This is a genomic window from Chryseobacterium takakiae (genome assembly GCF_900129385.1).
Lineage (GTDB): Bacteria > Bacteroidota > Bacteroidia > Flavobacteriales > Weeksellaceae > Chryseobacterium > Chryseobacterium takakiae.
Genome location: NZ_FQVO01000004.1, coordinates 173,014 through 288,356, shown reverse-complemented (window position 1 = coordinate 288,356; position 115,343 = coordinate 173,014). Strand labels below are relative to the sequence as shown.

At 37.4% G+C, this 115,343-nt stretch carries 86 protein-coding genes (1 of these 86 running past the window's edge); 69 read left to right on the top strand and 17 right to left on the bottom strand.

Annotated features, from left to right (window positions below):
* Positions 1 to 1,038 precede the first annotated feature (1,038 nt).
* Positions 1,039 to 3,975 (top strand): sensor histidine kinase, encoded by a 2,937-nt coding sequence (locus tag BUA76_RS07770; RefSeq protein ID WP_072884235.1) that lies wholly within the window; start codon positions 1,039 to 1,041, stop codon positions 3,973 to 3,975.
* Here BUA76_RS07770 and BUA76_RS07765 read toward each other — a convergent pair whose 3' ends face one another.
* A complete protein-coding gene (locus BUA76_RS07765; protein WP_072884234.1) occupies positions 3,976 to 4,611 on the bottom strand; it encodes a response regulator transcription factor in 636 nt (211 codons plus the stop codon).
* A gap of 141 nt (positions 4,612 to 4,752) precedes the next feature.
* The gene (locus tag BUA76_RS07760; protein ID WP_072884233.1) at positions 4,753 to 5,223 is read right to left on the bottom strand and encodes an Lrp/AsnC family transcriptional regulator; all 471 of its coding nucleotides are present in this window, start codon (positions 5,221 to 5,223) and stop codon (positions 4,753 to 4,755) included.
* Between the two features lie 143 nt (positions 5,224 to 5,366).
* Between BUA76_RS07760 and BUA76_RS07755 the strand changes: the two genes are divergently transcribed.
* Positions 5,367 to 6,752: an MFS transporter gene (locus BUA76_RS07755; RefSeq protein ID WP_072884232.1), complete on the top strand. Its 1,386-nt coding sequence runs from the start codon at positions 5,367 to 5,369 to the stop codon at positions 6,750 to 6,752.
* A 73-nt stretch (positions 6,753 to 6,825) separates the two neighbouring features.
* Positions 6,826 to 7,572, top strand: a complete 747-nt coding sequence (locus BUA76_RS07750; protein ID WP_072884263.1) for a metallophosphoesterase — start codon at positions 6,826 to 6,828, stop codon at positions 7,570 to 7,572.
* A 135-nt stretch (positions 7,573 to 7,707) separates the two neighbouring features.
* On the opposite strand, the gene BUA76_RS07745 is transcribed toward BUA76_RS07750, so the two are convergent.
* The 4 genes from BUA76_RS07745 to BUA76_RS07730 all read right to left on the bottom strand — a co-directional run bounded on the left by BUA76_RS07745 (position 7,708) and on the right by BUA76_RS07730 (position 12,833).
* Entirely contained in the window at positions 7,708 to 9,972 is a 2,265-nt protein-coding gene (locus BUA76_RS07745; RefSeq protein ID WP_072884231.1) for a glycoside hydrolase family 3 C-terminal domain-containing protein, read from the bottom strand.
* A 189-nt stretch (positions 9,973 to 10,161) separates the two neighbouring features.
* Complete coding sequence (gene metQ / locus BUA76_RS07740; protein WP_072884230.1) at positions 10,162 to 10,968, bottom strand: methionine ABC transporter substrate-binding lipoprotein MetQ; 807 nt, start codon at positions 10,966 to 10,968, stop codon at positions 10,162 to 10,164.
* A gap of 187 nt (positions 10,969 to 11,155) precedes the next feature.
* Positions 11,156 to 11,812 carry a methionine ABC transporter permease MetI gene (gene metI, locus BUA76_RS07735; RefSeq protein WP_072884229.1) on the bottom strand — a complete coding sequence of 219 codons (657 nt, stop codon included), beginning with the start codon at positions 11,810 to 11,812 and terminating at the stop codon, positions 11,156 to 11,158.
* Complete coding sequence (locus BUA76_RS07730; RefSeq protein ID WP_072884228.1) at positions 11,805 to 12,833, bottom strand: methionine ABC transporter ATP-binding protein; 1,029 nt, start codon at positions 12,831 to 12,833, stop codon at positions 11,805 to 11,807. Before BUA76_RS07730 ends, metI begins: the two co-directional genes overlap by 8 nt.
* A 440-nt stretch (positions 12,834 to 13,273) precedes the next feature.
* Between BUA76_RS07730 and BUA76_RS07725 the strand changes: the two genes are divergently transcribed.
* The 14 genes from BUA76_RS07725 to BUA76_RS07660 all read left to right on the top strand — a co-directional run bounded on the left by BUA76_RS07725 (position 13,274) and on the right by BUA76_RS07660 (position 29,498).
* Complete coding sequence (locus BUA76_RS07725) at positions 13,274 to 14,203, top strand: ring-cleaving dioxygenase (RefSeq protein WP_072884227.1); 930 nt, start codon at positions 13,274 to 13,276, stop codon at positions 14,201 to 14,203.
* 165 nt (positions 14,204 to 14,368) lie between these two features.
* Complete coding sequence (locus BUA76_RS07720) at positions 14,369 to 14,662, top strand: GNAT family N-acetyltransferase (protein ID WP_072884226.1); 294 nt, start codon at positions 14,369 to 14,371, stop codon at positions 14,660 to 14,662.
* A 50-nt stretch (positions 14,663 to 14,712) separates the two neighbouring features.
* On the top strand, positions 14,713 to 15,666 hold the full coding sequence (locus BUA76_RS07715) for a VOC family protein (protein WP_083573190.1): 954 nt from the start codon (positions 14,713 to 14,715) through the stop codon (positions 15,664 to 15,666).
* A gap of 2 nt (positions 15,667 to 15,668) precedes the next feature.
* The gene (locus tag BUA76_RS07710; protein WP_072884225.1) at positions 15,669 to 16,289 is read left to right on the top strand and encodes an alpha/beta hydrolase; all 621 of its coding nucleotides are present in this window, start codon (positions 15,669 to 15,671) and stop codon (positions 16,287 to 16,289) included.
* A 1,404-nt stretch (positions 16,290 to 17,693) separates the two neighbouring features.
* Entirely contained in the window at positions 17,694 to 19,304 is a 1,611-nt protein-coding gene (locus BUA76_RS07705) for a Na+/H+ antiporter (RefSeq protein ID WP_072884224.1), read from the top strand.
* A gap of 393 nt (positions 19,305 to 19,697) precedes the next feature.
* Entirely contained in the window at positions 19,698 to 20,009 is a 312-nt protein-coding gene (locus BUA76_RS07700; RefSeq protein WP_072884261.1) for a response regulator, read from the top strand.
* 9 nt (positions 20,010 to 20,018) lie between these two features.
* Positions 20,019 to 20,603: a Crp/Fnr family transcriptional regulator gene (locus BUA76_RS07695; RefSeq protein ID WP_072884223.1), complete on the top strand. Its 585-nt coding sequence runs from the start codon at positions 20,019 to 20,021 to the stop codon at positions 20,601 to 20,603.
* Between the two features lie 1,065 nt (positions 20,604 to 21,668).
* On the top strand, positions 21,669 to 22,544 hold the full coding sequence (locus BUA76_RS07690) for a pirin family protein (RefSeq protein WP_072884222.1): 876 nt from the start codon (positions 21,669 to 21,671) through the stop codon (positions 22,542 to 22,544).
* Between the two features lie 186 nt (positions 22,545 to 22,730).
* On the top strand, positions 22,731 to 24,848 hold the full coding sequence (locus BUA76_RS07685) for a type IA DNA topoisomerase (RefSeq protein ID WP_072884221.1): 2,118 nt from the start codon (positions 22,731 to 22,733) through the stop codon (positions 24,846 to 24,848).
* A gap of 296 nt (positions 24,849 to 25,144) precedes the next feature.
* On the top strand, positions 25,145 to 25,567 hold the full coding sequence (locus BUA76_RS07680; RefSeq protein WP_072884220.1) for a PaaI family thioesterase: 423 nt from the start codon (positions 25,145 to 25,147) through the stop codon (positions 25,565 to 25,567).
* Between the two features lie 64 nt (positions 25,568 to 25,631).
* Entirely contained in the window at positions 25,632 to 25,976 is a 345-nt protein-coding gene (locus BUA76_RS07675; protein WP_072884219.1) for a phage holin family protein, read from the top strand.
* Positions 25,977 to 26,167: 191 nt separating this feature from the next.
* Positions 26,168 to 28,162, top strand: coding sequence for a S9 family peptidase (locus BUA76_RS07670; protein WP_072884218.1), 1,995 nt, complete (start codon positions 26,168 to 26,170; stop codon positions 28,160 to 28,162).
* A 164-nt stretch (positions 28,163 to 28,326) separates the two neighbouring features.
* Positions 28,327 to 28,815 carry a DNA-deoxyinosine glycosylase gene (locus tag BUA76_RS07665; protein ID WP_072884217.1) on the top strand — a complete coding sequence of 163 codons (489 nt, stop codon included), beginning with the start codon at positions 28,327 to 28,329 and terminating at the stop codon, positions 28,813 to 28,815.
* On the top strand, positions 28,788 to 29,498 hold the full coding sequence (locus BUA76_RS07660) for a hypothetical protein (protein ID WP_072884216.1): 711 nt from the start codon (positions 28,788 to 28,790) through the stop codon (positions 29,496 to 29,498). Before BUA76_RS07665 ends, BUA76_RS07660 begins: the two co-directional genes overlap by 28 nt.
* A 51-nt stretch (positions 29,499 to 29,549) precedes the next feature.
* Here the strand turns inward: BUA76_RS07660 and BUA76_RS07655 are convergent, their stop codons facing one another.
* Positions 29,550 to 30,242: an AIM24 family protein gene (locus tag BUA76_RS07655; protein WP_072884215.1), complete on the bottom strand. Its 693-nt coding sequence runs from the start codon at positions 30,240 to 30,242 to the stop codon at positions 29,550 to 29,552.
* A gap of 174 nt (positions 30,243 to 30,416) precedes the next feature.
* Here BUA76_RS07655 and queA point away from each other — a divergent pair, with 174 nt between their 5' ends.
* The 5 genes from queA to BUA76_RS07630 all read left to right on the top strand — a co-directional run bounded on the left by queA (position 30,417) and on the right by BUA76_RS07630 (position 35,885).
* Positions 30,417 to 31,466, top strand: coding sequence for a tRNA preQ1(34) S-adenosylmethionine ribosyltransferase-isomerase QueA (gene queA / locus BUA76_RS07650; protein ID WP_072884214.1), 1,050 nt, complete (start codon positions 30,417 to 30,419; stop codon positions 31,464 to 31,466).
* A gap of 79 nt (positions 31,467 to 31,545) precedes the next feature.
* Positions 31,546 to 32,580, top strand: coding sequence for a dual-specificity RNA methyltransferase RlmN (gene rlmN, locus BUA76_RS07645; protein ID WP_072884213.1), 1,035 nt, complete (start codon positions 31,546 to 31,548; stop codon positions 32,578 to 32,580).
* A gap of 75 nt (positions 32,581 to 32,655) precedes the next feature.
* The gene (locus BUA76_RS07640) at positions 32,656 to 33,594 is read left to right on the top strand and encodes a sterol desaturase family protein (protein WP_072884212.1); all 939 of its coding nucleotides are present in this window, start codon (positions 32,656 to 32,658) and stop codon (positions 33,592 to 33,594) included.
* Positions 33,595 to 33,844: 250 nt separating this feature from the next.
* Positions 33,845 to 34,723: a hypothetical protein gene (locus BUA76_RS07635; RefSeq protein ID WP_072884211.1), complete on the top strand. Its 879-nt coding sequence runs from the start codon at positions 33,845 to 33,847 to the stop codon at positions 34,721 to 34,723.
* Positions 34,724 to 34,907: 184 nt separating this feature from the next.
* On the top strand, positions 34,908 to 35,885 hold the full coding sequence (locus BUA76_RS07630; protein ID WP_072884210.1) for a polyprenyl synthetase family protein: 978 nt from the start codon (positions 34,908 to 34,910) through the stop codon (positions 35,883 to 35,885).
* Position 35,886: 1 nt separating this feature from the next.
* Here BUA76_RS07630 and BUA76_RS07625 read toward each other — a convergent pair whose 3' ends face one another.
* A complete protein-coding gene (locus BUA76_RS07625) occupies positions 35,887 to 36,180 on the bottom strand; it encodes a hypothetical protein (RefSeq protein ID WP_072884209.1) in 294 nt (97 codons plus the stop codon).
* A 137-nt stretch (positions 36,181 to 36,317) separates the two neighbouring features.
* On the opposite strand from BUA76_RS07625, the gene BUA76_RS07620 reads away from it, so the two are divergent.
* Together BUA76_RS07620 and BUA76_RS07615 are read left to right on the top strand one after the other, a co-directional pair.
* On the top strand, positions 36,318 to 38,750 hold the full coding sequence (locus BUA76_RS07620; protein WP_072884208.1) for an alpha-ketoacid dehydrogenase subunit alpha/beta: 2,433 nt from the start codon (positions 36,318 to 36,320) through the stop codon (positions 38,748 to 38,750).
* Between the two features lie 82 nt (positions 38,751 to 38,832).
* Positions 38,833 to 39,648, top strand: coding sequence for a hypothetical protein (locus BUA76_RS07615; RefSeq protein WP_072884207.1), 816 nt, complete (start codon positions 38,833 to 38,835; stop codon positions 39,646 to 39,648).
* On the opposite strand, the gene BUA76_RS07610 is transcribed toward BUA76_RS07615, so the two are convergent.
* On the bottom strand, positions 39,649 to 40,038 hold the full coding sequence (locus BUA76_RS07610) for a winged helix-turn-helix transcriptional regulator (RefSeq protein ID WP_072884206.1): 390 nt from the start codon (positions 40,036 to 40,038) through the stop codon (positions 39,649 to 39,651).
* Between the two features lie 337 nt (positions 40,039 to 40,375).
* Here BUA76_RS07610 and BUA76_RS07605 point away from each other — a divergent pair, with 337 nt between their 5' ends.
* Complete coding sequence (locus BUA76_RS07605; protein ID WP_072884205.1) at positions 40,376 to 41,437, top strand: NADH:flavin oxidoreductase; 1,062 nt, start codon at positions 40,376 to 40,378, stop codon at positions 41,435 to 41,437.
* A gap of 272 nt (positions 41,438 to 41,709) precedes the next feature.
* Here BUA76_RS07605 and BUA76_RS07600 read toward each other — a convergent pair whose 3' ends face one another.
* Entirely contained in the window at positions 41,710 to 42,912 is a 1,203-nt protein-coding gene (locus BUA76_RS07600; RefSeq protein ID WP_072884204.1) for a C1 family peptidase, read from the bottom strand.
* Between the two features lie 532 nt (positions 42,913 to 43,444).
* On the opposite strand from BUA76_RS07600, the gene BUA76_RS07595 reads away from it, so the two are divergent.
* From BUA76_RS07595 to BUA76_RS07490, 21 genes are all read left to right on the top strand, one after another.
* Entirely contained in the window at positions 43,445 to 43,960 is a 516-nt protein-coding gene (locus BUA76_RS07595) for an RNA polymerase sigma factor (protein ID WP_072884203.1), read from the top strand.
* A gap of 11 nt (positions 43,961 to 43,971) precedes the next feature.
* Positions 43,972 to 45,078 carry a hypothetical protein gene (locus BUA76_RS07590; protein ID WP_072884202.1) on the top strand — a complete coding sequence of 369 codons (1,107 nt, stop codon included), beginning with the start codon at positions 43,972 to 43,974 and terminating at the stop codon, positions 45,076 to 45,078.
* A 95-nt stretch (positions 45,079 to 45,173) separates the two neighbouring features.
* Entirely contained in the window at positions 45,174 to 47,942 is a 2,769-nt protein-coding gene (locus tag BUA76_RS07585; protein ID WP_072884201.1) for a hypothetical protein, read from the top strand.
* Between the two features lie 3 nt (positions 47,943 to 47,945).
* Positions 47,946 to 52,481, top strand: a complete 4,536-nt coding sequence (locus BUA76_RS07580; protein WP_072884200.1) for a TonB-dependent receptor plug domain-containing protein — start codon at positions 47,946 to 47,948, stop codon at positions 52,479 to 52,481.
* An 88-nt stretch (positions 52,482 to 52,569) separates the two neighbouring features.
* Positions 52,570 to 54,546 (top strand): vWA domain-containing protein, encoded by a 1,977-nt coding sequence (locus tag BUA76_RS07575; RefSeq protein WP_083573187.1) that lies wholly within the window; start codon positions 52,570 to 52,572, stop codon positions 54,544 to 54,546.
* A gap of 121 nt (positions 54,547 to 54,667) precedes the next feature.
* Complete coding sequence (locus BUA76_RS07570; protein ID WP_072884199.1) at positions 54,668 to 55,171, top strand: GbsR/MarR family transcriptional regulator; 504 nt, start codon at positions 54,668 to 54,670, stop codon at positions 55,169 to 55,171.
* Between the two features lie 135 nt (positions 55,172 to 55,306).
* Positions 55,307 to 55,678, top strand: a complete 372-nt coding sequence (locus tag BUA76_RS07565; protein WP_072884198.1) for a hypothetical protein — start codon at positions 55,307 to 55,309, stop codon at positions 55,676 to 55,678.
* Between the two features lie 49 nt (positions 55,679 to 55,727).
* Positions 55,728 to 56,072, top strand: coding sequence for a hypothetical protein (locus BUA76_RS07560; RefSeq protein ID WP_072884197.1), 345 nt, complete (start codon positions 55,728 to 55,730; stop codon positions 56,070 to 56,072).
* A 6-nt stretch (positions 56,073 to 56,078) separates the two neighbouring features.
* On the top strand, positions 56,079 to 56,483 hold the full coding sequence (locus tag BUA76_RS07555) for a hypothetical protein (RefSeq protein WP_072884196.1): 405 nt from the start codon (positions 56,079 to 56,081) through the stop codon (positions 56,481 to 56,483).
* A 77-nt stretch (positions 56,484 to 56,560) separates the two neighbouring features.
* Positions 56,561 to 56,968, top strand: a complete 408-nt coding sequence (locus BUA76_RS07550) for a hypothetical protein (protein ID WP_072884195.1) — start codon at positions 56,561 to 56,563, stop codon at positions 56,966 to 56,968.
* A complete protein-coding gene (locus tag BUA76_RS07545; protein WP_072884194.1) occupies positions 56,961 to 57,464 on the top strand; it encodes an SRPBCC family protein in 504 nt (167 codons plus the stop codon). The genes BUA76_RS07550 and BUA76_RS07545 overlap by 8 nt, the downstream gene beginning before the upstream one ends.
* 236 nt (positions 57,465 to 57,700) lie before the next feature.
* Positions 57,701 to 58,384, top strand: coding sequence for a YqjF family protein (locus BUA76_RS07540; protein WP_317041290.1), 684 nt, complete (start codon positions 57,701 to 57,703; stop codon positions 58,382 to 58,384).
* A gap of 388 nt (positions 58,385 to 58,772) precedes the next feature.
* On the top strand, positions 58,773 to 59,675 hold the full coding sequence (locus tag BUA76_RS07530) for a TIGR01777 family oxidoreductase (RefSeq protein ID WP_072884192.1): 903 nt from the start codon (positions 58,773 to 58,775) through the stop codon (positions 59,673 to 59,675).
* A gap of 177 nt (positions 59,676 to 59,852) precedes the next feature.
* On the top strand, positions 59,853 to 61,295 hold the full coding sequence (locus tag BUA76_RS07525) for an alpha-L-fucosidase (protein WP_072884191.1): 1,443 nt from the start codon (positions 59,853 to 59,855) through the stop codon (positions 61,293 to 61,295).
* A gap of 252 nt (positions 61,296 to 61,547) precedes the next feature.
* Entirely contained in the window at positions 61,548 to 64,211 is a 2,664-nt protein-coding gene (locus BUA76_RS07520) for a glycoside hydrolase family 3 N-terminal domain-containing protein (RefSeq protein WP_072884190.1), read from the top strand.
* 98 nt (positions 64,212 to 64,309) lie between these two features.
* Positions 64,310 to 64,648, top strand: a complete 339-nt coding sequence (locus BUA76_RS07515; RefSeq protein WP_072884189.1) for a nuclear transport factor 2 family protein — start codon at positions 64,310 to 64,312, stop codon at positions 64,646 to 64,648.
* Between the two features lie 103 nt (positions 64,649 to 64,751).
* Positions 64,752 to 66,065 (top strand): PQQ-dependent sugar dehydrogenase, encoded by a 1,314-nt coding sequence (locus BUA76_RS07510; RefSeq protein WP_072884188.1) that lies wholly within the window; start codon positions 64,752 to 64,754, stop codon positions 66,063 to 66,065.
* A gap of 99 nt (positions 66,066 to 66,164) precedes the next feature.
* Entirely contained in the window at positions 66,165 to 66,437 is a 273-nt protein-coding gene (locus tag BUA76_RS07505) for a hypothetical protein (RefSeq protein WP_072884187.1), read from the top strand.
* A gap of 158 nt (positions 66,438 to 66,595) precedes the next feature.
* Complete coding sequence (lpdA, locus tag BUA76_RS07500; protein ID WP_072884186.1) at positions 66,596 to 67,984, top strand: dihydrolipoyl dehydrogenase; 1,389 nt, start codon at positions 66,596 to 66,598, stop codon at positions 67,982 to 67,984.
* Positions 67,985 to 68,132: 148 nt separating this feature from the next.
* The gene (locus tag BUA76_RS07495; protein WP_072884185.1) at positions 68,133 to 68,747 is read left to right on the top strand and encodes a PH domain-containing protein; all 615 of its coding nucleotides are present in this window, start codon (positions 68,133 to 68,135) and stop codon (positions 68,745 to 68,747) included.
* Positions 68,748 to 68,921: 174 nt separating this feature from the next.
* Positions 68,922 to 69,719, top strand: a complete 798-nt coding sequence (locus BUA76_RS07490; protein WP_072884184.1) for a patatin-like phospholipase family protein — start codon at positions 68,922 to 68,924, stop codon at positions 69,717 to 69,719.
* A gap of 26 nt (positions 69,720 to 69,745) precedes the next feature.
* Here the strand turns inward: BUA76_RS07490 and BUA76_RS07485 are convergent, their stop codons facing one another.
* The 3 genes from BUA76_RS07485 to BUA76_RS07475 all read right to left on the bottom strand — a co-directional run bounded on the left by BUA76_RS07485 (position 69,746) and on the right by BUA76_RS07475 (position 71,592).
* On the bottom strand, positions 69,746 to 70,183 hold the full coding sequence (locus BUA76_RS07485; protein WP_143149876.1) for a hypothetical protein: 438 nt from the start codon (positions 70,181 to 70,183) through the stop codon (positions 69,746 to 69,748).
* Between the two features lie 48 nt (positions 70,184 to 70,231).
* Entirely contained in the window at positions 70,232 to 70,954 is a 723-nt protein-coding gene (locus BUA76_RS07480) for an ABC transporter ATP-binding protein (protein ID WP_072884182.1), read from the bottom strand.
* Positions 70,955 to 71,034: 80 nt separating this feature from the next.
* Entirely contained in the window at positions 71,035 to 71,592 is a 558-nt protein-coding gene (locus BUA76_RS07475; RefSeq protein WP_072884181.1) for a hypothetical protein, read from the bottom strand.
* 653 nt (positions 71,593 to 72,245) lie between these two features.
* Here BUA76_RS07475 and BUA76_RS07470 point away from each other — a divergent pair.
* From BUA76_RS07470 to BUA76_RS07450, 5 genes are all read left to right on the top strand, one after another.
* A complete protein-coding gene (locus BUA76_RS07470) occupies positions 72,246 to 73,709 on the top strand; it encodes an OmpA family protein (RefSeq protein ID WP_072884180.1) in 1,464 nt (487 codons plus the stop codon).
* A 156-nt stretch (positions 73,710 to 73,865) separates the two neighbouring features.
* Positions 73,866 to 74,759 carry an SDR family oxidoreductase gene (locus BUA76_RS07465; protein WP_072884179.1) on the top strand — a complete coding sequence of 298 codons (894 nt, stop codon included), beginning with the start codon at positions 73,866 to 73,868 and terminating at the stop codon, positions 74,757 to 74,759.
* Between the two features lie 9 nt (positions 74,760 to 74,768).
* Positions 74,769 to 75,686 carry a helix-turn-helix domain-containing protein gene (locus tag BUA76_RS07460; protein ID WP_072884178.1) on the top strand — a complete coding sequence of 306 codons (918 nt, stop codon included), beginning with the start codon at positions 74,769 to 74,771 and terminating at the stop codon, positions 75,684 to 75,686.
* A gap of 473 nt (positions 75,687 to 76,159) precedes the next feature.
* Entirely contained in the window at positions 76,160 to 77,539 is a 1,380-nt protein-coding gene (locus BUA76_RS07455) for a T9SS type A sorting domain-containing protein (RefSeq protein ID WP_083573186.1), read from the top strand.
* A gap of 10 nt (positions 77,540 to 77,549) precedes the next feature.
* Positions 77,550 to 87,818 (top strand): SpvB/TcaC N-terminal domain-containing protein, encoded by a 10,269-nt coding sequence (locus BUA76_RS07450; RefSeq protein ID WP_083573185.1) that lies wholly within the window; start codon positions 77,550 to 77,552, stop codon positions 87,816 to 87,818.
* A gap of 361 nt (positions 87,819 to 88,179) precedes the next feature.
* Here the strand turns inward: BUA76_RS07450 and BUA76_RS07440 are convergent, their stop codons facing one another.
* Positions 88,180 to 89,097, bottom strand: a complete 918-nt coding sequence (locus BUA76_RS07440; protein WP_072884174.1) for a LysR family transcriptional regulator — start codon at positions 89,095 to 89,097, stop codon at positions 88,180 to 88,182.
* A gap of 86 nt (positions 89,098 to 89,183) precedes the next feature.
* On the opposite strand from BUA76_RS07440, the gene BUA76_RS07435 reads away from it, so the two are divergent.
* Together BUA76_RS07435 and BUA76_RS07430 are read left to right on the top strand one after the other, a co-directional pair.
* Positions 89,184 to 90,620, top strand: a complete 1,437-nt coding sequence (locus BUA76_RS07435; protein WP_072884173.1) for an NADP-dependent isocitrate dehydrogenase — start codon at positions 89,184 to 89,186, stop codon at positions 90,618 to 90,620.
* Between the two features lie 76 nt (positions 90,621 to 90,696).
* Positions 90,697 to 91,011: a hypothetical protein gene (locus BUA76_RS07430; RefSeq protein WP_072884172.1), complete on the top strand. Its 315-nt coding sequence runs from the start codon at positions 90,697 to 90,699 to the stop codon at positions 91,009 to 91,011.
* Positions 91,012 to 91,079: 68 nt separating this feature from the next.
* Here the strand turns inward: BUA76_RS07430 and BUA76_RS07425 are convergent, their stop codons facing one another.
* The 3 genes from BUA76_RS07425 to BUA76_RS07415 form a co-directional block, all read right to left on the bottom strand.
* Positions 91,080 to 91,526, bottom strand: coding sequence for a hypothetical protein (locus BUA76_RS07425; protein ID WP_072884171.1), 447 nt, complete (start codon positions 91,524 to 91,526; stop codon positions 91,080 to 91,082).
* Positions 91,527 to 92,001: 475 nt separating this feature from the next.
* On the bottom strand, positions 92,002 to 93,492 hold the full coding sequence (locus BUA76_RS07420; protein WP_072884170.1) for a contractile injection system tape measure protein: 1,491 nt from the start codon (positions 93,490 to 93,492) through the stop codon (positions 92,002 to 92,004).
* A 42-nt stretch (positions 93,493 to 93,534) separates the two neighbouring features.
* Complete coding sequence (locus tag BUA76_RS07415) at positions 93,535 to 93,855, bottom strand: hypothetical protein (protein ID WP_072884169.1); 321 nt, start codon at positions 93,853 to 93,855, stop codon at positions 93,535 to 93,537.
* Positions 93,856 to 94,362: 507 nt separating this feature from the next.
* Here BUA76_RS07415 and BUA76_RS07410 point away from each other — a divergent pair.
* The 16 genes from BUA76_RS07410 to BUA76_RS07340 all read left to right on the top strand — a co-directional run.
* On the top strand, positions 94,363 to 94,950 hold the full coding sequence (locus BUA76_RS07410) for a Pvc16 family protein (RefSeq protein WP_072884168.1): 588 nt from the start codon (positions 94,363 to 94,365) through the stop codon (positions 94,948 to 94,950).
* A 128-nt stretch (positions 94,951 to 95,078) separates the two neighbouring features.
* Positions 95,079 to 96,800 (top strand): phage tail sheath family protein, encoded by a 1,722-nt coding sequence (locus tag BUA76_RS07405; RefSeq protein WP_072884167.1) that lies wholly within the window; start codon positions 95,079 to 95,081, stop codon positions 96,798 to 96,800.
* An 81-nt stretch (positions 96,801 to 96,881) separates the two neighbouring features.
* The gene (locus BUA76_RS19390; protein ID WP_072884166.1) at positions 96,882 to 98,624 is read left to right on the top strand and encodes a phage tail sheath family protein; all 1,743 of its coding nucleotides are present in this window, start codon (positions 96,882 to 96,884) and stop codon (positions 98,622 to 98,624) included.
* Between the two features lie 37 nt (positions 98,625 to 98,661).
* On the top strand, positions 98,662 to 99,093 hold the full coding sequence (locus tag BUA76_RS07395; RefSeq protein WP_072884164.1) for a phage tail protein: 432 nt from the start codon (positions 98,662 to 98,664) through the stop codon (positions 99,091 to 99,093).
* Between the two features lie 23 nt (positions 99,094 to 99,116).
* Complete coding sequence (locus tag BUA76_RS07390; RefSeq protein ID WP_072884165.1) at positions 99,117 to 100,448, top strand: phage tail sheath family protein; 1,332 nt, start codon at positions 99,117 to 99,119, stop codon at positions 100,446 to 100,448.
* A gap of 37 nt (positions 100,449 to 100,485) precedes the next feature.
* The gene (locus BUA76_RS07385) at positions 100,486 to 100,917 is read left to right on the top strand and encodes a phage tail protein (RefSeq protein ID WP_072884164.1); all 432 of its coding nucleotides are present in this window, start codon (positions 100,486 to 100,488) and stop codon (positions 100,915 to 100,917) included.
* Between the two features lie 2 nt (positions 100,918 to 100,919).
* Complete coding sequence (locus BUA76_RS07380; protein WP_072884163.1) at positions 100,920 to 101,387, top strand: phage tail protein; 468 nt, start codon at positions 100,920 to 100,922, stop codon at positions 101,385 to 101,387.
* Positions 101,388 to 101,586: 199 nt separating this feature from the next.
* Positions 101,587 to 101,748 (top strand): DUF5908 family protein, encoded by a 162-nt coding sequence (locus BUA76_RS19210; RefSeq protein WP_178337314.1) that lies wholly within the window; start codon positions 101,587 to 101,589, stop codon positions 101,746 to 101,748.
* On the top strand, positions 101,748 to 102,476 hold the full coding sequence (locus BUA76_RS07375; RefSeq protein WP_072884162.1) for a CIS tube protein: 729 nt from the start codon (positions 101,748 to 101,750) through the stop codon (positions 102,474 to 102,476). The genes BUA76_RS19210 and BUA76_RS07375 overlap by 1 nt, the downstream gene beginning before the upstream one ends.
* Before the next feature lies 1 nt (position 102,477).
* Positions 102,478 to 104,223: a type VI secretion system tip protein VgrG gene (gene vgrG / locus BUA76_RS07370; protein WP_072884161.1), complete on the top strand. Its 1,746-nt coding sequence runs from the start codon at positions 102,478 to 102,480 to the stop codon at positions 104,221 to 104,223.
* Between the two features lie 4 nt (positions 104,224 to 104,227).
* On the top strand, positions 104,228 to 104,518 hold the full coding sequence (locus tag BUA76_RS07365) for a PAAR domain-containing protein (RefSeq protein ID WP_029297107.1): 291 nt from the start codon (positions 104,228 to 104,230) through the stop codon (positions 104,516 to 104,518).
* Between the two features lie 114 nt (positions 104,519 to 104,632).
* Positions 104,633 to 105,043 carry a GPW/gp25 family protein gene (locus BUA76_RS07360; RefSeq protein ID WP_072884160.1) on the top strand — a complete coding sequence of 137 codons (411 nt, stop codon included), beginning with the start codon at positions 104,633 to 104,635 and terminating at the stop codon, positions 105,041 to 105,043.
* A gap of 88 nt (positions 105,044 to 105,131) precedes the next feature.
* Positions 105,132 to 108,182 carry a baseplate J/gp47 family protein gene (locus tag BUA76_RS07355; protein ID WP_072884159.1) on the top strand — a complete coding sequence of 1,017 codons (3,051 nt, stop codon included), beginning with the start codon at positions 105,132 to 105,134 and terminating at the stop codon, positions 108,180 to 108,182.
* A 24-nt stretch (positions 108,183 to 108,206) separates the two neighbouring features.
* Positions 108,207 to 110,996: a hypothetical protein gene (locus tag BUA76_RS07350; RefSeq protein WP_072884158.1), complete on the top strand. Its 2,790-nt coding sequence runs from the start codon at positions 108,207 to 108,209 to the stop codon at positions 110,994 to 110,996.
* 13 nt (positions 110,997 to 111,009) lie between these two features.
* Positions 111,010 to 114,249, top strand: a complete 3,240-nt coding sequence (locus BUA76_RS07345) for an Ig-like domain-containing protein (protein WP_072884157.1) — start codon at positions 111,010 to 111,012, stop codon at positions 114,247 to 114,249.
* Positions 114,250 to 114,374: 125 nt separating this feature from the next.
* Positions 114,375 to 115,343, top strand: the beginning of a protein-coding gene (locus BUA76_RS07340) for a PKD domain-containing protein (RefSeq protein ID WP_072884156.1). 1,656 nt of this gene lie beyond the right edge of the window; 969 of the gene's 2,625 nt are visible here — the first part of the coding sequence; the start codon lies at positions 114,375 to 114,377; its stop codon lies off the right edge, out of view.

Below are 115,343 nucleotides of genomic sequence, written 5' to 3'. Positions count from 1 at the left end.
ATTTTTTGGTGGGTTCATATGTCATATCGATATCATTATTTTCAGTAAAGTTTTTCGTGAATTTTATTTTAAAAGAACCTTACTTGAATTCTAATTAGTTAATCGCTGCGCATATTCTGTTTTGCTGTTAAAAAATCGTCTTATTTATTTAGTGTTTATTTCAATTATTGAGCGTTATGATTATATTTTTTAGAAAGTTTCAAAACAATTTTCTATACCATAAAATTTTGTTATGAACTGCGGAACGAACGTAAGATCATCCTAATTTTATCGTTCCGCAATAAATTCCTTTATTTGGAATCGTCTGGAATCTCATGTATGCTCAAATCTTTAAGAAAAATTTTAGTGTATGGGAATTAATTTACATCATCTTAAAAATAAATGTGTTAATAAACTGTGCTTTTTTTCATCCAAGCTTCAGAAATGCAGAGCAATTAGTCTCTGCAATATCTGAATACTTAATTAATCATTATGTGTTTTAGAATCTTAATAAGGAATATTTTGTTATTTTTTGCAGCAATAATTTCTATATATTTTATGCTTTCTTCTTTTGTATCGCTTTTTCTTTCTCTATGATTTTAAAGAATCATTCTGGTGATTGCCGTAGTGTTTTTTTATTGGTTTTGGTAATCTTCAAAATTCTTTCGAATTTTATTTCTTTATTCCGTTTCAACAATGGCCTATCAGAAATCTTATTACCAATAGGCCATATGATGATCAGGAATCCGAATTTTTTCTCATCTTTTGCTTTTTAGGCTTTTCAAGGTTTTTTTGTTTTTTAATTTTTTATCTAATTAATTAAATCATTTTATTAATTGCATATTATTATAAAATAATATATGAAATATCATAAAAATATGTATTTTTGATATACATTTTATAGTTATAATATCCAGTTGTTAGCTGTAAAACTACAAACACAAAGTTATTTTTATGAAAAGATATAATATGTAATACTATTTTAATTTTTAATAAGTATTTGTATGACTTATTGTAGTATTAGTATTACAAATATTAACTGTCTTATTATAACACAATATGAAATATCTTTGCGTACTGTTCCTTGTTCTCTTATTCGTTCGGATCTCCGCACAACAGGATAATTATTTTGAAAAATGGTACAATGCTGACGAATGTAAGCTTCCCCAAAATACCATAAAATCAATTGTTAAAGATAAATTCGGGTTTATATGGCTCTCCACTGATGATGGTATCGCGCGGTTTGACGGGAAGAATTTTCTGACGTATGACGTGAATATACCGTCCGTTGAAAACAGAACTCTGCTGATAGAAGGCTCTGCAGATGATGACTGGCTGTTTACATTCTACAATTCGGGTGAAATTCCGTCTTTGATTAGCCGCCGGGGATTTTCGGTAATTTCTGATAAAAATTCATCTTCTTTTAAGAAATTGAAACCCTATGGTGAAGAAAATCTTTGGAAATTATTAAAGGAAACTTCCGAAAAAATAAAAAAAGGGAGATACTATTTTTTCATTACAAAAAAGGAATTTTATTATATAGACCATTACAGGCTTTTTTATCAAAAAGATGGTAAAAGCCGATTCATTAGAGATTTGAATGATTATACTTACTTCCGGTTTTTCATTCTGGGAGACCAGTTATTTTATCTGAAGAATCCTTCTTTAATTGAAAAAATTGAGAAAACAGGCGAGATAAAACAATGTCAGACAGGAATTACAGAAAAAGAGGATTTTGAGTTCTTTATTAATACAGCCAATAAACAGCTTCTGATAATGAATAATAATAAAGTATATGTAATTGAATACAAGAATAACACCATATTATCAACTCAGATTTGTGACAGCAAAACGCTAAAAAACCTTTCTATTACATGTATGTATTATGATCACACTACAAGAACACTAATTCTGGGAACGGTTTCACAAGGCTTTTTAGTAATGAGGAAAAACTTTATCAATACGTATAGTGCTCCCAATCAAACGATTTTTAATGCTATAGCTCCATATAGTAACAAAGAGGTGATTACAGGTGATGGTGATATCTTTAATTCCAACGGATATGTAAAAACGCTTCCTTTTCCAAATAAAGATCCTTACGGTATTCTTCCGCTTAATGACAACGCCGGATTTATCCTGAAAAATGAGCATAGCCTTATTCTTTGGTCTCAGGGTAAAGCCAGGACAATCCGGAATTTCGGTAAAAAAACTGTAGTTCGTGGTATAAGCAATACTATTACAGGAAATAAAATATGGGTTTCTCTTGCGTCTGATAAAGATTTTATAGGCTACATAATCATTGAAAACCAAAAAATTATAAAAGAAAAATTTTATGCTATTAACGTTCCGGTAAGAGGGATTACACAAGTCAATAATGATGAATTGCTTCTTACCGCACATAATGGACTTTACCTTTTCAATGAAAAGAAGAGTACCAGAAAAACACTTATCAAAAATAAAACTTTCAGAAGCATTAACAATAATGGGGATAACCTTTTCTGGGTGCAAACCTATGGAAAAGGACTTTATCTCTATAAAGACGGAAAAATATACGAACCCCCACAAAAAAATAATGTACTTTCTGCGATACATAGCGTAATTGACGACGGATTAGGATATTACTGGCTTTCATCAAATAAAGGTCTTTTTCAGGTTAAAAAGGAGAGTTTGCTAAACTATTATCTTCATAGAAATGCCGGGATATATATTTATAAATATAGCCGTAAAGATGGTCTTCTGACTTTGGAATTCAACGGTGGAGGGAATATCAACGGATTGATGCATGATGGCTCTATCATATTTCCTTCTATGAACGGAATGGTATATATTAATTCTAGAAATGCTTTTCCCGTTACATCTGGTAAAGATTATTATTTAGATAGAATTGCCATCAACGAAAAGGAAAAGAATATTTCCGGTACCTTAAGTCTTGAAAACAATTTCGGATATGTTAAAATTTTCGTCGACTATACAAATTTTGGCCATCAGGGGAATGATTACATCGAATATCAAATTGATGATAACAAGTGGCAGCCATTGTCAGATAACAAGGTTATAAGCATCAACTCACTTACTAATGGAAATCATGAGATCCACGTAAGAAAACTAAAAGACTTTTCTTCCGATTATCATTACAAAACATTGCACGTTTTTGTAAAGCCTGCCTTTTGGGAAACTGCTTTATTCAGATTAGCCGCAATTGTAGTATTGCTGTTGATTTTTTATTCCTTTTACAGAATTAGGCTGAAACAAATAGAAAAAGAGTCTTTCATTCTTAATGCTAAAATTGATGAACGTACCAGAGAACTGAAAGAAACAATAGGCTCGTTGTCTAAAACGCGGGAAGAACTATATGCACAGCTTTATAGACAAAAAAAGCTCGTAGCGGCCATAAGTCACGATATCAAAAGCCCGCTCAAATTTATTAATATGAGTACTGAAATCCTTATGGATACTATTGATGATGGCTATTATGAAAAAAAAGTCATTGGATCTATCAGAGAATCTTCTGCGCAGATACTTGAATTTATAGATTCCACCATTACGTACAATAAAATTTTTATTTATGACAATTACAAAACGAGGGAAAATATTATGCTGCGTAATTTTATTTTTCAAAGGATGCGGCTGTTTGAGAATACTGCCGAATTTAAATCTATACAAATACAGAATAATATTGGCAGTAGTGATGTTCTGATAAGTAATCCTGATGTCCTGAGTATTGTTATTCATAATATATTGGATAATGCCATTAAATATACAGACCAGGGTTTCATCTATATTTACGGAATTACCAATGAGTGCCGTTATCATCTGGTAATTGAAGACACAGGATTGGGAATGTCAGAAGAAGAGCTAAAGCAGGCTGAAGATTTCTCAGGTTCCAGATTAGGAATGAAGATCGTAAAAGAGCTTTTGCCGCTTATTGATGTATCCTTTAATATTGAAAGCAAAAAAGGAGAAGGAACAAAAATGATTTTAACATTTACAGTGTAATCAATTCAAATTGAACAGGTTGAGAAGGGCAGGGATGTTGTTGATTCCCAGTTTTTCGAAGATCCTTGTTTTATAAGTGCTTACAGTAGATTTATGAATATAAAGTTTGGAAGCAATCTCATTATTGGATAATCCGGCAACAAGAAGTCTTGCAATTTCAAGCTCGCGGATGGACAGCATTTCGATAGGAGATGCATTGCTTTTCCGGATCATATTGTCAAGAAGTCTTTCTTTAAGTTCGTCGCTTAAGTATTTACCTGTCTCAAAAAACTTGCTGAAAGCTCTTACGATTTCTTCCTGTTCAGAAAGTTTGCTTAAAAAACCATGGGCACCGGCTTTAATAAAATTAAAAGCATAAATCGTTTCTTCAAGGGCGGAAAAAATGAGTATTTTGATGCTGTCACCGTATTCAATAGAAAGATTTTCAACAAAATTTAAACTGTTGCCTTCGGGAAAATTAATATCAAGTATAATGAAGTTTATATTTTCTTTTTTAATGATCGTTTTACCGTCATTTAGCGTGGAGGCTTCAAAGATATTGGTGTTGGGAAAATATTTCCTGATGAGCAGAAAAACTCCCTGCCTTACAATACTGTGATCATCAATAATCAGTACGCTTTTTGTGTTAGTCTCCATTTATACAGTTTTCATCATGTTTATAATTCAAATATATTAATATTTTTTCTAAATATTGTGAATCTTTGTGTTTACATAGCAAAGGGTGTTTAATTTCACAAAGCTTTTAGCCGTAGTGTTGCGCAGTCTTCTAAATTAAAATCAGAGAATTTGCGTGCTTTCCTTAATGCTGTTCATCACAAAGATGCTTTTCGTTTGTCCGATGCCCTCAATTTCCGAGAGTTTATTCACAAAAAAATCATGAAATTCATCCATATTTGGAGCCAGAATCTTCAGCATAAAATCAAAATCTCCGCTGATGTTATAAAACTCAACTACTTCTTTCAGTTTGGCAACCTCTTCGATAAATTTTCCCGCTGTTTTTTTATGATGAACAGTAAGGGCGATCATGCAAATCACCATCATCCCTTTATTCACTTTTTTACGGTCTATAACTGTTGTATATTCTTTAATAATTCCTGATTTTTCCATTCTTTTAATACGCTCGTGAGTTGGGGTAGGACTCAGGTTGATTCTTCCTGCAATATCCCGAATACTCAGTTTGGCATCTTTCTGAAGAATTCTCAGAATTGCCAAATCTTTTTCGTCCGGAATGTAATTTTCTGTTGTCATACGTTCTTTTTTATACAATTAAAAACTAAATATAAGAATAAATGTTCTTTTAATATTGAATTTTTTTATTATTCGTTCTAATTATATATTGATATTTTAATATATGTTCTTTAAATAGTAATTTTGCAGCATAAATGAACTATATGGACAGAAAAAAAATCATATTGATGATAGCATCGGCGGGAACTTTTGTAGAAGCTTTGGATATCGCCATTGTTAACCTCTCAATTCCTTCCATTCAGGAGCAGTTCGGTATTGGTACGGAAACCGTGCAATGGCTTCAGACACTATATGTGCTGTTTTTCGGCGGATTTCTCATTATCGGCGGAAAGCTTTCGGATCAAATCGGGCGAAAAAAGATTTTTCTTTTAGGTTCCTTAATTTTTATGCTGACTTCTTTGGGTGCAGGGCTATCTTCCGGCTTTGAAATGCTGGCTGTTTTCCGGGCTTTGCAGGGGTTGGGTGCAGCATTCATTATGCCTTCTGCAATGTCTGTTGTTACCAATACGTTTACGGGAGATCAGGAAAGAAACCGTGCAGTAGGGATTTTCAGCTCATTTGCTGCCATTGGTTCCGGAAGCGGGCTTTCGTTAGGCGGAATTATCAGTACTTACCTCAGCTGGCACTGGGTTTTTCTGATCAATGTTCCGGTTTTGGCAGTCACGCTCATCCTTGCGTATTATTATCTTCCGAAAGACATAATCACTGAAAAATCAAAGAAAACCGATGTTTTATCAGGCATGTTGCTTGTTCTGGGATTGATAAGCCTTACTTACGGCGCGCACGAACTTGTCCATATTAAAGAAAATACAGCAATAGTTGTTTCTTCATTTATTGCAGCATTTTTATTGTTATCTATATTGTTTTATCGTTTAAAAGCTGCACCACAGCCGTTGATTGATCTTTCTCTGATGAAGCACAGATCCTTAAAAGTCTCCGGACTTGGTTTTGTTGCACTGGGAGCATTTTTTATAGGCTTTTTATTCCTTATTTCACTAATGCTTCAGAAGGATATGAATCACAATGCTGCTTCTGCAGGATTAATGCTCGTTCCTTTCAGTATCATGTCTGCGCTGGTTGCGAAATTTGTTCTGCCCCATATTTCAAAAAGACTGGATTCTGCTCAGATGGCTGTTTTCGGGTGGAGCTTTATGTTGGCAGGCGCTTTATTGCTGCTGATTTCAGTGTTTACGGGGCATCCTTTGCCTTTGGTTTTAATGGGGGCCGCCTTTATTTCGGGGATAGGAATGACGTTTTGCTTTACTGCACAGTCGGTATTAGGTGTTCAGGATATTCAGCCTTCGGATTATGGAGTAGCTTCAAGTATAGGGTCTACAAGCTATTTTTTAGGTGCCGGACTCGGACTTTCCTTCATGACTTTAATGAGCCAGGTTTTCCCTTCGGAATGGGCAGTTGGAAATTTGAGCTTAATTATTTTGATGGGGTATGCAATTTTCGCATTGGCAATGTTATGTTATTTCATATTTAAAAATATCAAAATCGCAGAATCTGAAGTTGCTGTTTCGTAAACTGATTTGCTTTAGACTAAATTATATATTGAAGGAACCGGAAAAATTGCCGGTTCTTTTTTATTTTAGTGGAATGAAAATACAAATCATCAGTGATCTGCATCAGGAATTTGGAAAAACCGATTTGTCTTTTGATAATGCTGATGTTGTAATATTGGCCGGCGATGTAAATCTGGGAACCAAAGGAATCGAATGGATTAAAATCAATATTCCCGATAAACCAGTAATTTATGTACTCGGCAACCATGAATACTACAAAGGAGCTTATCCGAAAACATTACATAAAATAAAAGAAGCAGCGCGAAACTCTAATATTTTTGTATTGGAAGATGAAAGTGTGGATATTGAAGGGATTCGTTTTCACGGAGCAACTTTATGGACGGACTTCTCAATTTTCGGAGACCCCAGATATTACGGTTTTCTTTGCCAGAACGGAATGAACGACTATAAACTGATCCGCCGCGATCCTTCCTACTCAAAAATAAGATCCATTGATGTCTTTAAAATTCATCAGATTTCGAGAGCATGGCTGAAAGAAAGTTTAGAAGAATCTAAAGAAAGACGGAATATCGTTGTTACCCATCATGCTCCAAGCCTTCAATCGGTACCGGAGCATTTCAAAGAAGATCAGCTTGCCTCAGCGTATGCTTCAGATCTGGAAGATTTAATTTTCAAATATCAGCCGTTATACTGGATCCACGGACATATTCATACGCCCTGTAGATATAAAATGGGAGAAACTGAAATTATTTGTAATCCGCACGGTTATATCACGGAAAAATACAACGGATATGATAAGGAACTGATTGTGGAGATCTAAAATATTTCAACAAAAAGTCTTATCTATGATACTATCATTTGATACTATCATATTTTGAAACCATCTTTAAATTAATTAAAAATGCCCGGATAAAATTCCGGGCATTCACGTTTTAGAAATATAAATAAAGTAAAACTACTTCAGGGTAAACTTCACTTTGGTCTTAATAGCATCTGAAGAATTACCTATTAAGGCCTCAAAATCTCCGGGTTCTGCTACCCAGTCGTGTTTTTCAGCATCGAAGAAGCTTAACGCTGTTTTGTCAATGGTAAACGTTACTTCTTTTTCCTCGCCCGGGTTCAGGAATACTTTTTCAAAACCTTTCAGCTCTTTGGCTGGACGCTGTACGGATGATTTAAGATCGCTGATGTATAGCTGTGCTACTTCGGCGCCCGCTTTTTTTCCTGTGTTTTTAACCGTTACCGTAAAAGTAATTTTGTCATCCTGTGACATGTCTTTTTTATCTGCCTTTGCTTTACCAAACTCAAACGTTGTGTAGCTTAATCCATGCCCGAAACTGAATAAAGGTTTGATTTTCTTCGTATCGTGCCATCTGTATCCTACCAGAATGCCTTCGTTGTATTTGATGTTGATCGGGTTTTTCTGGTCTTTTCCTTTTCCGGCAGCCAGTTCTTCCTTGTTTCCCGGATATTCACCCATTTGGTGGGCAGCATTATCTTCAAGCTTCACAGGGAATGTAAACGGCAGTTTTCCGGATGGATTGGCATCACCCGCCAATACGGCAGCAAGCGAGTTTCCGGCTTCGGAACCCAAATACCAAGCCTGAACAATAGTAGGAACTTCTTTTACCCACGGCATGGCCACGGCATTTCCGGATACAAGAACCACGGCAAGATTTTTATTGGCTTTTGCCAGTGCTGAGATCACCTGATCCTGATTGTACGGTAATCCGTAGCTTTTTCTGTCATTGCCTTCACTGTCCTGGAAGTCAGCTTTATTCAATCCGCCAACGAAAATTACATAATCAGAAGATTTTGCCAATGCTACCGCTTCTTCCAGAAGAACTTCAGGAGAACGGTCTTCTTTCAGGTTTTGCCCGGATTTTACCCCATTGTATTCTCCGCCGATATCTCCTACATAGCCTCTTGCATACTGCACATCTGCCTGTTTCCCGAATCTGGCTTTAATTCCGTCTAAAGGAAGCGTTTCATATTTTACTTTTAGAGATGAAGAACCTCCACCAACAGTCATTATCTTGATGGCATTTTCTCCGATAACGGCAATTTTTTTAGCTTTATTAATATCAATCGGAAGAACGTTCCCTTGGTTTTTCAGCAACACAATTCCCTCTTCACCGATTTCTTTAGCAACTGCTTTATGTTCTTCAGAAGCTATATTCCCGAAAGGTTTGTTCCTGTTCATGGTAGTTTTATAGGCAAGACGCAAAAGTCTGGTCACTTTATCGTCAAGCTCTTTCGTTCCTACTTTTCCTTCTTTAATCAATTTTAAATAAGGTTGTGCTAAATAATAGCTGTCATAGGCATTGGAATGTCCTTCTGATAAACCATTGGTCCAGCTTCCAAATTCCAGGTCAAGCCCGTTGTGGATGGCCTGTTCGGTGTTGTTTACCGCACCCCAGTCTGATAATACAACCCCTTTATAATTCCATTCTTTTTTCAGGATATCATTAAGAAGATATTGGTTTTGGCTTGCATACTGTCCTTTGTACATGTCATACGCTCCCATGATCGTCCAGGAATCTCCTTCGGTTACAGCGGCTTTGAAAGGAGGAAGATAAATTTCATACAACGTTCTGTCATCTACAATGACATTGCTGGTGTGACGGAACATTTCCTGATTGTTCAGGGCATAATGCTTTACGGAAGTTGCCACGCCGTTTGACTGTACTCCTTTAATATATGGCACTACCATTTTTGAGGTTAAAAAAGGATCTTCTCCCATATATTCGAAGTTTCTTCCGTTCAGGGGCGTTCTGTAAATGTTGACGCCGGGTCCCAGAAGAATGTCTTTTTTTCTATAGCGGGCTTCTTCACCCAATGCTTTACCGTAATTCCAGGACATGTTTTTGTTCCATGTTGCGGAAAGCGCGGTAAGGGCAGGGTAGGCAATGATGGAATCATTGGTCCAGCCGGCTTGATCCCATTCGTCCCATTTTACTTCAGAACGTACGCCATGAGGTCCGTCGGTAGTCCAGAATTCAGGGATTCCCAGCCTTGGTACTCCGGGAGAGCTGAATTTGGACTGTGCATGAAGCATTGCAATTTTTTCTTCAAGCGTCATTTTGGAAAGAGCATCCTGAATGCGCTGTTCAACAGGTTTTGTTTCGTCTAAATAAACGGGAATGGTCTTGGTATTTTGAGCCATATACGAAGCAGAAATAAGAGTAAATAAACTTATAATGGCGGTTTTCTTTAACATAAAATGCCTTTTTTAGATTAAAAACAAAAGTAGGAAATTTTTTTATTATCTCAAATTGAGAAAATGTAATTTTGCAAAATTGGTTATTTCTCACCATTTATTAATAAAAACAAAAAGCATCATTCCGTTAATAGAATGATGCCAGCAAAAATATATAAATAATAAAAATCTTATCTCAATAACTGATGATCAGTTCCAGCCTTTAACGGCGCCGCCCTTGAAAATTTCTTCTGCTTTTTTCACCACCTCATCAGATTCGTAAGCTTTTACAAATTTCTTCACTTTATCAGAATTTTTATTGTCCTCTCTCGAAACAATTACATTCACATAAGGAGAATTTTTATCTTCTTTTAAAATCCCCTGCTTTTCTGCATCCAGTCCGGCTTGGGCCGCGAAATTATTGTTGATGATCGCCAGTACCACTTCCTTGTCATCCAATACTCTCGGAAGTTGTGGAGCTTCGATTTCGATGATTTTCAATTGTTTCGGATTGTCCGTAATGTCCGTGACTTTAGGCAGCAAACCGATATTGTCTCTCAGTTTTAGCAATCCGTTTTTCTGCAGAAGTAATAAAGAGCGACCGCCGTTGGTTGGGTCATTTGGAATCACAACCGTGCTTCCATTCTGCAGCTCGCTGATGCTCTTTATTTTTTTGGAATAGGCAACAATAGGGTAGACAAATGTATTTCCCACAACGGCCAGTTTATATCTTCTCTGCTTCGACTGCTCATTAAGGTAAGGAACATGCTGAAAAGCATTGGCATCTATATCTCCGTTGTTCAGTGCTTCATTAGGTACAACATAATCATTGAAAGCAATAAGCTCCACATCAAGGTTGTATTTTTCTTTGGCCACTTTTTTGGCAGTTTCTGCAATTTCCTGTTCCGGTCCGGAGGTAATACCTACTTTAATGGAGTTGGGATTGTCTTTCCCGGAATTACAGGATGCGAATAAAAGTCCCGCAGCGATCAGTCCTAAAATCTTTATTTTTTTCATTGTTACATTTTTCTTTTTTTAATGGTGAAAAAGCGAAAATCACAGAACGGTATTAATCTCAGGGTGTCCCGGAAATTCGCCTTTTACCATCGGTGACAAAGTTTTGCAATGCCACACACACTATTTCACATTCACATTATATTAAATTCTTTGAACATTCAGCTCAAATAATCTTCATTTTCTCAAATTATCGGTGGTCAAATCTCTTAGCCAGTCGGTCACCCGAAAACTGGATAATAAATACAATGGCTACCAGTAAACCAAGCACGAGATTCATGATGACCGCATCATAACCGATATAGCCGTACTGATACCCGATCTGTCCCAATCCGCCGGCTCCCACAGCTCCTCCCATTGCAGAATAGCCTACTAAAGTGATCAAAGTGATCGTTGCATTGTTGATTAAAGAAGGAAGGGCTTCCGGCAGGAGAATTTTCCTGATGATCTGAAGCGGGCTTGCTCCCAGTGCTCTGGCGGTTTCTATAAGCCCGGCCGGAACTTCCAGCAGGCTGTTTTCAACCAGTCTTGCAAAGAAAGGTGCTGCCCCGATACTCAACGGAACCAATGCAGCATTAACGCCAATAGATGTTCCTACTAAACTTCTGGTGAAAGGAATCATCCAGACAATCAGAATAATAAAAGGGATCGATCGGAAAATATTAACCAGAACCGACAAAATTCTGTTATAAATTCTGTTTTCCAAAAGCTGTCCTTTTCTTGTCAGAAACAAAAAAATTCCAACCGGCAGCCCCAAAACAAACCCAAAAAACCCGGAAACAAATGTCATAAAAACCGTCTCCCAAACTCCTTTTGAAAGAAGAGCAATCACCGTATCACTAAGCATAACCTCTTACTCTGTTTTGGATCTTGTTCTGATTGAAATAATAAATGGCCTGCTGATTTTCCTCTTCATCTCCCTGAAGCTGTAACAGAAGTTTACCGAAATTGGCATCCCCCAGATATTCTACATCTGCCTTCAAAAGCTTATAAGGAATTTTGTATTTGTCATATACAATGGAAAGAAGCTCTTCAACGGAAATAGCCTCGTTTACTTCTACTTCAATAAGAGGAAAAAGACCGTCCTGCGGTTCTTTCTGCAGTTTTTTATTAAGTTCTTGCGGTATGTTCATAACACCTGAGTTTAAAAATTGTTTGATGATGGGATGATCTTTTTGTGAAATAATTTCACGTAAAGTTCCTTTTGTAATAAGTTTTCCTTTGTCGATAACGGCTACATGGTTGCAAACCGTTCGGATGACTTCCATTTCGTGGGTAATCAGCAGAATGGTAATGCCGAGTCTCTGATTAATATCTCTTAGCAGCTGTAGGATTGAAAGTGTGGTTGCGGGATCCAGTGCACTTGTCGCTTCATCACAAAGCAGAAGATAAGGATCGTTGGCAAGCGCCCTCGCAATGGCTACTCTTTGTTTTTGACCTCCTGAAAGGCTTTTCGGATAGTCATTGGTTTTATCTTCAAGTCCGACAATACTGAGAAGCTCACTAACCTTTTTATGAATTTTTGCTTTATCCACCCCATCAAGTTCCAGCGGCAGGGCAATATTTTCAGAGACTGTTCTTGAAGAAAGAAGATTGAAATGCTGGAAAATCATTCCTATTTTTTTTCGTTCTTTTGCCAGTTCCCTGGATTTTAAACGGGTAAAATCTTTCCCATTGATGATGATTTCACCTTCATCAGGCTTTTCAAGCAGATTTACTGTTCTGATCAGCGTACTTTTTCCTGCTCCCGAAAATCCGATGATGCCTACGATATCCCCTTTTTCAATATTTAGGCTGATCTGGTCCAGTGCTTTAAAAGACTGCTTTTTCTGATGAAAAGTTTTTGATATATTTTTAATTTCTATCATTTTTACGTTTGCTACATTAAACAAAAAAAAGGCTCTACAACGTGGTAAAGCCTTTAAAATATGTCATATAAAAGTAAGGTCAGTCACCACAACGCTCTATTTCAGGCATACAGCAATACATCATCATTGTTCTGATGGTATGCTTGATGATGAAAATATTTTTCAAACCTGTATTCATTGTTTTTTATCTTTTGATTACGCTTGCAAATATAGAACATAAATTTTTATTAGTCCACTAAAAATGTAGACTTTTTATGAAATAATTTTAATTATAACTTTAATGTGTTGATTTACAAATGCTTATTTTATGTTGTTATTTAACTATATCACTTTATTTAAAAATAATTACATAAATAGGAATGCCGCATAATTATTTATTAAACTAGTTAAATGTGTAGGATTTTATAAGGTTATACATTTGTCATATAAAATTAAACAACATGAATAATAGAATTTTAGGGCTGCACCATATCACTGCAATTGCAGACAATGCGAAAAGAAATTTAGATTTTTATACTCAGGTATTGGGAGTAAGACTAGTAAAGAAAACCGTTAACTTTGATGATCCCGGAACCTATCACTTTTATTTCGGAAATGAAGAAGGAACACCCGGAACGATTCTCACATTCTTCCCATGGGAAGGAATAGGAAAGGGTACCAATGGAGCAGGATTGGCCACACATATTGGTTACTCAGTTCCCAAAGGAAGCCTGGATTTCTGGAAAAACAGACTTCAGCAGTTTAATGTAAATACAGAAGAAGGAGAAATATTCGGTGAAAAATTAATTTCATTTAACGATCCGGATGGTTTGCAGCTTCAGTTTATAGAATCTTCTACAGACGACAGAAAAGTTTGGACAACAGAAGACATCAACGCAGAAAATGCCTTAAAAGGATTTCATAATGTAACGCTTTCATTAAAAAAAGCAGAACCAACCATAAAAGTCTTAACGGATATCTTCGGATATGATCTTCAAAAACAGGATGGTGAAAGATATCGTTTTGCTACGGATGCTGTAGAGACGGCCAATCTCGTTGATATTATTGAAAATGACAAATTATTATTGGGAAGAAATGCCGCAGGAACCAATCACCACGTTGCATTCCGGGTGAAAGATGATAATGTTTTGATGGAATTCCGGGAAAAAGTGCTTTCCGCAGGCTTGAATATTACTCCGAAAACCGACAGAGATTATTTTTATTCACTCTATTTTCGTGAACCGGGTGGTGTTTTGTTTGAAATTGCTACCGATAATCCGGGATTCACCGTAGACGAACCTTTAAACGAATTGGGAACAAGCTTAAAACTTCCAAAACAACACGAAGGCTTACGTGAAAAAATAGAAGAAGTATTGCCGAAGTTATCATAGGTCATCATCCTCTTTTAATAAACACTGTATCTTAGCAATAAGCAATAAGCAATAAGCAATAAGCAATAAGCAATAAGCAATAAGCAATAAGCAATAAGCAATAAGCAATAAGCAATAAGCAATAAGCAATAAGCAATTTGCTATCAACCAACAACAAAAAACATTATGGAAACAACTAAAGTAGTTTTAGGAAACGTAAGAGGAGAAATACAGCTTTTTTCAGATGACAACAAAGCCGGGAAAATGGACATTTCGGTTATGGGAAATAAGCTGACGGTTTATCACACCGAAGTCAGTGAAGAATACGCTGGAAAGGGTTTTGCGAAAATATTATTGGATAAGCTGGTCTCGTATGCAAGGGAAAACGATCTTAAAATCGTACCGTTATGTCCGTATGTTCATGCACAATTCAAAAGAAACCCGGAATTGTACAGCGATGTTTGGTTAAAAGAAGAATAATTTATTTTAGCCTCAACCTTAACCTCAATCTCAAATTTAATTCAAAAATCATGACACTGATCACAGGACTTCATCACGTTACAGCCATCACCGGCGATACACAGGAAAATATAGATTTTTACACAGGAATTTTAGGACTCCGGCTGGTAAAAACAACCGTTAATTTCGATTATTCCGAAGTATATCATTTTTACTTCGGGGACGAATTCGGAGCTCCGGGAACCATTATGACCACTTTTCCCTACGGAAAAGGACTGGTTAACGGAAGACACGGAAAAGGAATGCTGAATACCACAGCGTTTTCCATATCCATGGATGGACTGGATTACTGGATGAACCGCCTGAATCAGTTTAATATTCCGTTCAAGCAGCCTCAGCAAAGATTTTCCGGTGAAGTATTTATTTATCTTGAGGATTTTGACGGGCTCGGACTTGAATTGGTTTTTAATGACAAAGATGAACGTAAAGGATACAATAATCATTTTATCCCGAAAGATTTTGCCATTAAAGGAATTCACCATGTGGAAATATGGCTGGATGCCTACGAAAGAACAGCTGCACTGCTCACGACTCAGATGGATCATCAGCTAATTGTGGAAAGTTCAGACCGATTCAGATACGCCGCGGAAGATGCTCCTGGAAAATATGTAGATCTCGTTTGTACACCGAATGCTCTGAAAGGTCTTGCAGGAAGAGGAACGGTTCATCACGTTGCCTTCGCTACGCCAGATGCACAAACACAGCTTGAAATGATCGAAAAACTAAATACATTCGGCTTGGAACATACTGAAGTGAAAGACCGCAAATATTTTACTTCCGTCTATTTTAAAGAGCCGGGTGGTGTTTTGTTTGAAATCGCCACTTCAGGTCCCGGGTTTGATGTTGATGAAGAATTGGCTTCTTTAGGAGAGCATTTAAATTTACCTCAGCAGTTTGAAGAAAAAAGAGAACATTTGGTGGAAGTTCTCCCGAAATTTAACTATCCAACAGAAAAATACAAATAATCATGGCCCATATTTTAGATATAAAAACAGCAGGAAAACCATTGAATGAAGCCGAAAGAGCGTTGATTATGATTCACGGAAGAGGCGGAAGCGCACAGGATATTTTAAGTTTATCACAATACTTAAATGTTAAAGATTATGCTCTGCTTGCGCCTCAGGCAACCAACGGAAGCTGGTATCCGCTTAGCTTCATCGCTCCGGTCGAACAAAATGAGCCCTGGCTTTCCTCAGCGGTGGAAACGATTGGAAAAACCGTTGAAAAGGCTTTAGCTGAAGGCATTAAACCCGAAAATATCTATTTCTTCGGATTTTCACAGGGTGCTTGTCTTACGCTGGAGTTTTTAGCAAGAAATGCACGGAAATTCGGAGGAGCAGCTGCGATTATAGGTGGAGTAATTGGTGAAAAAATCAACAGGGAAAATTACAAAGGAGATTTTGCGCAAACTCCGGTTTTTCTCGGAACCAGCAATCCTGATTTTCATGTACCGGTAGAACGGGTATATGCAACGGCCAATATTTTCAGGGAAATGAATGCCGATGTTACCGAAAAAGTGTATCAGAATTTCGGTCATTCCATCAATGAGGAAGAGCTTGAACTGGCCAATTCGCTGATTTTTGTATAGATAAAAATCTTAATATTTATTTCTTTTCTAATTTAAAACATCATGAAAATCACAAGAATATATTATGATGAAAAAGGCGAATCTCATTTTGGAGATTTTGATACGCTGTCATCCTGAGCGCGAAGCAGCCGAAGGATCTCTTGTTATACCAGAAATGTAAAGTGACCTAGGAAACTGAAGCGTAAAGAAAAATACTTTTATGAACGTAAAAAAATCCCACTGTCTGAGTGCGACAACAATAGTAAACCGAAGAACCAATAATAAATTCGCACGAGTTTTGGGATTTTTAGAGAATAAAAATATTTTTTAGCATTCAGTTTCCAGTCTTGAACTTTTGTTTCTTTTGTTTCAAGACAAAAGAAAATGTAATTAAAAAGAAAGTTGAGATTCTTTAAGAATGACAAATTTTAATATACACACTATAAAATTGACCTAGGAAACTGAAGCGTAAAGAAAAATACTTTATGAACGTAAAAAAATCCCACTGTCTGAGTGCGACAACAATAGTAAACGGAAGAACCAATAGTTAACTCGCGCAAGTTTAGAATTTTTAGAGAGCAGAAGGAATTTTTAGCGGAAGGTTCCAGTCTTGAATTTTTGTTTCTTTTGTTTTAAGACAAAAGAAAATAATTTAAAAATTTTGAGATTCTTCCAGAATGACAATATTGAATAAGCAGTTTCTGTCATCCTGAGCGCGAAGCAGTCGAAGGATCTCTAACATAATATTATAACCCGACCTAGGAAACTGAAGCGTTAAGAAAAATACTTTATGAACGTAAAAAAATACTACTGTCTGAGTGCGACAACAATAGTAAACCGAAGAACCAATAGTTAACTCGCGCAAGTTTAGAATTTTTAGAGAGCAGAAGGAATTTTTAGCGGAAGGTTCCAGTCTTGAATTTTTGTTTCTTTTGTTTTAAGACAAAAGAAAATAATTTAAAAAAATTTTGAGATTCTTCCAGAATGACAATATTGAATAAGCAGTTTCTGTCATCCTGAGCGCGAAGCAGTCGAAGGATCTCTAACATAATATTATAACCCGACCTAGGAAACTGAAGCGTTAAGAAAATTACTTTTGTGAACGTTAAGAAAATTCTACTGTTCGAAGCGCGACAAAAATATAGAACCGAAGAACCAATAGTTAACTCGCGCAAGTTTTAGAATTTTTAGAGAGCAGAAGGAATTTTTAGCGTAAGGTTTCAGGCTTGAACTTTTGTTTCTTTTGTTTGACTACGTCGAATCTTCGATTTCAAGACAAAAGAAAATAGTTTAAAAAGAAACTTGAGATTCTTTCAGAATGACAAACTTTGATATACACACTATAAAACGACACAAAAAACTGAAGCATAAAGAAAAATAGTTATTTCAAGACAAAAGAAAATAATACATAGAAAAATAAAAACCATGCACGAACAACTCCTCCTTATCTTAGGCCTCCTCCTCATTGTAATGCTCCTCGTCATGCTGGCGCAGCGCATCAAAATTGCGTATCCTATATTTCTGGTTTTAGCAGGATTAGGAATCAGTTTTATTCCCGGAGTTCCTGTGTTAAGACTGGATCCTGATATTATATTTCTAATTTTCCTACCGCCGCTTTTATATGAAGCCGCATGGTACACTTCATGGAATGACTTCTGGAAATGGAAAAGAACTATCGGACTGTTAGCTTTCGGGTTGGTTTTTTTAACTTCTCTGGTTGTAGCATTTGCTTCACAGGCTTTAATTCCGGGCTTTACCCTTGCGTTAGGATTTTTATTAGGCGGTATTGTTTCGCCACCTGATGCAGTTGCCGCGACAACCGTTTTAAAAGGACTGAAAGTTCCCAAACGTACCATTGCGATATTAGAAGGAGAAAGCCTGATTAATGATGCTTCATCACTTATTGTTTTCAGGTTTGCCCTTGCTGCGGTAATGACCGGCGTGTTTTCAATGCAGGAAGCAACCGGGCAGTTTTTTCTGGTTGCAGGAATGGGCGTCGTGGTGGGAATTGCCGGAGCACACGTTTTCTATGCCATTCACCGGTTTCTGCCGACAACTCCTGCTATTGATGCGGCGCTGACGGTAATTACTCCCTATATTTTATTTTTGTCTGCCGAACACTTTCATTACTCAGGAGTTATGGCGGTGGTGAGTGGCGGATTGTTCATGTCATTCCGTGCCCATGAAATATTTAAAACCGGGACGACGAGAGTCAATATGTTAGGTGTCTGGAATACCCTTATTTTCGTGATGAATGCATTAGTATTCGTACTTATTGGGCTTGAGCTTCCGGATATCATCCACGGACTGGGAGAAACCTCTTTAATGGAAGGCATAAAATATGGACTCATCATCAGCGCTATCGTTATTGTCGTAAGAATGCTCTGGATCTATCCAGTAGCGCACATCCCGAGATGGCTTAGCAAAAATATCCGTAAAGATCCTACCCCGGGCTGGAAAAATCCGCTGATTATCGGTTGGGCAGGAATGCGGGGTGTTGTTTCGCTGGCAACGGCGCTTTCAATTCCGGTAATGATGAATGGACAGTCGGAATTTCCCATGAGAAATCTGATTTTATTCATCACTTTTGTGGTCATTTTTGTGACTTTGGTGTTTCAGGGGCTGACTCTTCCTTTAATTATTAAACTCATAAAAATTGAAGAAATCGATCCTATTCAGCCGTCGCATGAGCAGCAGGCGGGAATTCAGATCAGGCTCGATAAACTGGCACTTAATACGCTTCACGAAAAATATCAAAAGAATATTAATCGCAACAGCCTGGTTGAAAACTTTAAAAATACCATAGAAAATGATATTAAAGTGCATAAGAATCATTTAAGTTCCATTGAAATGTGCACCAACAGGCAGAATGATCTTTTGGAATATCATGAAATTATGCTGGATATTTTTGCCCTTCAACGGAAGGAATTGTTCCAAATGAAAAGAGAAAAACTATACAGCGACGACGAGATCCGGAAAGCAGAATCGCAGCTGGACTTAAACGAATTAAAGATTACAGGAAGCAAACATTTGTAAAGCAAAATTGAAGATTAAGGCTGAGGCTAAGATGTAGATAGAGGGAAGGGCTATAAGATTGAGAGGATCCTGTAACTTTAGCTTGATGATATTGTAGAAGAGTTTATAGAATCAAATCTCTGTGCCCTCTTATAAGTAGAACGGCTTTGTGAAACTTATATCAATTAGTAGATAGAAATCATTGTGAACTTCGTGTTCAGTAATAAGGCTAAGGCTGAAGTTGAGATGCTGTGAAAGATTCAACCCGAGAGTATTGAAAAAAATGATCTATCAAATCTGTGGTCATTGTTAAATGAAACAGCTTTGTGAACCTTAGAAACGGAAAGTATTTTAAAAAAATCTTTATAGCCTTTGCGTTTAAATCTGGTAAATAATAAAATAAAAAAAATTAAAATGAATACTTTACAATTCTTAGTCATCGGAAAAAATCAGGAGATCCTTGATACCCTGAAAAGAGTCATTGAAAACAATGAAGGTTGGAAAGCATCTGTCCAGACTGATGAAAAGGAATGTTATAATCTGATCAGAAATACTGATATAGATCTTGTTCTTTTAAGTTCCGGACTGGAAGAACAGTTTGAGAAAGACATCAAGTCCTTTTGTGAAAATTTGGATAAAAAAATACACGTTATTGACCATTATGGCGGAGGAAGCGGATTATTAAAGAACGAAGTTTACACACTTTTTCCTAATTTGCAGCCTTAAACTGCAATTATGTCTGAAAACATCATCGGAAATGTAACACGATTCATTGATCTGACCCCGAAAGAAGAACAATTTTTCACGGATCTGCTAAGCTTGCAAACCTTTCCCAAAAAAACAGTTTTGCTGCGTGAGGGCGAAATCTGCCAGTTTGAAGGGTATATCCAGAAAGGCTGTGTAAGAGTGTACTATCTTGATGACAATGGCTTTGAAGTCACCATCCTGTTTGCAATTGAAGACTGGTGGATCAGTGATATTGCTTCCTTTCAGGATCAGAAACCTTCTAATTTATACATTGAAACGCTGGAAGATTCGGAAATTTATATGCTGAATCCAACAACGAAAGAAAAACTATTAACTGAAATTCCAAAATTCGAAAGGGTTTTCAGAATGCTTGTGCAGAGAAATCTTTCCACGCTCCAGCACCGTCTGGTAAATACCATTTCAAAAAGTGCTTCAGACCGCTATCTGGAATTCACAAAAGTATATCCGTCAATTCCGCAGCGTGTTGCACAATACTATATTGCTTCCTATCTTGGCGTTTCCAAAGAATTCGTAAGTACGATTAGAAAACGCCTCGCCTCCAGACAAAAATAATGTTCAAGATTAGTAACACACACACACAATTCCCCTCATTCGGAGGGGTGGCAAAAATTCAAAGAATTTTTGACGGGGTGGTTTAACGCTGTCATCCTGAGGGCGAAGCAGTCGAAGGATCTCTTATTATACCAGAAATGTAAACCCGACCTAGGAAACTGAAGCGTAAAGAAAATTACTTTTGCGAACGTTAAGAAAATTCTCCTGTTCGAAGCGCGACAAAAATATAGAACCGAAGAACCGATAGTGAATTCGCGCAAGTTTAGAATTTTTAGAGAGCAGAAGGAATTTTTAGCGTAAGGTTCCAGTCTTGAATTTTTGTTTCTTTTGTTTTAAGACAAAAGAAAACGTAATCAAAAAGAAAGTTGAGATTCTTTCAGAATGACAAAGTCATAAACACACTCTGTCATCCTGAGCGCGAAGCAGTCGAAGGATCTCTTGTTATACCAGAAATGTAAAGTGACCTAGGAAACTGAAGCGTAAAGAAAAATACTTTTATGAACGTAAAAAAAATCCCACTGTCTGAGTGCGACAACAATAGTAAACCGAAGAACCAATAATAAATTCGCACGAGTTTTGGGATTTTTAGAGAATAAAAATATTTTTTAGCTTTCAGATTCCAGTCTTGAACTTTTGTTTCTTTTGTTTCAAGACAAAAAAAAATTGTTTAAAAAATACAAGTTGAATTCTTCAGAATGACAAAGTCATAAACACACTCTGTCATCCTGAGCGCGAAGCAGTCGAAGGATCTCTTGTTATACCAGAAATGTAAACCCGACCTAGGAATCTGAAGCGTAAAGAAAATTACTTTTGCGAACGTTAAGAAAATTCTCCTGTTCGAAGCGCGACAAAAATATAGAACCGAAGAACCGATAGTGAATTCGCGCAAGTTTAGAATTTTTAGAGAGCAGAAGGAATTTTTAGCGTAAGGTTCCAGTCTTGAATTTTTGTTTCTTTTGTTTTAAGACAAAAGAAAATAATCAAATTTATTAAACTAGTTAAATGCACAGCAATTCCTATGAACCTAACTTTGTCTTATCAAAAACGAATAAAAAACATACAGATATGGACAGGAAAGACTTTTTAAAAAAAGGATTATTGGGAACAGGAATGTTCGTGGCATCAGCGTCATTGGGAAATACCATGAAAAATGAAATCGATGAGATCGAACCGTTGGAACCGATTGGTTACAACCATCTTCCCAATCCCGATTCAAAAATAAAAGACAACTCTGTAATTCATAAAGCAGATACCAGAGGAAAAGCAGACCATGGCTGGCTGGTAAGCAATCATACCTTTAGTTTTGCCAACTATCATAATCCTGAAAGAATGCATTTCGGGGTCCTGAGAGTTTTAAATGATGATAAAGTAGAGGCGGGAAGAGGCTTCGGAACACATCCCCACGACAATATGGAAATCATCAGCATTCCGTTGGAAGGTGATCTGGAACATAAAGACAGCATGGGAAATACCGCAATCATCAAAAGCGGAGATATCCAAGTGATGAGTGCCGGAACGGGAATCATGCACAGTGAATTCAACAAAAACAATGATCAGTCGGTGAAATTCCTCCAGATCTGGGTGTATCCGAATAAAAGAAATGTGACGCCTAGATATGATCAGATTACTTTAGACAAAACAAAAAGCAAAAATAAATTCCAGCAGATCCTTTCTCCAAATCCCGATGACGAGGGAGTTTGGATCCATCAGGATGCATGGTTTCATTTGGGAAATTTTGAAAATAGTACCGAAACCAATTATCAGGTTAAGAAAAAAGGCAATGGTGTGTATGCCTTTATCATTAAAGGAAGTGCGGAAATCGAAGGTCAAAAGCTGGAAGAAAGAGATGGCTTCGGGGTTTGGGATATTTCAGATCTACAGATTAAAGCGACATCAGAAAACACGGAAATCCTTATCATGGACGTTCCGATGATGATGTAATATAAATTAAATTCATGAACCTTGTTCATAAGTATTGTTGGTGAGCTCTCTTTTTTAAGGGAGCTTTTTATTCAACATCCACGCACTCAACCATCCACAATCCGCCAACAACCATCCGCACCAACAAATTAGCAAAATCCAAAAAAAATCCCGATTTTTGCCCCTCTTCAAAACTCCGAAAAATTCATGAAACTTTGTATTGCCGAAAAGCCAAGCGTTGCCAGAGATATTGCCAAAGTATTGGGAGCTACCACTCCCAAACAGGGATATATGGAAGGAAACGGATATTGCGTGACATGGACTTTCGGACATCTCTGCACCCTCAAAGAACCGCACGACTACGGTCCGCAGTACAAATCCTGGAACCTTTTTCTGCTTCCTATCATTCCGCATAATTTCGGGATCAAATTAATTCCGAATAAAGGAGTGGAAAACCAGTTTAAAGTTATTGAAAGATTAGTGGCCGAATGTGATGAGGTCATTAACTGCGGGGATGCCGGACAGGAAGGAGAACTCATCCAAAGATGGGTATTGCAGAAAGCGAAATGCAACAAACCGATTCAGCGTTTGTGGATTTCATCTCTTACCGAAGAAGCCATCAAAGAAGGTTTTGCAAGCTTAAAACCCGCTGAAGATTATAAAAATCTCTATCTCGCCGGAAATGCAAGAGCGATCGGCGATTGGCTCTTGGGGATCAATGCAACAAGGCTTTTTACCAAAAAATTCGGGGGGAACAAAGCGGTGCTTTCTATCGGAAGAGTGCAGACTCCTACACTGGCAATGCTGGTTCAGCGACAAAAGGAAATTGATGCCTTTACCGTAGAAGAATACTGGGAACTGAAAACGAAATACAGGGATGTGATTTTTAATGCCGCCATCGACCGTTTAAAAACACTGGAACGCGCCGAAAAAGGCCTGGAATATTTAAAAGAAAACCCTTTCGAGATCGTTTCTTTCGAAATTAAAGAAGGTAAAGAAAAAAATCCGAGACTGTTTGATCTTACCGGACTGCAGGTGGAAGCGAATAGAAAGTATGGCTACTCCGCAGAAAATACGCTGAATTATATCCAAAGTCTTTACGAGAAAAAGCATGTGACCTATCCCCGTGTAGATACCACGTATTTATCTGAAAGTTTATATCCGAAAATAGAGGGAATTCTTAGGAAAATGTATTTTTATCAGGAGCTGGTTGCACCTTTGCTGGAAGCGCCCATCCCAAAATCAAAAGCGGTTTTTGATGATACAAAAGTCACGGATCACCACGCCATTATTCCTACGGAAGTACCGCCATCCCAAAATCTGAGCAGGGAAGAAAAACTGGTGTATGATTTAATTGCAAAAAGGTTTATTTCTGTTTTTTATCCAGAATGTAAAATTTCCAATACGTTGGTAGAAGGTAAAGTAGGAACCATTCCTTTCAAAACCAGCGGAAAGCAGATTCTGGAGCCGGGCTGGAGAGCCGTATATGCGAAGGAGCCGAAAGATGAATCGGAAAAAGACAAAGATAAAGAGGAAGAACAGACCATTCCGGAATTTACGGTAGGAGAAACCGGACCGCACGATCCGATGATTCATCAGGGGAAAACTTCGCCGCCAAAACCTTACACGGAAGCAACGCTTCTCCGGGCGATGGAAACAGCCGGAAAACAGGTGGAAGATGAAGAACTCCGCGAATTGCTTAAAAATAACGGGATCGGAAGGCCATCAACCCGTGCCAATATTATCGAAACTCTTTTCAAAAGAAAATACATCGAAAAGGAAAGGAAAAACCTCATCGCTACGCAAACAGGAATTCAGTTGATTGATACGATTGAAGACGAACTTCTGAAAAGCCCCGAACTTACAGGAGAATGGGAACTCAAGCTCAGGAAAATTGAAAAGGGAGAATATGAAGCCAATCATTTCAAGGAAGAACTGATTCAGATGGTTACCGAACTTACCGAAAAAGTAGTGTACGGAAAAGGAAAAGTAATTAATCTGGAAGAGGAAAAAACAGTTAAAGAAAAAAAGAAACGCGAGCCTGTCGTAAAAAAAGAACTGCAATCCTGGGAAGAAACAAAATGTCCGAAATGTAAAGAGCATCACCTCATGAAAGGAAAAACGGCTGTCGGATGTTCTGACTTTAAAAACTGTGGCTTTAAAGTTTCGTTTGAAATTTTCGGTAAAAAAATATCGGATAAACAGTTGATGGATTTAGTGATAAAAGGAAAAACTTCAAAACTGAAAGGGTTTACGACCCATCCTGAAAGCCGGGCGGAAGGTGTTTTGTCTATGGATGAACATTTTCAGATTGTTTTAAATTAAATAGGGTAAGATTTTTATCTGCGCTTAGCAAAGCTGTTACAAAATAATAATAAATAAAACCGTTAGTATTCGCAATGTCATGCTGAGCCCGTCGAAGCATCTGTACAGCATATAAAGAATAAATCAGTAGAAAATATCAATAGCAGCGGACTTTAGTCCGCTTTCCAATAATAAACTTCAAAACTGGCTTTAGCCAAAACTTAATTCAATCTCAACTGCTTAAATTACATTAATGGTTTTTACCCTGGTTGCACTGTTTTTGAATTTGTTTTTACATTGACCTTTAAAATCAAAACATGACACCCGAAAAAAAACAGCTCATCACCGAAAGTTTTCACCGTTCAGAAACATTGAAATTCTACAAAGCACAACTTTTAGATGTTGAAACCGACTTTATCTCCATGAAAATCCCTAAAATGGATCTGATGACCAGGAAAGCCGGAATGTTCAACGGAGCCATGATCGCTTCTTTAGTTGATGTATCTTCCGGATACGCTGCGGTAAGCCATTATGAAGAAGATTGCTATGTGGTTACGGTAGAGCTGAAAGTGAATTATTTACGGCCGGCAATTGGTGATGCACTCGTTTCAAAGTCATATGTTATCAAGGGCGGTGCAAAAATCAGTGTGATCCGCACAGAAATCTATACTGTTGATGAAAACAATGGTTCTGAGAGTCATGTAGCCACTTCACTGGTGACCATGATGAAAATAAAATAATTTCGAATTTTTTTCTATCTTTAAAGTAGCAAGTTTTTTGAAATAAACTAAAAAAAATAACATTATGAACTTAATTATTCGCCTGCTGGTAACGGCAATTGTTGCTTACCTGCTTACCATGATTTTACCGGGAGTACATTTTTCCGGATTCGGTGGGGCTATTATCTTTTCCATCGTATTGGGAATTTTAAACCTGATTGTAAAACCGATCCTGAGTCTTTTAGGCTTGCCTTTAACGATTATTACTTTAGGTTTATTTGCCCTTGTTATAAACGCAATCATCATTCTCATTGCAGATTATTTTATAGACAGTATGGTCGTAGATGGTTTCTGGTGGGCCCTGATTTTCAGTATTCTTCTTTCCCTGATCACGTCTCTCGCAAACTCCATGTTTTCAGACGGAGATTAGATCATACACATAGCAAAGGTTGATAAAGAGTGGGCTTCGGTTCACTCTTTTTATTTGAAAATAGGCAGTATTATCTTTTAATTTATCTCTGAATATACCCTTCCTGTATAGTAAAAATAAGTAACTTTGGAAACTTTGAAATAAACAGGGATTATGAGTTTTAATCATAATCAAAAAAAGCGATCAACAATATGAAACTTAAGTACAGTCTGCTGGCTTTGGCAGCGCCGCTCTTAATGAATGCACAAAAAGTAATGACGCCTGAAATCCTCTGGACTTTAAAGAAAGTCGGAGTACAGGCCGTTTCACCGGACCATTCTTCACTTATTTATAAAGTGGGACAGGTGGATCTTAAAACAGAAAAAACAAAAAACGAAAGTTATTTCCTTAATGTTCTGAATAACCAGTCCGCTAAAATGGATCTGGGCAAAAAAGCATTGATTCAGTGGGATAAAAACGGTATCTATGCCCAGGAAGGCGATAAGATTTTTCTTTCCAAAGACAATGGAAAAACATGGACGGAATTTTACACAATCGGGGAAGCGGATAATATTGTCATTTCTCCTGACGGTAAAAAAATAGCGTTCAGCAGACAGATCCTGGTGGAAAAAGTTATGGGCAAAGACAAATATTCTGATACCCCGAAAACCACGGCACAGGTTTATACCGACCTCAACCACAGGCACTGGGATTACTTTAACGAAGGAAAATACAACCATATTTTTGTAGTGAATATTTCTGATAAAGCAGAGGCTGCAAAAGATCTTCTGGAAGGAAAGATGTGGGACGCTCCGCAAAGACCGTTCGGAGGAGCTGAAGATTTTATCTGGAGCCCGGATTCTTCACAGCTTCTCTATGTAACAAAACCTAAGAGCGGAAAAGAATATTCTACCAGCACCAATACTGATATCTTCGCGTACGATCTTACCACAGGAACGACCAAAAATGTAACAGAATCTAATAAAGGGTATGATGTAAATCCTAAGTTCAGTCCGGACGGAAAATCACTCATCTGGCAGAGTATGGCCAGAGACGGTTATGAAGCGGATAAAAATGATGTAAAAATCATGGACTGGAAAACCGCTAAAGTGACAAATCTTACCGCAGGATGGGACGAAAGCGTTTCCGGTGATGTGTTCTGGAGCGCAGATTCCAAAACAATTTATTTTACGGCAGCCTTCAAAGGAACAAAACAGCTGTTTTCATTAGACCCCAAAAACGCCAAAGTTCAGCAGATCACAAAAGGTGATTTTGATGTAAATGAAATCTTTGCCGATCAGAAAAAATCTTTACTGGTAGGAAGAACAGACATCAATCATGCAACAGATCTGTTTTCGGTGAATATCAAAAACGGAGAAATGCAGCAGGTAACCGATGCGAATAAAGAGACGTATGCAAGTCTGGCACAGGGGAAATCTGAGCTTAAAATGGTAAAGACTTCCGACGGTAAAGAAATGGGCGTATGGTTCCATTACCCGCCAAACTTTGACCCGAATAAAAAATATCCTACACTGGTATATTGCCAGGGCGGGCCGCAGTCGGCTTTAACACAATTCTTCAGCACAAGATGGAATTTTGCCTTAATGGCGGCCAACGGATATATTGTTGTAGCACCGAACCGAAGAGGAATGCCGGGATGGGGAACGAAATGGAACGAAGAAATCTCCAAAGACTGGGGCGGTCAGCCGATGAGAGATTATTTGGCAGCAACAGACTTCGCCAAAACATTACCTTATGTGGATGGTGAAAGAGTAGCTGCTGTAGGTGCAAGCTACGGAGGGTACAGTGTATTCATGCTGGCCGGAATTCATCAAAATAGATTCAAAACGTTTATTGCACACGACGGATTGTTTGATATGAAATCATGGTATCTCACCACGGAAGAGCTTTGGTTTGCCAACTGGGATCTTGGTTCGCCTTGGGAAAAACCGCTTCCGAAAGCATACACGGAATTTAACCCAAGCAATTTTGTGGATAAATGGAATAAGCCGATCATGATTGTTCAGGGAGGAATTGATTACAGGGTTCCTTACGAGCAGGGACAGGAAGCCTTTCAGGCAGCACAGCTGAGAGGACTGAAATCCAAATTGGTATATTTCCCGAACGAAAACCACTGGGTGCTTCATCCACAGAACGGTCTCGTTTGGCAGAGAGAATTCTTCGACTGGTTAAAGGAAACCTTGTAAATTGTAATCTATCTTTTAATTCCCCTCCTTTGGAGGGGTGGCAAAAATTTAAAGAATTTTTGACGGGGTGGTTTAATAAATATACATCACTACGAGCGGGCTTTAGCCCGCTTTTTGTTTCAAGAAAAATGAAAAGGCTTTAGCCAAAATATAAAACCTTAATCATGCAGAACAGAATTTTCTCTTTTCCTCCAATTATTGATGACTATTCTGAAATTATAATTTTAGGCTCAATTCCCGGAGTCAAATCCCTGGAAAAACAACAGTATTACGGTCATCCGCAAAATAAATTCTGGAAGATCATTTTTGAATTGCTGAATGAAGAATTTACGGAAGATTATGATCAAAGAATTCAGATATTAAAGAATCATCATATCGCGCTTTGGGATGTCATTGATTCCTGCGAAAGGAAAGGAAGCCTCGATTCGGAGATTAAAAATGAAGAAGCCAATCGGATTGAAGAATTGCTGGAAGATCATTCAAATATTAAAGCCATATTTTGCAATGGCGGAAAATCGTATAAAAATGCACAGAAAATTTTAGGCAAGAATTATAAAATTCCGGTATTTTTACTGCCTTCTACTAGTCCGCTTCATACGGTTTCTTTTGAAAAGAAACTTGAGGAATGGAAGAAGGTAAAACAATATTTATGAAAAAATTCATCCTATTATTGCTTATTTTAAGTTTCGCTAATGCTTTTTCCCAGGAATATCATTTTGATTATTTAATTAAATACAAATACCAATCAAAGCAAAAAAAAGAAAAGCAAACAGAGAATTTTGAATTTCTTAGCATTATAAATTCAAAAGATTATTCTTATAAGATTAATTTCAGATCTGAAAGCAGAGATACAATGACAGCAACTATAACCGACTTACGAAATGATTTACAACATTATTTTAATGTAATGAATACTAAGTCTCCCTTAGGGAAGCTGAATTTTGACTACAAATATTCAAAAAGAATTCCTTCTGCTAAAAAGCAACTTGAAGATGAATCAAAAAGACGATTCTTTAGATCAGAGTTTACAGAAAAGCAAAATGATCAATTTTCGCAATACATAATAAAAGAATATAGTAATGAAAAAATGAAAAAACCAAAAGTTTCAGCAGAAGTTATTTTTGCAGACTTTCAGGACGATTTATCATTCATTGGATTACAGCTGTTATTCGATTATTATGAAATTTATAACAAAGTTAAATTTGAAAAAAATTATATAGTAAAATCAGCATCAGCAAAATCAGAAAATCTTGAAATTGTTTTATCATTAGAAACTATTGAGCCTCAAAATATTGATATAAAAATTAATCCTGATCAACTAAAATTTCAAAACTAAAACAGCAAAGTAAAAAAACTTACTCACTCTGCTGTTTTTTATGGCTGTTTATTACTTCTCAATCCTGTAAACTTCCTCATACGGCTGTATCAAAACCCATCCGTTCCCTGAAAATTTCATCTGGAACTCTTCGCCGCTGCCTCTTCCGATAAGGCTTTTAAACGAAACGTTGGTCTTCAATTCAGGTGTCAGGTTTCCCGACCAGGCAACCGTTGCATTAGGATCTGTAAAGACAGGTGCATCCGGAGTGACCAATAACGTTAATGGCTCGCCGTGAGTTGTCACCGCAATATGTCCCGTTCCCGATAATCTTACCTGAAAAAGTCCGCCGGACATAACGCCTGCAATGCTTTTCAGCATTGTAATATCACTTTTTACGCTTTGTTCGTGAGCTAATACATCGTTTCCGTTTACACAAACTGCTTCATTGTTAAGGTAAAGGATGCGTACCTTCTTTCCCTCATCGGCAACATATAATTTTCCGGTTCCTTCGGCTTTCATCAGCCTTGCTCCTTCACCGCTGATTGCTTTCTTAAGCAGGTTTCCCAAACCGCCCGAAAGCATTCCCTGCCTTTCAAAATTGATGTTTCCTATATAACTTACCATACTTCCGGCCTTTGTCCATACTGCCTGATTGTTCAGGTTAATTTCCAGAAGCGCCGGCTTTTCCAGTTCAAAGTAATCCCTGTTTTCAGGTTTTTCTTTTGTTTCATTTACGAAAGATTCAATTGAATATTTGCTCATAAGTGTATATTTAAACCGCAAAATACAAATTTTGAGACATACTATTCACTGGAAAATAACGGTTTTTCGGCTGATTGCAAATAATACTTGACAAAGGGGGTACGAATGTCGTATATTTGCAGTCCGAAAAATTACATCTTGTAATTTGGTAATTTTTAAACCGTAATTTAAAAAATGAAAACATCAGATTTTAATTTTGATCTTCCTGCAGAATTATTGGCAGAACATCCATCCGAACACAGAGACGAAGCGAGGTTAATGGTTTTAGACAGAAAAACCGAAACGATTGAGCATAAATTGTTCAAGGATGTTGTTGATTATTTTGACGAAGGAGATCTTTTCATCTTTAACAATACCAAAGTTTTCCCGGCACGTCTTTATGGAAATAAAGAAAAGACAGGTGCCAAAATCGAAGTTTTCCTTTTGAGAGAGCTTGATAAGGAAACCCGTGTTTGGGACGTATTGGTAGATCCTGCAAGAAAAATCAGAATTGGAAATAAATTATTCTTCACCGAAGACGAATCTTTGGTTGCTGAAGTTATCGACAATACTACTTCAAGAGGAAGAACATTAAGATTCTTGTTCGACGGTTCTTATGAAGAATTCAGAGCTAAATTAAAGGAACTTGGTGAAACACCTCTTCCAAAATATATCAAAAGAGACGTAGAGCCTGAAGATGCCGAAAGATACCAGACCATCTATGCAAAAGTGGAAGGAGCAGTGGCTGCACCTACAGCTGGGCTTCACTTCTCAAAACACCTGATGAAAAGACTGGAAATCAAAGGGATTGATTTTGCAGAAGTTACCCTGCATGTTGGATTGGGAACGTTTAATCCAATTGAAGTGGAAGATCTTTCCAAGCACAAAATGGAATCTGAGGAGATTTTCATCGATGAAAAAAATGCGCAGATCATCAATAATGCGGTTGATGCCCATAAAAGAGTTTGTGCTGTTGGTACAACCACAATGAGAACATTGGAAACATCCGTGTCTTCAAACAAGAAAATTTCCGCATTCCACGGATGGACGAATAAATTTATTTATCCTCCTCATGAATTCGGGGTTGCCAATTGTATGATCACAAATTTCCACACGCCGAAATCTACATTAATCATGATGATTGCAGCGTTCGCAGGAAGAGATTTCGTAATGCATGCGTATGAAGAAGCTGTAAAAGAGAAATACAAATTCTATTCGTACGGAGATGCAATGCTAATTTTATAATAGTTACAAGTTGTTGGTTGTCAGTTGATAGTTTCTGCTATTACTGACAACGATCAACCGTCAACGATCAACCATCTACATGAAAGATATCAGAACTTTATCACTCGATCAGCTTAAAGAGTATTTTACATCTTTAGGAGAAAAGCCTTTCCGTGCGAAACAGGTGTACGATTGGCTGTGGAGCAAAAACCTTCACTCGATTGATGAGATGACGAATCTTTCGAAAAGCCTTCGTGAAAAAATTTCCGAAGAATACACCATCAATCCGGTTTCTGTTGACCAGCTTCAGAAAAGCACCGACGGAACCATCAAAAACGGGGTTAAGCTCCACGACGGCCTATTGGTGGAGTCTGTATTGATACCCACCGAAACCAGAACTACAGCCTGTGTTTCTTCCCAGGTAGGATGCTCATTAAACTGCGAATTCTGTGCAACGGCAAGGCTCAAAAGAATGAGAAACCTTGAAGTGGCGGAAATTGTAGATCAGGTGGCTTTAATCGACAGCCAGAGCAAAATGTATTTCAACAGGCCGCTTTCCAATATTGTTTTCATGGGAATGGGAGAACCGATGATGAACTACAAAAATGTTGTGGAAGCAATCAGGAAAATCACACAGCCGGAAGGTCTGGGAATGTCCCCACGAAGAATTACCGTTTCTACGTCAGGAATTCCTAAAATGATCAAAATGCTTGCTGATGATGATCTGAGAGTGAAACTTGCCTTGTCTCTTCACTCTGCCATCGAAGTCAAGAGAAATGAAATCATGCCTTTCTCCGATAAGTTTCCTTTAACGGAAATCATGGAAGCACTTCAATACTGGTACCAGAAAACTGGTTCAGTGATTACTTTCGAATATTGTGTGTGGAAAGGAATCAATGACGGAGATGAAGATATCAAAGCACTCATTAAATATTGCAAGCAGGTTCCTTCTAAAGTTAATTTAATCCAATACAACCCAATCGGTGACGGAAAATATGACCAGTGCAATAAGCAGGCAGAAGAAAATTATATCCGTCAGCTTGAAAATGCGGGTATTGTCTGTGTTGTAAGAAAAAGCCGCGGCGGAGATATTGATGCAGCCTGCGGACAATTGGCCAACAAAACAGCTGATTAAAATTTCATTAAAAAATCTGATATTATTCTTAACGTTTTCTTAAAATATTACCTTTGTACTAAATAAAAAGTGACAATGGTAGATTATTTTTTTGGTGAAGACGGCCTTGAAAACGTCTATGCCTGGTCAATTCCGGTTCACGCTACAATTATTCTTGCAGAAATGATTTACAGTCATGTTGCAGAAGCCAAACTCTACAATGGCAAAGATGTCGCAACAAGTATTTATCTTGCGGGGCTTAATTTTACACTGGATCTTGTAATGAAGGCTTTTGCCATGGGCGTCATGTTCTTTTTCTTCAATCACAGGATTTTTTCATGGGAGTATACGATCTGGTACGGATTGCTTTGTTTTATTGTTACAGACTTTGCCTATTATGTTCTTCACTATGTAGATCACCATTCCAGGGCATTCTGGGCCGTTCATATTACCCATCACAATTCAGAATATTTTAATTTAACCACAGGTTTCAGAAGTCCGGTTCTACAGCCACTGTACCGGTATCTTTATTTTTCACCATTGGCTTTTTTAGGATTTAATCCGTGGCATATTATGGTGGCTTATGCTATTGGTCAGGTTTACGGAACGTGGGTTCATACACAAACCGTGAAAAGTATGGGAATTCTGGAATATATCCTTGTTACTCCGTCTCATCACCGGGTGCATCATGGGTGCAATATCAAATATCTGGACAGGAATATGGGAATGTGCCTGATTATCTGGGATAAAATTTTCGGGACTTTTGAAAAAGAAGATCCTAATGTGCCTGTGAAATACGGTATTTATCCCAAAATGCCGGATAATAAACCGGATACCGTTCTTCTGTATGAATGGCGGAAAATCTGGAAAGACATTAAGCAGCCCGGTTTGAAATTTTCCGACAGGATGAATTATATCTTCAACTCTCCGGGGTGGCGGCATGACGGAACCGGCAAAACGGTAAGGCAGTATCAGAAAGATTACTGGGCAAAGAAAAATAAAAACAAGCAACAATCTCAGAAAAAAACAGAGTAAGTTGCATTAGCATTAATTAAACTTCTATATAATCAATTCAGGCGGCTTGGTCCGTCTTTTTTTATTAAATTATCAAAAAAACACAAAATTATTTTTATATATTTTGCTATCATTTGCTGAGTGTTAAAGTTTATGCTGAGCTTGTCGAAGTACCTTTACGAAAAAAATAAACACAGTTATTTTAAAAAAAATTGCGTCCATTGCGTTAAAAAGATTACATAATTACTGTCATTTATAATATTTTTACAAAATGAAAAAATTATTTCCTGCTTTAGCCATTCTGATTTCAGTGTTGTATCCTTCCCAACAATCTGAACTGTTAAAAATCAGGAAGTTCAGGATTGCTTATCTGGATGAGCAGATTAAAGAAACATCAGGCTTAAGCTTATTGAATGGAAAGCTATACACTCTCAACGACAGCGGAAATGCATCGGAAATTTTTGAATTGGATAAAACAACGGGAGCAATTATCAGTACAATAAAAATCAACGTTAAGAATAAAGATTGGGAAGCTTTAACGAATGACGGAAGCAATTTCTACATCGGTGATTTTGGAAATAACGGCGGGACCAGAAAAGACCTGGAAATTTATAAAGCACCATCTGGAAATACTTCTTTCGCCAATGATTCGGTTAAATTGATCTCTTTTGAGTATCCGGAACAAAAAGAGTTTATTCCCAAATATTCTTCAACGGATTTTGATGCTGAAGCGATGATTTATCTCCACGGCAAAATTCATCTTTTCACGAAGGAATGGAGTGCAAAATCAACGACTCATTACACTATTAATCCCGAAGTTCCCGAAAAGCAGCAGGCGCAGCAAACAGAAACTTTCAAAACAAATTTTTTGGTTACGGATGCTTCTTATTACAATGAAAAACTGTACCTCATCGGCTACACAAAAAAGACGGAAGTATTCCTGAATATTTTCAAGGAAACCGAACCGGGCGTTTTTTTCAATGAAATTCCGGAAAGATACTATCTCGGAAGTACTCTTTCCATCGGGCAGATTGAAGGCATTGCTGTAGATGAAACAGGGGTTTATATTTCGGGTGAAAAATTTCATTCACCGCTGGGAACTGCAAAGCAGAGTCTGTACTTTATTCCAAATGACAAGTTCAAGGATTAATCATTAAACATTTGTATCATTGCTGGGTTAAGCGCTTTTGCGAACGTGAAAAATTTCAAATGATTATATAATTCTCTGCGACTTTGCATTAAAGCTAAAAATGATATTCGTACTAAATTACCTTAAAATTGCCTGAAAAAAATTATCTTTGTGGTAATTAATAATTTATCCATCATCAAAGATTGTGGCGAACACTGTAGAAGAAATCAAGCGACCGATCAATGAGGAAATGAAACTTTTCGAGCAGAAGTTTTATGAATCCATGCAGAGTAAAGTACCTTTATTAGATAAAGTCACGCGTTTTATCGTTACTACAAAAGGAAAGCAGATGCGCCCCATGTTCGTTTTTCTTTGTGCCAAGCTTATTGGAAATGTCAACGAAAAAACATATCGCGGTGCTTCCATGATTGAGCTGATCCATACCGCAACGCTTGTTCATGATGATGTGGTGGATGAAAGTTTTAAGCGGCGTAACTTTTTTTCAATCAATGCCTTATGGAAAAATAAAATTGCCGTTTTGGTAGGAGATTATCTTTTGTCCAAATCGGTTTTACTTTCAACGGATCATAAAGATTATGATTTACTTGGAGTAATTTCCAGGACGATTCGTGAGATGTCGGAAGGTGAGCTTCTGCAGCTGGAAAAAGCCAGAAAACTGGATATTACAGAAGAAGTCTATTACGAAATCATCCGTCAGAAAACCGCTACTCTTATTGCAGCCTGTTGTGAAATCGGGGTTTTGTCAAACAACGCTGATGCAGATCTGGCTAAAAAAATGATGGATTTCGGAACGTACACCGGAATGGCTTTTCAGATTAAAGATGACCTGTTTGATTATCTGACCTCTAACGTTATCGGAAAACCTGTGGGAATTGATATCAAAGAACAGAAGATGACCCTGCCTCTTATTTTTACCCTGAGAAATGCCAACGAAAAAGACAAAAAGTACTATTTCAATACTATTAAAAGATATAATACTGATCAGAAACGGGTGAAAGAGCTGATCAGCTTTGTAAAAAGTTCCGGAGGGCTGGATTATGCCATTTCTGTGATGAAAGATTTTCAACAGAAAGCAAAAGATATTCTTAACGAATTTCCCGATTCTGAAGCCAGAAAATCTTTACATATTATGCTGGATTATGTAATTGAACGAAAATTTTAAATTAAATTATCTTCATTGTTACAATAATAACGGCTAAAACTATGCAAAATAAAGCGGTTAAAAATAAATAATCCGCAATAGTTTCAAATCTGTGTCCTCGCTTTTCATGTACAGATCTTATCGCAAGAAATGAAAAGAAACAACTGAACGCAAAAAACAGGCAGGCCACACCCGCAAATTCATCTAAGTAGGTGCTGTGGCTCATTTTAGTGATTTTTAAAGAAGTAATAATCACCAGTGAAAATCCTAGCAGATTGCTTGAGGCATTCAGAATATGAGTGGATTTCTTATCCATCTTTACAATTTTTTTCCAATATAAATACAATTTTTTTTATTATCAAATATTTAAAAAAGATTATTAAAAATTAAAATTAATTTAAAAAGTGTATATTAGCAAAATACTTCAAGAATTATAAAATTTTTTATCGGGCTATGCAGACAACCTATATTGAAACACAGCAAATTTCCTTTCAAGACTTTAAAAATCAGATACTTGAAGATTATAAGTTAGGAAGGATTTCTCGAGAAATGTCATATCTTGGCAGAAGAGAAGTTCTTACGGGAAAAGCTAAATTTGGTATTTTTGGGGATGGAAAAGAACTTCCTCAGCTTGCAATGGCGAAAGTTTTCAGAGATGGAGACTTCCGTTCGGGATATTACAGGGATCAGACCTTTGCACTGGCTGTTGATGCGCTGACTGTTGAAAGTTTTTTTGCACAGCTGTATGCAGATACCAGTGTTGAAAGAGAGCCAGCCTCTGCAGGAAGACAGATGAACGGACATTTTGCTACACGAAGCCTTAATGAAGACGGAAGCTGGAAAGACTTAACAGCTCAGAAAAATATTTCATCTGATATCTCTCCTACTGCCGGACAAATGCCTAGATTATTAGGATTGGCACAAGCTTCCAAAATATATAAATCCGTAAAATTTGAAGGTTCCGAGAAATTCTCAAAAGACGGGAACGAGATCGCTTTCGGTACCATTGGAGATGCTTCTACAGCAGAAGGTCATTTCTGGGAAACGCTGAATGCTGCATGTGCGCTTCAGGTTCCGATGATCGTTTCAATCTGGGATGACGGATATGGGATTTCGGTTCCTACGATGAAACAGAGAGCCAAAGCGGATATCGCGGAAATGCTCAGCGGTTTCCAAAGAAAAGAAGGTGAATTCCAGGGATGTGAAATTATCCAGGTAAAGGCTTGGGATTATCCATCATTGCTGGATGCCTACGCCAGAGCAGAGCAGTTTGCAAGAATGGAAAGCATTCCGGTAGTTGTTCATGTGGTAGAGGTTACGCAGCCTCAGGGACATTCCACTTCCGGATCTCACGAAAGATATAAAAACGAAGAGCGTCTGGCCTGGGAATCCCAGTTTGACGGTCTGGTAAAATTCAGAGAATGGATTCTGAATTATTCCATTGAAATTGACGGTAAAGAAGAAGTGCTGGCAACGGCTGAAGAGCTTGATGCTATTGATGATGAAGCTAAAAAAACGGTAAAAGCCGGACAAAAAACAGCCTGGGAAAGCTATCAGAAAACCATTACGGATTTAATTCATGCGGTATTGCCTTTCGTTGAAAATCTGAAAGGTCAGAATTCCGAAATTGAAAACTATATTAATCAGTTCAACAAATTGGTTTCCAAAGCCAAAAAAGATGTTTTCCATTTGGTGAGAAGATCTTTGCTGGCAACAAGAGGAACAAATTCTGCAGAAAGAAATCAGCTGATGCAGAAATACAATGAGATTTTCGAAGTGGAGAAAGACAATTATTCTTCTCATTTATATTCTCAGTCTCAATGGAAAGCTGAAAACGTAAAAGAAATTAAACCAATCTATTCTGATGCTTCTGAAGATGTGGACGGAAGAGTAGTGGTACGAAATAATTTCGACAAGATTTTCGAAAAATATCCTGAAACATTAGTCTTTGGTGAAGATGCCGGAAATATCGGCGACGTCAACCAGGGATTGGAAGGAATGCAGGAAAAATACGGCGAAGTTCGTGTTGCCGATACGGGAATTCGTGAAGCAACAATTCTTGGGCAGGGAATCGGTATGGCGATGAGAGGTTTGAGACCGATCGCGGAGATTCAGTATTTAGATTATATTCTCTATTGTTTACAGGGAATGAGCGATGATCTTGCTACCGTTCAGTACAGAACAAAAGGCGGACAGAAAGCTCCGGTAATCATCAGAACAAGAGGTCACAGACTGGAAGGGGTTTGGCATTCAGGTTCTCCAATGGCAGGAATTCTTAATCTTTCCAAAGGAATTTTAGTTTTGGTTCCGAGAAACTTAACGAAAGCTGCCGGATTCTACAATACCATGCTTCAAAGTGATGAACCAGCCGTAATTGTTGAATGTTTAAACGGGTACCGTTTAAAAGAGAAACAACCGGATAATTTAGGAGAATTCACTGTTCCTGTCGGAAAAATTGAAGTAACCAAAGAAGGAAAAGATGTAACGCTGGTAACCTACGGTTCTACGTGGAGAATTGTTATGGAAGCTGCGGAAGAACTTGAAAAATTAGGAATTTCTGCGGAAGTGATTGACGTTCAGTCCTTGATTCCATTCGATTTAACCCATGAAATTGCTGAATCGGTGAAGAAAACCAACCGATTGGTGGTAATCGACGAAGATGTGGAAGGAGGAACCTCAGCGTTTATTCTTCAGCAGATTTTGGAAAAGCAAAAAGCATTCAGATTTTTAGATTCTGATCCTCTGACCATTTCAGCAAACGATCACAGACCGGCGTACGCCAGTGACGGAGATTATTTCTCTAAACCTTCTGCAGACGATATGGTGGAAAAAATTTATGCTCTATTTAACGAAACAAATCCTCAGAAATATCCTGCGATATTTTAACTGAGATTTTAGATAAATTTTGAAACCGCTTCTTTAGGGAGCGGTTTTTTTTATTGTTAAAAAATGTTATATTAGAGTTCTTATGAAAAATATTTTAGAGCAAATAGCAAAAAGGCAAGCTGATAGTCTATCCATAATTCAAAATTATACTTGTGTTTTAATAAAGAATTATTTTGATTATAAAGTGCATGGAACAGGTGTGTTTATAAAAATTGGAAATTTGCATCTGCTTATTTCTGCGGCTCATGTATTTGATGATTTTCATGAATTATTTATTCCGCTAAATAATGGTGAAACTTTAATTAAACCTGGAGGTAGAATTATAGTAAATAATCCAAAATCATCAAGGGATAAGGATGAATTAGATATAGGAATTGTAATATTAGATAATCTTACAATAAAAGATTTGAAAAAAGATTATAATTTTCTAGATGAAAATAATTTGGAGATCAATCACAAAAATAATTATTCTTATAATTATATTATTTGGGGTTATCCTTCAAGTTGGTCAAAAAAATCTATATCACGAAATTCGTTCCATTCCCGACCTTTCATTCATTTCACAAAATGTGCTGATGCTTCTGAATATAGAAAAGTTAATAGATATGAATTCTTAAATATAATAGTTGACTATGACCGACAAAATGTTTTAAACTTTAAATCTAGAAACTTTAGTTTTGGCCCTGATCTATTTGGAATTAGTGGTTGCGGATTATGGTATTTGAATCCTAAAGATTATGACAAAATTGCTAATCCAAAATTAATAGGAATAATGACAGATTGGACAATTTCTAATAGGAGTAATCTTATTGCAACTCGAGTTGACGCAATCACTGAATTTTTAAGGAAAAATGAAGGTATTGATTTTCCAGAATCGAACTTGTTTTCTTTTAAGTAATTAAACAGCAACCTTCTTATTGTTCTTATTTTCCAAAAAAGCCTTGCAATCCTTAACTTTTTCCGAATCATAAACATGGTATTTGGTTTCCCATTCCTCAAGCTGATATAAAATCGGGAGCAAGGCTAAACCTTTCTCCGTAAGAGAATATTCAACCCTCGGCGGAATTTCTTTAAACTCTTCACGAATCACCAGTCCGTCGGACTCCATTTCCCGAAGCTGATCAGTTAAAACTTTTCTGGAAATGACATTAATGCGCACCGCAAGTTCACCAAAACGCAGTTTCCGGTCTTTGATTACCAGAACAATAATCGGTTTCCATTTGCTTCCTAAGGCAGACATTGCTTTACCGAGAGGACAGCTGTATTGCATTAATTCGTTCTTTTTCATAGAAGTTTTATTTCTAATTGTTGTGTTTTGTTGAACACGAAGTTCACAAAGATTTTTATTTTTAATACTAACTGTTTCAAGTTTCACAAAGCCGTTTGACTACGTCGAATCTTCGATTTCACTTATAAGAGGGTACAAAGATTTAATTATATCAATTCTTTTAACATTGTCAAGCGAAGCCCTCGACGCCAACCTTAGCCTTTACCTCAACCTTATCGTTACCTCCACGTTACCATCATCAGTTACCACAAAGTTACTACTTTTTTATATTAAAAGATACAAATACGAACTATTATTAGTTACTTTGTGTAACAAATATAAATATAAATTTAAAAAAATGAGCACAGAATCATTATTTAAACCTTTCAAGTATAAAAATTTAGAGCTAAAAAATAGAATCGTAATGGCTCCGATGACGAGAGCGCAATCCGATAACGGGGTTCCTACCCAGCAGATCGCAGACTACTACGCAAGAAGAGCTGCTGCGGAAGTTGGATTAATCATTTCTGAAGGAACCGTAATCAACCGTCCGGCTTCAAAAAATATGCAGAATATCCCGGATTTTTACGGAACGGAAGCTTTAAACGGATGGAAAAACGTAATTAGCTCCGTACACGAAAATGGCGGAAAAATGGGACCTCAGATCTGGCATGTTGGAGATACGAGAAGCACTCCGGATTATCCGACTGTGGAGATGGAAAAAGCATCGACTATGACACTGGAAGATATTCAGGACACAATTGCTCAGTTTGCCGCATCAGCAAAATCTGCCAAAGATCTTGGTTTCGATGTTGTTGAAATTCATGGAGCACACGGATATCTTATTGACCAGTTTTTCTGGGAAGGTACCAATACCAGAACCGATGAATATAGCGGAAAAACGATTAAAGAAAGAAGCCGTTTTGCAGTAGATGTTGTAAAAGCCATCAGAGCTGCAGTGGGCAATGATTTTACCATCATTATTCGTCTCTCTCAATGGAAACAGCAGGATTATTCGGTTAAATTAGCCCATACACCGGAAGAAATGGAAGAATGGCTGTTGCCGTTAAAAGAAGCCGGAGTTGATATCTTCCATTGCTCCCAAAGAAGATTCTGGGAACCGGAATTTGAAGGTTCCGACCTCAACTTCGCAGGATGGGCAAAGAAAATTACCGGCCAGCCAACTATTACTGTTGGATCAGTTGGACTAAAAGGAGATGTAATGGGTGCGTTCGCAGGACAGGGAACGGAAAAAGCAGATTTAACGGAACTCACCAGAAGACTGGAAAGAGGCGACTTTGATTTAGTAGCTGTTGGCCGTGCGCTGCTTCAGGATCCTGAGTGGGCTAAAAAAGTTAAAGAACAGAATACCGAGGCCCTGCTTGATTTTTCTGCAGAAAGCTTAGGGGTATTATACTAAAGTTTGATTGTCAATAGTGAATCTGCCTTGCTGTCAGTTAGATTTTGACAACTTTTCTGAACTGACAGTTCCTATTCACTTACAGGGCAAAATTCACTGTTGATGATTTTACCATATCTTGATTACCTATTTAAATTTTTTACCAAAACCGCTTTAAGATCAATTCTTAGAGCGGTTTTCTTTTAAAAAGAAAAACCACTTTCCGGAATTGAAAGTGGTTTTAACAGATTTAAATATCTAAAACATCAGGTCAATCCTGATTGAATTATCGTTTACAGCCCAATGCTTTTAGTTGGCTTCAGTTGTTTTCTGATGCTTTTCGGAAGCGCATCTTTGTGAAGAAGGATTGCCGTAGATTTGTACTCCACATACGGTCTTGTAACATAAATATATCCTTCAAAATCATTCGTTACACCCCATGAATTTTTTACCATATAATATTCTTTTCCGCTCTGGTCTTTTGCCAATCCTACGATGTGCATACCGTGATCGTCGGTTGTCGACAGGTTATTTAAAGCCTGCTGACGCATATCTTCCGTAATGGTTTTATCTTTTTTAGGTTCGGTGAATAAAGTTCCTTTATTCTCATTATTGATCTGGTTCAGATCCATATCCGGAACATACGCCACCCCGTTTTTGTAAGAAAAATAAGGTTCGGAAACATCCGTTGCCCAGCCTACGGAATAGCCTTTGTTCACAGCATTATCAATAATCGCCGTTAAATCTTTCATCGGAACATTCCAATCGGAATCATGGCTCCAGTTATCAGGAATCGGAACAACGAATTTCTGGTAATACGGATAATCTTTATAGGAAGAAATTTCAACATAATCTTCCGGATTAATGCCTACCACTTCTTTTGCAAAAGATTGTGGCGTATAGGATTTCCCTTCATAGGTAAAATTAGCAGGAACTTTTCCCAGGTACTGATCCAGAATGGCATCTACTGAAGACATCCAGTTGTCCGACAATTTTCCTTTAGATGATGCCTGTACGAGACTGTCCAGAACAGGTTTTAGTTTTCCCTGCATTTCAGAGAAGTTATTCAGGGTCTGTCCCTGTTTCAGTCCTGTGTAAACATCCTGCGGAACTGCACCGTACTTTTTGTACATATTGATGACATCATGCAGCTCTCCGCCATCGCCCCAGTTAATGGCTCCATTGTTTAACACGTATAATTTTGCTTTGTCGTGGTAAGAGTTTCTTGCCGTGAAGATTTCTGCAAGGTCAACCGTCTTTTTTCCCATTCTCTGCATTTCAGACTCCAGGAAAGAGTTTCCCGAATAGCTCCAGCATGTTCCCGAAGAACCCTGATTTTTCACCGAAGTTGCGCCCACATCTTTCAGCGTGGTAAACTGGAAATTGGCATTTTGAGACTGATTGTTTTTTAACTTGTTGATTAAGTCATCCTGAGCAAACATCATACTTCCTGAAGACAAAACAAAAAGTAATGATATAAATTTGGTATTCTTCATTACTATAAAAATTATTATATGAATAGTCGTTCATATTAAAGATTTGTTACAGACCGTAAGGTTAAACTTCATCTTGGATTTAGGAGCTTTTTCGCGCTTTCGCTACTCGCTTTTTTCTGATTTCGGCGGCGGCAAAAGCCGCCGCCGAAATCAGAAAAAGAGCTCAAACATGCCGCTCAATCACGGCTAGGGTAGAGGTCCTTCATCATAACTTTAGACCATACCAATACATTTTATTATGATGAAAAATTCATGAATCTTTGCAAATTCGCGAAAATCCGTTGTAAAATAATCAAATCGAAAAATTATAATTTAGTTTAAATGCTTCCATATCATAAATTTGGATCAATAACTTTTTAAATAAGGATTCTGAGTAAATCTGTTTGATCACCGGGAAATTGTAATAAATTCTCTTTTTTACGTTGTGCCTCATTTGCCTTCCTCATCAGATTTCAGTACTTTTCAAAAAAAGTTGATCATGTTTCCAACCTTTTTGGAATTTTCTGCATCTGTATACATATAAAGCCTGATTATGGAACGAGAGCTAATACTACAATGTCAGCGGAACGACCGCAATGCCCAGCGGAAAGTCTATGAAAAGATGGCAGGAAAACTATATTCGGTGTGCAGACGATATCTTAAAAACGATGAAGATATCGAAGAAGCACTCGCAGATACATTTTATAAAATTTTCACCAAAATAGATCAGCTTCACAACCCGGATATTTTTGAAGCCTGGGCCAGGAAAATTACGGTTAACGAATGCCTTCAAAAACTCAGAACAGCTCAGCGGCTACATATTTCACTCGACGAAAACAATGTCATCAGTTCCGATGCAGGTGAACATGTTTCCTTTGAAAAAGATATTTTGCATCTTCTCAACTTTCTTCCGGAAGGCTGCAGGGCGATCTTTAATCTTTTTGCCATTGAAGGTTATCCTCATAAGGAAATTGCAACTATGCTCTCCATAAGTGAGGGAACGTCAAAATCTCAGCTCAATTTTGCAAGAAAAAAACTTCAGGAACTTCTGGTGAATCAAAATGTTTAAACTTTACAACAATGGAAAATAATCACGATATTGATAAAACTTTCAATGAGGCTTCTCAGTCTTTAGAAGAACCTGCAACTTTTCCGGGGTTTGATAAAGTTTGGAACAGAATAGAGGAAAAGCTGGATCAAAAAGAAGAAAAGAAAAAGAGAAAAATCTCTGCATGGCTTCCTTACGGAATTGCCGCCAGTCTGATCATCGCTTCCGGAATTTTTTATTTTACCTCAACGGCAGATACTTCAACAATTCATCAACCGGTTATTGCAAACAAGAGTACAATTCAAAAAACGTATTCTCCGCAAATTTCTGAACATATCCGGAATACTGACAGTACTTTAAAAGTAAATATTCAAAAAACAATGGTACCATCTGCTGCTGTAAAATTAGCCCGAAATGAAACACCCAAACTTTACACTCCCTCATTAACGTATCCGGCTCAAGAAATAACATCTGCGCCGTCTTCTGATAAGGAGATAACGAAGATTGCTGAAGAACATGCGATGATGGACAGCATCAAAAGACAGAATATAGAAGAAGTTATTGCAATGGGAATTAAAAAAGAAAAGGCTTCAATGAATGCAATGGCTTCCAACAAGAGAATTTCTGAACTCAGCACCATTGCAGATACTGCAGATTATGAATATCCGGATTTAAAATTCGGATTTAATGAAAAAAAGAAGGAACCCGAAATACTTTATAAAAAAACTTCTACGAAAGAGTACAAACCTCTTGCTTTAAATGGTGGGAAAAGAACTTTTCTCGGTGAAAAACAGGCTGTAACTTCTCTGAACGGAATTGCGTCTGGTCTCAGGATAAATTCTATATCGGGAGCTGCAGGATCTGGAAGACTGGATATTTCAGTGGGATATCTGGCCAATTCTCAGCCGGGAGCCGGGCCTCTGGTTGTTATCAACGGAGCAATGTCTGATGTAGAAACCCTAAAAAAACTGGATCCTGTAAAAATTGACAATATTTCTGTAATCAGTAAAGAAAAAGCCGGCGGCTTATTTGGCGGCAAAGCAAAGCACGGCTTAATCGTAGTCATCACAAAAGATATTTCTAAAGCAGAAAGACAAAGATTGAAAAAACTTATGCAAGAGAAAGCTCTCGAAAAATAATCTTAAATATTGAAAAAAATCAATAACCATTTTATCATACATCAGGAAAGGGACTTTGAGAGAAGTTTCTTTTCTGAATTTTAATAACAAAAACCATGAATAAGGTTTACTATTTATCTTTTTTGCTTGCCGTGAATTATTTTTCCGGTCAGAATTCGCAGCTGTATTATTCCCGGATTTTTTTAAATGAAAAAGAAAAACCACAGAATTTTTTAAAAGTTCTGAATAAAAACAGCGGCGTTTATGAGCTTACTGATGAAGAAGGTTTCGCAATCATTGCAGCAAAACAATATGATACCCTGGTTTGGAATAATGGAAAAAACAAAGCGGTAGTCTATTATCCGCAAGAGCTGAAATCTATCCTTGAAAGTCGGGTTGAGAAAAAAAACGCTGAGAATATTCAAAATAAAGAGTATGATAGTTTGATTTTCAGAGATCTGAAAGATGAATTCAGCATTGAAAAATCCAGCCAAAGGGTAACGGTCAACTCTGGTTATTACGCAGTAAGAAAGCTAAAAGAAGTGAGTAAAGGTCATTTCAAATTAAAGATGCGCTCACAGAATTTGTTGCTGCTTAATGGAAGTTTTACCACTTCTGTTGATGTAAAGAAAAGAAATTCTATTACGGAAACGCAAAACCAATACGTACAGGGAAGGTCTGAAGGAGGAAAATTAATTTGGAGAGGCCCTGAAACAGGCGAAATGTTCAGCTTCGGACCGGATATTTCTTCTTTGCAGTTTGATAATCAGCCATATGAATATGATGAGAATGGCAGGTTAATTCCCTTAACTGATGGAAATACCGCAGCACAAGCTTATCAAAATGATATTTTCAAAACAACAGTTGGATACAATAATCAGCTGAGATTGAGTGCATTTATCAAAAGCAATGGATACAGGAATGATGACCTGGTCCGGTTATCTTTGGAATTGGGACAGCAAAAGAACCAAAACTATTTTATTGATCAGTACAATACTCTCAATTCATTGAAGACAAAGCTAAGCTCAAAAATTTTAAAGTTCTCATTAAATTTTGCGTTCAGTTACGACGAAAATAAAGCAACCAATTCCAACAGGATAGGACTCTTCAACAGAGCATATCAGAATTCCCTGCTTACACCTGCTTCTTTTTCCAATAAACAAAACGCATTTTTACCAGGCGGTTTGCAGAGAAGCTATGGTGAGCTGGCAGATAATCCTGAATTTTTATTTTTTCAGAACAACAAATATAATTACAGTGATAAAAGAAGGCAGTTTAATGGCGCTATTGTAAGAAATTGGAGCTATTTCAGGTTTAAAATTACCCAATCTTATGAACATGACGTATTCAGAAATTTTGATGAATATAAACCTTCAATTTCCGGATTTTTAAGCGGTTTAAGGAATGAAAGAATACAAAATAACAGATTGTATAATTCCTCTATTTTATTAACATACAGTCCTGATAAAAATGACTGGGAAAATATATTTAGCTTTAGCCAAATCATTAACAATCAACAATCAGATATTGATAACAGCCTGGAAAATACAAAATATGCATATCACAGAACGTCGCAGGATTATATTTTTGAGTACAAACTGAATTATGAAAATTACAATGATTTTGAAACGGGAATAAATCTTGGAAATTCTTTCTATATTTCAAATACTTCACTAAAGAATAATTATTTTCTTCCAAAAGCCGGTGCTTATATTATCTTCAATGATATTTTCAGCTGGCGTAATATTAATTTTAAACTCTTAGGAACCTATACACGGCTGAGTTCCGAACCGGAAATTACAAGGTCGTATGCTTCTTATGCGACAACATTACTTAACGCTGAGAATTCAAATCAATATTTTCCGCTGCAGGAAGTTGATACATTCCGGAACCTGTCGAATATAGATACAAAAGAATGGAAAACGGGTTTCAGGCTTACATCCGGAAACAATTTAGGCATTGAGGCAGAATATTTTAGCCGCAAAATAAACAACGATATTTTTCCTGTTTTTCAGAATAACCGGTTAAAGCTCAAAAATATTGCAGATCACACCTACAGCGGATATGAAATGAATTTTTTTTATGAAAATGTCTATTTAAGTCCGGATTTCAGAATGAGCCAGAAAGCTTCGTTTTTCAAATACCGGGATGTGGTAGACAGGGTAGATTCAGGGTATAATCATCTTGCCGTTTCAGGATTCAGGGATATTTACAAAACAATTTCCGAAGGTGAAATTTTAGGAGCCGTAATGGGAAGCTATTTTAAAAGGAATGCCAATGGCGAAATAATCATTGATGAATCAGGATATCCTGAAAAAGCCGAAGGAATGAAGATTATCGCAGATCCTACACCCGATTTTATCATGAAATTCAGCCATAACTTCAGCTATAAAATGTTTTCTCTTGATCTTAATTGGGAATGGAAAAAAGGCGGACAGCTGTGGAACGGAACTCAGGCAGTGCTCGATTATTACGGACGCTCTAGAACATCAGGAAATGAAAGGGATATTAAGAACTATGTTTTTCAGGGAGTAAATGCAGCAGGAAATATCAATCAGGTTCCTGTTGATTTTTACGATCCGGATCAGGATGTTTTGCAGAACCTATGGACGCGGTACGGCTACTTGGGAATTGCGGAAAATTACGTTCAGAAGGCTGATTATATAAAAATTAATACAATTTCTCTAACGGCAAAATTTGATGTCGGACAATTTAAAAGAGCGCTGGATATTACTTTTTATGTCAACAATATTATTCTTTGGCAGGCCAATCAGGGGGCAGATTCTAACCAGAATTTTTATGACGCTGATAACGTAAGAGGACTGGATTTTTTTAATCTTCCTTCTTATAAAACTTTTGGCTGTATGGTTTCATTTCAATTTTAGCGTATGAATTTCAAAATAATATCATTTGTTTCAGGATTACTTTTTCTGGTTTTTGCTTCTTTTTTTAAAGCTCAGGAACCATTTAAAAACTTTGAGAAAGAAAAAACCTATATCCAGACCAGCCATGTTTTTTATAAGCCAGGCGAAGAAATGTATTTTAAAATCTACACGGTACAGGGAGAAAACAACCTCCCTGCGAACCAGAGTAAGACCGTAAATTTTGAGCTTGTGGATCCCGGCGGAAGCGTGGTAAAAAAAGCTAAATACGAAATCATAAACGGATATTCTGAAGGATACTTTTATTTCAACAGCGATATGAAAGGCGGAATTTACAAACTGCGCGCCTTTACCAACTGGATGCAGAACGAAGACGAGAAAAATGTTTTTGAAAAAGAAATTACCCTCCAGAAAATCGTATCTCCAAGGATTCTTATGAAGCTTGAATTTCCTAAAAAAGGTTATGGAGCAGGAGATGAGGGATTTGCAGATTTTTCAATGAGAAGCCTTAGTAATTTACCAATTCCTTTTTATGAAGGAAATTTTACAGTACAACATCACGGAGAAACCATTTCTGAAGGAAAATTTATCACAGACAAAGAAGGAAAAAACCAACTGAAATTTAAGCTTCCCACAGTGCTGAAATCTTCTGATGCTCTGCTGAATATTAAAATAAATTTCGACGGATTTACAGAATCCATTTCCCGAAATATCCCGATTGTCCTGAATAATCTTGATGTACAGTTTATGCCGGAAGGCGGAACTCTTATCAACGGAATTGAACAGAATATAGCTTATAAAATTCTGGATGAATACGGAAAACCGGTTGATGCCACGTTAGAAATTTTCAACCGGAATCATCAGAAGGTTGCAGAAACCTCAGCGTATCATTTCGGGATGGGAAATTTTTATTTTACACCTGAAAGAGCTGAAAGCTATTACGCAAAAGTTCTTAAACCCGGAAATATTTCCACAGTGTATCAATTTCCTGCAGCAAAAGACGGAGGCGTTGTACTTAACCTGAAAAAAGAAAACCGGAAAATCTATTTTAAAATCATTTCAACCGAAGAAAAAACACTTACCATTAAAGGAAGCTTTCGCGGAAAAGAAATGTATCACAGAATAATCCCGGTAAAAAACGGAGCCGCTCAACTGGAAATTCCTGAAAATGAGCTTCCTGCCGGAATTTGCAGATTTACGGTTTTTGAAGACAATGTTCCGTTGGCAGAACGTATTGTTTTTGCGAATGAAAACAGGCAGATGACTGTAAAAGTAAAACCTGTAAAACAAAACTACCTCCCGCGGGAGAAAGTTGTTCTCAATATCGAAACTACAGACGAAAATAATAATCCGGTTCCGGCAAATGTAGCGCTGAGTGTTGTCGATGATAAATTATGGACGTACGCAGACGACAAGCAAAACCATATCATTTCCTGGCTGCTCCTTGATTCTGAATTGAAAGGGAAAATTGAAAGACCCCAGTTTTATTTCGATAAAAAAGAAGAGAAAAGATGTAAAAGCCTTGATCTGGTAATGCTTACCAACGGCTACAGATATTTTGAAATGACTCCCGAAGTTCTTCAGAAGAAGAAATACAAGTATCTTCCGGAAAAGAAAAATCCGGTGTACGGAATTGTAGAAGATGAAAATGGAAAGCCCGTAAAAGCTGATGTATTCCTCGTAAGAGACAGCATAATCCTGAAACAGACAACTTCTGAAGACGGTTTATTTTACTTTTATGATTTAAGCAAAAAATATCCCCTCAAACTGATTGCAAAATCTCACCAGCCGAAACAGCAGGTTAAAATCCGTATCTTATCTTATAAACTACCTGTAAACCCTTTAGGCAAAAAAACAATAAATAATATAGACATTGAAGAAATTGTAAAGGAAACTTTAAAAGAAGAGAAAAAGGTATCTGATGATGAAGCAAAAAAATCAACATATTCCATTGAAAACAAACAGAATACTTCGGTATTAAACAAAAAAGGCATAAGCGATACAATAAAATCTCAAGAAATTGAAGAAGTTATTGTTCTGGGTTATTCGCAGACCCTTACAAAAAAATATAGTACTGTTGCATCTAATGTAGTTGAAAACAATGAATTTGGCACCCCTGAGTTATCTTCTATATTGTCCGGAAAAGCCGCAGGAATTGTAGTTTCACCTTCAGGTCAACCGGGAGGCTACATCAATGTGCAGATCAGAGGAAATACTTCTTTAGCCAATAAAACGCCTTTGTATATTGTTGACGGTGTCCCTGTAGAAAATTTTAAGACAACGATTAACCCGAATGATATTAATAGTCTAACTGTTTTAAAAGATGCAGCCGCAACATCCATTTACGGAAACAGAGGCGCAAATGGCGTCGTGATCATCAATTCTTATAAAAATAATCGTTCTAAAATTAAATTTGATATTACACCCAGATCCTATTACGCATTATTGAATATACCGCGTGACAGCCTTGTTTCGTATGAATATTCCAGGCGTTTTTCTTACCCGGTCTATACAACTGCCAACACAGCATATCGGTATGATTATCGCGAAACACTTTACTGGAATCCCGTTGTGGAGACAGGAAAAGACGGAAAAGCACAGGTGGAATTTTATAATTCTGATGCCAATTCTGCTTTCAGGATTATAACGGAAGGAATCTCTTCTTCCGGGCAAATCGGGCGGGATGAAACAACGTATGCCGCACAAAGTCTTATTTCCATTGATGCCAAATTACCTCAATATGTAACAAGAACAGATGAGATGATTATTCCTGTCGTCGTTAAAAACAATTCGCCGGAAACCAGGAAAATGGTCATGGATGTTATTGTTCCGAATCGTGTCAGCCTTGTGGAATCCGATAGTGCGATTACGTTAAAACCTCTAGAATCCGGAAAATTGTTTGTGAAAATCCGTACAAATGAAGTAATTGCCTCAAACATACAATTTACCATCAGATCCGGAGATTTCAGGGAAACGATGATTCTGCCTTTTAAAGTGGAAGAAAAAGGCTTTCCGTATCATCATTCAATAATCAATAATAAAACTGAAAGCATCAGCATCAATATTCCGGATTATATTGACGGCAGTTTCTACTCTTCATATTATGTGTACGAAAATACTGCTTTGCAGATGTTTGAAGATATTGAACGTTTAAAAAGAGAACCTCACGGATGTTTTGAACAGCTTTCATCAACCGTTTATCCCAATACTTTTATCCTGGATTATTTAAAACTCAGTAAAAAAATCACTCCTGAAACGGAAGTTCAGGTGATCAGGAATCTCAAAAAAGGATTTCAGAAAATGCTGAGCTACAGAAATCGGGATGGCGGATTTTCTTATTTCGGGTCTTCGGAATCGGATGTTTCTCTTTCTGCTTTTGCATTGCTTGAATTTAAAGATTTAAAAAAATACATAAACATTGAACCTAAAATCATTCAGGATCTTACCGCATTTATCCTATCAAAAAAGAACCAAAACGGAATTTTTGAAGTAAGAAGAGATTATGAAAAAAATGAAGCTTTTTCAGATTTTGCATGGTCTAGAAATATGTATGTTTTATATGCATTATCAAAAACCGGAATCCGCAACCTTGATGAAGCCTACGAGATAAGCCTGAAACGGGCAGTGGCAAAAAAAGATTCTTACCAGCTGGCTTTGATGGCCAATATTGCAGCCAATTTGGGCAAAAACAATGAATATCAGAAACTCATTGAAATTCTTAATAAGCAGTTTAATGAAAGAAATATAAAAACAAAGATCACCTTCACAGGCTCCGGTGGGTTTTCAGCGAATTCTGAAACAATGGCGCTTTATCTCACGGCTTTGCAGAAAGATAGAAAGGTGAATATGCTAAAAATAGCGGAAATAGCGGATGAACTGATTAATTTGAATGGTTATTATGGTTTTGGATCAACCCAGGCTACAACACTGGCACTGGAAGCTTTATCATCATTCTTTACTGAAAACGAAAAGCTGTACGGAACAGAAAAGCCATTCATAACAATTAACAACGCAGAAATTAAAGCCAATAATTCTGTGGCTTCTGCTTATAAAACCGGAGGCAATACTCTTAACATCAATTACCCGTCCGGAAAAGGCCTTCCTTATAAACTGGATTATGGATTTTACACGTTAAAAGCTCCGCAAAACGCAGATATTCCGGTAACAATGACAACATCATTAAGTTCTGAGAAGGCAAAAACAGGAGATACGAACAGAATGACCGTAAAGGTTTCTAATAAAGTGAATAATAAACTTCCGATGGTTACCGCAAAAATCGGAATTCCGGCAGGATTAACTTTGCAAAATGCTTTGTTAAAAGACTTACTGGATAAAAAACAATTTTCTTACTATGAGATTTTTGATAATTATCTCGTTTTATATTGGGAACATTTCAATGCCAACGAAACGAAAACAATTAACCTTGATCTGAAAGTAGAATTTGCCGGAGAATATACCGGGAAAGCCGGCAACGTATACCTCTATTATATGCCTGAAAAAAAATTCTGGAACGAAGGAATAAATGTTAAAATTCAACCCTGATGTAAAAAATATTTCCTTTCAGCTGAAACTTTTCCGAAAATCTGCATCCTTGAATATAGAATAAAAGAAGAGTGATAAATTAATAGATATGAAAAAATTAGGAACAACAATACTGGTTTTAGGATTATTGATGGCGTGTAAAACCAAAACGGTGGCAGATGAACAAAAAGAGACTAAAAAATTAAGCATTAAAAAAGACAAAGATCAGGACGGTGTAAAAAACAGACGTGACAAATGTCCTGAAATATCCGGACCGGTTGAAAACAAAGGCTGTCCGTGGCCGGATTTTGATGGAGACGGCGTTCCCGATAAAGACGATCAGTGCAAAGATGTTCGTGGACCAGCTCAAAATAATGGTTGTCCTTTTCCTGATACCGACGGAGACGGAATTATTGATAAAGACGATGCCTGTCCTACAGTTGCCGGACCGGCAGAAAACAACGGCTGTCCGTGGCCGGATACAGATGGTGACGGTATTCTCGATAAAGACGATGCCTGTCCCACTGTTCCCGGAATGCCGGAATATAATGGCTGCCCAAAACCGAAAGCAATGGTGGCTATGGAAGTTGAATCTTCATTCAGACCTAACTTGGGAAAAGTATATGACAATGAGTTTGATAAAAAAACAGTAAAAAAAGTTTCAAAAAATTATATTGATTATAACGATGAAGAATACAACGCTTTGGTTGAAAATCCTTTTGAATTAACAAAAAATCAGCCGCTTTCGACTTTTTCCATTGATACGGATAATGCTTCGTATTCCAATGTAAGAAGAATGATAGAATATGGCAGAGTCGATAAAAATGCAGTGAGAGTGGAGGAGATGATTAATTATTTTAAATATGATTATCCTCAGCCTAAAAATAACCAGTCTTTTTCTATCAGTACGGAAATTGGGAAAAGTCCGTGGAATCCTAATCATCAGTTGCTTAAAATAGGACTGAAAGGAAAAAACATCCCGATGAATAATCTTCCCCCGTCCAATATGGTTTTCCTGGTTGACACTTCTGGTTCTATGGCCTATGAAAACAAACTGCCGCTGCTAAAATCTTCATTAAAGATATTGCTGGATCAGTTGAGACCGGTAGACAAAGTGGCAATCGTGGTGTATGCCGGAAGTGCAGGTGTTGTATTGCCTTCTACTTCAGTGGCAGAGAAAAGAAAAATTACAGAGGCCTTGGAAAGACTTCAAGCAGGAGGCAGTACGGCAGGCGGCGCAGGAATTGAGCTTGCTTATAAACTGGCGCAGAAAAGCTTTATAAAAGGTGGAAACAATCGCGTGATCTTGGCAACAGACGGAGATTTTAATGTGGGTGTTTCTTCGGAAGCAGATCTTGAGAGACTGATTGAAGAAAAAAGAAAATCCGGAGTTTTCCTTACCTGTCTGGGATATGGGATGGGAAATTATAAAGACAACAAAATGGAAACGCTTGCAGATAAAGGAAATGGAAACTATGCCTATATCGATAATCTTCAGGAAGCCAATAAGTTTCTGGGAAGAGAATTTGCCGGAAACATCTATACCATTGCTAAAGATGTAAAAATTCAGATTGAATTTAATCCTAAATACGTTCAATCCTACAGATTGATAGGATATGAAAACAGAAAACTGAGAAATGAAGATTTTGCAAACGATAAAATTGATGCGGGAGAATTAGGAAGTGGACATACCGTAACGGCATTGTATGAAATAATTCCTGCTAATGTCAATTCTAAATTTTTACCAAAACAAAATAAGCTTAAATATAGCTCGACTTCAGGCAGCCAAAAGTTTGAAGACGAATTAGGGACCGTAAAATTCAGATACAAAAAACCTCATGGATCGAAAAGTTCTGAAATTGTTCACACCATAAATAATGCTAAATCCCAGGCCGAAAGTAAAGACTTTAAATTTGCTTCATCGGTTGCCTGGTTCGGATTGGTCTTAAGAGATTCTCAATTTATTACCGGAAAAGATTTAGAAGCAATTGAAAAATTGGCAAAGGATAGTAAGGGTGAAGACAGAGATGGAGACAGAAAAGGATTTGTGGATTTGATTAAAGAATACAAACAAATTAATAAGTAAATTAAAATTAGATTCAAACAGGCACTCTCACAAGGAATGTCTGTTTTTTTTAAAAATTAATTTTCAAAAATTATTGAAAATTCAAAAAATATAATTACATTTGTAAAAGAAATGAATTAAGATGAAACTTTCAGAAGCAAAAGAAAAATACATTCAGACCTGGGGAACGTTTGCTACCAACTGGGGAATCAACCGTACCATGGCTCAGGTTCATGCATTGCTTTTGGCAACCGGAAAACCGCTCTCTACCGATGAGGTGATGGAGCAGCTTGAAATTTCAAGAGGAAATGCCAATATGAATCTCCGCGCTTTAATGGACTGGGGAATTGTTAGAAAGGAATTTATAAAAGGAGACCGTAAAGAATATTTTGTTGCCGAAAAAGATGTTTGGTTTTTGTTTAAACAGATTACGAAAGAAAGAAGAAAAAGAGAGATTGAACCGGTCATTTCATTCCTGGAAGAACTGAAAAATATAGAAGATAAAGATTCTGAAGAAGCAAAAGAATTCATTAGATTAATGGAAGATTTCAGTTCCGTAACAGGAAAGATCAACAATATCATGGATCTTGCCATAAAAAGTGATGATCACTGGCTGGTTGGGAAAATCACAAATTTGTTGAAATGAAAAACAGGTCATTCTGAACGCTGCAACACGGTATGAAGAATTTAAAAAGAATAAGATAAAAAAGGAACAGATCCTTTTTTATTTCAAATAAACTTTCAAAAATTATTGAAAATATAATAACATTAAAAATAAATCATGAAACTTAAAATTTTAAAAGCAGAAACGATATTCCAGACATTGGTGAGCTTTGCTGGTCTTATATATATCTTTGTCGACTATGACCAAGCTATTGCCAAATTTTTCATCGTACTTTTCTTTGTTGGTGTGTCAAATATATTAGGTTTTTTGTTAAGAGTTTTGATTAGTAAAAGTAAATTTCATCAATATTATTTCTTCGGTGTTATTTTATTTTTCGTTATTATTTATTTTACAGCCGTATTTTCTTTAGATTCCAATAGGGATTTGATATTTTACTTCATGGGCATCGGAGGAGTACTTTTCAATATGTATTATATTGCCTACGGATTTCATTTGATTGAATCTTATCAACCAAACATTACAGATTAATTTTTTGACTTTTTGTTTCAATATTTATTGAAAATATAAAAACTACAAGATGTTTAATATTATCTCATACCTGATTTTTCTCGCAGCCGCATCATATATTACCGTTGATGTCGGAAGAAGATGTTATCACGAAGGAAAACTCTACCTGGAATACCTCATCCATGACAAAAATCTTTGCCTTACGATCAACCGGATACTTCTAGGCTGTTATTATCTGATTAACCTGGGATATATTGCCATCAGTCTTACAACCTGGGACAAGATTACTTCCCCTGAACAGGTACTTGCAGTAACAGCAATACGCATCGGGAATATCATGCTGATTCTTTGTGTATTGCATTACATCAACATTTTTACACTGTATCTTTTAAGAAAAAATTTAACCATAAAATAAACAATTATGACAGCAACAAGCCTCACCACAGCAACGTACAATTTTTCAGCGTATATGATCTATTTGCCTATTGTCATCGCGCTCACTGTTTTTGTTTCACAATTTCTGTTCAAAAATTCAAAAATTTTTATGATCGATATTTTTCACCAGAAAGAAGATATTGCGATGGCCACAAACTCTCTTTTTAAAATCGGATTTTATCTTCTGAATGTTGGTTTTGCCTTATGCATCATCGAGTTTTACAGAATAGAAACAGTGGAAAGTCTTGTGGTAAATATGAGCGAAAAGATCGGTAAATTTTCTATTTACCTCGGAATCATGATGCTTCTGAACCTTCTTCTTTTCCTGAAAGGCCGTAAACACGCTATGAACAAACATAAAATCACTAAAAATGAAAACATTCATCTTTAAAATCTGGATGTATTTTACATTCAAAGTACAAAACAAAAGAACAAGAGGAGACTTTTTAAACCTTTAAATTAATACCCATGAAAACTTTAATTAGCTACGATCCCAGAATTCAGCAAACGTTATTTATCCTGTTTCTTACCACTATTCTTGCAATAGCTGTGACACAAAAGGATTTTTTATACATCAGCATCTTTGTAGAATTCTTTCTCATTGCTTTTGTTCAGTATTCTTTAAATATAATTAAGTTTTTGTCTAAAGAATACCCAAAAACAGATTCCAGGAAAGTGTATATTTTTGTTTCAACGTATATTGTAATCACTTTTTTGCTGTTCATTGTATTTAATTTGATTAAAATTGAAGTTGATTTTAGTTTTTTTGAATGGATTCCCATCTCTTGGATCATACTATCGCCTGTTCTTATGATTCAGTCTCTTGTGATCAGTTTTTATGATAAAGAAGATAATAAAACAATAGATCATGCCTGAAATTCAATTAACAACCGTAATAAAAGCCGATATCCAAACCGTTTTCGATTTATCAAGAGATATTGATTTTCATCAGAAGTCAGTTCCTGGAACAGGCGAAAAAGCAATTGCAGGACGAACTTCCGGACTCATCGAAGAAGGCGAAACGGTTACCTGGAGAGCAAAGCATCTGGGAATTTATCAGACATTAACGGTTAAAATTACAAGTATGGAAAAGCCTTTTTATTTCACAGACATCATGCAAAAAGGAGCCTTTAAATCCATGGAACATCAGCATATTTTTAGACAGCAGGCCGAAAATACAGTTATGACCGATATTTTCGAGTTTCACTCTCCCTACGGTATTATCGGGAAGATCTTTAATGAAATTTTTCTTAAAAGCTATATGAAAAGATTTCTTTTGAAACACAACGAACAGATAAAGATTGCTGCAGAATACAGAATACAGAAAGAAGATCGGCGCGAGCGAAGCGAGCGTCAAAACAGTCAGTATTAGAAAAATTATAATGAGTAATCCATAAGTAATATTTAGAAAATAGTAGATTTTTTAATGTGTTCTAAAATATTTTCAAGCATTACAATAAACTTAGGTGACTCATGTGTCAAGAAACTCTTGAGCTTTCAAATTAAACTTAGCATTATCTCAACCTCAACCTCAACCTTACCTTAACCTTAACCTTAACCTTAACCTTAACCTCAATCCATAAAAACAATGAACTTCCTAAAAGCCGAATGGCGAAAATTAGCCATCATCAATTACGAAATCAGCCCCGAAATTCTCATACCTATCTTCCAAAAGGAACCGAACTCGATTTTTATCAGGGAAAATGTTATATCAGCCTTGTTGGATTTATGTTTCTCAATACAAAGTTATTAGGGCTTCCAATCCCTTTTCATCAAAATTTTGAAGAGGTTAACCTAAGATTTTATGTCAGGAAAAAAGAAGGAACAGAATGGAAAAGAGGAGTTGTTTTCATCAAAGAAATCGTTCCGAAACCGGCCTTAAGTTTTATTGCCAATTTGGTGTACAAAGAAAATTACAATACCAGACCGATGAAGAATCTGATTCATCAAAAAGACGAAGAATTGCTGATAAAATATTCATGGAAGGATAAATCTTGGCACTCCATCAAAATTTCTGCAGAAAGTGAGGCTCTGAAAATGGAATCCGATTCCGAATTCGAGTTTATTACCGAGCATTATTTCGGTTTTACTAAAAAGGCAGATAAAACTTCGGAATATGAAGTCTGCCACCCAAAATGGGACTATTATCAGGTAAAAAATTATCGGCTTAACATAGACTTTAAAGCCAGTTATGGAAGACATTTCGAATGTTTAAATCATGAAAAACCAATTTCTGTAATGCTTGCAGAAGGCTCTGAAATTGAAGTCAAAACAAAAAAATATTTAGTGTAAAAACTCATGATAGGAGCCCCCATTGATTTAGGTTTTGTTATTTTCTTACTCATAGTTTCATCAATTGTTTTTCCAATAGCTTCTTTGGTTATTATAAATATGATTTTTGAAAAAATTAAAATAAAACTACTATTCAGATATATTTTAAATCTATTTTTTATCTCGGCCTTTCTACTATTTCAACAAAATATTATAAAAATTTTTCCACTTTATTTTATTACAATTTTAATTATAGAATGCATCATTACGGTATTATTAATAATTTATATAACAATAAAGGTCGTCAAAATCTGGCGTAATTAAGGCAGAGCCACGAAGTGGCGATATATAAAAAAGTAGGATGAAGTCCTATTAAACAAAGTAAACCAATCAACCTCAATCTCAACAAATGAAAATAATCATCGCTGCCGGAACCGGATTTCTCGGCAAAAACCTCAAAAATTATTTTACTGAAAAAGGACATCAGGTGTATGTTTTAACGCGTAATCCAAAGCATAAAAATGAAATCTGCTGGGATGCAAAAACGTTGGGCGAATGGAAAAGTATCCTTGAAAATGCCGATATTATTATCAACCTTGCCGGAAAATCTGTCGATTGCCGTTATACAGACAAAAACAAAAAGGAAATATTTTCATCCAGAATAGAAAGTACAAAAGTTCTTCAGCAGGCAGTTAATGAATGTATCAATAAGCCTAAAGTTTGGTTAAATGCAAGTTCGGCAACAATTTATATTCATTCAGAAACACATTTAAATACAGAGGAAAACGGGGTAATCGGTGATGATTTCTCCATGAATATCTGCAAAAGTTGGGAAAGCGAATTTTTTAAAGTAAAAACTGAAAATGTGCGAAAAATTGCTTTACGAACTTCCATTGTGTTAGGAAATAATGGCGGCGCTTTTCCTAAATTAAAAATGCTCACAAAACTCGGGTTGGGAGGAAAACAGGGAAGAGGCAACCAGAACATAAGCTGGATTCATATTCAGGATTTTTGCAGGGCGGTAGAATTCATCATTGCTCAGGAAAATATCTCCGAGGAAATTAATATAACCGCTCCAAATCCTTTGTCAAACCAGGAATTCATGAAGAAATTAAGAAAAGAAATGAAAATACCTTTCGGATTGAATGCGCCAATCTGGCAACTGGAAATAGCGTCACTATTTCTAAAGACAGAAACCGAATTATTACTGAAAAGCCGAAATATTTATCCAGAAAAATTAATCAAAAGCGGATTTGAATTTTCATATCCAACAGTAGAATCTGCTTTTAAAAATTTAATGCAATCTGAATGATCATGAAAAGCATATTGTAATTTCAAAAACCGGTCTCGCAAAGATTCATAATATCTAAATAATCTTTGATTTCAACTGATGTGTTCTAAAATATTTCAAAAATCTAAATAGGTTATGTATCAAGAAAACTTTTGCGCCTTTTGTAGTTAAACACTAATTTAGCAAAAACGAAACTGCATGTTCATCAGGCTAAAAACTAAAACCGTATTTCTCTCCGCTTTATTTATCTCATCTGTATTTTTTTCACAGGCACACAATGTTTCAGAAGGGTATCAGAAACCGGATGATCCTTTGGTTGTTCAGAATCTTGAAAACTGGCAGGATCTTAAATTCGGATTGTTCATGCACTGGGGAACATACAGCCAATGGGGAATTGTCGAAAGCTGGAGCCTCTGCCCGGAAGATGAATCCTGGACCCAAAGAAAACCCGAACATGGAAAGTCATACTATGAATATGTAAAAAACTACGAAAACCTCCAGACAACTTTCAATCCGGTACAGTTTAATCCGCAAAAATGGGCGGATGCTGTAAAAAAAGCAGGAATGAAATATGTAGTATTCACCACCAAACATCATGATGGTTTCGCCATGTTTGACACACAACAATCTGATTATAAAATAACCTCTCCGAAAACGCCTTTTTCTAAAAATCCAAAAGCAGATGTTACGAAAGAGATTTTTAATACGTTCCGGAAAGAAGGATTTAAGATCGGGGCCTATTTTTCAAAACCCGACTGGCATTCTGACGATTACTGGTGGTCCTACTTTCCGCCAAAAGACAGGAATGTAAATTATGATCCTAAAAAATATCCCGAAAAATGGGAAAGCTTCAAAACGTTTACTTTCAATCAGCTCAATGAAATCACCTCCAAATATGGAAAAATAGACATTCTCTGGCTGGACGGCGGCTGGGTGCGCCCGTTTTATACCATCGATCCTAATGTTGAATGGCAGCGAACCATCAAAGTCGAACAGGATATCGATATGGATAAAATCGGAACGATGGCCCGAAAAAATCAGCCTGGAATCATCATCGTAGACCGTACTGTTCCCGGAAAGTGGGAAAATTACATAACACCGGAGCAGGCCGTTCCGGAAAAACCGCTCTCTGTTCCGTGGGAAAGCTGCATCACGATGGGAGATTCATTTTCATATGTCCCAAATGATAACTATAAATCTTCGCAGAAAATTATCGAAACATTGGTAAAAATCATTTCACGAGGTGGAAATTACCTGATGAATATTGCTCCGGGACCAAACGGAGATTATGATGCCATTGTTTACGAAAGGCTGAAAGAAATTTCGGACTGGATGGATCAAAACCAATCGGCTGTTTTTGCAACCAGAAGTGTAGCTCCCTACCACGACGGTAACTTTTACTACACCCAAAGCAAAGACGGAAAAACAGTGAATATTTTTCACCTGGACGAAAAAACAAATTATAAATCTCCATCAACATTAAATTTTACCATTCCGGAGAATTTTAAACCAAAATCACTAAAAGTTTTAGGATTAAAAAATAAAATTCAATGGAAACAATCAGGAAATGTAATTAAAGTTGATTTGCCGGAAGAAAGAAATCAATTGAAATATTCAACCGTAATTCAAATTAGACAATAGTTCAAATTGTAGACTATTTGATATCAAAATGACATAGGAAATCGGAGCGTTAAGAAAATGAAATATGTGAGCGTTAAGAAAGTTCTACTGTTTGAGCGCGTTAACAATATTGAACCGAAGAACAAATATTAAATTCGCACGAGTTTTAGAATTTTTAGAGAACAGATTTTATTTTTAGCGAAGAGTTCCAAGTCTTGAACTTTTGGTCCTTTTGAAGACAAAAGAATTTATTTAAACTAAATTATTTTCGTGATGCGTTGTAAACTTCGTTTTAAAATCATAGCAATTTCATTATTGAATTATGCGTTTATCTCAGCTCAAAAACCATTATACAAAGATCCAAAACAACCTGTTGAAGCGAGGGTTCAGGATTTATTAAAAAGAATGACTCCTGAAGAAAAATTCTGGCAGTGCTTCATGATTCCGGGAGATTTGGATAATGTTCCGAAAGGCCAGTATGCGCACGGAATTTTCGGGCTGCAGGTAAGCGCAGGAAATCAGGGAGGCGGAGCGGCAGGGCAGCTGTTAACCTATAATGCCAATGAAGATGCGGAAAAATTGGCCAGGAAAATCAATACTATCCAGAAATATTTTGTTGAAGAATCCCGGTTAGGAATTCCAATCATCCCTTTTGATGAGGCATTGCACGGATTAATGCGGGAAGGCGCAACGGCTTTTCCACAAGCCATCGGACTGGCGGCAACGTTTAATCCTGACCTGATGAAGGAAGTTTCTACAGCCATTGCCAAAGAATCGAAATTAAGAGGAATCCGTCAGATTTTAACACCGGTTGTCAATTTGGCAAGTGATGTTCGCTGGGGCAGAACCGAAGAGACCTATGGTGAAGATCCTTTTCTGACTTCTGTAATGGGCGTAAGCTTCGTCAGTTCTTTTGAAAATCAGGGAATTATTACCACTCCGAAACATTTTTTAGCAAATGTAGGAGAAGGCGGCCGGGATTCTTACCCGATTCACTGGAGCAGAAGATATCTGGAAGAAACGCATCTCATACCATTTGAAAAAGCCTTTCAACAGGGAAAAAGCCGTTCGGTAATGACGTCTTATAATCTGCTGGATGGAAGGCCCTCGACTGCCAATCACTGGTTGTTGACGGAAAAATTAAAAAATGAATGGGATTTTAAAGGATTTGTGATCAGTGATGCAAGTGCAGTAGGTGGTGCCAATGTGCTTCATTTTACAGCAAAAGATTATGATGATGCTTCTGCACAGGCGATGAATGCAGGATTGGATGTTATTTTCCAGACGGAGTATAAACATTATAAATTATTTATTCCACCCTTTCTGGACGGAAGAATTTCTCAGCAAAGAATTGATGATGCGGTAACAAGGGTTTTACGGGCAAAATTTGAATTAGGATTGTTCGAAAATCCTTATGTTTCGGATAAACAAATTCAGGAATTAAAGAAAATCAACCATAAAGCTTTAGCCGAAAAGGCAGCCGCTGAATCTTTTGTACTTCTTCAAAATATCAATAAGACACTTCCTGTTCCGGAAACGATGAAAAAGATTCTGGTTGTGGGGACTGATGCGGTGGATGCAAGATTAGGCGGGTATTCAGGACCGGGAAATAAGAAAGTGAACATTCTAGAAGGGATTAAAGATGTTGTTAAAAATAAAAATATTAAAATCACGTATTCGAAAGGAATCGACTGGAATCTGAAAAAGCTGGTTGCTGTTCCGGCTGAATTTTTATTTTCCGGAAATCAAAAAGGGTTAAAAGGAATCTATTTTTCCAATTCTGATTTAAAAGGAAATCCTGCTTTTGAAAGACAGGACGAACAATTAAATTTCAAATGGACCTTGTATTCCCCAAATCCTGAAGTACTGCAACCCGACAATTACAGTATCCGCTGGACGGGGGAACTGCAAGCTCCGGCAACAGGCAAATATCAGCTGGGACTTCGCGGAAATGATGGGTTCAGACTGTTTTTGAATGGAAAGTTAGTGATCGACCATTGGGAAAAACTGAGTTATTCATCCAAAACGGTTGATATGGATTTTAAGAAAGGCGAAAAATACGATCTTACTGTAGAATTTCATGAAAACAGAGGTGAAGCTAATATTGAACTTATCTGGAATTACGGATTGCCGGATTATAAGAAAGACTTTACTAATGCTTTACAGCTCGCTGGGGACGCAGATTATATCATCGTAACCGCAGGAATTCACGAAGGTGAGTTTCAGGATCGTTCTTCACTGGCACTTCCCGGAAATCAGGAACAATTTATTGATGAAGTTTCAAAACTAAAAAAGCCTGTAGCAGTAGTACTTGTAGGCGGATCTGCAATAAAAACTACGGATTGGAAAGATAAAGTAGGTGCCATTTTAGATATTTGGTATCCCGGAGAAGAGGGTGGAAGAGCAGTGGCTAAAGTTCTTTTCGGTGAAGAAAATCCATCCGGTAAATTACCTGTTACTTTTCCGATAGAGGAAGGGCAGTTGCCCCTGACGTACAACCATCATCCGACGGGAAGAGGAAACGATTATTATGATCTTAGCGGCGAACCGCTGTATCCATTTGGGTTCGGGTTAAGCTATACTACTTTTGAAATCTCAGATTTAAAGTTAAACCAATTAAAACTTACTGAAAACGAAACGATTATTGCTAAAGTCAGCGTTAAAAATACAGGTTTAAGAGAGGGTAGTGAAGTCGTACAGCTGTATGTAAAAGATTTAATCGCTTCGGTTTCAAGGCCTATTATTGAATTGAAAGGTTTTCAGAAAGTTCATCTGAAACCGGGAGAATCAAAACAGGTAACCATAGAAGTGCCTGTAAAAGATTTACGGTTTTTAGACCAAAATATGAAATGGAAGGTTGAAAAAGGAACGTACAGGATTTTTATAGGCAATTCTTCCAAAAACTTACCTTTGAAGCAGAATGTTGAGGTGGAGTGATTTCCGGATAATTAAAGCCAAAAGTCTGTTGCAGCCATAACACAGGTCGGCACATTTTTAGCAGCAATAGAATCAACTTTACTTAAAAAAAAACCACTATGAATTTAAAGCTGATATTGCAGAAAGCTAATGCCTGTATTACGGCAGGCGACCACGAAGGGTTTTTAGAATTTTGTACAAAGGATACCCGTTGGACTTTTGTTGGAGACCGTACTCTTAACGGAATTGATGAGGTAAAAGCTTATATGGCTGAAGCCTACAAGGAGCCTCCGAAGTTTGAAGTTACATTAATGATTGAAGAAGGCAACTATTTAACCGCAATAGGAACAATCAGTTTACAGAGCGAAAATTCGGAATGGATTTCCTATGAATATTGCGACGTCTGGAGATTTGAAGATGGAAAATTAGCGGAATTGAAGGCTTTTGTAGTCGGGTGAATTTATTTTGTGTAATGATAAATTCTTATAAAGCCGCGAGCTTCACAGATTTCCTAAGGAACACTTTTTGCAAACCAAGTTACAAACCATCACAATTTAATCTATGAAAAAATATCTTTTACCTGCTTTGGCACTGATTGTTTTCAGCTGTAAAGAAAATAAAAATGAAAATACTTCAGCCCGGAAAGAAGTAGTTACAGAAACAGATACGTTAAAATTGCCTGCACCTGACGAGAAAAATTCTAAAAACAAGTTCAGCAATGTAATCGGGTGGCCCAAAGGAAAAACACCTGTTGCACCGGAAGGATTTACGGTTACCCGTTTTGCAGACAATATAAAAAGCCCGAGAAATATGATTCAGGCTGAAAACGGAGATATTTTTGTCGTTCTTTCGAATTCCGAACGTTCTACAACCGAAAAAATAAAAAACGACATCAGCGGTAAAAGCGATGCCGAAGTTGGTGGTAAATCAGCCAACCGAATTATCCTGTACCGCGATGCCAACAAAGACGGCGTTGCTGAATCTTCATCGGTATTTTTGAGCAATCTGAATCAGCCTTACGGAATGCTCATCATAAAAGATAAATTTTACGTCGCCAATACTGATGGACTTTGGGTATATCCTTACAAACTCGGAGATACAAAAATTACCCAGCCTGGAAAAAAGATTGTAAATCTTCCTGCCGGAGGATATAATAACCACTGGACAAGAAATTTAATTGCCAATAAAGATCAGTCTAAAATTTACATCAGTGTCGGTTCCGGCAGTAACGTAGGTGAAAACGGAATGGAAAATGAAATACGAAGAGCTAATATTCTTGAAGTAAATCCGGACGGAAGCGGGGAGAAAATTTTTGCTGCTGGCTTAAGAAATCCTGTAGGCATGAGCTGGAACCCTGTTACCGGTGAGCTTTGGACAGTTGTTAACGAACGCGATGAGCTTGGTGACGAGCTGGTTCCAGATTATCTCACGAGTGTAAAGCACAATGCTTTTTATGGCTGGCCTTACGCCTATTTCGGGAAAAATGAAGACCCGAGGAGAAAAGGTGAAAAGCCTGATCTGGTTGCAAAAACCATTGTTCCTGATGTCCCGCTGGGAAGCCATACCGCATCTTTAGGACTTACTTTTTATACCGGCGGCCAGTTTCCGGAAAAATATAAAAACGGAGCTTTTATAGGCCAGCACGGATCATGGAACAGATCTTCGCTGGTAGGATACCAGGTTGCATTTGTACCTTTTGCGGGCGGAAAAGCTTCAGCTCCATATCAGCCTTTTCTTACAGGATTCATTGCTGATGAAGCAAAAGGAGATGTATACGGAAGACCGGTGGGCGTATTGCAGATTGCCGACGGTTCCTTACTCGTTGCCGATGACGTAAGCGGAATCGTATGGAGAGTTTCATACAATAAAAAGTAATTAGGAAAGCCAATTTAATTGTGGTATGATATATGTAAATATTTGATAAACCAAAATGATATTTGAGCTAAAGCTCAATCATTCAAAAAATAAAAAGTCATGAAAAAGTTTTTAATTACCACACTTTTGTTTTTGGGTTTATCTGCAGAAGCTTTTGCACAGAAACATCCTTCGCGCCCGCCAGCACCGCCTCATCCGTCAAGAAGCCAGCTTTATAGTGATAAAGCACGGGAACTTGACAAAAAATACAATACCGAAAAAAGACTGATTCTCAATCATCCGCTTGCTACCAAAAAAATGAAAAGCGATCAGCTGAAAGCCCTGAATCTGCGATATCAAAATGAAAAACGTTTATTAAGAGCTACAAGATAAAGAATATATCATAACGAAATTAATTTCGATTTAAAAGGAGAATGCTTTGGTGTTCTCTTTTTTCAATAGATAATCAACTTAATGCGATCTGAGTTGTAACTCAAGAAACACTGTACATCCAATATTTTTCCTTAAATTCGCATAAAAATTTTAAACTAATGAATTACGATATTATTGTCATCGGAAGTGGTCCCGGTGGATATGTTACTGCAATCAGAGCGGCACAATTGGGTTTCAAAACTGCAATTATCGAAAAAGAAAGTTTGGGAGGGATCTGCCTTAACTGGGGATGTATTCCTACGAAAGCTTTGTTAAAATCTGCTCAGGTTTTTCATTATATCAATCATGCTGAAGATTATGGACTGAATAAAGTGGAAGGTAGTTTTGAATTTCCAAACGTAATTCAGAGAAGCCGTGGCGTAGCCAACAAAATGAGCAAAGGAATCGAATTCTTAATGAAGAAGAATAAGATCGATGTTATTTTAGGAACTGCCAAAGTACAGAAAGGTAAAAAAGTTTCCGTTACCGATAAAGACGGAAAAGCAACTGAATATACAGGAACACACATCATCATCGCAACCGGTGCGCGTTCAAGAGAATTACCAAACCTTCCTCAGGATGGTAAAAAAGTAATTGGATACAGACAGGCACTATCTCTTCCTGAGCAGCCGAAATCTATGATTGTTGTAGGTTCCGGAGCGATCGGGGTAGAATTTGCCGATTTCTATAATACCATGGGAACTAAAGTTACGGTGGTGGAATTTATGCCGAATATCGTTCCTGTAGAAGATGAAGAAATCTCTAAACATCTTGAAAAATCCCTTAAGAAAACAGGTATTGAAATCATGACCAATGCTTCTGTAGAAAGTGTTGACACCAGCGGAGAAGGCGTAAAAGCTACCGTTAAAACAGCAAAAGGAAATATCACTCTTGAAGCTGATATCGTATTATCTGCTGTTGGTATTGCTGCTAACATTGAAAATATCGGACTTGAAGAAGTAGGAATCCAGACGGATAAAGGCAGAGTATTGGTAAACGAATGGTATGAAACTTCAGTTCCCGGATATTATGCGATTGGTGATATCATTCCAACACAGGCTTTAGCACATGTTGCTTCTGCGGAAGGAATTACCTGCGTTGAGAAAATTAAAGGAATGCATGTTGAAAAAATCGATTACGGTAATATTCCGGGATGTACATACTGTCACCCTGAAGTTGCTTCTGTGGGACTTACCGAAAAGCAGGCTAAAGAAAAAGGATACGAAATCAAAGTGGGTAAATTCCCGCTTTCTGCAAGCGGAAAAGCAACTGCTAATGGAAATACAGATGGTTTCATCAAAGTTATTTTCGATGCTAAATATGGCGAATGGTTAGGCTGCCACATGATTGGAGAAGGTGTTACGGATATGGTTGCTGAAGCGGTTGTTGCCAGAAAACTGGAAACTACCGGTCACGAAATTATCAAATCAATCCACCCGCACCCGACTGTATCCGAAGCCATTATGGAAGCTGCTGCAGCTGCTTATGGAGAAGTGATCCACATTTAAATGTAGATACCACTTTGTCAAAGTTGAAAATCTTTGACAAAGTTTACAATATCAAAGCCACAGATTCTATCTGTGGTTTTTCTTTTTTAATCATTTTAATAATATTTTCTTATTTTTATTCACTAATAAAAAATACAAATAACAGACTATGTTCAAAAAATTAGCTGCGGAAGCATTAGGATTAGGTGATATCGGTAAAATTATTCCATCACAGGATTATGATAAAGTAGATTCGGATGATTATATCTTATCGGAAGATAATGAAAAGATTTTCTTCCTTATCAAATCCAAAAGAGATGAATACTGCTTTACCAACAGAGCTTTAATTCACATTGACGGAGCAAGTGCCCTGGATAAAAAAAGAGTATTGAGAAGATATGAATATTATCAGTTTCCTTTCTCAAATATTGCCTTGCAGACGGCGGGAACCATTGACCTGGATGTTGAAATATCTTTCAATATCGGAAACGTTCCGCTGATGATCAGTGTAACGAAAAGCCAGATCGACCAGCTGAAGGATTTGTATAAGGCACTTCTTGCGATTCAGCAGGCCGTTCACCACAATCAGTCATTGCTGAATTTTTCAAATGACAGTTTGCAGAAAGCCATCACTACAGTAGCATCGGGAAAACAGGAAAATGTGTCGAAAAGCCAGGAATTAAGAACCATTAATGAATACATTTTCGCCTGGAATACTACCAGTTTCGACAAGTATATTCAAAAAGATTTTTCAAAAATATTCGAAAAATATATAAACAATTAGCGAATTATTATACAATCAATGAGCCTGGAGTTTTCCGGGCTTCTTAATTTAAATTTTTCTTATTAAATTATAATTGAAAGCGTTGGCGTTATTGATGGAAATATTAAAGTTTACTTAACAAAATTTTAGAACCGATTTGCCCTTTAATTTGTGGTATTTTCTTACATTTATTCAATGAATATTGAAAAAGTAGGTCTTGTTTTATCAGGCGGCGGTACAAAAGGCATTGCTCACGCAGGAGTTTTAAAATTTCTACGGGAAAAAAATATTGGTGTTGATATTTTGTCATGCTGTAGCGCAGGTTCCATTGTTGGTTGCATGTACGCCGTGGGAAAAAGCCCGGAAGAAATACTGGAGTTCTTCAATTCGGTTTATTTTTTCAATTGGAAACATTTTGCATTCAATCAGCCGGGACTTGTATCTTCCGTAATTTTCAGGAATTATCTGAATCCTATTTTCGGGGATATGAAGCTGAAAGATCTCTCAAGAAAAGTAAAAATTGTAGCTACAGAACTGGTAAGCGGAACGGAAAAAATTTTTGATGAAGATTTTAAAGTAGTGGACGCCATTATCGCTTCATGTTCCATACCGGGAATCACAACACCTTACATTATCAACGAAGAAATGTACTGCGATGGTGGAGTACTGAATAATTTCCCTGCAGATATCATCAGAGATGAATGTGATAAATTGATAGGTGTTTTCGTCTCTCCGCCTCATGATATTAAAATTAATGATCTTAAATCAATAAAGGCTATTGTTTCAAGATCATATGATCTTTTATCGTACAGAATCGAGAAAATAAAATTTGATTATTGTGACTGGTTTATCTCTTCGCAGGAACTTTCAACATATGGAACTTTTGAACGAAGAAAAGACCGCCTTGAAAAAATATTTCAGATAGGATATCAGGCAGCAAAGGAAAGCTTTAATGAAAGCAGTTTCTATCTGGTGAAAGAATCCGGGACATAAAAAAAGCTCACCGAAGCGAGCTTTTTTTAATTTTTTACAACAACTGCATTCTGTTTTACAACCGTCTTTCCGTCTTGGTCCTGTACGGTGAGTGTATAAGGCGCTTTTGTAGCAGAATCGGTGAGGTAATTCCTCCAAACCTGATAAGTATATCCTTCATTACCAAATTCAAAATAATAATTTCCTCCAGTCCCGTCCGGATACAATTCTCCGCCGCTGATAATCATGCTCGGCCTGGAAGTAATTTTTCCGTTGGCAGGCCATGATTGGTAAAGATATTTTCCATCCGGCTGCTGATCGATTTTAATTTTAAATTTTTTCGTTTTTAAAATCACGGATTTCGGAATCTTTTGTGAAACCTGCTTCGTAACATTCTGCGGAATTTCCGGCTTTTGTAACTCTTTAGCAGTAAGCATGTTAATATTGATCATCAATACGGCTCCCCATAAAATTGTTTTAATCATAATTTTAATATTTTGTCGGCGGATTAAAATGATCAAATTTAAAGCCAATTAAGAATTCATTTCAAATACAACGGATTCTTGGGTATAACTTGCAAATGCCTCCTCCAGACTTCCGAATTTACCTTTAAATTCATTGATAGGACAGTCCTGAAGAATATTGCCTTTATGAATAAGAATGACTCGGGAGCATAGTGCTTCTACTTCCTGCATGATGTGGGTGGAAAGCAATACGGTCTTTTGCTGGCCGATTTCTTTCACCACGTTTCTGATTTCAATAATCTGGTTTGGATCAAGCCCGTTAGTCGGTTCATCCAGGATTAAAAGATCCGGCTGATGGATAATAGCCTGAGCAAGCCCAACCCTTTGTTTATATCCTTTTGAGAGTTGTCCGATTTTCTTTTTCTTTTCAGGCGTAATTCCTACAAGTTCTATAACCTCATCTACTCTTGAAGACGGGATGTGGTGAATATTAGCTACAAACTGAAGATATTCTTTTACAAACATTTCAAGATAAAGCGGATTATTTTCCGGAAGAAAGCCGATCTTTTTTTTGCTTTCTATTTCATTTTCGGTAATGCTTTTACCGTTGAAAATGATTTCACCTTCATCAATTCTTAGAGCTCCTACAATAGATTTCATTAAAGTAGATTTTCCTGCTCCATTTGGACCGAGAAGTCCAATAATTTCATTTTTGTCTATGGAAATATTGATGTTGTTCAGTGCCGTTTGTTCACCGAATTTCTTGGTTAAATTATTTATCTGAAGAGACATACTCGTATTGATCTTTTTGCAAAAATAAAATAAAAAAGCTCATTCCAATGAATGAGCCCGGTTAATATTATTATAATTGATTATTTTTTAGCTTTCTTGTCTTTATTTCCGGATTCTTGTGGGGTAACATTATTGGAAGGCCTGTTAGCGGTGTTTCCCATTACAGCTGCGGCCGGCTTTTCATAAAGAGAAGATTTTCCGTTTTGTCTTCCGAAAATTTTGTCAATCTGCTTTTTGTTCAGGAATTGGGATTTTCCTACGTACTTTCTGTTTTTATTGATGTACTGAATAAACTGAACGGTTGGCTGTCCGAAATTCTTCTCAAAATGAAGTTCAATAATATCATTAGGAAGTTCCAGAACAATATTGCTCACAGGTATATCAATAAATCCATTGCTGATAAGCTCATATAAACCTGAAACATCTTTATTGAGGTTTTCAAAGGAAAATGAGCGGAATGTATTTAGGTTAGCAGTATTCAGATCCTGATAATTTATGGTAAATTTATTGTCCTTTTTATATAAACCAACAGAATTATCTTTACCGATTTCTACCACAGTTTCATTTTTCAGCACTTTGATTTGTGAGAAAGCCGAAAAACCTAACAAACATGCAAACAGTAGAATAATTTTTCTCATTACTTGATTTTTTAATGCTTTATAAACTTGGTATTACATGAACATCGAATGCAGAACAATTTGATATTCTTACAAGCAAATGTAAAAAAAAAAATCCACATCGGCTTCTCTGTAAAAATGGCAATATATGTCGTATTTATATTATTGTATTTAAACTTAAGATATAATTAATATGAAAATTAAAATATGATGTCTCATTCTTTAATGTTTAATATTGAATTTCAGGAATGTGTAAATTTTTATAATACGAACCAATATTAAAAAACATCACATTAATAAGCTTCTCTTTATCCCTGTAAAATATCTTCTCTGATAAATGGTTTTTTAACACATAAATGTTTTTTGGTTGATAATAATTTTAAAATGAAATTTAAAATAGTTAAATTTTAATGTTAAATATTATAAAAATTAAAGTGTATAAAAAACATGTATGCTATGCATATGAAATACCATAAATAGCTGATAAGCAACTTTGTTTAGATACCACATATTTTTAAAATACTGTTTCTGAAGCGCACTCTTAGATATTTTAATGGCGTAAATGGTATAATAATTGAATAATGAAGAGCACGAGCTGAAACCTCTGATTTAATTTATTCTGTTTTTAAAAAAATAGGGTAGGTTATTTGTTAATAAACATTAAAAAAAATCATATGAAATCAAAACTATCAATCTTATCGTTGGCAATAGCATTACCCACATGCCTTTTCGCCCAGGATTCATTACAGGTTATGAATAATACTCAGTATCCGAATACTTTTTCTTCAGGATCTGCAGATGTACAGCCATTTACAAATTCATCCAAAAGATTTAACGACTGGTCTATCTCATTTGGAGCAGGTGTACCATTAATGCAAAGTGCTGATCTTGTTTCTATTAAAAGTAGTGATAGAGCAGGTGATAACTTGTTTGGCTATTCTGCCTATTTCAGTGTTGATAAGGCTATCACGCATGCTTTCGGTTTAAAACTACAGTATGACCGCGGTGAAACAAGACAGGGGTATTTCAATACGAAAGATGCTGCGCCTGCGAATGCGGCCGCTAATAATCAGTATGGAGCAAGAACGCAATACGATGCGATCTCTATTTTAGGAGATATTAATTTTTCCAACCTTTTGAGAAGAGTAGATAATAAGTCACCATTCAGATGGGCATTACACGGTTATGCAGGTATTGGTACATTAGCATATAGGGCTTATCTTAAAGATGATATGGGACAAAGATTAATGACTGAAGTTAAACCTTTTAAACTTAATTCATTATTTGGACAGGCAGGTGCAGGTTTGAAATATAAAATCAGTAACCGTGTAGATATTGAAGGAAGAGTAATGTATGTAGTAACAACTGATGATACTTTTGATGGCGGAGGAAATAGATGGTCTTCAATCAACCAGAGAAATACAAAAACTTCCGATAATTTCATCAACACAACTTTAGGTCTTACTGTTAACTTAGGGAAGCACGAATCTCACCTGATGTGGCATGATCCTTTACAGGAGGCCTATTACAAAATCAGCGTGTTAGAATCTAAAGTTACAGATTTAGTAGTTTGTAAAAACGGAGATGCTGATAATGACGGAGTTTGTGATGATTGGGACAGACAGCTTGATACTCCTGCAGGTGCAAGAGTAGACGGATCAGGGGTTGCTTTAGATGTAGATCTTGACGGCGTAATCGACCTTTATGACAAATGTGTAACCGTTCCGGGAAGTGTGGAAAATAACGGATGTCCGGATCAGGCACAAGGACAGGGTGCTGTCGCTGAAACAGAAACAAAATTGGAAGGTATTGAATTTGACCTGAATTCAGACAGAATCTTACCTTCAAACACACCTATCTTAAATAACGCAGTAAGTTATATCAATTCGTCAGACGGTTCATACACTGTTGTTGGAGCTACTGATACAAGAGGAACTGAAGCTTACAATAAAATGTTATCTGAAAGAAGAGCCAATAATGTAAAAAATTATTTGATGCAGAATGGTGTACAGTCAGGAAAGCTTGATGCTCAGGGAAATGGTAAAACAGACCTGAAATATCCTGAATGTGATCCAGCTTCAAAATGTCCTGAATGGAAAAACAGAGCAAATAGAAGAGTGTATTTTAAAGCAAAATAAATTATAATAATTTCTAATTGGAAGACTGCCGTTGTAACGGCAGTCTTTTTTTTACATAATAAATAGTTCCTGATCTTTTTGACTACAAGAATCTTACTTTAGGCTACACTGATCTTGCTGAATGCACGGAACTTTGTATCAGTAAAATCAACAACAATGAAAGTATTTGTAACAGGAGCTTCAGGGTTTATAGGCTCCGCAATTGTAAAAGAATTAATTGATGCGGGACATCAGGTGACCGGCTTGGCACGTTCGGAAAGATCAGCAGAAAAAATCAGGCAGGCAGGTGCAGAGGCTGTGGAGGGTGATCTTGCGGATCTGGAAATATTAAGACAAAACGCTTTGTACGCAGACGGTATTATTCACGCGGCATTTTCTCATGATTTTATGATCTCAAAGGATATTTCGCAATTTCCTAAAGCCGCAGAAATGGATCGTCTCGCTATTGAAGCAATGGGAGAAGTATTAATAAATACTGATAAACCGCTTATTGTCACTGCCGGACTTTTAGGTTTACCGCTTATCAATGGGAAGATCACGGAAGAAAGTATTGCCGAAAATTCTTTACGGGCTTCTGAAGCAACAGCACTGAAGCTGGCAGAAAAAGGGGTCAATGCTTCAGTAATTCGTTTAGCGCCTTCTGTTCACGACGTGGGTGATTACGGTTTTGTTCCTTTTATTATCTCTAAGGCTCGTGAAAATGGTGTTTCTGCATATCCCGGAGATGGAAATAACCGATGGACAGGAATACACCGATTGGATGCCGCCCGGTTATTCCGTCTGGCGCTTGAAAAAGGAGTGCGCGGTGCTTTATATAATGGTGTGGAGGACGAAAGTATGGCATTGAAAGAATTAGCTGGAATAATCGGTGAGAAATTACATGTCCCTATGGAAGCTCTTTCTGGAGAAGATTTAAATAAACATTTTGAGTGGCTGGCCCATTTTATTACTATGGATTGTCCTGTAACTAATCTTAAAACAAAAAGACAATTAGGTTGGGAGCCCATGAATATCAGTTTGTTGGAAGATATTGAACAGAATTATTTTTAAATTTGTCTAATGGAGCAGAAAAAAATAATAAGGATAAAATCAATCATCGAATTTCATCAGCTCAGGGGGCTGCCAAAACCTGTACATCCGCTTATCAGTATTGTAGATTATGCTTCTATAAAACATAATGTTGAAATGGAAGAAACAAGCTGGATGTTCGGTTTTTACCAGATTTCTGTAAAAAAAGGAATTGACGGAAAATTTAAATACGGACAGCTGGATTATGATTTTGATGAAGGAGTGATGTTTTTTATTGCTCCGAACCAGGTTTTTAATATACGCGTCAATCATCATTCAACGATGGAGCGTTCAGGATGGATGTTGCTCATACATCCAGATTTTTTCTGGAACAACTCCATTGCAAAAACCATCAGCCGTTATGAGTATTTTGATTATTCGGTACACGAAGCCTTATTTCTTTCTGAAAAAGAAGAAACCACACTCAGTGAAATAGTAGAAAACATCCGGGAAGAATATCATTCAAATATTGATAAGTACAGCCGGAAAATTATCATTTCCCATATCGAAACATTGCTTAGTTATGCAGAAAGATTCTATAATCGCCAGTTCATAACCCGGGAAAAAGCAAATCACCAGATTCTGGAAAAGCTGGAAAATTTGTTGAATGAATATTTTGCAGATGATTTAATCTCTAAAAAGCTGCCTACTGTACAATACGTTGCGGATTCTTTGAATGTCTCACCCAAGTATCTCAGTGGCTTGCTTAAGACATTAACCGGAAAGGGAACGCAGCAGCATATTCACGAAAAATTAATTGATAAAGCCAAAGAAAAATTATCTACTACCAACCTCTCAATAAGTGAAATTGCTTATGAGCTGGGTTTTGAGCATTCACAATCATTCAGCAAACTATTCAAAACAAAGACAGATCTGTCACCGCTGGAGTTTCGTGCTTCTTTCAATTAATTTTGACAGATCCCTTAAACAAACATAACAACTGCTCCCGGAAGTTCAAATTCCGGGAGCGGTTGTTGTTATAATTAGCGCTGAATATTTATCCCTGCAACTGATGTTTTATTTACGTAAAATAATTCATTAAAATTATTTTTTAAAACGTCATGTTTTGTCGTTTCTACGGATGATCTTTGCTGTATAGATTTAAGAAAGATATTATGATTTATACAATTTATTTGTCTAATATTAAAATTAAGTTACAAATTTTAATTTAAATGTTAAAGTTTAGAAAATTTAATAATTGATATGATATTTTTCTTAGTTTTGTGAATTATAAAAACTAATGACCATGACAGCTCATACTTTTTCAATTTTTTTTGAAACATCAGAAATACCCACACATACAATTTTATCTAAAATACGTCAACCGCATTTAGGGTAAAAACTAATAACACACTTTCAATTTTCACAAACAAAATCCGCTTATGCTACACCTTCGACAATCGAGGATTGTTACGATGCTTATGCTGTCGTGCTCATTCTCGGCTTATGCCCAATTGGCAGACTCCGATGTCCAGCTTTGGGAAAAAACCAATCCCGCTTTACGGGAAGCGACCAGGTGCCGGGATGAAAATCTGCTGAATTTTCATTGCGGCATCAAAGATAAGTCTCTCAAAAAGTATATCAAGTACAGTAAAAACAAGAGCCATACGCTGAGTCTGGTTCATGCTTCAAAAGAAGATGAAATGATCTGGATGAATCCGGACAAAGAAGTTTCTTTAGGAAATACGGTTTACAACAAAGGTAAAGAGGCAAAAGAAATCGGTAAAAGGCCGAGTATTTTTTCCTTTACCGGAACTGCAGATCCTGACAAGCAGAAAACAGACAGCTTAAAGATCAGATTTGAAGATCAGAATCTTTACGAAATGATTTTCCTGCCAAGAAAGGCTAAAACAATGGATCTTAACAAAATTCATTCTTATCTTTCTATCAAATACGGAATATCTTTAGAAAAAGGTAAATATTACGGAAGCGACGGGAAAATAATCTGGGATCCTGAACAACACAAAGATTACAGCTACAGACCAACAGGTTTGGGAAGAGATGATGGAAACGAACTGTACCAGAAACAGTCTTCCAACCAGGCAGATCCCTTTTTAGCGATCGGAATGAACAATATTTCAAGGACAAATTCTGAAAACACCACCGTTCTGGACAATAATAATTTTGTCATGTGGGCTGATGACAATAAAGATATGTCATTAAAAAATGACAGAACTCTTGATATTCTTGAAAGAAACTGGGAAATCGGTTTTATCGGAAATAAAATTCCTAAGACCGGTTACCAGGTGAGAATTATTAAAGAAACTGTCAATCCAAAGGCTTTACCACTCTCTTATTGGATGCTTCTGAAAAAAGACAACGGGGAAATTCAAAAGATTGCAGGGATTGAAAACGGAAATTATGTTACTTTCAGCAAAGTTGATTTTATCGATCCTTTCGATACGGGAAATACCACGCATTTCACATTTGCCGTAAGCCCTGTGAAAAATACAAAACCTGAAACCGGAAATCAGGATCCGAGATCAAATATAATCAGTGAGAAAGATATTTCTCTGGATCTTACAAAAATTGCATTGTATCCGAATCCGGTGAAAAAAGATCAAAACTTTACCATTGTTTTCCCGCCTATGGAGAATCTTATCATCTCTATTTATGACGGCGGCGGCAGATTGGTAACTTTAGATAAAGTAGATGAAAAGGCAAAATCTTATGTCAATCACCTGCCTGTTCAGAGCTCATATCTGATCAATCTTACCCAGAACGGAAAAATTATTAAAACTTTTAAACTAATCGTCGATTAAAACTACACCCATGAAAATAGACATGAAACGGCTTCCTCTTACGAAGAAGTCATGCCTTCTGGTGTTCTTTTTCGCTTGTATGTTTGTTTTTGCAAGCTTTACAAGGGAAGACAGGCAGAAGGTTCGGGCGTTTAAAAAAGATTTGATGAGTAAGCTGACCGATAAAAAAGAGGTCGATTCACTCAAAGAAGCTTCCCGTGAGAAATCTTCGGGAAAATCTTTAGCCGCAAATCTTGAGAAGAAATCTTCTCCGGATATTTTATCAAAAAACAATCCTTTCACTACAGGGACAAGAGATGCTGAATTATCCGAAATGAATAATGTTTCGGCTGATGTTGCTTCTTATCCCTCAAAAGAAAAAGAAGGAACCATCGGTACTTTTTCTGAAGAAGAGGAAGACCGTATTTCAGATAACTTTTTCACCATTGATGTTCCTGCAGGAAACAACAAAAGTGTGATTGCTTATCTGGAATATGATCTTTTCGGACTTGCTTCTCATCAATCTGTATCAAGATCAATTAATAATAACGTAGCCATTGGAGGAGCTATTGTTGTGCCAAGTGCCAAATGGAGTCACCAGAGAGAAGTGCTGAGTGCTGCGCTTATTAAAAACGGACAGAATACGATTTTATTTACTTCGCCGTCTGACGGAGTGAAATATAAAATTAAAAATCTGAAAATTGTTTTCGATAAAGAAAAGAAATCTTATGACCATGTGGTCGTAAGCTCTGTTCTTTCCGGAGATCAATTATACGTAAAAGGAAATAATATTACCGGAGCATCTGCTACAATTAACAATGAATCTGTTTCCGTTAAAAACGGAGAATTTGAAAAAGTAATACAGTTAACGGAAGCTGATAAAGCAAAAGGAAGTTTTTTAATTACGGCAAACGGAACTACCGGAAGTTATAAAATTCCTGCAGAGACTACATCTTTCAGAACCATAAACAATTCCTATTATAATGCCAAAGGAATTTCTGTATCAAAAGATCAGGAATTTAGTGTAGATTATGAGGGAATCAATATTAAAATTGAAAAAGAAACTTCGGAATCAGCTTATTTTGAAGTTTTAAAACTGAGAGCTAAAGATTTTCCATCAACCTCGCAGGGATTGAAAAATGTTACGGTAAATAATTCCGCATATAGAATATCTTTAATCTCAGGGAAATTAAACAAAAAAATAAAAATTACCATTCCTTATGACGAAAAACGTTTAGGACTTATCTCGCCGAAAGATATCAAGATTTTCCATTTCGATTATGCTAAAAAGCAATGGGCGATGGACATGTCTGCAGTGGTAGATACCAAAACCAAAACGGTTACCGTAGAGGGAGATGGTGATACGGATTATATCAACGGGGTTATTTCCACTCCGGAGTCTCCACAGCTGAACGCTTTTACACCAACAAGTATCAGTGGGTTAAAGGCAGGAGATCCTATGGCTGCTATTCAGCTGATGAGTCCTCCTACTGCCAATCAGAAAGGAGATGCCAATATGAATTATCCGATCACGGTACCATCAGGATTAGGCGGTCTGCAGCCTTCTTTATCGATTGGCTACAGCAGTGGAGGCGGTAATGGCTGGATGGGTGAAGGATGGGATGTACAGGGGCTTTCTGCCATCAGTATTGATACTAGATGGGGATCTCCGCAGTTTGACGGCGCTACAGAAACCGAACTGTACTCAATGGATGGAGAAATGTTGGTATATCCTAACAATTATCTTCCTCACAGACATAATGATGTAAGTGAGACCAACACTGCTTTTACAACAGATAAACAGCCGAGAACTTCATATGCAACGCCGGGAACTACAGGTGTAAAGAAGTTTTATTTAAGAAAAAACCATGATTTTTCCATCATAGAAAGAATAGGGGATAATCCTACCAATTACTCATGGAAAGTTACGTCAACAGATGGTACAAAGAGTTATTACGGAGGTGGAGATCAGTTCGTGATTAAGAATTCTGCCAATCAGATTGTACATTGGGCGTTGAGAAGAATTGAAGATGTTCATGGGAATTCTATGAATTTCACCTATTATTATTCTCAGGTAAATTTCGGAACCAATAATAATAACAGTAACATGAATGGGGGGATCTATTTTCACATCAGACAGATCTCTTATGGAAAGAATGGTGATTATACCGTTAATTTTAATGCGGAAACGGGACTTAGCAGAACCGATCTGAACATCAATGCAAAGCAGGGTGTAAAAAGAGTAGAGCCTTACCTTTTAAGAACTATTACCGTAAATTATCAGGGACAGCTCATCCGTACTTATGGTATGGAATACGAAACCGGGCAGTTTTCTAAAACCAGGCTGAAAAGATTGTATCTTGACGGCGGAGATTCTCCGGGTAAATACAGTCTTTTAGGAGACTATGACTTCCAGTATTATGATGATGTGGCGGATGGCTCCATTTTCGGAGGAAACGTAACCGTACCTGTTAACAATTCAATCAATGTTTTTGGTGGCTTGGTTCAGGGACTGTTAACCCCTTCAAGAATTAGTGGAAACAGCGCAACGGAAACAGGATTCAATTTCAGGGCTGCGGCAGGATTAAATTTATATTATCCTTCCAATGATGCTTACGGACACATCATGTTCGGTCTTCCTTTCGGATTTTCAGATACGGAAGCTAAAACCATGCAGCAGCTGATTGACTTCAATGGCGACGGAATCCAGGATATGATCTATAAGAACAGCTCCGGACTGTATTTCAGCCAGGGGTCACTTTCCAATGGCGCATTATCTTTTGGACAGCCAACAGAATTATTGAACTTCAACAGCAATTTCTCTCTTACAAAAAGTAAAACCAGCAGTTCCGGATGGGACATGGGGCTATTCATTAAGAGCAGAAGTATGATTACTTCAAAAGCTTCAAGCACAACATCTACTTACCTTACAGACGGGAATTCCGATGGTTTGATGGATATTGTTCACAATGGCGAAGTTTGGTTTAACAAGTTTAATATGTCGACAGGTAAACCGGAAATGACCAAGCACAGTGAGTACACGGAAAACATGATCGTAAAGGCGAAAGCCATTGATCCTCCGTTTAATCCAAAGACCGATCCGCCTTTACAGGAGCCTATGACCCCTGTTGTGGATGTGGTAAAAGTGTGGGTGGCGCCTAAAGACGGATATATTAGATTTACGGATAATATCAGTATAGGACCTTATTTTGTAGGAACTACAAATCCAAGTTTTAAAACATTATACTCTGTTGAAATTCTTAATCCCATTGTTACAGGTGTAACAAAACATGGTAGAATTTATATGACGGAGCTTGATTCCAATGGTCCATCTACTGCAACGGTTAGTATTGAAAGGTATAATGATTACTATTCCCAGATCCAGGGCATGCTGCCTAACAATGTGGATCACTTTGGAATCAACAATACCAATCGTCTGTATGTAAAAAGTGGCGAAAAAGTATATATAAGGCTTCATAAGAATAAGGATTTCAATGCAGAGATCAATTCTAATCCAAAGATCACTTATGTTGATGCAAACGGAAATGAGATTATTAATACTTTTGAGCATGCTCAAGATCTTTTTTATGTGAACAATGGGAGCTATTCTGATAATTTCTTCTTAAACAATGAAATGGCACCGATTTATCTGGACACGCCAGGTACTGCTGAAATTGCTGTAGCTCCAGTAAGTTTTGCGTATTCTGTAAGTGATTTTAAATTCAAGATCTACAAGGATAATATTAATGCCAATACCACGCAGGAAATTTATTCTGAAACCCGCCCTCAAAGCGATGTTGCATTTGCAACCAATGCCGTTTCACAATTTGTTACGGTAAACCCCGGAGAACCGGTCTATCTGAGATTTGTGGTAGAATCAGATTCCCATGTTGCATCCCTTACCAGCAACTGGCAGGGAAAAATTGGGGTTACTTATACAGCAAATACGCCTACACCAACAAATCCGAATGCTATAACATTTGTAGATTTTAATACGGTACCGCAATATCCGTCTTATGTAATTACTCAGTTTTCTGAAAAATTCAATGTAAAAAATTTTATTAGTCTTTCCGGATCTCATGATTATAAGGCACAGATCAAAAAGAATATTACTAATTTTTCAACATTAGGCGTTGGTTCTTTCTACTATATTATTAAAAGAGGAAATACAACAGTTGCCAAAAGAAAGGTTATTGTAGACAATACCAACAATTCTGTAGAAGAGCAGGATATGATTCTCAATCAGCCTGTTTCCGGAATTTCTCCGGCAACGTTCTACACTGGATCTACAACAGGTACTCTTTTAAAGCCATGGTTGATTACGATTCAGGTATATTGTAATACCGATGCTGAATATGCATTGTATAAGAAATATTCGGCTTATTTCCAGAATAAACCGTTTAATATCTATTATGATAATGATATTTTAATTACTGATACGCCGCATACATCGATCAACTCGGCGATGTATAGCTCTAAAGTTAAATTTTTCAACAACTGGGGGCAGTTTTTATACAATCAGGATCAGGCTTATCCTGCCATCCAGGGAACAACAGATAACTACGGCGCTATGATTACTCCGGAAGCATTGTCGGATAATCCGCCTTTGCAGCCTTTATACAGCACTTGTTCACAGCTGTATCCGAATCAGAATCAACAGCAGCTTTTAGCAGAGTGTATTGCGAACAACATGCAGAACCCAAGCAACGGAAATGCAACGGCAGTAGTTGTTTCCCCATTGAAGCCATCTGTGACAAGACAGAGGAACAGTTTTAGTTACAAATGGGTCGGTACGGGACCCAACCAGTTTGCCAGCAAAACATCTTTTAAAGATGATGATACACAGCCTGCTTATTTTAATAATCCTAATCCGGATCCTTCACCTGCGCCAATTCAATCAATGGGGTCAGCACAGATTTCTGTGGATACTACAATGAAAGCGATTGATAAAAAAACACGCAGTACATCAAGAAACACTACGGATGGAGTTGCTATTTCACAAATCAATACAAATTCTGCCAACTCAATTACAGAACTTCTTTATCCGGGAAGTGTGGTTACGCAGGATTTTATGGATATGAATGGTGACGGATACCCGGATATGGTGTATGCGGAATCAAGACAGATGACCAACAGTACGGGAGGACTGAAAGATACGGAAAGCAACCCTGTTTTCGGATATCCTACAGATTCTTTCAGCTTACAGGAAATGAATTCAGTAGGGTTCTCGTATAATGCCTATTCTGTAGGAGGAAGAATAGATGCTTTCGGGCCATCAACATCATCTGCAAAACCGGATATGTCATTGACATGGTCTGCAGGGATTTCAGTAAGTGCCGGAGTGAATAAATATTTTAATTCTACGGATTACGCTAAAGAATATTATCTGGATATCAACGGGGACGGATTACCGGACAGAGTAAGGAACGGAGGAACTTCCGGGATAACTTACAGTTTGAACTTAGGCAAAAATTTCTCCGGAAATGATAAATTCGAAAATCTTATTTCTTATAGATCTCACCCTATAGGTGGAGTCAATGTATCCATTGGAGGAGGGCTTTCTGCCAATCTGCAATCTTTGTCAAGTTTTGGATTCGGGATCAGTGCAAGTGCGGGAGCATCTGCGTCGAAAGGATCTTCCGATGTATTGTATGAAGATATCAACGGCGACGGACTTATCGATATCCTGGAAATCAACAGTACGAATAAAACGACTGCAGTACGTTATAACTTAGGAAATAAATTTGATATTGCGAGACCTTTGTTAAGATCGAATTCTGCCATAGACTTTACAGAAGAGAACCAGTCTTACAACGGGTCATTGTCTTTCGGAGGGAATCTGATGGTAAATATCGGACCGATTACCATTGTCCCGATTCTCCCGATCCTCATCTTGTACATCAAAGCAGGAGCGGGGGCCAATGCCAATTTCGGGATCAATGTTTCCGAGGTGAAAAAGATCTTCAAGGATATGAATGGTGACGGTTATGCCGATCTGGTAATGGATAATGGCGGAAATGCTTTCACGGTAAACTATTCAAGAATTGGAAGAACCAACAAGCTGAAACAGGTAACCAGCAAAATTACACAGGGAAAATACACCGTAGATTATCAGTTTACAGCTCCTGGTTATCAGGATCCACACGCTAAGTTGGTAGTAAAAGAGGTAAAAATACTGAACCCTGATGTCTTTGACACCAACTATACCAACTCAGATGCATCTAAAGACATGGTGACAAGGTATACCTTTGAGAATTCCAGATACGACAGACGTGAAAGAGATAATTTCGGGTTTGAAACGGTAACTACCGAAGAGATGCTTGATGCTAATAATGTGTACCGAAAAACAGTCGATACCTATTATAACACCAGTTATTTCTTCAATGGATTATTGAAAAGCAGCCAGAGGTTTGATGGATCAGGCAATTTACTTTCTGAAAACCTGAATACGTACAAGCTTTACAAGTTTATTAATGGTGTTTCAGAAATTGATATCAATAATGCGATATTAAATCCAAGCGCTTACGATACAGGCGGAAAAGAGGGTAGAAGAATGGCAACTGTACTTCTTGCTAAAAAAGACAAAATAGCGTACGAAACAGGAGGAAGCATTCAGACTACTGAAGAAATCTTCTACAGTACAAAAGGTCATCTTAAGAAGTTTCAGTATACCAGCCCAACAAGAACATATAATTCTGTAATAGATTATTGGGGTGGACTGAACAATAATATTATAAAAGTCCCTAAAGAAATTTTAGTTTATGAAGGAACAGGAAATTCCATTTTATTAAGACAAAGAAAGACTTCAAACATCAATGCTAATACGGGTAAGATAGGTACGGTTTCTGTTTTTGACGGATCTAATGACATTCAGACAGATTATACGTATGATTCTTACGGAAATATCTTGAGTGTACAATACCCTCCCAATGAATTTGGACAACGATACACTTTAAATTATCAGTATGACTACAATGCAACAGCAAAATATGTAACAAGCGTTACCAATAACTTTGGATTGACATCCATTGCGGAATACATTCCACAGTTTGATGTTGTCAAGAAGAATATTGATATGACAGGCAATACAATGACTTATGGTTATGATGGCTGTGGAAGAGTGATCAGTGTAACGAGCCCGAATGATTATGGCTCAAATCATGTGACGATTAATTACAATTATTATTACGAAAATTTCGGAATCCCGAATACCAATACGAATGTCAAAATTTTCAGAGCGTCTACTTCTCATTATGTGGCTGAAACACCAACCAATCCTATTAAAACGGAAACCTATGCAGATATGCTGGGAAGGGTTATTCAGGTGAAAAAAGATGTAGAAATCGATGGAGTAGAAAAAAGGTCAGTGTCAGGTCGACCAATATTTGACAAATTCGGAAGAACGATCAGACAATACCAGCCTGTTGTGGAAAACATCAGTTCTACCAACAACAATATCAATTTATCATTGGCAATGTATTCTTCTACGAGTGTTTATGATAATCAGGATAGAGTAACTCAGTTAATTGATGAAGATAATCAGGTTAAATATACAAACTATCAGATTTATGGAAGCCTATTCAGAACGATAGAAGAGTTTGATACCATGAAGTCTGAGACTTTTACAAATCCTGAAGGACAAATTGTCGAAAAAATAGACTATTTGGGTAATGTTCCACTTACTACATCATACAAGTATAGTCCTTCTGGGGAACTTGTAACAGTAACAGATCCGCAAGATATCTCTACAAATTACGATTATGATATGGCAGGGAGAAGAATAGGAATGAATCACCCGGATAAAGGGCAAACCGAATATCAATATGATCCCGCAGGTAATCTTATCATATTTTCAACGCCTAACCTTTCGAATGATCCTAATATCAGTACGCATTATATTCACTATGTATATGATCACAACAGGTTGACGGATATAGAGTTGCCAAATCTTCCGGACGGTTCTGTTAATCCAAATAACGTCCATTATGGATATTTAAATTCGGGCTATGGAAATAACTCTGGAAGAATGTATACCAAGAGTGATGGAACGGGATACACTGTTTATACTTACGGTAAAATGGGTGAAATTGTTTCTGAAAACCGAACTGTTTTCGGGTATAATATCCCAACGATGAACTTCCAGACCTTCTTTACGTATGACAGCTGGAACCGTGTTAAGCAAATTACGTATCCGGATGGTGAGAATGTATACTACGGGTATGATTTAGGCGGTAACTTAAAATCTGTCAAAAACGATTATCAGGATTATATTAAAGAAATCACCTATGATTTGTATGAACAGAGAACAAGAGTGACGTATGGAAATGGAGTAGTTAACAGATTTGGGTATGTGCCAAGCAATAGAAGGCTAAATTTTTCTTCTCTTGCAAATGCATCGGGAATTGGTTTCTTATCAAACAGCTATCGATATGACTACAGAGGTAATATTGCTAAACTGGAAAACCACTCAGACGTTTCGCCAAACGGAATGGGAGGCCAATATGTATTCAATTATAATTATGATACCTTAAACAGGCTTATTGGAACAGAAGGAAGTTCCAGATTGGTCGATAAGGCAGGAAACCCAATTACACCAGGTACTTCACCGTATTCCCAAAGTAATTCAGGATTCAAACTTATAATGGAATATAATGATGCCGGAGGTATTCTGGAAAAGAACCAGGAACATTCGGTAGACCAGGTAGTAAACCAAAGGAATACATACCACAATCAATATAAGTATATTGACGGGACTCACAAGATCCAAAAGATCGGAGACAGTTATTTCGGCAATACTCAGGACTTTAAGTATGACAGTAATGGAAATATCATCATGCATAAAGATGAATACAGAATACATGAAATGTCATGGGATGAACAGGACCGTTTGAAAGCACTATTAGATGTAGAAAGTGGTCTTAGCCAATACTATATGTATGATGATAAAGGAGAAAGAACGATCAAGTACAGCCTGACCGGCGGATCGCAATTGTATCAGAACGGAGCTTTGGTAGATCCGGGAAGTATAAGCATTGATCATTACAAGTTGTATCCAAATCCTTATGTGGTGGTGACTTCTGACGGGCAGTATACCAAAAACTATTTTGAAGGGACAACCCGTTTTGCAAGCCGCATCGAACCTCATAACGATATCTTTATTCCAACAACCATAAAGGCTCCGAATAAAGACGCGAAGGAAATTGATCCTGCAAAAGATTTCAGAACCTATCTGGAAAAGATGCAGATTGACGGGGTAGTTTCGTCCGAACTCGGAACAGCAAAAGCGCCTCCGGGAATGGGTGGACAGCCGGGATTGTATTATCTCCACACCGATCATTTGGGAACAGCAAGCTTTGTTACGGATGATAACTCTGAAACAACACAATTTTTCCTGAATTTGCCATTCGGAGAAACGATGATGGAGCAGCAGTCTGGCGTATATGATAATCCATATAAATTTAATGCGAAAGAATTAGATTCAGAAACGGGACTCTACTATTACGGTGCGAGATATTATAACCCAAGAGTGAGTGTTTGGTACGGTGTTGATCCTTTGGCAATTTTCAATCCTGTAATGGAAACACAGTTCTATGGAGATGGACAACATAATAAAGGCGTATTTTACTTAGGAAATTTAAATCCCTATTCTTATACTTATCAAAATCCTATTCGTTATTTGGATCCGAATGGGAAACAAGTAGACACAACGGAAAAAAGAATTATCTTTACACATGGATTGTTAGGAGGTGGATCACCAAAAGGAGGTAAAGAATATTGGAGTAACTCATTTGTAAGTGCAGCACAAAAACATACTGGAGCATCTTCAGCATCATTTACAAATGTCAAGTTTAGTGTTTATTCTAGTGCTAAGGATAGATTTTTTCAAGGAGAATCATACGCTAGAGAAAATAAAGATGTTCTTACTAAAGGTTTAGATAAAGAAAAGTCAGAATTAATTTTTGTTACTCATAGTATGGGAGGAGCCTTTGGAGAAGGAATGGCTGGTTATTTTAAAGGAGATGGCTGGAATGTCAAAGAGATTTATCATTTTAGTGCTTTTCAGGCTAGAAATATTGATGCTAATTCAATAGAATTCAGTAATGGAGACTTCGACTTTACAACTACTTTTGATATTCAGGTAAGTAATGACCCAGTGATTGGTCTTCCCGGAGCAAGTTCAGGAAGTATAATGAATGCTGATTATAAACTTAGAGAAAAAAGTTCTAAAGGATTTTTATACAGACATAGAGCTCAAATAGATGATCCTACAGTATGGCAAAGAATTAAAAAATTAAAATAAGTATGAACATTTTAAAAATCATATTTTTGATTATATTTTGGATTTTTCTTTTAATTGTATTTATATTTATGTGTGGATATTTTATTATTGTCGATTTTAATTATCCCGAAGGCGAAACTCTAAAAATTGACTTTTATATACATGCTTCAATTGTAATATTACTTTTCATAGTTTTTGTTTATTACACAGTTTATCTTTTTAAAGAAATAAAGAAATCTATAAAAAACTAAAACATAAAAACAATCTGTTAATGTATTTAATTATTAAACGGTTGTTTGAAAAGGACAAAACTTCAACATTCAAAATCGGGCTGCCCTCAGGGCAGCCCGATTTATATTTATTCAAGAAACTGCAAACATCCCTAATACTGCTCACACCAGCTAAACCTTTCCTCAATAATCTCTGCCTTGGCTTTTTGAAGATACTGTAAATACAGTTCAGAAACCGGGGAATGTTTTTTACCACGCATCCAGATCAGACTCCACATGGTCTTTATGGGAAGTCCCTTGATGGGAATAATTTTCAGCTCCTGATTGTACAGTTCATTTCTGATACCGATAAGCGGCATGATAGAATATCCCAATCCTGCCAGTAATGCCTGTTTTACGGCCTCGTTGGATGTGAGTTCCATTTTTTTTAAAACAGAGATGTTTTTATGCTTGATAAAGCCTTCCATAGTTGTTCGTGTTCCGGATCCTTTCTCCCTGAAAATTAAAGGAATCTTCTCAAAATCTTCCAGCGCGATGTTTTGCTCGCTGTTTTGGGAATTGCCAACAAGATAGAGTTTATTCTGAAGCAAGTCCATTCGTTCAATATTTAATGCGCTCGGCAATATGGATACAAGCGCAAAATCCACTTCATTATTTTCCAGGCTTTCAATCACTTTTTCCTTATTCGTAACATCCATTACCAGTTCAACTCCGGGGTGTTGACGGATAAATCCCGAGAGAAAATAAGGCATTACATATTTCCCGGTGGAAACCACGGAAATTTTCAGCCTTCCGGTTACCTGTCCCTGATATGCCAACGTTTTATAGTTGATGGAATGAATCTGGTTCACAATTTCTTCCGCCGCCTGCGCAATCTCTTTACCGAATTCGGTTACATAAAGTTTTCTCCCGACCACTTCCGTTAAAGGAATATTAAACTGATCCTGGAAGTTTTTCAGCTGGATAGATACTGCAGGCTGTGTAAGAAATAAAGCTTCCGCCGCTTTGGTTACGCTTCCTGTTTGTACAACTTTTAAAAAAATCTGAAGCTGATTAAGCGTATAATTCATAAAATAATTTTATGGTATTGATTACAAATATAAATAAAAATAAATGAATTAAAATCTACAACTTTGTCATGTAAAAAAAAATTATTATGACAACAATTACAGTAGCCAAAGGTGACGGTATCGGTCCGGAAATTATGAACGCCACGCTGAAGATTATTTTAGCAGCAGGCGCGAGAATTGAAATTGACGAAATCGAAATTGGGGAAAAAGTGTATTTATCAGGACATACATCCGGTATCAGCGATCAATCCTGGGAAATAATCAGGCGTAATAAAATATTCCTGAAAGCACCCATCACAACTCCTCAGGGTGGCGGATACAAGAGCCTTAACGTCAGCACCAGAAAATTTCTGGGCTTGTATGCCAATGTAAGGCCTTGTGCAAGCTTTTATCCTTTTATACAAACCAAACATCCCGTAATGGATATTGTGATCGTAAGAGAGAACGAAGAAGATTTGTATGCAGGAATTGAGCATCAGCAGACGGATGAAGTAGTGCAATGTTTAAAACTGATAAGCAGGCCGGGATGCGAAAAAATCATCCGTTATGCTTTTGAATATGCCAAACAGCAGAACAGAAAAAAAGTAACATGCTTCACCAAAGATAATATCATGAAGCAGACCGACGGATTATTCCACCAGGTTTTCAACGAAATTGCCGCTGAATATCCGGAAATAGAAAACGAACACTGGATCATCGACATCGGTGCAGCAAAAATGGCAGATACACCGGAACTGTTTGATGTGGTGGTAATGCCTAATCTGTATGGTGATGTTTTAAGTGATATTGCAGCACAGCTTACAGGCTCAGTCGGTCTTGCAGGCTCAGCAAATATAGGAGAAGAATGTGCCATGTTTGAAGCAATTCACGGCTCTGCTCCTGCTATAGCCGGACAAGATGTAGCGAATCCTTCCGGACTTATTCAGGCGGCGATTATGATGCTGAATCACATCGGACAAAACCAGGTGGCAGAAAAAGTACATAATGCATGGCTGAAAACATTGGAAGACGGAATACATACCGCTGATATATTTAAAGAAGGCATAAGTACAAAAAAAGTAGGAACACAGGAGTTTGCACAAGCAGTTGTGCTTAATCTTGGCAAAAAACCTTCAGTGTTAAAATCCGTTCAGCACCTGAATAATTATACCCTCAACCTTCCGAAGTACAGACGCAGAGCCACAGCTAAAAAGGTACTTGACGGAGTGGATCTTTTTGTACACTGGAACGGTACGGATGCCAATGAGCTGGCCGGTAAATTACAGCGCCTGGAAACAGGAGGCATAAAACTTAATGTGATTACTAACAGGGGAATCAAAGTCTGGCCGGATGGTTTCAAAGAGACTTTCTGTACGGATCACTGGCGCTGCAGATTCAGGCCTCAGCAAAGCCTGGAAATCAGTAAAATTGATATTGCCACGTTACTCACCAGAGCTATAGAGGAAGATATTGATGTCATAAAAACCGAAAATCTATATTCTTTTGACGGCAAAGTAGCCTATTCTCTGGCGCAGGGGCAATAATATAAAACATCTCAGATAATTGAAGATTTTATTGTTGATTTTAAAAATTTTTATTACAATTTCAATTTTAAATAAGATGAAAACAAATACGATTAAAAATACAAATGTCAAAACAGACAATACATTTTTTCTGATCAAGGGCGTATTCTCTCCTGAAGATGCTAAAGAAATACTTTCCAAGATTTACAGTTTCAAAATAAATTACCACAATTTAAACAACTGGCGTTCTTTGGAAAGATTTGGAGTCGATGATGAAAATTCTCAGAAACGGATTCCGAAATTAAAAAACGACAAAGCAAAAATTGAAGAATTAATTGATGCAGGTAAAGCCAAAAACCGAAAGATTCGTATCAATGCAGAGATCTCGATATCATTCTGCGAAAAAACATAATTTTTAAATAAGCCTTAAAAACAACACAGGCCCATTTTTAATGGGTCTGTGTTGCTATTATATTTGCATTACTGCAAAAGAGAATAAATCGCAACCCCGATTCCCGCATAAGCTACCACGGTTATAATATCCGCAATCGGTTGTGAAAAGCGTTTCTCTGCAATTTTTTCTGCATTGATCTGATTCTTATGGAACTTCAGTGTCTTTTTTGCATTGTGAACAGGATGTGCGACCAGGCTGTCTCTTTCCCATTTGTCCACAATTACTTTGTATTTTTTGCCGTCAACATCTATTTTCACATTTTTACCGGCGGCCAGTTTCTCCTGAACATTTACAGGCGCCGGAGGTGCCGGTTGTTGGGCGTTCATATTCTGAGGAGCTATGTTTCCCTGCTTTCCGTTATTTTTAGACGCATCTTTACTTTCTGCCAGCGGATCAGGTTGTTTTTTTACCTGATAAGTATAGCAGCTGACAAGAGAACATGATATGATGATGAGATAAAGATTCCTTTTCATGAGACTAATTTAAGAATTAAACGGAATATTCGCTATTTTCTTTTAATCTATTCTGTTTTATATAAAAAAGTTTTATTCAGCCAATTTAGATATAACCACAAAAGGTCAAATTTTTGAACACATAAGTCACATCAGATTAAAGAATAAAGCTTTACGATTATTTTAAAATATATAAGTTTTAAAAAATCTTTGATTTTTTAATATGTACCTCTGAGAAATTGCGTCAATCGGTGGTTTAAGTTTTAACCACAAAATCGACAAAAGATATTCATGCTGTTTAAAGGTGTTAAATGGTTGATGTTAAAAAAAGCATGCAAAAGTTGAAAAATCTTTGATTTTTTCTAATATGTTCTAAAAATATGTCCAAGATTATCAAAAATTCTCTGTGACTCATGATTTATTTTCTCTGTGAAGATCCGTGCGATCCGTGGGAGATTTTAACCGTAAAAGCGGCAAAGCTTCTTAAACACATAAATTACCAATTCACCAACAAGAATTTTTCCTTCCAGGGTAATTTTACAAAACCAATTCCCCAGCTAAGCCTGTCCAGCAAAATGTCCTGAGTTTTTCGTTCAACCGTAAGGTTATAATCATGGTTGCTAACGATAAGCTTGCCCGGCCGTTGAAAAAACTCATTTTGTAATAACGCCGGAGATGATTTTTTCATCGGACTCCAGTTGTGAAGTACACTTTCAATAACATTTTTAGCCTGACTTTTATGCTTCCTGGAAAGTTTGATATGTCTGCTGATACTTTGATGCACCGGTATATTGCATAAGAATTTTTCAAATATCATTTCGTATTCAGGAGCGTTGGTATTTCCGGTAGCAATATAATGGAGCAAGTGTACGCACATTTCGGGATCTGTGAGCTGCTGGGTTTCTTTATTCAGCAGATCACAATGCTCAAAAAAAGTTTTAATGAAAGGGTGTATCAGGACAAGTCCTGCATTCTGCACATATTGTCCGTCATCTGGAATTTCGTCATTACCAATTTTTTCAGGCTCGGGATCTGTTGTTCCCGGAGTTTTTATGGTATCCTTCTCATCATCTTTACGGATTTTTGTAATCATTTCAGAGCTGTTAATACGCTCAATGTTTTTGTCATTTCCCTTGTTTTTAACCGCTTCAAACATTTTATTTTCTTTAATAAAAGGAAAGATCTGGGCTAAGGCTTTACGGCTTTTTAGGCTTATTTTTTTTCTGAATAATTCCGGATTTTCTTTTGAAATATGTTCTGAAAGATATTCCTGGAAATAGACCTCTGAAGAGTTCATATATTTTACCAATGCAAGGAAAACCAGGCGCCATACAAAAGTTCTTTCAGCAGGATCCAGATTTGATAAATAACTGCTTTTTACAACATCCAGATTAATCTGTAAATCCTTATTTTCTAAAACAGCTAAACATAATTGAGCAATCTGTTCATCCGAAAGCTGATTAATGATCCGCTCCTGTACATGTGGTTTAGGCAAAACTGAAATTATTTTCTTCTGAAAACCCGGAGCATGCATAAGATTTTTGAAGACTGTTGTTTCCAATAAATTCATACTTTCTTTATCCGAATTCCACCAGGGCATACATCCATTCTCCAAAAAATAGATAAAAGTTTGAAGCTTTTTTTCTTCAATATTAACCCAATACGGTTTGGAGCGATGTTCTGATTTTTCATCGGATACTTCACTTGACCGGATTATTTCTGAGAGCTGCTCTTTAAAGTGTTCTGTAATTTTATTCTTTAATTCAGCATCAAGCGAACTGCTTTTGATATCCAGATCCAGCTTCAGCCGGGGAATCTGTAGTGTATGACCATACAATTGAGCCTCAACATCATTGATGTATTTTTCTATTTCCGGAAAAACATCAATAGACAAAAAGCTGTTGATATCATCTTTTATATGATGTGCTTTTTCTTTATTGCTGACGGTAATTTCAACAAAAACTTTCTGAATGATATGATGATTCACTTTGATAGATTTAATTAGGCAATGTTTTAATTTTCAACGCGTTTATTTCCTGTCAAATTCTCCACCCCAGAAACCTGCCGGGCAAAGGCTTAGTTTTGATCTCTGTTTTGCGCTCAGCCTGCATCCGCAGCCTCTTACGAAATTGTCTTTCGGAGTATCTGCAACTTCAAGGGTTTCGGGATTCATCCATTTCATAGCATTGCAGTTGTTGCCGCTTTTTAAAGGACAGGCATTGCAGATTTCTTCCCGTAAAGAAAAAACAGCTTCCTCATCCTGATTCGCCATGCCTATTTTTGCACGCAATTCATTAAAATGGCCGCCAATGATTTCATTGCGCTTGCCAAAAATGTTTCTGATATTCATTTGATTTAAGTTTTTTAGATTATTGGGTTCAAAATTAGAAGAAGAAATCTCATTTTTCGAATTCTGGGGCTTCTCCGTTCTGTCTTTGCAGTAAAAAAGAAAGCTTGAAAAACAATATTCTTTTAAAAACTTCGTGTACTCTGCGGTTCCAAAAATGATCTTCCGGTTAAATAAAGTTTAGTAAGCTTTATAAGTGAAACGTCTTAGTGAAACTTAAGAAACAATATTTAAAAAATTCTTTGTGCAATCTGCGTTCAAAAAAATTACCAAAATCAAGGCAAAAAATTTCACTGTAACTGGATTTAGATAATCCTCGATTTCATTTTTTATTTTAAGTCTAAATATTTAAAATGTTGATTTTTAGTAATTTGTTTTTATTTTTTTTAAAAAAATCAGAATAAAATTAAAAAAATATTTACTGCAAAGACAGGTTTGTCCCCTCAAAATATTTGTCTTTTAACGGAGTGTGATTGTATGTTTGCAACGTAATAATAAAGAGCAAAAATTATGATTAAAGAAGTATTGACAATTTTAAAAAATAAGCTCAATGATCCGGAGAACGGCTTAAAAGACGGAACGCGAATTGGTGATATTGCTGTGGTTGATGATATAGCAAAGCATGAGGACGAAACCTCGGACCTTAATGATAAAGTAGTGATCACCCTCCTGAATGTTGAAGAAGAACCAACATTGAAAAACAGATCATGGTATACGAGAACTACTGTAAGTGAAGATCCTTTGCTGTATGATATGAAAAAGCAAAATCCGCCGGCTTATCTGAACTTATATCTTATGGTTGCCGCCAACCGTAATGCTTATGACAAATCTTTATCGGATATCTCAAAAGTTATCGAAATATTTCAAACCAATAATGTCTTGGAATATACTGATTCCAATGTGAATAAAAATTTCAGGTTCAGAATTGAACTGCATTCCATACCTTTTGAACAGCTGAGCTATATCTGGGGATTGCTGGGAGGAAAAGTAATGCCCTCCGCATTGTATAAGGTAAGTGTGGTAAAAATTGAAGCAATTGGGGAAACGAATGTTAATTTAATTGACGAAGTAAATATCAAAAGCATCAAAGTCGATTAATAATGTTTGTCCGCAATGATTATAATTAAAAAATTGCATGGCCTGTGTTAAATAATATGGAAAATGACAGCTGACCAAATCAAAAAAACTAACTAAAAACTAATAACCTTTAACTTAAATTTTTAAACATGCAAAATCCAACTACACCAGGTGTTTCAGTTGAAGAAATTACCAGGCTTCCCAATTCGGTTTCATTTGTAGATACAGCGATCCCGGTATTTATTGGATATACCGAGCTGATTCCTGAAGAACATACCGGTCCCATGAATATCAGTTCTCTTTTGGAATATGAAAAACATTTTGGAAAAGCAAAAAAGGAAAGCATCCTCCTGAGAGATACAGAAGATAAAGGTGTAGAAATCATAACACCGGATGCTCAGTTTTTAATGTATTATTCCCTTCAGATGTATTTTGCTAACGGAGGCGGGCCTTGTCAGATTCTTTCAACAGGAAATTATGCATCCGGAACAGTTGAGCTTGCGGATTTAAGTGCAGGCCTGAATATGATCAGTAATTCAGACGAACCCCTGCTTATTGTTTTCCCTGATGCTGTATCATTGCCCGAAGCGGATTTTTATACGATCTATAATCAGACAGTTGCTAAAATTGAATCCACTGCAAAAAACAGTTTTGTCATAGTAGATACCTATTACGGAAATTCTGTAACACAATCCAACAATCGTAATACCATAGCCAATCTTAGAAATAATATTGTACTTACCACTCATGCTGCAGCTTATTTTCCTCATTTAACCACGATTTTAAATTATACTTTTGATGAAACGGATACGCCTATCCTACATACAGGTTTACAAAATGAAGGGCAGACCAGTGCCGTTTTTTATGCCGGTGAAATCGCAGCTTTAGAGGAATTAAAAGCCATGGCAAGTGAAGAAATAGAAAACGTACCGGTTGATGCTTTAGTATTGGCTGATTTATTAAGTCAGGCTATCGCGATCGCAGAGGAAATTAATGAAACTGCAGACGAAACTTCCGGCCAGCCTTTAGATGCAAAAGCAGATTTAATAGAAGCGATTGAAGAAGCAAAAGCCGTTCTGGAAGCTATCTATGACGGGACAATAGATGATTTTGTGATCCCGGATGATCTGGATGCAGATACTCCTGTATTCAGTGGAGAGTTTGATGCATTAAGAGATGCTATTCTTGCCGTAAAAGATGAGGTAGGAGCAGCAAACGGCAAAACACTGAAAAGTTTAGAATCATCCAATTCAGCGCTTTATAATCAGATCAGAAAAGAAATCTCATCTTTAAAGGTTGTTCTGCCTCCATCCGCAGCAATGGCAGGAGTATATGGAAGAATAGACGCGACAAGAGGAGCCTGGAAGGCACCGGCCAATGTGAGTCTGAATTATGTTCTGGGACCCACGGAAAAAGTTTCGGATCATGAACAATCAGACATGAATGTCAATGAAGCAGGATCAGTTAATGCCATCAGAGCCTTCACAGGAAAAGGAACGTTGGTTTGGGGAGCAAGAACAATGGATGCAAAAGAAAAAACTGAAGATGATCAGGAAAATATCTGGAAGTATATCAATGTACGTCGCTATCATGATATGATTAAACTGTCGATAAGCAGGGCTTTAACCGATGGGAAATTCATCAATGAACCCAATATTTCCCAAACCTGGCTAAGAGCAAAAGCAATGATCGAAAATTTCCTTCACCAGCAATGGCTGGATGGCGGATTGGCAGGAAGCAATTCAAAAGAAGCCTATCATGTGGAAGTTTCCGGTGATATTCTTAAACCAAAAACTATGAATATTACCATAGAAATAGCATTGGTACGTCCTGCAGAATTTATCGTATTGAATTTCTCACACCAACTATAATAAATCTGAATATAATCAGTCACAATAAAACATTCGAAGTTCACTTCGAGGTATATTAATCTTAATTAAAAATTTTAACAAATGAATTACAAAACCCCTGGAGTTTACGTGGAGGAGCATGAAAAATTTCCGCCTTCCGTAGCGCAAGTTGAAACGGCTATTCCCGCTTTTATAGGATATACTGCGGAAGGCCAGAAGAATAAGCCAACAAGAATTACCTCTATGTTGGAGTATGAGCAGCTTTTCGGAAAAGCAAATCCGGAAGCGTTTGCCGTAGCTTTTGAAGATGGCGTTGCATCTGCAACACAAACTAAAGCAAGCGATTTTAAAATGTACTATGCCATGCAGATGTATTTTGCCAATGGAGGCGGGCCTTGTTATATCGTTTCTGTAGGAAATTATAACGATCAGGTAACCGTTGGAACTTCTACAACCGTTGGAACTTTACTGTATGGTCTTGAGTTGCTTAAAAAAGAAGATGAGCTAACACTTATCATTTTCCCGGACCTTCAAGGTTTGGTTCCTGCGGCTGCTGAAGTTGATGCCGCTGAAGCTGCTGCAGATTTTGCACAAGATAATGCGGTACTGGCCTCTGATGCCAAAGCTGCTGCCAATGATGTTTCAGCAGCAGTTATTGCAGCTGTTGACGGTGGAGGAGACCTTCAGGCTGCGATTACAGCAGCCAACGCTAAAGTTGCCACTTATCCTGTTTCCGGCTCAAGTACTCTTAGTCAGATTGTAGAAAATCAGGCTGCCAAAGCTGTTCAGAAGGCTGTTCAGAATGCTGCTAATCCTACAGGTGCTAAAACGGCTGCGCAAGCTGCTGCAACTATTTATGATACACTTCTTACTACCGCTACAGCTGCTGCTCAGAAAGCACAGGCTTACGCTGTTGCCATTGAAAATGTAGATTCAGATGATATTGCTGCTGCTTATTCGGTGTACAATAGTGCTTTAGATCAGGCAGAACTCATGAAAGACAGATTTGTCATCATGGATGTGCTTGGAGAAACTGATGCTGCAGTTTCTGATTTTAGAAGTAATGTAACATCCGGACCAAGTGGAGAACGTTTAAAATACGGTGCCGCCTATCATCCTAAACTGAAAACAGTATTAAGCTACGATTATAATGAAGCTAATGTTTTAGTTACAGGTACATTTGGGATTACAAGTTTAGAACAATTAAAAGGAACGAACTCAGATTTCTATAATCAGGCTAAAAAAGCCATCGAATCTAAGCAGGTTGTATTGGCTCCATCATCAGCAATGGCAGGAGTATATGCTAAAGTAGACAGCGTTTCCGGAGTATGGAAATCCCCGGCTAACGTAGGGCTGAATTTCGTGGAAGCGCCATCAGAAAAAATTTCTGATAGACAGCAGGAAAGTCTTAATGTAGATCCTACCTCCGGTAAGTCTATCAACGCCATCAGAACTTTTACAGGAAAAGGGCCAATGGTTTGGGGAGCAAGAACATTAGACGGCAACAGCAATGAATGGAGATACATCTCCGTACGTCGTTTCTTCAATATGGTGGAAGAATCTGTGAAAAAATCAACCGAGCGTTTCGTATTTGAAGCCAATACGGCCAACACATGGATCCGTGTACAGACGATGATCGAAAACTTCCTGAACCAGCAGTGGCAGGACGGAGCTTTGGCAGGAAGCAAGCCTGAAGAAGCCTATTATGTAAGCGTGGGGTTAAACAAAACCATGTCTGCACAGGATATTCTGGAAGGAAGAATGAATATCGAGATCGGTATGGCAGCGGTACGCCCTGCAGAATTTATCGTGCTTCGTTTTTCTCACAAGCTGCAGGAAGCATAACATTAAACTAAATAACAATTAAAATATACATACAATTATGAGTACATATCCATTAGTAAAGTTTGCCTTTGAAGTAGATTGGGGCGGAACAAAATTAGGGTTTACTGAAGTATCGGGAATGAATTTGGAAACGGCTGTCATTGAATACAGACATGGCGCAAGCCCTGATTTCAGCAAAACAAAGATGCCCGGACTGAAAGTGTTCAGTAACATCATCTTAAAAAGAGGGACTTTCCAGGGAGACAACGAGTTTTTCGAGTGGTTCCAGTCTGTACAGCTCAATACGGTAGAGAGAAGATCGATCACCATTTCCCTTTTGAATGAGAACGGAGATCCTGCGGTAACCTGGAAAGTCAAAAATGCTTACCCTGTTAAATTGCAGTCCGGCGATTTGAAAGCTGACGGGAATGAGGTGGCTATCGAGACCCTTGAAATTGCACACGAAGGATTAACTATTGAAAATAACTAATATTAACTTTAAAAATAAAAAAAATGAATTACAAAACACCAGGAGTTTATGTAGAGGAAATTGCAAAATTCCCGCCGTCTGTAGCACAAGTAGAAACAGCCATCCCGGCGTTCATCGGATATACGGCCAAAGGGCCCAAAAACCAGCCAACAAGAATCTCTTCCATGCTGGAATATGAGACACTTTTCGGGAAAGCAAAAAATGAAGAATTCTCAATTGTTGTAAACGCTGCAACAGCAAATTCACCAAGAACAGTAACTGCTACTTTATCACCAAGCGCTTTCAAAATGTATTATGCCATGCAAATGTATTTTGCCAATGGTGGAGGGCCTTGTTATATTGTTTCAGTAGGGGATCTGGCAACAGGATTTCCGGCTGCTGTAGATTTTGATGATATGATTGCAGGGCTTGATACGCTGGAAAAAGAAGATGAGCCTACTCTTATCGTTTTGCCGGATGCTGCTAATTTAAGCACAGCTTACGATTTGTTTGAAAAAGCTTTAGATCAGGCAGAACTCATGAAAGACAGATTTGTCATCATGGATGTGCTTGGAGAAACTGATGCTGCAGTTTCTGATTTTAGAAGCAATGTAACCTCCGGACCAAGTGGAGAGCGTTTAAAATATGGAGCGGCTTATTATCCAAAATTGGAAACGGTTCTTACGTACAGCTATGATCCTGCAATTACTGTAGGAACCAATACTCTGGAGCATTGGAAAACAAATGATACAGAATTGTACAATCTTGCGAAAAATGCGATGGAATCTCACAGGGTTGTATTGGCCCCGTCATCAGCAATGGCAGGAGTATATGCTAAAGTAGACAGCACTGCAGGAGTGTTTAAGGCGCCTGCAAATGTAGGACTGAACTATGTTGTGGCACCAACACTAAAAATTTCTCACGAAGATCAGGAAAGTCTTAACGTAGATCCTACCTCCGGTAAGTCTATCAACGCCATCAGAACTTTTACAGGAAAAGGGCCAATGGTTTGGGGAGCAAGAACATTAGACGGCAACAGCAATGAATGGAGATACATCTCCGTACGTCGTTTCTTCAATATGGTGGAAGAATCTGTGAAAAAATCAACCGAGCGTTTCGTATTTGAAGCCAATACGGCCAACACATGGATCCGTGTACAGACGATGATCGAAAACTTCCTGAACCAGCAGTGGCAGGACGGAGCTTTGGCAGGAAGCAAGCCTGAAGAAGCCTATTATGTAAGCGTAGGATTAAACAAAACCATGTCTGCACAGGATATTCTGGAAGGAAGAATGAATATCGAGATCGGTATGGCAGCGGTACGCCCTGCAGAATTTATCGTGCTTCGTTTTTCTCACAAGCTGCAGGAAGCATAACATTAAACTAAATAACAATTAAAATATACATACAATTATGAGTACATATCCATTAGTAAAGTTTGCCTTTGAAGTAGATTGGGGCGGAACAAAATTAGGGTTTACTGAAGTATCGGGAATGAATTTAGAAACGGCTGTCATTGAATACAGACATGGCGCAAGCCCTGATTTCAGCAAAACAAAGATGCCCGGACTGAAAGTGTTCAGTAACATCATCTTAAAAAGAGGGACTTTCCAGGGAGACAACGAGTTTTTCGAGTGGTTCCAGTCTGTACAGCTCAATACGGTAGAGAGAAGATCGATTACCATTTCCCTTTTGAATGAGAACGGAGATCCTGCGGTAACCTGGAAAGTTAAAAATGCTTACCCTGTTAAATTGCAGTCCGGCGATTTGAAAGCTGACGGGAATGAGGTGGCTATCGAGACCCTTGAAATTGCACACGAAGGATTAACTATTGAAAATAACTAATCATGGCTCTTTTATATCCTCCAACCAGTTTCTCTTTTATTGTTAACGGGATTTCAACAACAGAGGGTATTGACTCCAGATTTCAGTCTATATCTGGTTTATCCACAGACATTCAAACCGAAGAATATGCCGAAGGAGGCGAAAACAGATTTCTCCATCAGCTTCCTTTGAGACCAAAATATCCAAACTTAGTTCTTAAGCGCGGCTTAATTGTAAGTTCCGGATTGATAAGCTGGTGCAGAAATGCGATGGAAAACTTTGAATTTGAGCCCAGAAACCTCATCGTTACCCTTTCAGGAGGACTCCAGTCTACGGCACCCTTGATGGTCTGGAATGTAGTAGGAGCTTACCCGGTGAGATGGGAAGTTTCGGAATTCAACGCAGAAGAAAGCAAATTGGCTATTGAAACAATAGAACTGAAATACAGATATTTCACGATACCTTCGTCGTTAGCAAGCTTAGGCTTGTAATTTCTAAAATCAAATCTGAGCACCTGAAAGTGCCTTGGCCTAAGGATAACTTTTAGCACAACTATTTCAAAAAACAACAACAGATTAGTCTATCACAGGACTGAACGCACTCTTTATGTGCTTGGATTTTTATAAATAAACAGGTTAAATCATTGGTTTTTAAATATTTAAAATTTAAAGTCAATTAAAAACAAACGAAATGCCAATAGAAATAAAAGAGCTTCACATTAAAATAAATGTGGACGAGAAAACAGCAGCTACAACAACTGCTACCTCAGTAGATGAGGCAAAGATCATGCGGGCAATTAGTGAAAGTGTAGAGCAGGCAGCAAATATTCAACAACGTAAAAAAGAAAGATAATGGGAGAAAAGGGAAAAGTAACCATACAGACCTACAAGGATAACATTTATGGTAAAAAAGAAAGTGTAGTTTTTACAGCCTTCATTAACCCAACGGGTTTTTCTTTAACACATAAAGTTGAGTATAATACTGAAAGCAAAGAAGGAGCAAATGCAACAAATTCAAAATTCATCAAAAAAGCTCCTCAGACCTTACAATTAGAATTTTTGTTTGATGGTACAGGTGTAATGCAGGCTAACTCCGGTAATAAGCTTATTAATAAGATAAAGGAAGGTTTAGGAAAAAAAGATCCATTTAGCAAAATGGCTGTAGAAGATCAATTGAAAGAATTTTATGCAGCAACAGGAGATTTTAACGGAACAATTCACAAGCCGTATACAGTTATTGTTACCTGGGGGAAATTTACGTTTGAAGGATCTCTTACGGAATTCACAATAGATTATAAACTATTCAATAGTGATGGATCTCCTCTGAGAGCAATAGGAAAAGCGACGTTTTTGGAATCAATTAGTGAAGAACTTGCAGCCGCAATGGGGAAAAAATCTTCACCGGATCTTACCCATAAAAGAACAGTGAAAGACGGGGATACGTTACCGTTGATGGCTGAAAGTATTTACGGAGATTCCAAATATTACCTCGAAGTAGCCAAAGCAAACGGTCTTATCAATTTCAGAACGTTGAAACCGGGAACCGAACTCTATTTTCCACCCTTAGAAAAAGTTTCATAAAATGAATAACAGCGGATACATACAAACAGCAAAAAATCCTGACTTAATAACTTTTAAAGTAATGTCCGGAGGTACGGAATTACCTGGGAAATACGGCGTGAAAAGCATTGTCGTAGAAAAAGAAGTCAACAGAATTCCTTATGCCCGCATTGTTATTTTAGACGGTAGTGTGCCGGAACAGGATTTCAAACTAAGCAATGAAGAATTACTGATTCCCGGAAAAGAAATTGAGATCACAGCAGGATATCATTCCAAAGAAGAAACCATTTTTAAAGGAGTAGTGGTAAAGCATAATATCAAAGTCAGAAGTGGCTCTTCTTACCTCATCATCGAATGCAGGGATAAAGCGGTAAAAATGACATTGGGAAGAAAAAGCAAATATTTCTACGACAGCAAAGACAGCGATATCATCGAAGAACTGATCGGTAACAGCGGAACTACTGCCGATGTGGAAGCTACTTCAAACACTCATAAGGAATTAGTTCAGTATCAGGCTTCCGATTGGGACTTCATGTTAACCAGAGCGCAGGCCAATGGAAAATTGTGTTTTGTTGATGATGGAACCGTAAAAGTTGCCAAGCCTGATTTCGGCGGCAAAGCAGTAGAAACCGTTGTCTACGGATCATCCGTGCACGAATTCGACGGTGAAATTGATGCAAGGGATCAGTTCAGCAAAATTACCGCTAAAACATGGAGCTATACGGACCAGGAATTAACGGAAGTGGAAGCTCAGGATCCTGCCATCAGTCTTAACGGAAATCTTTCTCCCGGTGATCTCGCCAAGGTTTTTGGAGTTGAAGACCTGCAGCTGAAACATGGCGGTAATCTTACCCAGGATGAATTACAGCAATGGGGAGACGCCAAAGCAACCTTCCAGCAGTTGGCAAAAACAAGAGGGAGAGTAAAGTTCCAGGGAATTCCATCGGTAAAGCCGGGTGTTACATTAACCCTTCAGGGAGTAGGAAACCGGTTTAACGGAAAAATATATGTAACGGGAATCCGTCATGAAATTATTGACGGCAACTGGCTGGTAGATGCTCAGTTCGGGCTTTCTCCAACCTGGTTCTCAGAAACCTATGACGTAAGCGAAATGCCCGGCTCAGGGATTATTCCTGCCATAAGCGGGCTGCACGTAGGGATCGTATCACAACTGGAATCTGATCCTGATGGAGAAGACCGGATTTTAGTACAGATTCCTATTATTAATAATGAAGAAGAAGGAATCTGGGCAAGGGTAGCTACCCTGGATGCCGGAGAAAACAGAGGGTCTTTCTTCAGGCCTGAAATCGGCGATGAGGTGATTATCGGATTTATTAATGATGATCCTAATGATGCTGTCGTTCTCGGAATGCTGAACAGCAGTACAAAACCGGCTCCTATTGTAGCTTCTGATGACAATCACGAAAAAGGATTTGTAACCCGGAGCGAAATGAAAATGATCTTCAACGATGACAAAATTTCCTATACCCTGGAAACCCCGAAAGGCAAAAAAATAATCGTTGATGAAGATGCGGATATCATTAAAATTGAAGATGAACATGCGAATACGTTTACGCTTAACAAAGACGGGATCAGCATGGATAGTTCAAAAGATATCAAGATCAAAGCGAAAGGGGATATCAGTATGGAAGGCGTCAATATCAACATAAAAGCCAGCGCCCAGCTAAAAGCGGAAGGAAGCTCTGGTTCAGAACTTAAATCGGGAGCGGTAACCGTGGTAAAAGGCTCTCAGGTTAAAATCAATTAATCGTATGAAACCGGCAGCAAGAATTACAGACATGCATACCTGTCCCATGGTAACGGGAAATGTTCCGCATGTTGGCGGGCCCATCATTCCGGCGGGAGAACCTACAGTACTCATCGGAGGAAAACCCGCAGCAAGAGTAGGTGATAAAGCCGTATGCACAGGTCCTTTAGACACCATTGCATCAGGATCCTCAAGCGTAATGATCGGTGGAAAACCGGCCGCAAGAATGGGAGATTCTACTGCACATGGGGGAGTGATCTCCGCAGGTGAAGCTACTGTTTTAATAGGCGGATAATATTTTTTTGCAGTTTTCACTTTATCATAAACTGCAATTTTAGAACAAATGGTTTTAAAAATCACAGTTCTGTGTTACAGATGCATGATCTACAATTAATATAATAAATAACGTATGAAAATAAATACAGATTTTTTAGGAACAGGCTGGAGCTTTCCGCCTGAATTTAATGAGACTGAAGGAAAGTTGGCAATGACATCAGATGTGGAAGACATCAACAACAGCCTTATGATTCTCCTGTCTACACGCCCCGGTGAACGCGTCATGTTCCCGAATTATGGATGTGACCTGCAGGAAATGCTATTTAAGCCACTGGACTTAACGCTCATTACCCAAATGAAAGGAATCGTTGAGCGTGCTATTTTATATCATGAACCTCGAATCAATATTTTAAGTATTGAAATTAATGCTCAGGACGAAATTGAAGGAGAAATTTTAATAGAAATTAACTACGAAGTAAGAAATACGAATACAAGAAGCAATATGGTTTTTCCTTTTTACAAAGAAGAAGCTACCGAAATATAATGAATTACGGAATGTCTGTAGCCATTTTAAATACTACCAAACACTACATAAGTATTGCATCTGAACATAGAAAGATAAATATAAACAAATGAAAAAAACAGATACATTTTCACATTATCGTGAAGGAAAATCACAAATGCAGCGCTTTTTAGCAGAATTAGATCCGGACAACCTTGAATTACATGATTTCGATTTGTTTGACTGGCTATTATTCGCAAATAATTTTGCTCAGCGTGTAAACTATTTCGATAAAGATGATAATACAACACCCAAAGGAAACTGGGGAAACTTTTTCCTGGGTGATGATGACAATGCGGTACCGAGAAGGGAAAGCATTGAGTATAAAAGTATGAAAAAACAGGTTACAGATCTTATTTCCCAGTTTGAACAGGACAGCAACCTGACTCCCCATCTTACTCTATTTGTCTGCTTTTTAAAATTATTGGATTTCTCAAAAAAAGCATTTAATAATTTAACCAAAAGGCATCTGGATTTCTATTATAACGAAATTCTCCAGATTGAAAAAAATGAGGCAAGACCCGATAAAGTTTATGTGATTTTTGAATTAGCCAAAAAAGCAATCCAGGAACGGATTCCCGGCGGAACGCTGCTGGATGGCGATAAAGATGCCAACGGGAAAAAACGCATTTACAAAACCGGGGAAGAGCTTATTGCCAACCAGGCAAAAGTTGTTGAGATTAAAAGTTTTCTCAATGATGTTAAAAAAGGAGAACTTAAGATGGCCCCGGTTGCCAACTCTGCCGATGGTTTAGGAGATAAACTCCCTCAGGAAAGCAATTACTGGTGGCCGTTCGGGTATAATGCTGATGAAACCGTTTCAGAAAAATCCATGTACAAAGAACTTCCGAAAGCAAAGCTCGGTTTTGCCATCGCATCCTCATTATTTGATCTGAAAGAAGGTGAAAGAACGGTGACCGTGAAAATTGATTTCACTAAAAATTCTACTCAGAAATTACAGGATTTATCAACCGGAGATATTGAAAACAATATCAAAGTTCTGTGCAGCGGAGAAAAAGAATGGCTCTCCGGAATGCCCTTAAAGTGTATAAGAAAAAGCGCAGATCAGCTGGTACTTTCTTTTACCTTGACCAAAGAGCTTCCTGCTGTCGTAAAATACAATAAGGATGTACTGTTACAAACGTTCCAGACTGATTTTCCTGTGGTAAGATTCATCATTGAAGGAGAAAAATACTATGCGCTCTATGAAGCCCTTTCTGAAAAGCTCGTAAAAAATGTAGAAATAGCCGTAGAGGTAAAAGGGGTGAAATCTCTTCAGATAGAAAATGACAGTAGCGCGCTGAATGCTGAAAAACCGTATTATCCGTTTACGGCACAACCCGTTAAAGGAGCAAATTTTTATATTAAATATCCTGAGATGTTCTCTAAAAAATGGGAAAAAGCAGACATTACCATCAACTGGAAAAATACGCCGGATTCAATAACGGATTTATACAGCGGATATGTAATTCAGCCGAATCAAAACATCAGTGTAAGGGATTTTGAAGCATTGAAAGGTCCGTCTATCGTTCGTTCAGACGCTTATTTTACGGCAGATAGCGCATTACTGGAAAAAGAAGTATGGCGTGAGAGAGGTCATGATATTGAATTGTTTAAAAAGACGGAAAATGTTTATAAAACACAATTTTCCATTCAGAATACCAATAGCGATCCGGGAACAAGTGAAGCAATCAGATTAACCCTCAACCAGTCGGCATTACAGGATGTTTATCCTAAACTATATACTTTGGCACTATCCAGCAGTCCGGATAAACTAAAGCTCATCCCGAATGAGCCATACATTCCTTTTGCGGAAGATATCGAACTGAACTACACTGCAAGAGAAAATGCATACTCTTATTTAAGCAAAGATTCTGATGATGAAATTTCCAAAAGCAAAGGCGTACAATTATACCACGAAGATGCGTTCGGGCAATATGAAAAAGATGTTGAAACGAAAAGCATTGTTCCCGTACATCAGAATGGTGGCGAATTATACATCGGTCTCGAAGCACTCCCGCAAACTACCGTTTCTCTTCTGATCCAGATGCTGGAAGGAAGTGAAAACCCTTTGGTGGATACTTTTGAAGAAAAAGAGTTCATAGAATGGCATATTCTCTCAAGTAATACATGGCTCGATCTTTCTGAAAATATATTAAAAAACGAAACAAGAAAGTTCCTGGAATCCGGAATTCTGAAGTTTAAAATTCCGAAAGACATCAAGACAGATCATACAAGACTTACTGGCGGACTGGTTTGGATCCGGGCCAGATCAAAAAGAAGTTATGATGCCGCTTGTAAAATTCAGGGAATATACACACAGGCTGTTTTAGCAACATTCCAGAATCAGGATAATGATGTGGCGCATTTAGCCAACGGTTTGCCGGCCGACACAATTTCAAAATTAATTACCAGGGTTCCTCAGATAAAATCAGTCAGTCAGCCGTATAATTCGTTCGACGGAAAATACAAAGAAGCCGATACGGAATTTTACAGAAGAGTAAGTGAGCGGCTGAGACACAAGCACAGGGCCATTACCCAATGGGATTATGAAAATCTCGTGTTGCAGGAATTTCCGGAAGTTTTCAAGGTAAAATGTTTAAACCATACTTCTGAAAAGTCATATATGGCTCCCGGGCATGTTACATTGATGGTGGTGCCCAATATCAAAAATAAAAATGCTTTCGACGTCTATCAGCCAAGAGTGAGCAGAGCCAGCCTCAACAAAATTCAGAAATATGTAAATGAATTAAATACGATGCACGTTAATGCTCAGGTAATTAATCCAAATTATATAGAAGCGAAAATACAGGCCACTGTGAAAATCTTTGAAAATTTTGACGAAATATTCTATATGAAACAATTGGATGAAGATATTAAAAAATATATATCACCCTGGGCATTCACAGACACTAAAGATATTGATTTTAATGTGGAACTGAATATTAACCACTTAATCAACTATCTGGAACAGCTCTATTATGTAGATTATATTGATGAGATTAAAATACTGTTGAACAATGTGGTACAGAAGAAATCTTTAATAGAAGTAGATCCGAAATCAATTCTCGTATCTGCCAAGCAGCACCAAATTACCATTGCAGAACAAGTATGTATTTAATAATAAAAAGAAGAAAACATAACCATGTCAGAAAATAAACACATTAGCATACCGAAAAATGTAGAAACAGCGGATCAGACTGATTTTCACTTTCTGCGCAAAACAGGTATTGAATACATAGAGAAATTAGGAGGTAAGCTTTGGACGGACTACAACTCCCACGATCCGGGAATTACCACTTTGGAAGTTCTGAGCTATGCCATAACGGATCTTGGAATGAGAATGAACCTTAATATGGAGGATCTCCTTACCTCTGAAGATGAGGATAAAAATATCCATGCCCAGTTTTTAAAAGCAACAGAAATTCTGCCTTCAAGACCTTTAACAGAGCTTGATTACAGAAAATTATTTATAGATATCAGCTTTACAGCCGGTCATAAAAGGCCGATCCGAAACTGCTGGCTGGTTCCGAATAATGAAAAACTGTATGTAGACTGCAAAACAGGAAATCTGGATTTTAAACCCATTGGAAATAAAGTGCAGAGCTTTGATGTTAAAGGATTGTATGATCTTTATGTAGATTACTCCGAAGAGGTGGATGATGAGAACAACGGTTGCGGTAAAATTGGTGTTAATCTCCAGATACTGGAACGTTATCATGCCAACAGAAGCCTTTGTGAGGATCTCGCGGAAATTAAAGAAGTCGAAATTCAGAAAGTGGCAGTTTGCGCCCGTATCGGACTGGTAAATAAAGCCGATGAAGAGCTCGTACATGCCAAAGTATTAAAAGCTATTAACAATTATCTGTCTCCGGAAGTTCATTTTTACTCATTACAGCAAATGCTGGAGAAAGGTCTTACAACAGATCAGATTTTTGAAGGCCCGCTGTTGGAAAACGGTTTTATTGATACTGATGAACTGAAAAAAAGCCAGCTGAGAACCGAAGTCCGTCTTTCGGATATTGTAAGTGAAATCATGAAAATTGACGGGGTAAAAGAAATTCATGAAATTTCTATTGCAGGATGTGACAATGTGGTGAAACAGACCAACGACTGGCTGATCTGCATAGAAAAAGGCAGAAAACCGGAACTTTGCGAACTGAGTTCTTTCAGCTACAGTAAAGGTTCTCTGCCATTAAATATCAATGACAAGAAAGTTCAGGAATACCTGCAGAATCTTAAAAGGGAAGAGGAAGTGCTGAGAGCGGATGCAAGACAGAATAAAGAACTTGCTTTACCGCAGGGAACATCTTATGATGTAGCAGAATATGCTACCATTCTTAATGAATTTCCGGACACGTACGGCGTAGGAATTTCCGGAATTATAGGAAACCACACACCGCAAAGAGAAGCTCTCGCAAAACAGATGCAGGCATACCTGTTATTTTTTGATCAGATTCTTGCCGGTTATTTCAAACATCTTGAAAAGGTAAAAGAAATATTAAGTGTTAGCGGAAATTTAAAGAGAACCTATTTTACACAGGCCCTGAAAAATATTAAAGGATTTAACAAATTGGTTTCTGATTATCCAGCCGAAGATGACGATGCGCTTACTGATGCTTTGTATGAAGAATTAGATAACAGCGTGGAACGCCGTAATGAAATCCTGGATCATTTGATTTCCCGTTTTGCAGAAACCTTCAGCGACTACACCTTTCTGATGAAATCCTTATATGGAAAATCTGCTGATGAAATTGTTCTTAACAACAAGCAAAATTTCCTCAACGAATATGCTTCAATAAGTAAAGACCGTGGATTAGGGTACAACTATACTCTTTTTGCAGATTCAGACATCTGGAATACAACCAATATTTCCGGGGCACAGAAAAGAATCGCCCGTTTACTGGGAATTAAAGATTATACTCAAAGAAACTTATCCCAGTCGCCGGTGTTAATCACCAAAACACAAAGCGGAAATCAGGAAAACTTTACATGGAAAGTAAAAGATGCTTCAGGCAATATTATTTTATCATCCATAAAAAATTATCAGATTGAATATGCGGCAACCAAAACCCTGAACGAAGCCATTTATCAGATTATCCAGATTGATGAAGAAGATCTAGAAAATGCGCTGGAGAATTTAGGACCGTGCGAAGACAATACCTGCTTCATCGGGAATATGAATATCCGGTTTTCAGGTGGTGGCAACTATTATTTTGATGTCGTTGATGATGCTCCGGAGAAGAATGTGATTGCTACCCATAAAAGAACAAATCCTTATCCGAATCTTAATGCCCTGAAAAATGGCATCAGAGAAACGGTGAAGTATTTCAAATATGACTTTACAGAAGAAGGTATTTTCCTGATAGAGCATCTGTTATTGAAACCAACCGTTAAAGATTATAAACAGATGGGCGGTATCGGGTGCATGGAAATAGAGCGGACTTTTAAAATAATGTATGACATTGAAGATGTAGCTGCTACAAATCCTGTGCAGTATTCGGAAACATTCATGCATTCTTGTGAAGAAGACTGCGAAACAGATGTTTTTGACCCTTATTCCTACCGGGTAAGTGTTGTTCTTCCGGGCTATGCATACCGCTTCCAGGATCCTGATTTCAGACGCTATGCTGAAACCGTTATCAGGCAGGAAATTCCGGCTCATGTCCTGGCGAAAATCTGCTGGGTGGGAGATCGTTTCACAGAAACACAGACCGCAAAAAGTGACCTCTCGGAATTTGAAGTTGCTTTTAAACAGTATCTGTCCGATAAATCTAAAAATAACCTGCTGAATTTAGGGAACAGCATCCATCAGCTATTGATTGCTCTTACCAATCTGAATAACATTTACAGGCCGGGAAGACTTCTGGACTGTGCAAAAGATGATAATGACAGCCTGGACGGAAAAATCATATTAGGACAATCAAACATATAAAAATTGATAAATAATGAATACCAAATTAAATAACGTAACAACCCAATATAGAAAGTTCAACGAAAATCAGGCGTTAACTGAAGGGCAACTAAACGAATTTATAGATTATTTTGAGGATCAGGACAGAATGTCCAGAACCCGTTTGAGCGGAGTTGGATTGGCTTGCGGCTTTGAATCTGTTTACTTGAGTTCTCTTTCGCTTTCAGATTCTGAAATTCTCATGGAGGATCTTCCTCAGGTGCAGAGACTGGATCTGGTGGATTATGATAGCGTGGTGATATCTCAGGGGGCAGGAGTTACTACAGACGGGGATATTATTACATTGCGTAAAAAAGGAAATACTTCTTCTGAGGTTACTATAAATTTTGACGCTAACAGCTACAAATATTATAAAAGTTATACGGATGCAGTGGAATATAAACATTTCCGTATCGGCAATAAGCAGATCCCGCTTTTAGAATTAATTACACAGGAAGAATATAATCTGCTTCCTAATGGCGGTGGTTTCAGAGATGTAAAAGAATTAGGCAATGCCATTTACAACAAAGTGATTATCCTGTATCTGGAAAGCTATTCTAATGATGAAACGCCTTGTCAGGACGCAAATTGCGATAATAACGGTGCAGAGCAGGTTTCTAATCTAAAAGTGCTTTTGGCAGACTCGGACTCGGTGCTCAGTCTGATCTCTTCGGGGGATGCAAAAGATACTGTTTATAAAGCTCATCATACCTATCAGGTGCTTTTTGATACGCTGCCTAAATTAGAGGCTAAAAGAGTCATTCTTGATAAAAGCATTGTAAGACCTTCGGACCTTAAAATGAGGTTCCAGAATGCATTCAGCACCGTTACACAGCTTAGTGATGGGTTTAATAAAATTGCTGGTGTTTTTAATATAAATCTCAATTTCAGCGGCCAGGCGCTTATTGATAAACTTACATCCGTATTATATCCTGCGGGAACTCCAAGACTGGAAGACTATCAGTACCGCTATGATTTGCTGAAAGATTTAATTGATACCTACAATGAAATAAAGGGACTTATTTTGCATCTTGATGCAGAATGCTGCCCGGATATCAACTCATTTCCGAAACACCTCTTGCTGGGCCGCGTAGGAGCATCACTGGAATTAGGGGAAAACACCCTTTACCGTCACAGTTTCTACCATTCACCGGTAACCACAACAGAAGATGAGAATTATGAAAGAGTGATTATGCTTGCCAATCGTTTTGTGCAAAAAATCAATGGATTCCAGTCTTATATCGGACCGGTTAAAATTACTCCTTCCAATCAGTATGTCAGATTAGGTGATAAAGCCATTCCGTACTATTATAATGTCGACAGCTTGTTGTTGAATAAATGGAACTACGAAAAAACTAAAACCGACAGGGAAACTTATAACCTAAGTTACCATACGGCAAATCTTGCAGGGGATGATTTTATTCAGGATCCTTTAAGCTATAATATTGATGATAATGATTTCTACAGAATCGAAGGTCATATCGGAATGCCATACAGAACTGCGATGCAGAACATCAATGATCTTAAAACAAAATACGGATTGGCTTTTGATGTGATTGCGCTGGTTTTACAAAAAGGGGAAACTCCCGTTGAGCCGGATAAAGAAACCGTATCCATTGATGACCTGAGAAAACATTTGATATCAATTTCCTCCGATATCAGCAGGGAAAAAAGCGATTCCCGAAATACCCTTCTCACGATCTCAAAACTGGACGAAAAATTAAAACTGCTTAACAAAGCTGAGTTTTCCAAAGAAGGAGAAGGGGTCACTGTAGTAAGGCAGGATCCTAAAAAAGAGGATGTGGTAAGTGAACTTTTAAGTGACTTTCTAGACCGGAAATCAGGTTTGGAACATCTTGCCGGTGTAGAACGCGGAGGTACATTTGTATTGATCTACTGGTCGGAAGCCAGCAACCAGGTTCTGGCAGATTTCTCTTTACCGTACCTGTGCTGTTCAAAAGAAAAACCGAATATTCCGCCAATTGCTAAGGATGACAAAGCTTCATGCCTGATCGGACAAACTGTAACAATATCTGTTTTAGATAATGATTATGATGCAGATAATGACGCACTGACTGTAATTAAAAAATCAAATCCTTCACATGGATCAGTAATACTGAACAGCAATGGAACATTCAAATATACCCATAATGGTTCTGCTAATCTTGAAGATTCATTCACATATTGTGTTAATGATGGTAGGGATGATAGTAATATTGCAACCGTATTTATCACGGTTAAATCTCCGCCGGTAGCTGTAAACGACCATGCTTCAGTAGCAAATAATGAACATGTGGATATTGCTGTTAAAGATAATGATTACGATTTAGGAAATACACCATTGTCCGTCATTATAGATACTCAGCCGGCTCACGGAACAGCAACACTGAGACCTGATGGCAAAATCAGATATACTCATAACGGATCAAATACCCTTTCAGATTCTTTTACGTATCATATAAACGATGGGGAATTAGACAGTAATATAGCAACGGTAACCGTCAAAATTGGTCCGCCACCATGTAATTCGGGTATGGACGTTGTGTTCATATTTGATTACACGGGAAGTATGGGCGGTCAGATTGAGGCAGCTAAAACCGGAGCAGGAAGTATTATTACAACAATACAGAATCAGTCGTCTCCTAATCCGTACAGATTGGGTATCGTACTGGCCGATGAAACGGATTCCAGAACGAATTCCAGCTATAGCTCAGCGGCAGCATATACCAGCCTGCCGGCAGCACAGAGATTTGTTAATACGGGAGTCGGTTCAAAATTCCAGTGGATCACGGCAATGGAAGTTATGTCGGAAAATAATGTTTCCACATTTACCAGTCAGCTTGGTAAAATCAATAATCCTACCGGAGGCTTAAGCCTCGGATGGGGAGTGGGAGGTCCGGAACCTACCGATATGGCATTAAGCAGAGTTGTAGAGCATGATTTTGCAGGTGCATTCAGAACCGGTGTAGCCAAATATGTGATCATTATAACAGATATCGTACCTGGAGGTAATGATGATACTGCAAACGGACTGGATGTTACCGAAATTAACAGGCTGAAAGCAGTTTGCCTTTCCAAATCCATCAAGGTGATTGTGCTGGGAGCTGGCGTAGAGCAGCAGATAGAAGGAAAATACATCTGGAAAGAGCTGGCCAACGGAACCGGTGGTTCATGGAATACCAGCTACAATGCAAGTGCTATTCAGACTGCAATTATAAATGGTTGTGGAGGTTAATATGATAAAGCATCACATGATCAGAATCTCATATTCTATCGTGATGATATACTTCTTGGGCAGAAGCTTTTCTGCCCGAGAAGCTTATAAAAACTTTTTCATAAATCATTAAAAAATTAATAATAATGAATAATCAATTAAGTAATATATCAACCCAGTACCGTAAATTCAGTAAAGGGCAGTATGTAAAGCATCCCCAGTTCAATGAGTTTTTAGACTTTTTTGAAGATCAGGACCGTTTATCCAGAGTAATGCTCCAGGGAGTTGGGATTGCGTGCGGTTTCAAGCCGGAGCTTATTTATACCGATAAATTCCTGAGCAGCATACGCCTCTCGCAAGGGGTAGCAGTAACTACAGACGGTGATTTGCTGACTTTGAATAATACCAGTAAGATAAATGAAGATTTGTATGTAAGCGAACTGAAAACCATTGATATCCAAAACAAAGAGTACACTCATTTTAAAGTATACGAGGATTTCAAAGTGAGGTACAAGCCGTTTCGTAAAAATAACGGAATTGGCAGTCAGATCGAACTTTGGGAGCTGGCTACGGCGAAGGAAGCGAATTCAGATTTTAAGCCTATTGCTAATCTTTCCGGTTTGGAGGATAAATATCTCCTTCTTTATCTGGAAAGCTACGAAAAGGAAATTAAACCCTGCAGAGGAGTAGATTGTGACAATCACGGCGTTCAGCAGATCCGGAATCTCAGAGTACTGGTTACCACCGCTGAAGGTATTATCAATATTCTTGGAGAAAATGTTCTCGTAAAAGATCCGGATAGTGGAGCACTCATACCGGCTCCTATGGATCGTATCCAGCCTCATCCGCTATTTATAGAAGATATCCTTAAATATGGCAAGCAGGAACGTGTTATTGTAGAAAAACTTATTGCAGAACAGGGCGTTGATGCATCTTTTTTATCTTCTGATATAAAAGGTTTGTATACTGATGTTTTGGAGAGCAGCCAATATGGTAAAGTTATTTTTGATAAAATCAATGCGATTGCTCAGTTAATAGGACTTCCTGCTGTTAATTATCAGGGTTTCAAGGATACACTGAAAAGCTTTCTAATTCAAAATGCAGGCTTTCAGTAT

Excerpts from the sequence above, each read along its gene's own strand:
- BUA76_RS07765 (WP_072884234.1), bottom strand. The coding sequence starts at position 4,611 with ATGGAGACTAACACAAAAAGCGTACTGATTATTGATGATCACAGTATT.
- BUA76_RS07595 (WP_072884203.1), top strand. The coding sequence starts at position 43,445 with ATGGAACGAGAGCTAATACTACAATGTCAGCGGAACGACCGCAATGCC.
- BUA76_RS07425 (WP_072884171.1), bottom strand. The coding sequence starts at position 91,526 with ATGAAAAGGAATCTTTATCTCATCATCATATCATGTTCTCTTGTCAGC.
- BUA76_RS07465 (WP_072884179.1), top strand. The coding sequence starts at position 73,866 with ATGAAAGTATTTGTAACAGGAGCTTCAGGGTTTATAGGCTCCGCAATT.
- BUA76_RS07585 (WP_072884201.1), top strand. The coding sequence starts at position 45,174 with ATGAATAAGGTTTACTATTTATCTTTTTTGCTTGCCGTGAATTATTTT.
- BUA76_RS07605 (WP_072884205.1), top strand. The coding sequence starts at position 40,376 with ATGAGCACAGAATCATTATTTAAACCTTTCAAGTATAAAAATTTAGAG.
- BUA76_RS07435 (WP_072884173.1), top strand. The coding sequence starts at position 89,184 with ATGACAACAATTACAGTAGCCAAAGGTGACGGTATCGGTCCGGAAATT.
- BUA76_RS07680 (WP_072884220.1), top strand. The coding sequence starts at position 25,145 with ATGACACCCGAAAAAAAACAGCTCATCACCGAAAGTTTTCACCGTTCA.
- BUA76_RS07720 (WP_072884226.1), top strand. The coding sequence starts at position 14,369 with ATGGAAACAACTAAAGTAGTTTTAGGAAACGTAAGAGGAGAAATACAG.
- BUA76_RS07540 (WP_317041290.1), top strand. The coding sequence starts at position 57,701 with ATGGCGAAAATTAGCCATCATCAATTACGAAATCAGCCCCGAAATTCT.
- BUA76_RS07530 (WP_072884192.1), top strand. The coding sequence starts at position 58,773 with ATGAAAATAATCATCGCTGCCGGAACCGGATTTCTCGGCAAAAACCTC.
- BUA76_RS07700 (WP_072884261.1), top strand. The coding sequence starts at position 19,698 with ATGAATACTTTACAATTCTTAGTCATCGGAAAAAATCAGGAGATCCTT.
- BUA76_RS07635 (WP_072884211.1), top strand. The coding sequence starts at position 33,845 with ATGAAAAAATTATTTCCTGCTTTAGCCATTCTGATTTCAGTGTTGTAT.
- BUA76_RS07690 (WP_072884222.1), top strand. The coding sequence starts at position 21,669 with ATGGACAGGAAAGACTTTTTAAAAAAAGGATTATTGGGAACAGGAATG.
- BUA76_RS07655 (WP_072884215.1), bottom strand. The coding sequence starts at position 30,242 with ATGAGCAAATATTCAATTGAATCTTTCGTAAATGAAACAAAAGAAAAA.
- lpdA (WP_072884186.1), top strand. The coding sequence starts at position 66,596 with ATGAATTACGATATTATTGTCATCGGAAGTGGTCCCGGTGGATATGTT.
- BUA76_RS07485 (WP_143149876.1), bottom strand. The coding sequence starts at position 70,183 with ATGATTAAAACAATTTTATGGGGAGCCGTATTGATGATCAATATTAAC.
- BUA76_RS07395 (WP_072884164.1), top strand. The coding sequence starts at position 98,662 with ATGAGTACATATCCATTAGTAAAGTTTGCCTTTGAAGTAGATTGGGGC.
- BUA76_RS07665 (WP_072884217.1), top strand. The coding sequence starts at position 28,327 with ATGCAGAACAGAATTTTCTCTTTTCCTCCAATTATTGATGACTATTCT.
- BUA76_RS07555 (WP_072884196.1), top strand. The coding sequence starts at position 56,079 with ATGACAGCAACAAGCCTCACCACAGCAACGTACAATTTTTCAGCGTAT.
- metQ (WP_072884230.1), bottom strand. The coding sequence starts at position 10,968 with ATGAAAAAAATAAAGATTTTAGGACTGATCGCTGCGGGACTTTTATTC.
- BUA76_RS07620 (WP_072884208.1), top strand. The coding sequence starts at position 36,318 with ATGCAGACAACCTATATTGAAACACAGCAAATTTCCTTTCAAGACTTT.
- BUA76_RS19390 (WP_072884166.1), top strand. The coding sequence starts at position 96,882 with ATGAATTACAAAACCCCTGGAGTTTACGTGGAGGAGCATGAAAAATTT.
- BUA76_RS07355 (WP_072884159.1), top strand. The coding sequence starts at position 105,132 with ATGAAAAAAACAGATACATTTTCACATTATCGTGAAGGAAAATCACAA.
- BUA76_RS07410 (WP_072884168.1), top strand. The coding sequence starts at position 94,363 with ATGATTAAAGAAGTATTGACAATTTTAAAAAATAAGCTCAATGATCCG.
- BUA76_RS07600 (WP_072884204.1), bottom strand. The coding sequence starts at position 42,912 with ATGAAGAATACCAAATTTATATCATTACTTTTTGTTTTGTCTTCAGGA.
- BUA76_RS07575 (WP_083573187.1), top strand. The coding sequence starts at position 52,570 with ATGAAAAAATTAGGAACAACAATACTGGTTTTAGGATTATTGATGGCG.
- BUA76_RS07770 (WP_072884235.1), top strand. The coding sequence starts at position 1,039 with ATGAAATATCTTTGCGTACTGTTCCTTGTTCTCTTATTCGTTCGGATC.
- BUA76_RS07490 (WP_072884184.1), top strand. The coding sequence starts at position 68,922 with ATGAATATTGAAAAAGTAGGTCTTGTTTTATCAGGCGGCGGTACAAAA.
- BUA76_RS07715 (WP_083573190.1), top strand. The coding sequence starts at position 14,713 with ATGACACTGATCACAGGACTTCATCACGTTACAGCCATCACCGGCGAT.
- BUA76_RS07505 (WP_072884187.1), top strand. The coding sequence starts at position 66,165 with ATGAAAAAGTTTTTAATTACCACACTTTTGTTTTTGGGTTTATCTGCA.
- BUA76_RS07375 (WP_072884162.1), top strand. The coding sequence starts at position 101,748 with ATGGGAGAAAAGGGAAAAGTAACCATACAGACCTACAAGGATAACATT.
- BUA76_RS07660 (WP_072884216.1), top strand. The coding sequence starts at position 28,788 with ATGGAAGAAGGTAAAACAATATTTATGAAAAAATTCATCCTATTATTG.
- BUA76_RS07590 (WP_072884202.1), top strand. The coding sequence starts at position 43,972 with ATGGAAAATAATCACGATATTGATAAAACTTTCAATGAGGCTTCTCAG.
- BUA76_RS07610 (WP_072884206.1), bottom strand. The coding sequence starts at position 40,038 with ATGAAAAAGAACGAATTAATGCAATACAGCTGTCCTCTCGGTAAAGCA.
- BUA76_RS19210 (WP_178337314.1), top strand. The coding sequence starts at position 101,587 with ATGCCAATAGAAATAAAAGAGCTTCACATTAAAATAAATGTGGACGAG.
- BUA76_RS07390 (WP_072884165.1), top strand. The coding sequence starts at position 99,117 with ATGAATTACAAAACACCAGGAGTTTATGTAGAGGAAATTGCAAAATTC.
- BUA76_RS07470 (WP_072884180.1), top strand. The coding sequence starts at position 72,246 with ATGAAATCAAAACTATCAATCTTATCGTTGGCAATAGCATTACCCACA.
- BUA76_RS07695 (WP_072884223.1), top strand. The coding sequence starts at position 20,019 with ATGTCTGAAAACATCATCGGAAATGTAACACGATTCATTGATCTGACC.
- BUA76_RS07640 (WP_072884212.1), top strand. The coding sequence starts at position 32,656 with ATGGTAGATTATTTTTTTGGTGAAGACGGCCTTGAAAACGTCTATGCC.
- BUA76_RS07475 (WP_072884181.1), bottom strand. The coding sequence starts at position 71,592 with ATGAGAAAAATTATTCTACTGTTTGCATGTTTGTTAGGTTTTTCGGCT.
- BUA76_RS07345 (WP_072884157.1), top strand. The coding sequence starts at position 111,010 with ATGAATACCAAATTAAATAACGTAACAACCCAATATAGAAAGTTCAAC.
- vgrG (WP_072884161.1), top strand. The coding sequence starts at position 102,478 with ATGAATAACAGCGGATACATACAAACAGCAAAAAATCCTGACTTAATA.
- BUA76_RS07730 (WP_072884228.1), bottom strand. The coding sequence starts at position 12,833 with ATGATAGAAATTAAAAATATATCAAAAACTTTTCATCAGAAAAAGCAG.
- BUA76_RS07480 (WP_072884182.1), bottom strand. The coding sequence starts at position 70,954 with ATGTCTCTTCAGATAAATAATTTAACCAAGAAATTCGGTGAACAAACG.
- BUA76_RS07525 (WP_072884191.1), top strand. The coding sequence starts at position 59,853 with ATGTTCATCAGGCTAAAAACTAAAACCGTATTTCTCTCCGCTTTATTT.
- BUA76_RS07520 (WP_072884190.1), top strand. The coding sequence starts at position 61,548 with ATGCGTTGTAAACTTCGTTTTAAAATCATAGCAATTTCATTATTGAAT.
- BUA76_RS07565 (WP_072884198.1), top strand. The coding sequence starts at position 55,307 with ATGAAACTTAAAATTTTAAAAGCAGAAACGATATTCCAGACATTGGTG.
- BUA76_RS07675 (WP_072884219.1), top strand. The coding sequence starts at position 25,632 with ATGAACTTAATTATTCGCCTGCTGGTAACGGCAATTGTTGCTTACCTG.
- BUA76_RS07440 (WP_072884174.1), bottom strand. The coding sequence starts at position 89,097 with ATGAATTATACGCTTAATCAGCTTCAGATTTTTTTAAAAGTTGTACAA.
- BUA76_RS07560 (WP_072884197.1), top strand. The coding sequence starts at position 55,728 with ATGTTTAATATTATCTCATACCTGATTTTTCTCGCAGCCGCATCATAT.
- BUA76_RS07495 (WP_072884185.1), top strand. The coding sequence starts at position 68,133 with ATGTTCAAAAAATTAGCTGCGGAAGCATTAGGATTAGGTGATATCGGT.
- BUA76_RS07360 (WP_072884160.1), top strand. The coding sequence starts at position 104,633 with ATGAAAATAAATACAGATTTTTTAGGAACAGGCTGGAGCTTTCCGCCT.
- BUA76_RS07710 (WP_072884225.1), top strand. The coding sequence starts at position 15,669 with ATGGCCCATATTTTAGATATAAAAACAGCAGGAAAACCATTGAATGAA.
- rlmN (WP_072884213.1), top strand. The coding sequence starts at position 31,546 with ATGAAAGATATCAGAACTTTATCACTCGATCAGCTTAAAGAGTATTTT.
- BUA76_RS07615 (WP_072884207.1), top strand. The coding sequence starts at position 38,833 with ATGAAAAATATTTTAGAGCAAATAGCAAAAAGGCAAGCTGATAGTCTA.
- BUA76_RS07685 (WP_072884221.1), top strand. The coding sequence starts at position 22,731 with ATGAAACTTTGTATTGCCGAAAAGCCAAGCGTTGCCAGAGATATTGCC.
- BUA76_RS07755 (WP_072884232.1), top strand. The coding sequence starts at position 5,367 with ATGGACAGAAAAAAAATCATATTGATGATAGCATCGGCGGGAACTTTT.
- BUA76_RS07580 (WP_072884200.1), top strand. The coding sequence starts at position 47,946 with ATGAATTTCAAAATAATATCATTTGTTTCAGGATTACTTTTTCTGGTT.
- BUA76_RS07545 (WP_072884194.1), top strand. The coding sequence starts at position 56,961 with ATGCCTGAAATTCAATTAACAACCGTAATAAAAGCCGATATCCAAACC.
- queA (WP_072884214.1), top strand. The coding sequence starts at position 30,417 with ATGAAAACATCAGATTTTAATTTTGATCTTCCTGCAGAATTATTGGCA.
- BUA76_RS07350 (WP_072884158.1), top strand. The coding sequence starts at position 108,207 with ATGTCAGAAAATAAACACATTAGCATACCGAAAAATGTAGAAACAGCG.
- BUA76_RS07380 (WP_072884163.1), top strand. The coding sequence starts at position 100,920 with ATGGCTCTTTTATATCCTCCAACCAGTTTCTCTTTTATTGTTAACGGG.
- BUA76_RS07385 (WP_072884164.1), top strand. The coding sequence starts at position 100,486 with ATGAGTACATATCCATTAGTAAAGTTTGCCTTTGAAGTAGATTGGGGC.
- BUA76_RS07705 (WP_072884224.1), top strand. The coding sequence starts at position 17,694 with ATGCACGAACAACTCCTCCTTATCTTAGGCCTCCTCCTCATTGTAATG.
- BUA76_RS07570 (WP_072884199.1), top strand. The coding sequence starts at position 54,668 with ATGAAACTTTCAGAAGCAAAAGAAAAATACATTCAGACCTGGGGAACG.
- BUA76_RS07760 (WP_072884233.1), bottom strand. The coding sequence starts at position 5,223 with ATGACAACAGAAAATTACATTCCGGACGAAAAAGATTTGGCAATTCTG.
- BUA76_RS07670 (WP_072884218.1), top strand. The coding sequence starts at position 26,168 with ATGAAACTTAAGTACAGTCTGCTGGCTTTGGCAGCGCCGCTCTTAATG.
- BUA76_RS07405 (WP_072884167.1), top strand. The coding sequence starts at position 95,079 with ATGCAAAATCCAACTACACCAGGTGTTTCAGTTGAAGAAATTACCAGG.
- BUA76_RS07515 (WP_072884189.1), top strand. The coding sequence starts at position 64,310 with ATGAATTTAAAGCTGATATTGCAGAAAGCTAATGCCTGTATTACGGCA.
- BUA76_RS07745 (WP_072884231.1), bottom strand. The coding sequence starts at position 9,972 with ATGTTAAAGAAAACCGCCATTATAAGTTTATTTACTCTTATTTCTGCT.
- BUA76_RS07510 (WP_072884188.1), top strand. The coding sequence starts at position 64,752 with ATGAAAAAATATCTTTTACCTGCTTTGGCACTGATTGTTTTCAGCTGT.
- BUA76_RS07430 (WP_072884172.1), top strand. The coding sequence starts at position 90,697 with ATGAAAACAAATACGATTAAAAATACAAATGTCAAAACAGACAATACA.
- BUA76_RS07455 (WP_083573186.1), top strand. The coding sequence starts at position 76,160 with ATGCTACACCTTCGACAATCGAGGATTGTTACGATGCTTATGCTGTCG.
- BUA76_RS07365 (WP_029297107.1), top strand. The coding sequence starts at position 104,228 with ATGAAACCGGCAGCAAGAATTACAGACATGCATACCTGTCCCATGGTA.
- BUA76_RS07450 (WP_083573185.1), top strand. The coding sequence starts at position 77,550 with ATGAAAATAGACATGAAACGGCTTCCTCTTACGAAGAAGTCATGCCTT.
- BUA76_RS07460 (WP_072884178.1), top strand. The coding sequence starts at position 74,769 with ATGGAGCAGAAAAAAATAATAAGGATAAAATCAATCATCGAATTTCAT.
- BUA76_RS07725 (WP_072884227.1), top strand. The coding sequence starts at position 13,274 with ATGAATAATAGAATTTTAGGGCTGCACCATATCACTGCAATTGCAGAC.
- metI (WP_072884229.1), bottom strand. The coding sequence starts at position 11,812 with ATGCTTAGTGATACGGTGATTGCTCTTCTTTCAAAAGGAGTTTGGGAG.
- BUA76_RS07415 (WP_072884169.1), bottom strand. The coding sequence starts at position 93,855 with ATGAATATCAGAAACATTTTTGGCAAGCGCAATGAAATCATTGGCGGC.
- BUA76_RS07750 (WP_072884263.1), top strand. The coding sequence starts at position 6,826 with ATGAAAATACAAATCATCAGTGATCTGCATCAGGAATTTGGAAAAACC.
- BUA76_RS07550 (WP_072884195.1), top strand. The coding sequence starts at position 56,561 with ATGAAAACTTTAATTAGCTACGATCCCAGAATTCAGCAAACGTTATTT.
- BUA76_RS07625 (WP_072884209.1), bottom strand. The coding sequence starts at position 36,180 with ATGGATAAGAAATCCACTCATATTCTGAATGCCTCAAGCAATCTGCTA.